This is a genomic window from Achromobacter xylosoxidans (genome assembly GCF_001457475.1).
In the GTDB taxonomy this organism is placed as follows: Bacteria; Pseudomonadota; Gammaproteobacteria; order Burkholderiales; family Burkholderiaceae_B; genus Achromobacter; species Achromobacter xylosoxidans.
In genome coordinates this window covers 56,131-167,579 of record NZ_LN831029.1, presented here as the reverse complement: position 1 = coordinate 167,579, position 111,449 = coordinate 56,131, and the positions used below count along the sequence as shown (strand labels likewise).

Sequence of the window (111,449 nt, the reverse complement as noted above, 5' to 3'; positions counted from 1 at the left end):
TCGCGCAGCGTGACCGGTTCGCCGTCGATCTCGATGGTCCATTGCTTGAGGCTCGCGCGGGTGGCCGCAGTACCCGCCTCATCGGCGGCGCGGCTTGCGTCGTACCTGATCGCCAGGTCGCGCATGGCCAGGCGGCGCGTATGTCGCTCGCCGTCCTTGGTGTAGGGCTCGAACAGCTCGGCGCGGCCCGAGTGGATGTCCACCGTGGTGTGCTTGCCGCCGGCGGCCACGTCGGCCAGGAGCTTCAGGCCCGAGAAGCTGAAGCGCGACTCGTCGCGCACGCGCTCGACCGGCGCCAGCTCCAGCGTGCCGCTGATGTCGCGGCCATAGCCCGCCACGGCCTCGGCCGTCACGGGCACGGCGCCCCCGGCAGCCGCGAACCAGGTGTCGACCGAAGGCGTCTGCGCCAGGTCGGCCCGCGCGGCCGCCATGGCCGGGAACAGGTGCCCCCGCACCAGGCGGTACAGGGGGAACGGCCCATGGTCCAGGCGCACCACCATCTCGTACTCGTGCCCCGCCGCGGCCGCGCCGTCCTCCGGCGAAGGCCCCGTCTTCAGCCGATAGCGCGCCTGCGACGTGAACACGCCTCGTTCATACGACAACGGCTCGAACGACAACGGTTCGCCCGTCTTCACGCCGATCTGCCGCGCCAACTGATCGGCGCTGTCGACCAGTTGCGCCATGCCGGTCTCCAGCTGCTTGCCGGTGTACCAGGCCGTGCCCGTCCAGATCGCGCCCAGCGCCAGCACGGCGCAACCCACGGCTGCAAATTTCCTCATGGTGTCCTTCCCGCGTTCGTCGATGCCATCCGGCCTTGCGGACCGGATCCGTGACAGCATACGCCGCGCATGAAAAACGGGCTGCCGCGCCCGATGGCGCCGCAGCCCGCATGGGGCGCCGGCATCATGCCGGCGCCGAAGTCGTGTTCGCGCCTCAGCGCATGCCGCCCATCGCGCCGCTCATGACCATCATCACAAACTGTTGCAGCGGCATCTTCTTGCCATTGAAGTCGACCTGGCCGTCGGCGTAGTTCAGGTAGGAAACGATGTTGTCGTTTTCCGCCTTGGCCACGCCCATCGCCACCGCCATGGTGCCGACCATTTCGGCCTGGCCCTTGGCGGTCTGGGCGGCACGGTCGGCCGGCACGCCGCGCATCTGCGGCTCGATCGCCATCAGGTCGGCCACGTTGGCCTTGGACAGCACCAGCTTGGCGTTGAGCTTGCGGATGGCTTCCATGGCCAGGTCGCTGGCCGGCTTGTCGGTCGAGGCCGGCTTGGCCAGGTCCACGTCCAGGTTGAAGGTCGAGGTGCCGTTGGCGGTGCGCACCTGCAGCGGCGACACCGACAGGCTGGGGTTGCCGGCCAGCAGCAGTTCGACGTTGGTCTTCAGGATCTGCTGCTCTTCGGGCGTGAACTCGGGCTTGGCCTCGTCGTCGCCGCTTTGCATCATGCGGCGCGACGACGCTTCATAGACGTCGTTCAGGGCCTTGAGCGCCTTGGGATCCATGTTCTTCATGCCGATGGCCAGCTGCAGGCCCGCCATGTCCTTTTCCTTGACATTGATCATGCCGAAGTCCAGCACCATCTTGGCGTTCACGCCGGCATCGGCCTCGGCCAGGTCCACCGCGATGCTGGTGTCCTTGAGCAGCACCGGCGGCTGGGTCTTGGACGTGATGGTCCATTCCTTGAGGACCAGCTTCTGGCTGCCCATGGCCATGTCGTTCTTGCCCGGCGCCAGGTCGCTGTTGAGCGTGATGCCCTTGACCGCCATGCCGACGATATCGCTCTCGCCGGCCGGACCGGCCAGCGTCAGGCTGTCGCTCTTGAGCGCCAGGACGCCGTGCTTGCTCTTGGTGTCGAAGTCGACGTCGCCGGTCATGCCGGAGAAGGTCAGCTTGGTCTTGTCGGTCGAGGCTTCGGCCGGCGCCAGATTGAAGGTGCCGGTGACGTTCTTGCCGTAGCTGACGCTATAGGCGCCGGACAGCGGCGTGGCGCCCTTGGTGGCGGTGAACCAGCCCTTGATCGCCGGCGTTTCCTCGATCTGGAAGCGGCTGGCGACCATCGCCGGCGCGAGCTTGCCCGAAGCCAGGTTCGAGAACGGGAAGGGGCCGTGCGACAGGTGCTCGACGAACTGGATCTCGCGTTCCTCGGCCGGCTTGCCATCCTTGGCGGGCAGGGCGAACTTGACGCGGTAGCGCTCGGTGGACGAGAACACGCCGCGCTCGAACGACATCAGTTCGATCACGGGCGTCACGCCCCATTTTTCGCCGAGCTTGCGCAGTTCGACGTTGCCGTCTTCGATCGACTGCTTGACGAACGCCTCGGCCTTCTGGCCGGTGTACCAGGCCGTGCCGGTCCAGATTGCGCCCAGTGCAACGACCAGACCCGCTATTGCCGCCTTTTTCATAGCAACCCTTAATTCTTTTGGTGGAGGTAAGCCGACGGATTATAGGGAGCGTGGACTAGGGATTACACTAATTTCGTGCTTTTTATGTGCAAAATGTTACTTCGCTATACCGATAGCGCGCGTCCCTTATGCGGCAGCGCGGCATCGGCTACAATCGCCAGGCGTGCTTTGCCAATCCGCACGCGTCCGCTAGGCACTTCGCCGCCAAGCTTCGCCCTCAGGGGCGCTTCCCTTTTCTCCTTATTCGTCCGCCTGGATTGGAGTCTCTCAACTTGAGCGACGGGCTGCCGCTGGAGTTGTTTTGACTACCTCTTCCTCTTTCGCCGACCTCGGGCTGGCTGATTCCCTGTTGCGCGCCATTGCCGATACCGGCTACACCGCGCCCACCCCCATCCAGGCCCAGGCGATTCCGCAGGTCCTCAAGGGCGGCGACCTGCTGGCCGCCGCCCAGACCGGCACCGGCAAGACCGCCGGCTTCACGCTGCCCATCCTGCATCTGCTGATGCAGCGCAAGCCGGAAGCCCGCAAGGCCGGCCGCCCGCGCTGCCTGATCCTGACCCCGACGCGTGAACTGACCGCGCAGGTGGCCGAATCGGTGCAGACCTACGGCAAGCACACCTCGCTGACGTCCATGGTGATGTTCGGCGGCGTCAACATCAACCCCCAGATCTCCGCCCTGCGCAAGCCGCTGGACATCCTGGTGGCCACCCCCGGCCGCCTGCTGGACCACTGCGGCCAGAAGACGGTCGACCTGTCCGGCGTCGAGATCCTGGTGCTGGACGAAGCCGACCGCATGCTGGACATGGGCTTCATCCGCGACATCCGCAAGATCCTGGCCCTGCTGCCCAAGCAGCGCCAGAACCTGCTGTTCTCGGCCACCTTCTCCGATGAGATCCGCGCGCTGGCGCGCGGCGTGCTGAACGATCCGGGCGAAGTCTCGGTCACCCCGCGCAACACCGCCACCGAACTGGTCACCCAGACGGTGCACCTGGTCGAACAGCACCACAAGCGCGACCTGATCAGCCACATCATCCGCGAAAGCGGCTGGCACCAGGTGCTGGTGTTCACGCGCACCAAGCACGGCGCCAACCGCCTGGCCGAAAAGCTGGTCAAGGACGGCCTGACCGCCGCCGCGATCCACGGCAACAAGAGCCAGTCGGCCCGCACCCGCGCGCTGGCCGGCTTCAAGGACGGCACCGTGACGGTGCTGGTGGCCACCGACATCGCCGCGCGCGGCCTGGACATCGACCAGCTGCCCCAGGTGGTGAACTTCGAACTGCCCAACGTACCGGAAGACTACGTGCACCGCATCGGCCGCACCGGCCGCGCCGGCGCCACCGGCGCCGCGGTCTCGCTGGTGGACAACAGCGAGATCAAGCTGCTCAAGGACATCGAGCGCCTGATCAAGAAGACCATCGAGCGCAAGCCGGTGGCCGACTGGACCCCGCCCGCCACCAGCGCCGCCGCCTTCGAACGCCAGGAACGCGACGAAGACTCGCGCCAGCCGCGTGGCGGCGGCCGTAACGGCGGCCGCGGCGGCAATGCCGGCGCGCCCCGTTCGCGCCCGGCCAACGCCGCGCCGCGCAACGCCAACGGCGGCCGCGCCCCGGCGCCGGCCCGCGCCGGCGGCGACAACCGCGGCAGCCAGGGCCAGCGCGACGGCAAGCCCTCCGACCGTCCGGCCCACGCCGGCCGCGGCGACGCCCGCCCGCAGCAGAACCATCGCCGTCCCGAAGGCAGCGCCCGTCCCGCCGGCAACGGCGGCCGTCCGGCCGGCGGCCCACGCGCGGCGCTGCTCTCCAAGTAATATCAGCGGCATACCTGTAACTGCGACCCACGGACCCGCGCCATCATGCCTCTTTCCACCTGGTTGACGTTCTTCCTGGCCTCCTGGGCCATTTCGTTCTCGCCCGGCGCGGGGGCCATCTCCGCGATGTCCTCCGGACTGAAGTACGGCTTTGCCCGCGGCTACTGGAACACGGCCGGCCTGATCATGGGCATCCTGTTCCAGTTCGTGGTGGTCGCGGTCGGCCTGGGCGCGGTGCTGGCCACTTCCGAGATGGCCTTCAACGTGGTCAAGTACCTGGGTGTGGCCTACCTGATCTACCTGGGGGTGCGCCAGATCCGCACCGACGCCGCGCCGGTCGCGGTCGATGCCGGCGATCCCAAGCAGGCCTCGATCCGCGAGCTGGTGATGCGCGGCTTCCTGATCAACACCATGAACCCCAAGGGCACGGTGTTCCTGCTGGCCGTGGTGCCGCAGTTCGTCGACACCGCCTTGCCGCTGACGCCGCAGTACGCGGCGCTGGCCGGCACGCTGGCGTTCACCGACCTGGTGGCGATGGGCGTGTACACGCTGCTGGCGGCGCGCGTGCTGCGCCTGCTGCGCGACGCCAAGCACATCCGCTGGATGAACCGCACCTTCGGTTCGCTGTTCATCCTGGCCGGCGTGTTCCTGGCTTCGTTCCGCCGCCATTCCTGAATTTCCACGCGCGGGGCACGCGCCGGCAACGGCGCGTGCCCCGCTTGTTTCGATGCACGATACCGGACCGCGCCGGGCCCAGGCCACGGCGTCAGGTTGAATCCTCCGATCATGAACATCCCACAAGAAGTAGCGCGGCGCCGTACCTTCGCCATCATTTCCCACCCCGACGCGGGCAAGACCACGCTGACCGAAAAGCTGCTGCTGTTCGCAGGCGCGATCCAGATCGCCGGCAGCGTCAAGGCGCGCAAGGCCTCGCGCCACGCGTCCTCCGACTGGATGGAAATCGAAAAGCAGCGCGGCATTTCGGTGGCCTCGTCGGTGATGCAGATGGAATACCGCGACTGCGTCATCAACCTGCTCGACACCCCGGGCCACCAGGACTTCTCGGAAGACACCTACCGCGTGCTGACGGCGGTCGACGCCGCGCTGATGGTGATCGACGCCGCCAACGGCGTCGAGCCGCAGACCATCCGCCTGCTGCAGGTCTGCCGCGCGCGCAACACGCCCATCATCACGTTCATCAACAAGATGGACCGTGAAGTGCGCGAACCGCTCGAGCTGCTGTCGGAAATCGAAGGCCATCTGGGCATGGACGCCGTGCCGTTCTCGTGGCCGGTGGGCATGGGCAAGGCCTTCGGCGGCGTGTTCGATATCCGCCGCGACCGCATGCGCGTGTTCCGCCCCGGACAGGAGCGCCGTTCGGACAACGACGACTTCATCGAAGGCCTGAGCAACCCCGAGATCGCGCGCCGCTTCGGTTCGGCCTTCGACCAGGCCAGCGGCGAGATCGAGCTGATCAATGAAGCCGCGCCCGCCTTCGACCGCGACCAGTTCCTGGCCGGCAAGCAGACCCCGGTGTTCTTCGGCTCGGCCATCAACAACTTCGGCGTGCAGGAAGTGCTGGACGCGCTGGTCGAGCAGGCCCCGCCTCCCGGCCCGCGCGTCGCGCTGCAACGCGAAGTGCAGCCCGAGGAACCCAAGTTCACCGGCGTCGTGTTCAAGGTGCAGGCCAACATGGATCCGGCTCACCGCGACCGCGTCGCCTTCGTGCGCGTCAGCTCCGGCCGCTTCGAGCGCGGCATGCGCCTGAAGGTCGCGCGCACCAACAAGGAAATGCGCCCCAACAACGTGGTGTCGTTCCTGTCGCAACGCCGCGAACTGCTGGACGAGGCCTATGCCGGCGACGTCATCGGCATCCCCAACCACGGCGTGCTGCAACTGGGCGACGTGCTGACCGAGGGCGAAACGCTGCAATTCACGGGCCTGCCGTTCTTCGCGCCCGAGCTGTTTCAGGCCGTCGAAGTGAAGGACCCGCTGCGCACCAAGCAATTGCGCACCGGCCTGACGCAGCTGGGCGAAGAGGGCGCCATCCAGGTGTTCCGCCCCGAGGCCGCCGGCGGTTCGCTGCTGCTGGGCGCGGTCGGCCAGCTGCAGTTCGAAGTGGTGGCCCACCGCCTCAAGACCGAGTACGGCGTGGACGCCCGGATGATGCCTTCGCGCTACACAATGGCACGTTGGATTACCTCTGATAACCCCAAGGCGCTGCGCAAGTTCATGGATGCCAATGCCGCCCATATCGCCTATGATGTGGTCGATGCGGCGGCGTTTTTGATCAGTTCCCCCGCGCAGTTGCGCGTGGCCGAGGAACTGTATCCGGATGTGAAATTCCACGCCATGCGCGAGCACGGCGGCAAGGTTTTCGGAGACAAGGCGTAGACCCGTTCGGGTACCGCACGGCAGATTGAGGGTAGCAATGTCTTGGCGTTTATTATTCGCAACGCTCCTGCTGGCGCTTGGCGCGTCGGCCTGGGGCGGTATTCAATTGGGTGACTGGCTGGTGGCGCATGCGCCGCAGGCCGCGCCCGCGCCCGGCCAGGATGCGGCCGCGTCGCAGCAGCCCGTGCTCGATGCCAACGGGCGCCCCTACGTGGCGCAGCCGCCGCAGCCGCGCATCGATGGCACGCTCGGCGTGCCCGACAAACCGGCCGACCGCGAGTGGGCCATCAATACCGTCTCGCTTTTCGACACCGTCAGCGATCCCGCCGTGAAGATCTCGCGCGAGCGCATCAGCCAGGACCAGGCGCGCGAAATCGCCGCCGCCTCGCAAGTGCCGCTGCCGCAAGGCACATCAGACGTCAGCACGCTCGACCTGCAGGCGCCCGGCACCGGCACCGCCGTCAATGGCGGGCAGGGCCAGGCCCCGGGGCAGCAGGCGGCTGGCTACGGCAATACGCAAATGGTGCAGGCGCCGCCCCCGCCCAATTCGTCGCCCGCCCCCGGCGCGCCCGGATGGCAGGATGCGCTCAAGCGCGAACTGGCCCACTGTGCCACGCAGGGCTTCTTCGAGCGCCCCTCGTGCTCGTGGGCGGCCCGCAACAAATACTGCGGTCCCAACCGGGCCTGGGGCACGATGGCCGAGTGCCCGGCGCGCCCGCAGTAAGCCGCATCGTCCAGATCGCGCCACGCGCGATCACGCAAAAAAATGGCGCCCCGAGGGGCGCCATTTTCATGCCGGGCTGATCGATCAGTCGGGCACGGACATCTGGCTTTGCAGGTAGTTCTGCAGGCCCACCTTGTCGATCAGGTCGATCTGGGTTTCCAGATAGTCGATGTGCTCTTCGGTATCGTCCAGGATGTCCTGGAACAGGTCGCGCGAAACGTAGTCACGCACCGATTCGCAATAGGCGATGGCTTCCTTCACGGTGGCCTGGGCGCCTTGCTCCAGCTTCAGGTCACAGGCCAGCAGTTCCGGCACGTCCTCGCCGATCAGCAGCTTGTGCAGGTCCTGCAGGTTGGGCAGGCCGTCGAGCATGAAGATGCGCGCGATCAGGCGATCCGCATGCTTCATTTCGCCGATGGATTCTTCGTACTCGTGCTTGCCCAGCTTGTCGAAACCCCAGTGGTTCAACATGCGCGCATGCAGGAAATACTGGTTGATCGCCGTCAGCTCGTTGGTCAGTTGCTTGTTCAGGAACTGGATGACGGTTTTATCGCCTTTCATGATGGACTCCTTGCAGTCAGGCGCGACGCGCACTGCATCGCGACAAGAAGCGCACGATGCCGCGAGTACGCAACCCCGGCAGACTAACATCGGCCGCGGGGCCGCGCCTAGCCTTGGCGCGCATTTGGTAAACCGCTTTACGAGCGCTACAAGAAAGCGACAGACGAATGAGAATGAGTATGCGTGCGCGATGTCCTGCGGGCAATGCATCGCGGTTTCGCGGGCTGGGCGGACACGGGCGTCCCATTTGCCGCGGCATTTCAAGCGCGCCGCACCGCGTGAATGGCGTGATGACGCCATGAATCTATCAGACCGTTCCGACCGCACGCCACGTTGTGCAAACCCAACCCTGGCGCGCTGCGCGAGGTGCCGCGCCACGCGCACGCCCCAGCCTCGGCCAGCTTGACGCGCGCGCTGCCCGCGCCTAGGCGGCGCGCCGCGTCGCCAGCCAGATGCCGAACGCGATCGGCACGATGCCCAGCAGGTCGAGCCACGACACCGACTCGCGCAATACCACCCAGCCGAACAGCAGGCCCAGCGGCGGCATCAGGAAATGCAGCGCGCTGGCCGCGGTGGCGCTGGCGCGTCCGAGGATCATGAACCACAGGTAATAACCGCCAATGGACACCGCCACGATCATGTAGGCCATGCTCCAGAACAGGCTGGCCGTCATGCGCGCGTCGCCGAGGCTCTCGTGCAGCAGCGCCACCGGCATCAGCGCCACCGCCCCGGCCAGCGACTGGATGCCCGTCGCCATCCACAGTCCCGTCGACGGCTTGAGGCGTTTGTAGAGCAGCGTGCCCGCCACCAGCGCCACCAGGCCGCCTGTCACCAGCAGGGTGCCATGCAGATCCTCCTGCATGCCCGACAACCGCGAGCGCAGCACCAGCGCCACGCCCGCCAGGCCCAGGCACAGCCCGAACATCTTGCGCCAACCCAGCCGCTCACCCAACACGGGCCCGGCCAGCACCCCGATCAGCAGCGGATTGGTGCTGATCAGCACCGCCGTGAACGCGGACGACACCGTCGTCATGCCACTCCAGCTCAGGCCAAGGTAGGCCGCGTTGTTCAAGACCCCCAGAAGCACCAGCGCCGCCAGATCGCGGGCGCCGGGCCGCGACCACCGGCCGCTGGCCGCGGCCACGCCGAGCATCAGGGCGCCAGCGATCAGGAAGCGAATGGTCAACAGGGTCAGCGGCGGACAGTCGCGCACCGCGATCTTGGCCGCCGCGAACGCCGAGCTCCACAGGAAACAGAATGCCGCGATGGGCGCCCAGGCCACCCCCATCGGCGCGTCGGCGGGCAGGGCGGTGGCGGGCAAAGTCGATGACGCCTTCATGGCAGCAGGTCCGGGCAAAGGAAGATGAGCCCATTCTGGGCGCGGCCCTATCCATTGACAAACGCTTTATTTGGATCAAAAGTATTTGAAAAACCGATGCAAAGGCGCCTCCCATGCTCGATCTCGATCTATTGCACAGCTTCGTCTCCGTCGTCGACGCGGGCGGCTTCACCCGCGCCGGCGAACGGGTGCACCGCAGCCAGTCCACCGTGAGCCAGCAGATCCGCAAACTCGAGGAGACCCTCGAATGCACGCTGTTCGTGCGCGAAGGCCGCCAGGTCCACCTGACCGAGGACGGCGAACGCCTGCTCGGCTATGCGCGCCGCATGCTGGCGCTGTCCACCGAAGTGCGTGAGGCGGTCAGCGGCCGCAAGCGGGTCGAGGTGATCCGGCTGGGCATTCCCGACGATTTCGCCGCCGACACGCTCACGGCCATCGTGGCGCAGTTCGCCCGCGCCCGGCCGAGCGTCCGGCTGTCGGTGCGCTGCGACCTGACCGTGGCCCTGACCCGCGGCCTGGAACGGGGCGACCTGGATCTGGCGCTGCTCAAGCGCGAACCCGGCGCCGGGCCGGCCCTGGCGACCTGGCGGGAACACTTGCACTGGATCGCGGGCGCGCCAGCCCTGCCCGCCAGCACCGAACCGGTGCCCTTGGTGGCCTTTCCGCAGGGCTGCATCTACCGCAACCGCGCGATTCACGCGCTCGAACGCGCTGCACGCCGCTGGCGCATCGCTTACGAAAGCCCCAATCTGATGGGAATACAGGCCGCGCTGGCGGGAGGACTGGGGGTGGCATTGCTGGAGCGCCGCTGCATCGCCGCGGGGCATCGGCTGGTCGACGACGCGCTGCCCGCGGTGCCGCCGTCCGAGCTGGCGCTATGCCTGTCCGAACCAGCGCGCGAGCCAGTGCGCCAGTTGGCGGGAATGATCAGGGATTTTTGTGAAACGGAAACACAACGGCTTGCAGGGCTGGGCCTGCAAGCCGTGGCAGGTGGCGGCGCCGCTCAGGCGACGGCGACCTGGATGACCGGATAGCTGCTGTTCGCCGCGGACGTGCCCGGTTCGGCCATGGTGGCCGGCGGGTTGACCGGAACGGCGATCGAGCGCACATCGCACACGCTGGAACAGCGGCCGCCCGGCAGGTATTCGGCGGCGGTGGCCGCGCAGCAGCCGCAGCACGTGGCCACGCCCAGCTCGAACTGCAGGTCGGAAAGCGACGTCGCGCCCGCGTCCACGCTGGCGCGGACTTGGCGTTCGGTGATGGCATTACATACGCAAATGTACATGAGAATAATTATCGGCATTTGTTCATGCAATGGCAAGTACTCAGCGTAAATAATTTGCAACCACGTGGTCATCTAACCTATTGAAATAAGGGACGTTTTATCAGAACCGTTTCAGGCGGGGCGAGGCGGTTCATGCCTCGCCGGGCGTCCGATGCGACGCCGGGCAAGCGGCCGCAGCGCGGCGCCAGGGCCGTCGCTAGGGGGGATATTCCCGGCGGGCGTGCACGATGTTGACGACCTCGATCGCCAACGCGGTCACCCGGTAGACCACCACGTAATTAGGGTGTACGACGCATTCGCGCGTGCCAGAGACGCGGCCGGCTCGATATCGGCAAGGGTGCCGCGCCAGGGACAGCACGGCATTGTCGATGCGTTGCCGGAGGTCGCGTGCCGCCTGCGGACTACGCTCGGCGATGTAGGAGATGATCCCCGCCAGATCGTCTGCGGCGGTTTGAAGCCAGGATACGTCGAGCATGGGAAAGCCGGGCCGCGTCCGGGGCCGGGCGCGATTGACGTCCCCCCATGACGTGCTTCAAGCTTTTTTTCAGTTTTCTCCGTCTTGCGGATCCAGCTGACGACGGCACGCCGTTTCGATAATGGCATCGATGCGGGCCATCACCCTTTGATGCGAAACGGCGGGACGCGGATCGTCCAGGCTGGCTTGCACCTTCGCGCGGAACCAGCGGTCGTAGCTGACCGCCTGTTCTTCGGTCTCGAATTCCGAGAGGATGGAGGAAGGGATTGGGCCCATGGAAAAGCTCCTGATGAAGGCCCAGTGTACGGTAACGGACGCTCGTCGAGGCACCGCGCGCCGCGATGCTTCGCCGCAAAAAAGTCCCTTATTTCACCGCGCCGCGGCCTGCGCCTTGCGCAGCGCGGCCGGCGCGATCCGCAGTGCCTCGCGGTATTTCGCGACCGTCCTGCGGGCGATGACGATGCCCTGATCGGCCAGTTTTTCCATGATCTGGCTGTCGGACAGCGGCTTGGCCCGGTTCTCCTCGGCCACCATCTGGCGGATGAAAGTCTGCACCGCCGTGGCGGATGTGGCGTCGCCGCCATCGGTCGACACCCCCGCCCCGAAGAAGCGCTTGAGCTCCAGCGTACCGAAGGGAGTGAGCATGTACTTCTGTGTCGTGGCGCGTGAAATGGTGGACTCATGCAGGCCCAGCTCGCCGGCAATGTCCTTGAGGATGAGCGGGCGCATGGCCGCCGGCCCCTGGCTGAAGAAGGCGGTCTGGCGGTCGACAATGGCCTGGGCCACTCGCAGGATGGTGTCGAAGCGCTGCTCCACGTTGCGGATCATCCATTTCGCCTGTTGCAGCTGAGACTGCAAGCCGGCGTGGGCCGACTCCTTCTGGTTGGCCAGCATTTGGGCGTACAGGCCATTGATCTGCAGTCGCGGCACGGCGGCGCTGTTGAGCGTCACCTGCCAGCCGCGGCGCGTCTTGCGCACGATGACGTCGGGCACGGCGTAATCGGCCGCCGGGACCGTCCAGGCGCGGCCCGGACGGGGCTCCAGACGCAGGATCAGGGCGTGCGCCGCGCGCAGCGTGGCCTCGTCACAACCGACCGCGGCGCACAGCCTGGCATGGTTGCCGGTGGCCAACAGCGCCAGATGCTGGGCGCAGACCAGGCGGGCGCAGGCCAGCGCCTTGGGATCCGCGGCCTCGGGCAACCGGGCCGTGTCGGGACTGCGCAATTGCAACAGCAGGCACTCGGACATGTCGCGCGCGCCGATGCCGGCCGGGTCGAACGATTGCAGCAGCGACAGCGCGGCGCGCAGCTCGTCCAGGTCCGGCTCCATCTCGGCCGGCAGCCAGCCCAGGATTTCCTCCAGGGGCGAGCCCAGGTAGCCGTTCTCGTCCAGTTCGTCGATCAGCAGCGCCGCCAGCGCGGCGTCGCGCGGCGCGGCGCGGGTCAGCACCAGTTGCCCGAGCAGGTGCTCGCGCAGGGTATCGGGCCGGGCGGCCTCGGGCAGGCTGGAATCATCATCGGGGTAGACCCCGCCCGAACCCGGCATTTCCTCGACCGGGGTGTCGCGCTCGGGCGCGGGTTCGTCGTCCTGCACCGACGACTCGCGCTCGGATTCGGCCTGCGTCTCGACGGAGGCAGGCTCATCGTCGCGTTCCAGCAACGGATTGTCGGCGAGCACTTGCGAGATTTCCGCCTCGAGCTCGAGCGTGGACAGCTGCAGCAACCGGATCGATTGCTGCAGTTGAGGGGTCAGCGTCAGATGCTGGCCGGGCCGCAGTTCTAAAATAGGACGGGTCATAGGTACAATATTTTGCATGATGAATCAGACTTCGCCCGCACGCGTTCGCCAGGATTGCCGACTTATCGGCCAGACCCTGCTCAAACTGGCGCTTCCCCGACTTCTCGTGCGCGCGATCGTGATCGCAGTGGCCGTGATCGTCTGGTATCTCGCCGCTTCCTGGATCCTGGATTTCGGCAAGCGCATCAACTACGACTTCCTGCACACCCTGGGCCAACCCACCATGGACATGGTGCAAAAGGTCAACCCGTACATCTGGTGGGTCGTGGCCGGCATCTGGACCCTGATCGTCTTCTTCATCCTGCGCGCCTGGCTGTCGGCCAGCCTGGCCTCCGGCCGCGCCACCCCGGTCGGCACCGGCGTGCTGGCCGACCTGGCGCCCCAGTTGTCCGAGGAGTCCCTGGGCGTGCTGCGCTGGACCTGGGGCGGCCGTGAAGAACCGTTCACTGTCGGCGACCTGCATCGCTCGCTGTCGGAAATCCGCCACAACCGCATCGGCAAGATCGCCATGGTGGCCGAGCAGGCCGAGATCCTCGACGGCGCCACCGCCCGCCCGCCGCGCGACGGACGCGACGACGGCCGCCGCGATGCGCGCGATTCCCGTGACATTCGCGACGCCCGCGAACCGCGCTACGTCGAACCGCGCATCGGTGGCCCGGCCCGCTGAGCGGCGCGCCCCCCACCGTTCGACGACCCAGGCCGCCGCAAGGCGGCCTGCTTGTTTCAGTCCCCTGCCAGCCGGGCTCCCCTATACTGGCCCTCCAGGCTCGCGCAACCGCGGCCGCGCACTTTAAAACCAGACCAAGCCGATTGCAGAGACCAGTCGGATGCGCGGCCAGCCCCCCTGGAGTTGCTTTACATGTTCCGTCCCCCCGTCCGGTATGCCGCCGGCCTTCTGCTGGCCTGCTCGGCCGCTTTCGTCGCCGCCCCGGCAGCCGCCGCCTGGCCCGACAAGCCCATCACCTTCGTCGCGCCCTTCAGCGCTGGCGGCGCCAACGATCTGGTCGCCCGCATCATCGCCAAGGCGGTGGGCACGACCCTGAACCAGCCCGTCATCGTCGAAAACCGCCCCGGCGCCGGCGGCGTGGTCGGCGCCGCGCACGTCGCGCGCAGCGCGGCCGACGGCTACACCTATCTGGTGGGCAGCAACGGCACCGTCACCAACAGCCTGATCCGCTCGGACCAGCCCTACAAGGACGAAGAACTGACCCCGGTCGCGCTGCTGTCGATCACGCCGTCGGTGATCGTGGCCAATCCGTCGAACCCCGCCAAGGACCTGAAGGACTTCGTCGAACGCGCCAAGCAGGCCAAGACCGACCGTATCACGTTCTCGACCGCCGGCAACGGCAGTACGCCGCACTTCGTGGCCGAGATGGTCAAGGAGGCCACCGGACTGCCGGTCGAGCCCATCGCCTACAAGAGCGGCTCGGAAGGCGTGACCGCGGTGATCGGCAAGCAGGTCGACGCCACCTCGGAAGCCAGCATCGTCACGCTGCCGCTGGTGCAGAGCGGCAAGCTCAAGGCGCTGGCGACCACCTGGGACAAGCGCATGGCCAGCGCGCCCGACATTCCCACCACCGCCGAGCAAGGCTTCCCGGCCATCCGCATCGGCCACTGGGCGGGCCTGTACGCGCCGGCCGGCACGCCCGCCGACGTGCTCGACAAGATGAACGCCGCCGTCGAGAAGTCGCTGCAGACCAAGGAAGTGCAGGACGCGCTGCGCCAGAGCAGCATCGAGCCGGGCGGCGGTTCGCGCGCCAGCTTCGTCGAGTTCGCCAGGAGCGAGCGCGAGCGCCTGGGCCAGGTGGTCAAGAACGGCCACATGCAAATGCAATAACGCGTGTGACGCCAGCCGGGGACGATCTGTCCCCGGCTTTTTTATCGCCTTCCCGATTGCGCTGCCCGCAAAAGTATGTTTGACTAGCAACCTATGGCCGCTTACCGCACCTCCCTCGCGATTGCCACCGGACGCTTTGCCGCTCCGGTTGCCGGCCTGCGCGCTCGTACCGCCTTCATCGCGCTATCGCTATACCTACCGATCGGTTGCCGGGCCTAGTGTCCCCGTGGTAGCTCGGCAGCCACGCTTGCCACACGCGATTTCCCCTTTTCAAAACTGAATCTTGCGCCGCGCGAATGCGGCCAACCCTGGCACCAGGCCGCCATCCGGCCGCATGCCAGCCGAGGAAACCGATCCCGGGATTCACAAGAAACCGATCGAGGTGTAGTGATGATGCTTGCCAACCCCGCCACCAAATACGTCCCCTTCACGCCGTTCGCCCGCGACTTTTCCGAGCGCACCTGGCCCAGCCGCCGCATCACGCAGCCGCCGATCTGGATGAGCACCGACCTGCGCGACGGCAACCAGGCCCTGATCGAGCCGATGAGCGTCGAGCGCAAGCTCCGCTTCTTCGAGCAACTGGTCAAGATCGGCTTCAAGGAAATCGAGGTGGGCTTCCCGTCGGCCTCGCAGACCGACTTCGATTTCGTGCGCAAGCTCATCGACGAAAAGCGCATTCCCGACGACGTCACCATCATCGTGCTGACACAGTCGCGTGAAGACCTGATCAGCCGCACCGTGGAATCCGCGGCCGGCGCCAAGCAGGCCATCGTCCACCTGTACAACGCCTGCGCCCCGGCGTTCCGCAAGGTCGTGTTCAACATGACCAAGGACGAGATCAAGAACATCGCCACGACCGGCACGCGCCTGGTCAAGCAGTACATGGCCAGGCACCCGGAAACCAAGTGGCGCTACCAGTACTCGCCCGAAGTCTTCAGCACGACCGAACCCGAATTCGCGCTGGAAGTCTCGAACGCCGTGGCCGACGTATGGGAGCCCACGCCGGACTGCAAGATGGTGCTGAACCTGCCCGCCACCATCGAGGCCACCACGCCGAACATGTACGCCGACCAGATCGAGTGGATGCACAAGAACCTGGCGCGCCGCGACAGCATCGTGCTGAGCGTGCACCCGCACAATGACCGCGGCACCGCCGTGGCCGCCGCTGAATTCGCCGTGATGGCCGGCGCCGACCGCATCGAAGGCTGCCTGTTCGGCAGCGGCGAGCGCACCGGCAACGTCGACCTGGTCACGCTGGCCCTGAACCTCTACACCCAGGGCGTGCACCCGGGCCTGGACTTCTCGGACATCGACGAAGTGCGCCGCTGCGCCGAGTACTGCAACCAGTTGCCCGTGCACCCGCGCCACCCGTATGCGGGCGACCTGGTCTTCACGGCCTTCTCCGGTTCGCACCAGGACGCCATCAAGAAGGGCTTTGCGCAACAGCAGCCCGACGCCGTGTGGGAAGTGCCGTACCTGCCGATCGACCCGGCCGATCTCGGCCGCAGCTACGACGCCGTGATCCGCGTCAACAGCCAGTCGGGCAAGGGCGGCGTGTCGTACCTGCTCGAACAGGAACACGGCCTGGTGTTGCCGCGCCGCCTGCAGATCGAATTCAGCCGCGCCATCCAGCGCGTCACCGACGAGACCGGCCGCGAAGTCACGGCCGACGACGTGCACACCATCTTCAACCGCGAATACCTGGAACAGAAGGCCCCGTGGAAGCTGGTGCGTCACCGCATCGACGGCAATCCGGCCGCCGGCGAAGGCCAGCACTTCAGCATCGAGGCCGAGCTCGAATACAACGGCGAGCGCCGCATCGTGACGGGCAAGGGCGATGGCGCCATCTCGGCCTTCGTGGCCGCGCTGGACGTGCCCGTGCGCATCATGGACTACCACGAGCACGCCATCGGCACCGGCACCGACACCCGCGCCGCCTCCTATGTGGAACTGCGCGTCGGAGATTCGAGCACGGGCTTCGGCGTGGGCATCGACCGCGACATCGTCACGGCCTCGTTCCAGGCCGTGCTGAGCGCGGTGAACCGCCACATCAACGCCGGCGCCGTCATCACTGAACAGGAAGCCGCCCAGGCCGCGTGATCCGCCGCCAGGCCGCGGGCGCGGCGGTTACCGCCGCCGCGTTCCTCGCGCGCTTCTTACGGTGAAGCCGCGCCGCACAAAAAAATAGCCCGCCTTTATCCGGCGGGCTTTCTTCTTGCGTGATGCCTTCGACCGCGCCGCGACGGGCGCGCGGCGCGCCCCGTCAACCGCGCGGCCACATATCGGATGCGCCGATGTCGGGCTCGCGCGCGGCCAGCAGCCGCTCGTGGACCCAGGCGGCGATCGCCAGGGTGCGGTGGTCATCGTGGCGCTTGCCGATCAGTTGCAGGCCGACCGGCAGGCCCTGCGGGCCGGTGGCGAACGGCAGGTTCAGGCACGGCAGGCCGAACAGCGTCCACGCGCGCGAGAACTGCGGGTCGCCCGTGCCGAGGTCGGCGAACGGCGCCTCGCCGCTGGCGGCGGGCGCGAGCAGCACATCGTACTTGTCGAACCAGCCGTCCACGCGCGCGCGCGATTCCGCGGCGCGCGCCAGATTCTTGATGTGTTCCTCGGCGCTGATCTGGGCCCCGGCCTCGAGGATCGCCTGGATCTTGGGGCTGAGCTGCGCGGCGTGTTCCAGCCGTTCGTAGGCCAGCGCCTGCGACGACTCGAACGCCATGATGTCGGCATGCAGCTGCACCAGCATGCAGTGCTCGGGCGGCAACGGCACTTCCTCGACGTGGGCGCCGGCGCGCGACAACGTGGCGGCGGCCTGGGCAAAGGCTTCCTTGGTCTCGGACTGGGCATGGCGCCATTGCAGGCTGCGGTACATGCCGATGCGCGGCTTGGCGTCGTAGGCCAGGTCCAGCAGCCGCGGATCGCGCATCATGACGGAGGCGAACAGGGCCGCGTCCGGCACCGAGCGGGCGAAGCCGCCGACCGTGTCGAGCGATTCGGCCAGGCTCTTGACCCCGGCCCGCGGAATGGCGCCGAACGTAGGCTTGTAGCCGACGATGCCGCAGTACGACGCAGGGCGGATGATGGAGCCTGCGGTCTGCGAACCCAGCGCGAACGGAACCATGTCGTCGGCGACCGCGGCGGCCGAGCCGCTGGAGGAGCCGCCGGGCGTGTAGGCCTCGTTGCGGGGATTGCGCGTGGGGCCGGCCTGGTAGGTGGCGAATTCGGTGGTGACGGTCTTGCCGATCACGATGGCGCCGGCATGGCGGCACAACGCCACGGCGGCGGCGTCCAGCCCGGGATGGTGGCGTTCGTAGATGGGGGGAACCGTAGCGGGTGGGCAGATCGACCGTATCGAACAGGTCCTTGACGCCGATCGGCAGGCCATGCAGCGGGCCGCGCAGGGGGCCGCGATCCAGGGCTTCCGCGTGATCCAGGGCGGCCTGCTTCTGCAGCGCCGTCCAGGCATGGATGGTGTTTTCGCGTTGCTCGATGCGCGCAAAGCAGGCTCGCACCAATTGCACCGCGGTCAATTCGCGCCGTTGCAGCTTGCGCGCCGCTTCAAGCGCGCCAAGTCTGTTTAAGGCAGTAGACATGATCCTTTCCTCTATCCCGGTGCCGCGCGATATGCGCGGTACTGACTTCCGCACCCGGTCCCCTTGACCTGGGGTTTGTCCCGATACGGCACGCGGCATGATGCGTGCCCTTCATGACAAACCCAGCCATTGTGCGCGTCGCGTCAATTGGGAAAACCACTGAAAAAACCGTGTTTTCGCAGGGATTTTCGCGCCACGCCGCGCCTTGGCCTTATGTTGTTGCGTTGTTATCAGCATAGCGCAAACGGGTGCAACACAAAGGTCATATTTGTCTTGTAAGATGAAAACGTTTTCAGCAAACCGGCAGCAATGTAGCCATGGCGTCGCGCGCATCGCCCCGCTTTTCCATCATCGAAGTGGCCCGCAAGGCGGGGGTTTCCCCCGCCACGGTTTCGCGCGCGTTCAACCAGCCCGAAATCGTCCATCCGGATACGCTGGCGCACATCCGCGCCATCGCCAAGCGCGCGGGTTTCCGGCCCAATCGCGTCGGCCGCAGCCTGCGTTCCGGCAGCACCCGCACGATCGGGTTGATTCTGCCGACGCTGTCCAATCCGGTATTCGCCGAGTGCTTTGAAGGCGCCGAACGGCGCGCCCGCGAGTCCGGCTACAGCGTAATGCTGACCGCCACCGGCTATGACCCGGCGGTGGAATCGGCCGCAGTGCAGGGCCTGATCGACCACCAGGTCGACGGCCTGATCCTGACGGTGGCGGACGCGGCCCGCAGCGCCACGCTGGACGACCTGGACAGCGCCGGCATGCCCTACGTGCTGGTCTACAACGAATCCGCCGACCATCCCTATGCCTCGGTCGACAATCGCGCGGCCGCCATTGACATGGTCTCGCACCTGGCGGCGCTGGGGCATCGGCGCATCGCCATCGTGACCGGCCCGCTGACGGCCTCCGATCGCGCTCGCCGCCGCCTGTCGGGCGCGCGCGCCTGCGCCAAGAAGCTGGGCCTGGAACCGATCCAGCACATCGCCATGAATTCGCACACCGGCAGCGACGCCGAGGCGATCAAGTCCGCATTGCGCGGCAAACAGGCGCCGACGGCGCTGTTCTGTTCCAACGACCTGCTGGCCACGGCCGTGATTGCCGACCTGGTGGCGCTGGGCCTGTCGGTTCCGTCCGATATTTCCGTCTGCGGCTTCGACGGCATGCGCTTCGGCGCCTTGCTGACGCCGCCGCTGACCACGGTGGCGCAACCCAGTGACGGCATCGGCCAGGCGGCCTGCTCCAACCTGCTGGCGCAGATCCATGGCCAGCCGCCGCAATCGAACCGCCTGCCGCACTGCATCGTGGTGGGCGGCACCGCGGCGCCGGTGCGCCGCTGAACCCCTTCCAGAATAAATACCGATCGAGACACGTGTCATGCTCATCGCACAGATTACCGACCTGCACATGCGCACCCCGGGCGACAAGGCGTACGGCATCATCGACCCTGCCGCCTTCCTCGGCCCGGCGGTGCGCGCGCTCAACGCGCTGACGCCGCGGCCCGACTGCGTGCTGATCACGGGCGACCTGACCGACCTGGGCCGTCCGCATGAATACCAGGCGCTGCGCGAGCAGTTGCAGGCGCTTGAAATCCCTTATTTCCTGCTGCCCGGCAACCATGACGACCGCGCGCAATTGCGCGCCGCCTTCCCGGACCATGGCTATCTGCAAGGACAGGGGCCGTTCATCCAGTATGCCGTCGAAACCTATCCGCTGCGCCTGCTGGCGCTGGACACGGTGGTGCCGATGAAAAGCCACGGCGAGCTGTGCGACGAACGCCTGGGCTGGCTGGCCGCGCGCCTGGCCGAACAGCCCGACCGGCCGACGCTGGTGCTGATGCATCATCCGCCATTCCAGACCGGCATCGAGCACATGGACGACATCGGCCTGCTGGCCGGCGGCCCGGAACTTGAAAGCATCGTGGCGCGCTATCCGCGCGTCGAGCGCGTGCTGTGCGGCCACCTGCACCGCACCATCTTCCGCCGCTTCGGCGGCACCATTGCCTCGACCTGTCCGGGCACCGCGCACCAGCTGGCGCTGGAGCTGGGGCCGCGCCCGACCCTGCAATACATCATGGAGCCGCCGGGCTACCAGTTGCACTGGTGGCACGACGGCGCGCTGGTCACGCACCACGCCGTGATTGGGGAATACCCCGGGCCATATCCCTTCGCCTGAGCCCCGATCTCGATTACAAACACTATGCCCTGCCATATCTCCGTCATGTTTGCGCTGCACAATGAAAAGGTTTTCATCGCACGCGCCGCAGACGGATCAGAAAACTAGATCCAAGAGACAGCATGTCATCCATCGTTCTGGATAATCTCACCAAGCAATACGGCGGCGCGGCCGCGATCCACGGCGTCAGCTTCACCGTGCCGGCCGGCAGCTTCACCGTGCTGCTGGGCCCATCGGGTTGCGGCAAATCGACCACGCTGCGCATGATCGCCGGCCTGGACACGCCCACGTCCGGCACCATCCGCATCGGCGACCGCGACGTCACCCACTTGCCGCCGGCCAAGCGCCGCATTTCCATGGTGTTCCAGTCGTACGCGCTGTTCCCGCACCTGTCGGTGCGCGAGAACATCCTGTTCGGCCTGAAGGTGCGCAAGGAGCCGGCGCGCGACTACGACCGCCGCCTGCAGCGCGTGGCTTCGCTGCTGGGCCTGGGCCATCTGCTGGACCGCAAGCCGTCGCAACTGTCGGGCGGCCAGCAGCAGCGCGTGGCGCTGGGTCGCGCGGTAATTTCCGAAGCGCCGGTGTGCCTGATGGACGAGCCGCTGTCCAACCTGGACGCGCAGCTTCGCCACGAGATGCGGCGCGAGATCCGCGCCTTGCAGCAGGACCTGGGCATCACCATGGTGTACGTCACGCACGACCAGACCGAGGCCATGAGCATGGCCGACCAGGTGGTGCTGCTGCGCGGCGGCCAGATCGAACAGCACGACACGCCCGACGGCCTGTATGCCCGTCCGGCCAGCGAATTCGCGGCGCGCTTCATCGGCACGCCGCCCATGAACCTGATCAAGCTGATGCCGCTGCAAGGCGCCACGGTGATCGCCGGCACCCATGGTCCGGCCATCGCCAGCGCGCCGGAGGGCGCCGCCAAGCTGGGCGTGCGCCCTGAACACATCCGCATCGACAGCGACGGCATCGCCGCCACGGTGGAAAGCGTGGAGTACTTCGGCGCCGATTCCATCGTGGTCTGCCGGATCGGCGACAGCGGCGGGATCGCGGTGCGCGTGGGTGGGCACCTGCGCGCCCGCGCCGGCGAAGCGCTACGCCTGTCGTGGCCGGCCGAACAACAGCATTTCTTTGCCGCCGATTCGGCGGTCATCAACACCGTCGGGCGCTGAAGACGCCCAATCCACAGGAAAGGAAACGCAATCATGCGACGCATCGTACTCAAGACCCTGGCCGCCAGCCTTGCCGCCGCCTGCCTGTCGCTGCCCGCGCAGGCGCAGCAAAAGCCCGTCGAAGTGGAGTTCTACTATCCGGTCGCCGTGGGCGGCCCGATCACCAAGATCGTCGATGACATGGTGACGGACTTCGAGAAGGAAAACCCCGGCATCAAGATCAAGCCGATCTACGCCGGCTCGTATCAGGATTCGATCGCCAAGGCGCTGACCGCCCTGAAGGGTGGCACGCCGCCGCAGCTGGCCGTGCTGCTGTCGACCGACATGTTCACGCTGATCGACGAAGACGCCATCGTGCCGATCGACTCGCTGGCCAAGAGCGACGCCGACAAGAAGTGGCTGGGCGGCTTCTACGACGCCTTCATGCAGAACAGCCGCACCGGCGGCCACACCTGGGGCGTGCCGTTCCAGCGTTCGACCATCGTGATGTACTACAACAAGGATCTGTTCAAGGCCGCCGGCCTGGACCCCGAGCGCGCGCCCGCCACCTGGGCCGAGCTGGTCGAGTACGGCAAGAAGCTGACCAAGCAGGACGCCAGCGGCAACACCACCCAGTGGGGCATCGAGATCCCGTCGGGCGGCGCCTTCGCCTACTGGCTGTTCCAGGCCCTGACCACGCCCAACGGCGCGATCCTGATGAACGAGGCCGGCAACGAGGTCTACCTGGACAAGCCCGCCGTGGTCGAGGCCGCGCAGTACTGGCGCGACCTGTCGGCCAAGCACAAGGTCATGCCCACCGGCACGATCGACTGGGGCACCACGCCCAAGGACTTCCTGGAAAAGAAGGCCGCCATCATCTGGACCACCACCGGCAACCTGACCAACATCCGCAAGAACGCCGACTTCCCGTTCGGCGTGGCGATGATGCCGCAGCAAAAGCGCGGCGGCAGCCCGACCGGCGGCGGCAACTTCTACATCTTCAAGAGCGGCACGCCTGAGCAGCAGCAGGCCGCGCTCAAGTTCGCGCAGTGGGCCACCACGCCCGAGCGCGCCGCCGACTGGAGCATCGCCACCGGCTACGTGGCCGTGACGCCGGCCGCCTGGCAGACCGAGAAGATGAAGAAGTACGCGCAGGATGTGCCGGCCGCCGCCGTGGCGCGCGACCAGTTGCAGGTGAGCGTGGCTGAATTCTCGACCCACGAGAACCAGCGCGTCACCAAGACCCTGAACGACGCCCTGCAGGCGGCGCTGACGGGGTCGAAGACGCCGCAGCAGGCGCTGACCGACGCGCAGCGCGAAGCCGACCGCATACTGCGTTCCTACAAGTAAATCCGCAAGCACGATGAGCCGCTCCTTGAATGCGCTTTATGGCTGGCTGCTGTTGCTGCCAGCCATCGTGCTGCTCGCCGCGTTCACGCATTACCCGGCGCTGGCGACGCTCTGGCACAGCTTCTATTCCACCCCCAAGGGCGCGCGCCCGGCCCGCTTTGTCGGGCTGGACAACTACGCCGTCATGCGCGACGACCCGGTGTTCTGGCAATCGCTCTGGAACAACCTGTGGTTCGCCCTGGGCACCATCCCGACCTCGATCGGCATCGCGCTGGTCATGGCGCTGTGGGTCAATCGCAACCTGCGCGGGCGCGGTTTCCTGCGCATGGCGTACTTCACGCCGACGGTGCTGCCGATGGTCGCGGTGGCCAATATCTGGCTGTTCTTCTACACCCCGCAGTACGGCCTGATCGCGCAGGTGATGCAGCTGTTCGGCTCGCCCGGCCCCAACTGGCTCGGCAACCGCGAAACCGCGCTGCCGGCGTTGATGCTGGTGACGGTGTGGAAGGAATCCGGTTTCTTCATGATCTTCTACCTGGCCGCGTTGCAGACGGTGTCGCCGTCGCTGCGCGAGGCGGCGATGCTGGAAGGGGCCTCGCGCTGGCAGTACTTCCGGCGCGTGCTGTGGCCGCTGTTGATGCCGACCACGCTGTTCGTGCTGATCAATGCGCTGATCAACGCCTTCCGGCTGGTGGACCACGTGGTGGTCATGACCCGCGGCGGGCCCGACAACGCCAGCACGCTGCTGCTGTACTACATCTACCAGGTCGGCTTCAGTTTCTGGGACACCGCCTACGCCGCGACGCTGACCGTCGTGCTGCTGGTGGTGCTGGCGCTGACGGCGCTGGTCAAGTTCCGCTGGCTGGACCGCAGGACGCACTACCAATGAAAGACAAGCTCGATACCCTGGGCGCGTGGGCGCTTGGCCTGTTGTGGATCCTGCCGCTGGCGTATGCCGTCTGGGCGGCGTTTCACCCGCCGGCCTACGCCACCCGCTTCGACCTGTTCGCGCCGCTCACGCTCGACAACTTCGCGCGGGCCTGGCAGGCCGCGCCGTTCCCGCGCTACTTCGCCAACACCTTCCTGCTGGTGACGATGGTGCTGGCGGCGCAGCTGGTGCTGTCGACCCTGGCCGGCTACGCCTTCGCGCGCTTCGAGTTCCGCGGCCGCGACTTCGTCTTCATGCTGGTGCTGCTGCAGCTGATGATCATGCCGGACGTGCTGCTGGTGGAGAACTACCGCTCCATGAGCCAGCTGGGCATCCGCGACACGGTGTTCGCCATCGGCCTGCCGTACTTCGCATCGGCCTTCGGCATCTTCCTGCTGCGCCAGACCTTCAAGACGGTGCCGCGCGAATTGGAGGAGGCCGCGCGCATGGAAGGCGCCAACGCGCTGCAGGTGCTGTGGAAGGTCTACGTGCCGCTGGCCAAGCCGATCTACGTGGCCTACGGGCTGGTGTCGGTCAGCCACCACTGGAACAACTTCCTGTGGCCGCTGATCATCACCAACTCGGTGGAATCGCGGCCGCTGACGGTGGGCCTGCAGGTGTTCTCGTCGACCGACCAGGGCATCGACTGGTCGGTGATCACCGCCGCCACGCTGATGTCGGCGGCGCCGCTGCTGATTGCCTTCCTGCTGTTCCAGCGCCAGTTCGTGCAATCGTTCATGCGGGCCGGCATCCGCTGAGCCTTCCCTGGAAAGCAAAAGACCCCGCGTGGCGCGGGGTCTTTTCGTTGGGCGGCCAGTCGGTCAGTAACCGACCGTCAGGCCGGGCAGGTCCACCGTGATGCGCGGGCGTTCCAGCGCCAGCGCCAGGTGCTCGGCGAACTCGCGGGCCTCCTTGGCGTCGGTGGACAGGATGTCGTAGCCCAGCGCGTCGGCCACGCCCAGCACCTTGTCCAGCAGCAGCACCTTGCCGCTGGGACGCAGGGGCTCGCAGCCCAGGGTTTCCCAGGCGCCGTCGAACCAGTCGCGGGCGTCGTTCTGGCGTTGCGGGCTGGGTTCGACGTTGGCCGACAGGTCCAGCGAGCGCCGGGTGTCGAAAACGATGGTGATGTCGCTGCGCATGGCAGGGATTCCTTGAAATGGCGTCAACCGCAAAGGGTAGGGAAAAATCGCCGGGCAGATTGTCCGTCCGGCGACATTGCCTACCAGCCGCGGGAGACTTCCCAGGTGACCTCGGCGCCGGCGGCCTGCGACTGGCGCATCATGTCCAGCAGCGGGAAGGCGCGTTCCTTCAGGCCGACCGCGCGCGCCATGGGCGCCACCGGCGGCTTGTCCTCGTCTTCCTCGTCCTCGTCGTGGGCGCCCTGGGCCTCTTCGATGGCCCGTTCGATGCCCTGGATGGCCGGACCGAGCTGGTCGACGGTGAACACGCCGCGCTCGGGGATCTTGTCGCCGAAGGACTTGCCCGCGGCCTGCAGCAGGGCGCCGGCATGGTCGGTAAGCATCAGGACTTCGGCCACGACCTTGGAGTGAAATGTAATCAGCATATTCCGGTCTCCTACGGATTGAATACCTTCAATACACTACCGCAACGCCCTGGGGATGCCAACTGGCGCTCCGCCCTACCCGCCGGGGCGGCCCGCGGCCGGTGGCGGTCGCCAAATCAAGCTATGATTCAGGAGATTCCCGTGACGGCAGGATCCGCGGCGGCCCAGGTTGCCGGCGCCCGCGCGGCCGCGCCTCCCCAGGCGCGCCGGCCGGCCGATCCCCGCCCCCGGCACCGCCGGTGGGCCAGCGCGCGGGCCCGCGGCCCGGCCGCGCCCGCAGCCGCCCTCGTCACCCACCCGAACTTCTCCAGACGCCCATGCTCCCCGAGCAACAAAAACAGCTTATCTCCCTGATCCAGGCCGCCGTCGCGCAGAGCCTGCCCGACGCCCAGGCCGATACGGCCCAAGCCAACGTGCTGCTGGAGCGCCCCAAGGTCGCCGCCCACGGCGACGTCGCCACCAACGTGGCCATGCAGCTGGCCAAGCCGGCCAAGCGCAACCCGCGTGAACTGGCCCAGGCCATCGTCGAGGCGCTGCTGGCCCTGCCCGGCGCCCGCGACCTGGTCGAAAGCGCCGAGATCGCCGGTCCCGGCTTCATCAACCTGCGCGTCACCGCCGCCGCCCGCCAGGCCGTCATCACGGCCGTGGCCGAGCAGGGCGAGGCCTTTGGCCGCGCCGCCCGCAGCGGCGAGAAGATCCTGGTGGAATTCGTGTCCGCCAACCCGACCGGCCCGCTGCACGTCGGCCACGCCCGCCAGGCGGCCCTGGGCGACGCCCTGTGCCGCCTGTACGACGCCATCGGCTGGGATGTGACCCGCGAGTTCTATTACAACGACGCCGGCAACCAGATCGAGAACCTGGCCATCAGCGTGCAGGCGCGCGCCCGCGGCGTGGGCACCGACTCGCCCGACTGGCCCGCCGACGGCTACAAGGGCGACTACATCGTCGACATCGCCCGCGACTTCCAGGCCGGCAAGACCATCCAGGCCTCGGACGGCGAGCCCGTCACCGCCACCGGCAACATCGACAGCCTGGAAGACATCCGCGCCTTCGCCGTGGCCTACCTGCGCCGCGAGCAGGACCTGGACCTGCAGGCGTTCGGCCTGAAGTTCGACAACTACTACCTGGAAAGCTCGCTGTACACCTCGGGCCGGGTCGAGGCCACCGTCAAGGCGCTGATCGCCGGCGGCCACACCTATGAAGAAGGCGGCGCGCTGTGGCTGCGCACCACCGAACTGGGCACGGGCGACGACAAAGACCGCGTCATGCGCAAGAGCGAGGGCGGCTACACCTATTTCGTGCCGGACGTGGCCTACCACAAAGCCAAGTGGGAACGCGGTTTCCACCGCGCCGTGAACATCCAGGGCAGCGACCACCACGGCACCGTGGCGCGCGTGCGCGCCGGCCTGCAGGCGCTGGAAGAGGGCATTCCCAAGGACTACCCGTCGTACGTGCTGCACAAGATGGTCAAGGTGATGCGCGGCGGCCAGGAGGTCAAGATCTCCAAGCGCGCCGGCAGCTACGTCACCATGCGCGACCTGATCGACTGGGTCGGCCGCGACGCCGTGCGCTACTTCCTGATCCAGCGCCGCGCCGACACCGAATTCGTGTTCGACGTCGACCTGGCCCTGTCCAAGAGCGACGAGAACCCGGTCTATTACATCCAGTACGCCCATGCGCGCATCTGCTCGGTGATCAACAACGCCGGCATGCCGGCGGCGGAAGTGGCCGCGGCCGATGCGTCCCTGTTGACCGCGCCGAGCGAATTCGCGCTGATGCAGCGACTGGCCGAGTTCCCCCACGTGGTGGCGCTGGCCGCCCAGGAACTGGCGCCGCACCACATCGCTTTCTGGCTGCGCGACTGCGCCGCCGACTTCCACGGCTGGTACAACGCCGAGCGCGTGCTGGTCGACGACCCCGCGCTCAAGCTGGCGCGCCTGCGCCTGGCCGCGACCACGCGCCAGGTGCTGGCCAACGGCCTGGCGCTGTTGGGCGTGTCCGCCCCCGAGCGGATGTAACATCGGTACATGGCCACCAAGCGCAAATCCACCCGCCGGTCAGGCGAAAGCGGCAGCACCCTGTACGGGGCGCTGGCCGGTCTGCTCCTCGGCTTGATCGTCGCCGCCGTCGTGGCGTTCTACGTCACCAAGGCGCCCGTGCCCTTTGTCGATCGCGCCACCCGTCAGGGCGACGCCGGCAAGCTGCCCGATCCGCGCCAGGCGCCGGATCCCAACGCCGGCCTGTACGGCCGCGACGGCGCGGCGGGTTCCCCGCCCACCGGCCCGACCGCCACGGCGCCCGCGCCGCTGCCGGGCGCGGGCGGCACCGCGCCGGCGGGCAAGTCGGACGACCTGGGCGCGCTGATCGCCACCCTGCCGACCTCCAACAACACGCCCGCGGCCGCCCCCGCGCCGGCCGCCAGCGCGCCGCCCACGCCCATCGCCAAGGTGGCGCCGACCCCGGCCCCCGCGGCCAAGGCGCCGGTCGCCAGCGCCGCCCCGAGCGCGTCGGCCAATGGTTCGTACTACCTGCAGGCCGGCGCCTTCCGCGGCCAGGACGACGCCGAATCGCTCAAGGCTCGCATCATCCTGCTGGGCCTGCCGGTGGCGGTGCAGAAGGCCGAAGTCAACGGCAAGCCGATCAACCGCGTGCGCGTCGGGCCGTTCGCCCGCCTGGACGACATGAACCGCGCCCGTGGCCGGCTGGGCGAGAACAAGATCGAAACGGCAGTGGTGCGCCAGTAACATGGCGCGCCCATCATGGTTTTTGATTGAACTAATCCAGGCCCGGCCCTGTCTGTAACCTCTTTGTTCAGGAACCTCACCCCATCATGCTGTCCCCCAAGCTCATCCGCATCCTGGCAGCCGCCGCGCTGACCGCCACCGCGTTCTTCAGCCCGGCCAGCCACGCCCAGGGCACCCAGGCCTATGTGCCGATCAATCCGCCGCTGCCGTCGGATACCCCGGGCAAGATCGAGGTCCTGGAATTCTTCGCCTACACCTGCCCGCACTGCGCCGCCATGGAACCCATGGTCGAGGACTGGGCCAAGACCAAGCCCGAAGACGTCGTGCTCAAGCAGGTGCCGATCGCCTTCAACGCCGGCATGAAGCCGCTGCAACAGCTGTACTACACCCTGGTGGCCCTGGATCGGCCGGACCTGCATGCCAAGGTCTTCACCGCCATCCACGGCGAGCACAAGCGCCTGATCGACAAGAAGGCCATGGGCGAGTGGGCCGCCGCGCAGGGCGTGGACCGCGCCAAGTTCGACTCGGTGTTCGATTCGTTCAGCGTGCAGACCCAGGTGCAGCGCGCCAACCAGCTGGCCGAAGCCTATCGCATCGAAGGCACGCCGTCGTTCGCCGTCGGCGGCAAGTTCATGACCTCGCCGGTCATGGCGGGCAACAGCTACGAAGGCGCCCTGCAGGAAGTGAACAAGCTGATCCCGATGGCCCGCGGCAAGTGATCCGCGCCTGAACCGCGTTCATGACGACGCCCCGCGCCGACCGGCCGGGGCGTTTTTCATGGGGTCATCCCCAAGGCGGGCGCAGGCGGCAAAGCGCCCGCCGCGAGCTACACTTCCTCCCATAATTATTCGCCGCCACGCGCGGCCTACAAGGGGTGGAAGATGAGACAGCAATTCCTGCGCCGCGCGGCGCTGGGCGTGAGCCTGGCGCTGGCCGGCCTTGCGGCGCAAGCCAATGACGCCGACGGCGTGAAGATCGGCGTCCTGACGGACATGGCCGGCGTCACCGCCGACGCCACCGGGCGCGGCTCGGTCGAAGCGGCCCGCCTGGCGATCGAGGAACTGGGCGGCAGCGTGCTCGGCAAGCCCGTGGCGCTGGTGTCCGGCGACCACCAGCACCGGCCCGACATCGGCAGCGGCATGGTGCGCAAGTGGTACGACACCGATGGCGTCGACGTGGTGGTGGACGTGCCCAATTCGTCGGTGGCGCTGGCGGTGCAGGGCATCGCGCGCGAAAAGAAAAAGCTGGTGCTGTTCTCCAGCCCCGGCACCACCGCGCTGACGCAGGCCCAGTGCTCGCCGTATGGCGTGCAATGGACCTACACCACCTACGCGCTGTCGCGCGGCACCGCCACCGCCGTGGTCAAGGAAGGCAACAAGCGCTGGTTCATCCTGGCGTCCGATTACGCCTTCGGCAAGCAGTTGGCCGCCGACACCGAGACCGTGGTCAAGGCCAACGGCGGCGAGGTCGTGGACACGGTGTTCCATCCGCTCAACGCCTCGGATTTCGCCTCGTTCCTGCTGCAGGCGCAGGCCTCCAAGGCGCAGATCATCGCCGTCGCCAACGCCGGCGGCGACACCATCTCGGCGATCAAGCAGGCGGCCGAATTCGGCATCGCCAGCGGCGGCCAGAAGCTGGCGGCGATGCTATTGCTGCTGACCGACGTGCACAGCCTGGGATTGCAGGCCGCGCAGCACACCTACCTGACGGTGCCGTCCTATTGGGACATGAACGACGGCACCCGCGCCTTCAGCAAGAAGTTCGAGGCCCGCCTGGGCCGCCCGCCCACCTTCCTGCAGGCCGGCGTCTACAGCTCGGTGCGCCACTACCTGCGCGCGGTGCAGGCGGCCGGCACCACCGATTCGGACGCGGTGATGGCCAAGATGAAGTCGATGCCGATCGACGACGCCTTCAGCCTGAACGCGCACATCCGCGAGGACGGCCTGGTGGTGCGCGACATGATGCTGGCGCAGGTCAAGTCACCCGACCAGTCCAAGGCGCCCTGGGACTACTACAACATCGTGCGCACCATTCCCGGCGACTCGCTCGCCTGGCCCCTGTCGGAAAGCCAATGTCCGCTGGTCAAGAAGTAGGCCCCCTGGCGCTGGCCGATTTCGGCAGCTTCTACGCGGGCGGGCGGCAGGCGCATATCAGCGGCCGCCCGGTGCGCGAGATCGCCTTCACCAAGACCGCCTCGCTGTCGTATGACCCCAACGGCCTGTACCACGTCGAACAGGCCTACGTGCAGTACTTCATCCCGGCCGAGCGCCGCCATCCGCTGCCGCTGGTGCTGCTGCATGGTGGCGGCATGACCGGCGCGATGTGGGAACAGACGCCGGACGGGCGGTCCGGCTGGCTGCAGCACTTCGTGCGGCAGGGCCATGCGGTGTATGTGGTCGACAATGTCGAGCGCGGCCGCGCCGGCTGGACGCCGTTCGAGGAGGTGTGGCCGGACGCGCCGATCGTGCGCAACGCCGAGGAAAGCTGGTCGCTGTTCCGCTTCGGCCGCGCCGAGGACTACGCGCAGCGCCGCGCCTTCGACGGCCAGCGCTTTCCGCTGGCGGCCTTCGATGATTTCATCCGCCACGCCGTGCCGCGCTGGCTCGGCAACAACGATGCGGCGCTGGCGGGCTTTTGCGCCGCGATGGAACGCATCGGCCCGTGCCTGGTGCTGGCGCACAGCCATGGCGGCGAAGTGGCCTACCGCGCGCTGCAGGCGCGGCCGGATCTGGTGCGCGGCGTCATCGGCATCGAACCGTCGGGCTTCTCGCAGGAGGTGGACCCGGCCGCGGTGGCGGGCAAGCCCTTCTTGTTCGTCTACGGCGATTATCTGGACGCCACGCCGCTGTGGGCCAAGCTGGATGCGGCCGGGCAGGCCTACGCCGACCGCTTGGCCGCGCGCGGCGGCCGCGTCACCAGCTGGCGCCTGGCCGGCATGGGCATCCGTGGCAACTCGCACATGCCCATGATGGACGACAACAGCGACGACATCGCCGCGCGCATCGGCGCGTGGATCCGCGCCAACGCCTGAGGCGTCAGCCCTTGACCGCCGCGGCCTTCTCCAGCGCCTGCGTCAGGTCGGCAATGATGTCCTGCGGCGACTCCAGGCCGATGTGCAGGCGCACCAGCGCGTTCTGGCCCTCGCCCCAATAACGGTGGTGCGACAGGTCCTTGGGCGACACCAGCTGCACCAGGCTTTCGTAGCCGCCCCACGAGAAGCCGATGCCGAACAGTTCCAGTTCGTCCACGAACACGCGCGCGGCCGCCGGCGACAGGCGCAGTTCGACCGACAGCATGCCGTTGGAGCCCGTGCAGTCGCGCTGCCACAGTGCATGGCCCGGATCCTGCGGCCAGGCGGGGTGGAACAGGCGCACGGTCTCGGGACGGCTCTTGAAGAACTCGCACACTTGCAGCGCGTGGCGCGCGTGCTGCGCCATGCGGATCGGCATGGTGCGCACGCCGCGCAGCGCCAGCCAGGCGTCGTCGGCGCTGATGGAGTAGCCCATCGCGTACTGGGTGCGGTTCAGTTTCTTGGCAATCGCCTCGTCATTGGTGACCACCGCGCCCAGCATCAGGTCGGAATGGCCGCCCACGTACTTGGTGCCGGCGATGACCGACACCTGCGCGCCCAGCGTCAGCGGCCGGTAGATGTAGCCCGAACCCCAGGTGTTGTCGGTGGCCAGCACCAGGCCGTGGCGCTGCGCGATGGCGGCCATGGCGCCCATGTCGAGCATCTCGAACAGCAGCGAGCCGGGCGATTCCACGTACAGCAGCCTGGTGTTGGGCTGCACCAGCGCGTCCAGGTCTTCGCCGGCGGCGAAGTAGGTGACGGCGATGTTCATGCGCTTGAGCACGGCATCGTCCAGCTCGCGCATCGGGCCGTAGACGCAATCGGAGATCAGGGCGTGGTCGCCGGCCGAGCACAGCGCCAGCATCACCATGGTCATGGCCGACAGGCCGGACGACGCCAGGTAGGCGTGCGTGCCGCCTTCGAGCTGCGCGAAAACCTGCTCCAGCGCCGCGTGCGTGTCCATGCCCATGCGGCCATAGGTGGTGGCGCGGCCGCCGGCGGCCTTGTTGCGCTGGGCCTTTTCCAGGGCCGCCAGGTTCTCGAAACGCACCGTGCTGGCCCGCATCGGCGGCAGCGGCACCGGCGCCGTGCCCGTCTCGGGGTTGAACGGGGCTGTGCCCGCGTGCTGCAAAACCGTATCGATGTGTTTGGTAGCCATCTTCAAGAGGGAATGCTTGCGTATTGGGAGAACCCGAACCGTAGCAGGAACGCGCGCGGATGTCGCGCCCCCGGGGTCCGGTGTCAGTCGATCCAGCGCACCGCCGCGTCCAGGTCGGCGCGGCTGGTGCGGTAGCTGTTGGCCGGATGCGCGGCGTCGGCATAGCCGAACGAAATGGCGCAAACCACGCGGCGGTCGGCGCCGATGCCCAGCTGTTCGCGCAGCACCTCGGGATACATCGCCAGCGAGGCCTGCGCCACCGTGGCCACGCCGTTGGCCTGCGCCGCCAGCAGGAAATTGGCCACATAACCGCCGCAGTCGATGGCGCCGTATTCGCCCAGCGCCTCGTCGGTGGTGATGATGGCCACGTGCGGCGCATCGAACAACTGGAAGTTGCGCAGTTCCTGGCGGCGGTAGGCCTCGCGGTCGCCGCGCGCCACGCCCACGGCCCCATACAGCTGGAAGCCCGACTCGCGGCGCCGCGCCAGGTAGTCGCCCTGGTACTCGCGCGGGAACGGGAAATCGGGCCTGAAGCCCGCTTGCCCGGCGCGTTCCACCAGGGCCCGGCTCAGGCGCCGCGCGCCGTCGCCCGAGGCCACCGTCACCTGCCACGGCTGGCAGTTGCACCAGGACGCGGTGCGCTGCGCCAGCGTCAGGATGCGTTCGATGGTGGCGCGCGGCACCGGCTCGGGCAGGAAGGCGCGGCAACTGTGGCGCGCGCGCAGCCAGTCTTCGAGCGCGGCGTCGGGACGCGCGGCGGCGGATTCGGGTACGGCGGACATGGTGTCTCCTTGGTTTCCTCGTATGATGCCACTTGATTGCCGGCGCGCAAGGCGCCGCCCGACCCTGGCGAGATCCCATGCTGCCCCTAGACTCCCTGATCGCGTTCTTCGGCATTGCCGTATTGCTGGCCCTGACACCCGGGCCCGACAACCTGTTCGTGCTGATGCAATCGGCCATCTGGGGCCGCAAGGCCGGGCTGTTCGTGGTGCTGGGGCTGTGCACCGGGCTGCTGGGCCACACCGCCGCCGTGGCGCTCGGGCTGGCCGCCGTATTCGCCGCCTCGCCGGTGGCGTTCACGGTATTGAAGCTGGCCGGCGCAGCCTATCTGGCCTACCTGGCGTGGCAGATCCTGCGGGCGCCGGTGCATGCCGAGGACGGCCAGCGGCCCGAGCCGATGAAGACCTCCGCGCTGTACCGGCGCGGCATCGTCATGAACCTGACCAATCCCAAGGTGCTGCTGTTCTTCTTTGCCTTCCTGCCGCAGTTCACCTCGCCCAGGCTGGGCGCGGTGGGCTGGCAGACGGTGCAGCTGGGCGCGGTGTTCATGCTGGCCACGCTGCTGGTGTTCGGCGCGATCGCCTTCTTCTCGGGCGCGTTCGGCGAACTGCTGCAGCGCTCGGTCACGGCCAAGCGCTGGCTCAACCGCGTCGCGGCGCTGGTGTTCGTGGGGCTGGCCGTGCGGCTGGCGACGGCCACGCGCTGAGGCCACCTTCCGGCGCGGGCCTGGCGAAGTCCCGCCCGGCGAAGCCACGCGCGCCGGTTCGCGCCCGCGGGACGCCGCCGCGCAACGTGACGGGGAGCGGCGTCAGGCCGCCTTGAAGCGCACGATGCCGTCCGCGCCTGTGCTGCGCGTCAGCTTGCCTTCGAAATACAGCGCATGCAGGTGCGCCAGCGCCTCGCCCATGGCAAAGGTGAGCTGGTGCAGGTCGAGCTTGCGCTTGAACAGCACCGGCACGATGTCCGAGGTCGATTGCGGTCCGGCCTTACAGGCTTCCAGCACCTCGGCCAGGCGGTCGCGATGGTGCTCGTGCTGCTGCGCGATGCGTTCGTGCAGGCCCTTGAACGGCCGGCCATGCGACGGCAGCACCAGCGTGTCGCGCGGCACGTCGGCGTAGCCGTCGAGCGAGCGCAGGTACAGCGGCAGCGGGTTGGCGTCGGGCTCGTAGTCGAACACACTGACGTTGGTGGAGATGCGCGGCAGCACCATGTCGCCGGAGATCAGCACGCCCAGGTCGGGCGAATGCAGCGAGGCGTGCTCGGGCGCGTGGCCGTAGCCGACGATGACGCGCCAGTCGTGCGCGCCGATGCGCACCGCGTCGCCATGCATGATGCGGGTGTAGCGCGACGGCACGGCCGGCACCAGGTTGGGAAAGTAGTTGGCGCGCTGGCGGATCTGTTCCTGCGCGTCCGGATCGGTCAGGCCGTGGCGGGCGAAATGGTCGACCGCCGACTGGCCGCCAGGCCCGGCGCCGGCGTCATTGCGGCGCGACGACCACAGCGACGCGACCATGAAGTCGGTCATGGTCATCCACAGCCGCGCGTCCCAGCGTTCACAGAGCCAGTAGGCCAGGCCGATGTGGTCCGGGTGCATGTGGGTGACGATGACGCGCAGCACCGGCAGGCCTTCCAGTTCGTTCTCGAACACCTGTTCCCACAGCGTCTTGACCTCGTCGCGCGAGATGCCGCAGTCGACGATGGTCCAGCCGTCGCGGCCGTCGATGCGGTCGCGCAGCAGCCAGAGATTGATATGATCCAGCGCGAACGGCAGCGGCATGCGGATCCACTTGACGCCCTCGGCCACCTGGTGGGCGCGGCCGGCTTCGGGCTGGAAATCGGCCCAGGGATACTGCAGCTTCTGTTCGTTGGGGTTCATTGCCTCGCTCTCCACGCTTGACGATCGCGTCAAGTCATCATAATTTACGTTTACGTAAACTGCCACACGTCGCATGTCCCCGTCAACCTGGACCATCTCCGAGCTCGCCCGCGAGTTCGACGTCACGCCCCGCACGATCCGCTTCTATGAAGACCAGGGGATCGTCAGCCCGGCGCGCGAGGGCCGCAACCGCATCTTCGGGCCGCGCGACCGCACGCGCCTGAAGCTGGCCCTGCGCGGCAAGCGCCTGGGCCTGCAGTTGTCGGAGATCCTGACGCTGATCGACATGTACGACGGCCCCGGCGACACCGAGGTGCAGTTGCGCCAGTACCTGGCGGTGCTGGCCCAGCACCGCGCCACGCTGGAACAGCAGCGCCGCGACATCGAGGATACGCTGCAGGAGATTGCCGTGCAGGAACGCCAGTGCCACGAACTGCTGGCGCAGCAACGGTCCTGAAGCGCCAGCCATGGCGATGCTGCAAACCTTCGCGCTGTTCGTCCTGACCGCGCTGGCCGAAATCATTGGCTGCTACCTGCCGTACCTGTGGTTGCGCCGCGGTCATTCCATCTGGCTGCTGGCGCCGGCCGCCGTCAGCCTGGCGCTGTTCGCCTGGCTGCTGACGCTGCACCCGACCGCGTCGGGGCGCGTCTATGCGGCCTATGGCGGGGTGTACATCGGCATGGCGCTGCTGTGGCTGTGGGCGGTCGATGGCGTGCGGCCCAGCGTCAGCGATTATGTCGGCGTGGGGCTGTGCCTGGCCGGCATGCTGGTGATCATGTTCGGACCGAAGACGGCCTGACCGATTGCCGCGAAGGCGCGTGGGCGCACGACGGGCCAGCGCGCGCCGGCCCGTCCCAATGACGCGGCGCGACGCCGGTCCGCCTCTCCGAAAATGAAAAAGCGCGCTCCCCATGGAGCGCGCTTTGCGTTGCCTGCGCGGCATCCCGGCCGGGATGCGCGCCCCGGCGTCATTCCGCCTTGATGTTGCCTTCCTTGATGATGCGGGCGTTGTTGGCGAACTCGGCCTGCACCTGCTTGGCGAAAGCGTCGCCGGACGCGGTGCCCGGCTGCAGGTAGGACTTGGCCAGCAGGTCCTTGAACTCGGGGCTGGCCACGGCCTTGGCCAGCGCGGCCTGCAGCGGACCCGACACCGCCGGCGGCAGGTTGGCCGGGGCGAAGATGCCGAAGTTCGAGTAGTACTGCGCCTGCGGCAGCTTCAGTTCGGCCATGGTGGGCACGTCGGGCCAGGCGGCCAGGCGCTCGGGCGCCATCACCGCCAGCGGCTTGAGCGCGCCGCTGGCCACGTGCGGCAGCACCACGTCGGTGTTGACCACCAGCAGTTCGACCACGCCGCCCAGGCCGTCCGTCAGCGCCTGGCTGTTGCCGCGGTAGGGCACGTGCAGCATTCTGGTGCCGGTCTGCGTGGTCAGCGCCGCCATGCCGATGTGAGCCACCGTGCCCTGGCCCGGCGTGCCGTAGCGCACGCCGTCCGGATGCGACTTGGCGTACTCGATCAGGCCGGCGAAGTCCTTCACCGGCAGGGACTTGGTGGCGACGATGGCCACGGGCGCCACGGCCACGCTGGCCACCGGCGTCAGGTCCTTCATCGGGTCGTAGTTGGTCTTGGCCAGGTGCGGGAAGATGGTCAGCGGGCTGGTGGAAGCCAGCAGCAGGGTGGCGCCGTCCGGCTGGGCGCGCGCCACGAAGTCGGTGCCGACCGAGGCGCCCGCGCCGGGCTTGTTCTCGACGATGACGGTGGCGTTGGTTTCCTTGCGCAGCACGTCGCCCAGGCGGCGTCCGATCGCGTCGGCGCTGCCGCCGGCGGTGTAGGGCACGACCAGGGTGATGGGCTTGGCGGGCCAGCCCTGCGCCAGCGCGGCGCCGCCCGTCATGATTGCCAGGGCCGCCCCCGCGGCCGTGAACAGCATCTTCTTTTTCATGGCTTCCTTGTTGTGTTGCGTAGCACTGCGTCAGGTAATGCTTGAATCAACCGGCCAGATAGCGCTGCGTCAGCCGCACCCAGTAGCTCGCGCCCGGCGCGATCAGGGCGTCGTTGAAGTCGTAGCTGGTGTTGTGCAGCATGCACGGGCCCAGGCCGTGGCCGGCCATGCGGTGGTCGCCGTCGCCGTTGCCCAGGAACACGTAGCAGCCGGGCTTGGCCTGCAACAGAAAGGCGAAGTCCTCCGAGGCCATCACCGGCTCGATCACGCGGGCGTGGTCGGCGCCGGCCACCTCGCGCATGACCTGCATGCAGAACTCGGTTTCGGCGGGCGTGTTGATCAGCGCCGGGTAGCGGCGTTCGAAGTAGACCTCGGCCTCGCAGCCGTGGGCGGCGGCGATGCTGCCGGCGATCTCGTGCATGCGGCGCTCGATCAGGTCGACCACGTCGGTGCTGTAGGCGCGCACCGAGCCGCCCAGCCAGGCGCTGCCCGGGATCACGTTGATGACGCTGCCGCCGGCCTGCACCTGCGTGATGGACAGCACGGCGGCATCCAGCGGGCGCTTGCTGCGCGTCAGGATGGTCTGCAGCGACTGGCCGATGGCGAACAGCGCCGGCACCGGGTCGGCGCAGTCGTGCGGCGCGGCGGCATGGCCGCCCTTGCCGCGCACGGTGATCTTGAAACCGTTGGCGGACGCCATCATCGGCCCGGCGCAGACGCCGAACGAGCCGGCTTCCAGGCCCGGCCAGTTGTGCATGCCGAACACGGCTTCGCAGGGGAAGCGCTCGAACAGGCCGTCCTGGATCATGGCGCGGCCACCGGCGCCGCCTTCCTCGGCCGGCTGGAAACAGAAATAGACGGTGCCGTCGAAGCCGCCTTCCTGTTGCAGGTGGCGCGCGGCGGCCAGCAGCATGGCGGTGTGGCCGTCATGGCCGCAGCCATGCATCTTGCCGTCGTGGCGCGAACGGTGTTCGAACTGGTTCTCTTCCTGCATCGGCAGGGCGTCCATGTCGGCGCGCAACATGATGGCGCGGTCGGAAGTGCCGCGCTTGATGACGCCGACCACGCCGGTCTTGGCGATGCCGGTGTGGGTCTCGATGCCCCAGCCGCGCAGGGCGTCGGCCACCACCTTGGCGGTGCGGTGCTCCTCGTAGCAGAGCTCGGGATGGGCGTGCAGGTCGCGCCGCAGCGCCACAATATCGTCGAGATTGGCCAGGTCGGACACCGCTGACTCCGTAACAAAATTTCAAGTTTCAAGGATCCGGGGAATAGTACCCAGGGGCGCCGCCCGGGACGCAAACATTTGCCTAGGGAAAACCCGACTCTTATTTACGTTTACGTAAACGTAATATTTGCGGTGCATCATTGCGTAGCCAGCGTCGATCAGCGCATCATGGGGCCACGCGGCGAGATCCGGCGCGATCGCAGGCGCCCATAAAAATGTAAGTACCCACTATCACGGAGACAGCGATGAACCTTCCTGGCCTGAACTTCGATCTGGGCGAAGACCTGGACATGCTGCGCGACGCCGTGCGCACTTTTGCGCAGGCCGAGATCGCGCCGCGCGCCGCCGAAGTCGACCGCAGCGACCAGTTCCCCATGGACCTGTGGCGCAAGTTCGGCGACCTGGGCGTGCTGGGCATGACGGCCAGCGAGGAATACGGCGGCGCCAACATGGGCTACCTGGCCCACATGGTGGCGATGGAGGAAATCTCCCGCGCCAGCGCCTCCATCGGCCTGTCCTATGGCGCCCACTCGAACCTGTGCGTCAACCAGATCAACCGCAACGGCACCCCGGCGCAGAAGGCCAAGTACCTGCCCAAGCTGATTTCCGGCGAGCACGTCGGCGCGCTGGCCATGAGCGAACCGGGCGCCGGCTCGGACGTGGTCAGCATGAAGCTGCGCGCCGACAAGAAGGGCGACCGCTACGTGCTGAACGGCTCCAAGATGTGGATCACCAACGGCCCCGACGCCGACACCCTGGTGGTCTATGCCAAGACCGACCCCGAGGCGCACCAGCGCGGCATCACCGCGTTCCTGGTGGAAAAGGGCTTCAAAGGTTTCTCGGTGGCGCAGAAGCTGGACAAGCTCGGCATGCGCGGCAGCCACACCGGCGAACTGGTGTTCCAGGATTGCGAGATCCCCGAGGAAAACGTGCTGGGCCAGGTCAACGGCGGCGTCAAGGTGCTGATGAGCGGCCTGGACTACGAACGCGCCGTGCTGTCCGGCGGCCCGGTCGGCATCATGCAGGCCGTGATGGACGTGGTGGTGCCGTACATCCATGACCGCAAGCAGTTCGGCCAGGCCATCGGCGAATTCCAGCTGATCCAGGGCAAGGTGGCCGACCTCTACACCACGCTGCAGGCCAGCCGCGCCTTCTGCTACCAGGTCGGCAAGAACCTCGACCGCCTGGGCGCCGAGCACGTGCGCCAGGTGCGCAAGGACTGCGCCGCGCTGATCCTGTACACCGCCGAGAAGGCCACCTGGATGGCCGGCGAGGGCGTGCAGATCCTGGGCGGCAATGGCTACATCAATGAATACCCGGTGGGCCGCCTGTGGCGCGACGCCAAGCTGTATGAAATCGGCGCCGGCACCAGCGAGATCCGCCGCATGCTGATCGGCCGCGAGCTGTTCGCCGAGACGGCCTGATTCGGCCCGAGTCCGCCATGATCCGCACGTCCGACGTCCAGCACATCGAGCAGGCGCCCGCGCAGGGCCCCTCGCCGCTGGACGTCGCGCATCGCATCCTGGCCGGCTTCGACCGCCACTACGCGCTGTTCCGCTACAGCGCGCAGCGCGCCAAGGCGCTGTTCGAATCGGGCGACTGGCACGGCATCCAGCGCCTGTCGCGCGAACGCATCGAGTACTACGACATGCGCGTGCGCGAGTGCGCCAGCCAGCTCGAAGGCGTGCTGCGCGGGCGGCCCGAGGGCGCGGTCGGCGCCCATGGCACCAACGGCGCGAACGGCGCCGCGGGCGCCGCGCTGACTGAAACGCAGACCGCCTACTGGCAACAGATCAAGCAGGAATTCGTCGGCCTGCTGGGCGAGCATCGCCAGCCCGAATGCGCCGAGACCTTCTTCAACTCGGTGTCGTGCCGGCTGCTGCACCGCGACTACTTCCACAACGATTTCCTGTTCGTGCGGCCGGCCGTGGCCACCGACTACCTGGACAGTCGCATGCCGTCGTACCGGGTCTACTACCCGGTGACCGAGGGCCTGCACAAAAGCCTGATCCGCATGGTGGCCGACTTCGGCCTGGCGCTGCCGTTCGAGGACCTGCCACGCGACACCCGCCTGCTGGCGCGCGCTGCCATCGGCCAGCTGCGACGGCAGTTGCCGCGCCACGTCGGCCGCCGCATCGCCAGCGACTGCCAGGTGCATGCGCTGGGCTCGCTGTTCTTTCGCAACAAGGGCGCCTACATCGTCGGCCGCCTGATCAACCAGGGCACCGTCTATCCCTTCGCCGTGGCGTTGACGCGCAACCCGGCCGGACAGGTGAACCTGGACGCGCTGCTGCTGGGCGCGGACGACCTGAGCACGCTGTTCAGCTTCACGCGCGCGTATTTCCTGGTGGACATGGAGACGCCCGCCGCGGTGGTCAACTTCCTGGCCAGCCTCTTGCCGCGCAAGCCCAAGGCCGAGCTGTACACCATGATCGGCCTGCAGAAGCAGGGCAAGACGCTGTTCTACCGCGACTTCCTGCACCACCTGGCGCATTCGCGCGACGCCTTCGACATCGCGCCCGGCATCAAGGGCATGGTGATGTGCGTGTTCACGCTGCCGTCCTATCCCTACGTGTTCAAGCTGATCAAGGACCATATCGACAAGGACGGCATGGACCACGCCACCGTGCGGCGCAAGTACCAGATGGTCAAGCTGCACGATCGCGTCGGCCGCATGGCCGATACCTGGGAATATTCGCAGGTGGCGCTGCCGCGCGCCCGCTTCGCGCCGCAGCTGCTCGACGAACTGCGGCGCCTGGTGCCCAGCCTGATCGAGGAAACCGGCGACACGGTGGTCATCCGCCACGTCTACATCGAACGGCGCATGACGCCGCTGAACCTGTACCTGAGCCAGGCGCCGGACGCGCTGCTGGAGCCGGCCGTGCGCGAATATGGCGACGCGATCCGCCAGCTGGCCGCCGCCAACATTTTCCCCGGCGACATGCTCTACAAGAACTTCGGCGTGACGCGGCTGGGCCGGGTCGTGTTCTACGACTACGACGAAATCCAGCGCATGACCGAGATGAATTTCCGACGGATTCCTCCCGCCCCCAACGAGGAAGCGGAAATGGCCTCCGAACCCTGGTATGCCGTCGGACCGAACGACGTCTTTCCGGAGGAATTCGGCCGCTTCCTGCTGGGCGACGCGCGTGTGCGCGGCGCCTTCCTGCGCCACCATGCCGACCTGCTGGAACCGGAGTGGTGGCAGGCCTGTCGCGCCCACGTGGCGCAAGGCCGGATCGAAGAATTTTTCCCTTACGATACGGACAGACGGCTGCGTCCGGCACCCGCTGGCGCCACCGCATAAAACACGCTGTCCCGACCCTCACAGGAGCTAGTCATGTCAGATCCCATCGTTATCGTTTCCGTCGCCCGCACGCCCATGGGCGGCATGCTCGGCAGCCTGTCCGGCCTGGCCGCGCACGAGCTGGGCTCGGTCGCCATCAAGGCGGCCGTCGAACGCGCCGGCCTCAAGCCCGAGCAGATCGAAGAAGTCATCATGGGCAACGTGCTGCAGGCCGGCCAGGGCCAGGCCCCGGCGCGCCAGGCCGCGCTGGGCGCGGGCCTGCCGCTGGGCGTGGCGTGCACCACCATCCACAAGGTGTGCGGTTCGGGCCTGAAGGCCGCCATGTTCGGCCACGACCTGCTGGCCGCGGGTTCGGCCAACATCGTCGTCGCCGGCGGCCAGGAAAGCATGAGCAACGCGCCCTACCTGATGCTCAAGGGCCGCCAGGGCTATCGCTACGGCCACAGCACCATCTATGACCACATGGCCCTGGACGGCCTGGAAGACGCCTACGACAAGGGCAAGGCCATGGGCGTGTTCGCCGAGGATTGCGCCGCCAAGTATTCGTTCACGCGCGAGCAGCAGGATGCGTTCTCGCTGGAATCGCTGCGCCGCGCCCGCGCCGCCACCGAGGACGGCAGCTTCAAGTGGGAAATCACTCCGGTCACGGTCGCCGGCCGCAAGGGCGACACCGTGATCGACACCGACGAGGCCCCCACCAAGGCCATGCCGGAAAAGATCCCCACGCTCAAGCCCGCGTTCAAGAAGGACGGCACCGTCACCGCCGCCAACTCGTCGTCGATCTCCGACGGCGCCGCCGCCATGGTGCTGATGCGCGCCTCCACCGCCGAGAAGCTCGGCATCAAGCCGCTGGCCCGCATCGTGGCGCACAGCCAGCACTCGCAGGAACCGAACTGGTTCACCACCGCGCCCGTCGGCGCGCTCAAGAACCTGTTCGCCAAGACCGGCTGGAAGGCCGAGGACGTGGACCTGTACGAGATCAACGAAGCGTTCGCCGTGGTCACCATGGCCGCCATGACCGACTTCAAGCTGCCGCACGACAAGGTCAACATCCACGGCGGCGCCACCGCCCTGGGCCACCCTATCGGCGCCTCCGGCGCGCGCCTGATGACCACGCTGATCGGCGCGCTGCGCAAGACCGGCGGCAAGCGCGGCGTGGCCACGCTGTGCATCGGCGGCGGTGAAGCCGTGGCGATGGCGATCGAGATGGTCTAAGGCGGTATTTCTCCCGAGGCGCGCTTTTTCCCTGGATGTCCCTGGGAAAAAGCGCCGCCTCGGGAGGCCGCAAGCCCGCGTAGCGGGCACACCGAGGGGCATCATTTCGCTGCGCCTTTTCCGCAAGGCGAAGTCCGCGACGGGTCGGTCGGCGGGCCGTGCGGGAGAGGCGCAACGAAATGCAGCTGAGTTAATCCATGACAAGAATGCCCGGCTCAGCGGGCAGCGAGACAAACCGCTCGACCCCGAGCGCCTTCAACATCCCATTAAGCAGGACGGGTGGTACCCCATGCCCATCATCGAATCCCGCATCAATCCGCGGTCGCAGGACTACACCGACAACGCGCGCGCCATGCAGGCGCAACTGGACGACCTGAGCCAGCAACTGGCGCGGACCGCGCTGGGCGGCAGCGAATCGTCGCGCGCCAAGCACGTGGCGCGCGGCAAGCTGCTGCCGCGCGACCGCGTCGAACAACTGATCGATCCGGGTTCGCCGTTCCTGGAACTGTCGCCGATGGCGGCGCACGGCATGTACGACGGCGACGCGCCGGGCGCGGGCGTCATCACCGGCATCGGCCGCATCGCCGGCACCGAATGCGTGATCGTCTGCAACGACGCCACCGTCAAGGGCGGCACCTACTACCCGATGACGGTCAAGAAGCACCTGCGGGCGCAGGAGATCGCCGCGCAGAACCGCCTGCCGTGCGTCTACCTGGTCGATTCCGGCGGCGCCAACCTGCCGCAGCAGGACGAGGTCTTTCCCGACCGCGAACACTTCGGCCGCATCTTCTACAACCAGGCGCAGATGTCGGCGCAGGGCATCGCGCAGATCGCGGTGGTGATGGGATCCTGCACCGCCGGCGGCGCCTACGTGCCCGCCATGAGCGACGAGTCCATCATCGTCAAGAACCAGGGCACCATCTTCCTGGGCGGCCCGCCGCTGGTGAAGGCCGCCACCGGCGAGGAAGTCAGCGCCGAGGACCTGGGCGGCGGCGACGTGCATACGCGCCTGTCGGGCGTGGCCGACCATCTGGCCGCCAACGACATGCACGCGCTGCAACTGGCGCGCGGCGCCGTGGCGCGCCTGAACCGCAAGAAGCCGGCGCCGCTGGCCACCGTGCCGGTGCGCGAGCCGCGCTACGATCCGGCCGAACTGAACGGCATCATCCCCGCCGACACGCGCAAGCCGTACGACGTGCGCGAGGTCATCGCGCGCATCGTCGACGGCTCCGAGTTCGACGAATTCAAGGCGCGCTTCGGCCCCACGCTGGTGACGGGCTTTGCCCACATCCACGGCATGCCGGTGGGCATCGTCGCCAACAACGGCATCCTGTTCTCGGAATCGGCGCAGAAGGGCGCGCACTTCATCGAGCTGTGCGCGCAGCGCAAGATCCCGCTGGTGTTCCTGCAGAACATCACCGGTTTCATGGTCGGCCGCAAGTACGAAAACGAAGGCATCGCGCGCCACGGCGCCAAGATGGTGACGGCGGTGGCCACCGCCAACGTGCCCAAGTTCACCGTGCTGATCGGCGGCTCGTTCGGCGCCGGCAACTACGGCATGTGCGGCCGCGCCTACTCGCCGCGCCTGCTGTTCATGTGGCCCAACGCGCGCATCTCGGTCATGGGCGGCGAGCAGGCCGCCAGCGTGCTGGCCACCGTCAAGCGCGACGGCATCGAGGCGCGCGGCGGCCAGTGGTCGGCGGCCGAGGAAGACGCCTTCAAGGCGCCGATCCGCGAGCAATACGAACGCGAGGGTCATCCGTACTACGCCACCGCGCGGCTGTGGGACGACGGCATCATCGCGCCGGCCGACACGCGCCGCGTGCTGGGGCTGGCGCTATCGGCGGCGCTGAACGCGCCGATCGAAGACACGCGCTTCGGCGTCTTCCGGATGTAGAAGAAAGCCCACCCCCTACGCGCTGCGCGCGCCCCCTCAAGGGGGCGACACCGGCGGACCGGCGAAGCCGGATCCGCGGTGTCCCCGATAAGGTCGGCGTGATGCGAGGTGTGAGGGTTTTGGATGCAACGCGCTCGCCGCTGCAACGTAGTCAACGAATCATCCCAGTCTGGATAACGCCATGTTCGATACCCTGCTGATTGCCAACCGCGGCGAAATCGCCTGCCGCGTCGCCGCCACCGCCCGCCGCCTGGGCATCCGCACCGTCGCCGTCTATTCCGACGCCGACGCCAACGCCCGCCACGTCGCCGCCTGCGACGTCGCGGTGCACATTGGCGGCCCCGAGCCGCGCGCCAGCTACCTGCGCGCCGACGCCATCCTGCAGGCCGCGCGCGACACCGGCGCCCAAGCCATCCACCCCGGCTACGGCTTCCTGTCGGAAAACGAAGCCTTCGCCGAAGCCGCCGAACAGGCCGGCATCGCCTTCGTCGGCCCGCCGGCCTCGGCCATCGCCGCCATGGGCAGCAAGTCCGCCGCCAAGTCGCTGATGGAAAAGGCCGGCGTGCCGCTGGTGCCCGGCTACCACGGCGACAACCAGGACCCGCAATTCCTGAAGGAACAGGCCGACGCCATCGGCTACCCGGTGCTGATCAAGGCCAGCGCCGGCGGCGGCGGCAAGGGCATGCGCGTGGTCGAATCGTCCGGCGCATTCCTGGACGCGCTGGCCTCGTGCCAGCGCGAGGCCGCCTCCAGCTTCGGCGACGACCGCGTGCTGATCGAACGCTACCTGCAGAAGCCGCGCCACATCGAGATCCAGGTGTTCGCCGACACCCACGGCAACTGCGTCTACCTGTTCGAGCGCGACTGCTCGGTGCAGCGCCGCCACCAGAAAGTGATCGAGGAAGCGCCCGCGCCCGGCATGACCGAGGAACGCCGCCGCGCCATGGGCGAGGCCGCGGTGGCCGCCGCGCGCGCGGTGGGCTACGTGGGCGCCGGCACGGTGGAATTCATCGCCGAGCCCGACGGCCGCTTCTACTTCATGGAAATGAACACGCGCCTGCAGGTCGAGCATCCGGTCACCGAGATGATCACCGGCCATGACCTGGTCGAATGGCAGCTGCGCGTGGCCGCCGGCCAGCCGCTGCCGGCGCGCCAGGAAGACCTGCGCATCCACGGCCACGCCATTGAGGCCCGCATCTACGCCGAGAACCCCGAGAAAGGCTTCCTGCCGTCGATCGGCACGCTGGCCTACCTGGGCCTGCCGGCCCACGTCGCCTTCGCCAACGGCGACATCCGCGTCGACGGCGGGGTGCGCACCGGCGACACCATCACGCCGTTCTACGACCCCATGATCGCCAAGCTGATCGTGCACGGCGCCGACCGCGACCAGGCCCGCGCCCGCATGCTGCAAGCGCTGGCGCAGACCCAGGCGGTGGGGGTGCAGACCAACGTCGCCTTCCTGTCGCGCCTGATGCGCGACAGCGCCTTCGCCGCGGCGGACCTCGACACCGGCCTGATCGAGCGCCAGCGCGCCACGCTGCTGCCCGAACCCACGCCGACCGACGCCGCCACGCTGGCGCTGGCCACGGCCGCGGTGCTGGCCAGCCAGGGCCAGGCGCAATCGGCGCCGCAGGCCGCCGCCCCGGCCGATCCGTGGGACACGCACGATGGCTGGCGCCTGGGCGGGCGCTACCAGCGCGCCTTGCAATGGATCGACAACGGCGAAACCCGTCACGTCACCGTCACGCGCCAGGGCGCCGACTGGACGCTGGACAGCGGCGACGGCGCCCGGCCCTTCGCCTGGCGCGCCGAGAACGTCAATGGCCCGGCGCGCGTGCTGCGCATCACGCTGGACGGCCGCGAGCGCGCCGGCACGGTGGTGCTGCACGCCGACAAGGCCCACGTCTTTGGCGACGGCGGCGCGCGCGTGCTGGACCTGTACGACCCGCTGGCGCACGCCCAGGACACCCAGGGCGACCACGGCGGCGGCCTGACCGCCCCCATGCCGGGCAAGATCATCTCCATTGCCGTCAAGGCCGGCGACAGCGTCACCAAGGGCCAGCCGCTACTGGTGATGGAGGCGATGAAGATGGAGCACACCATCTCCGCGCCGGCCGACGGCAAGGTCGAGGAACTGTTCTACGCCGTGGGCGACCAGGTGACGGAAGGCGCCGAACTGGTGGCGATCGGCGCCTGAACGCGCGCGCCATCGCCGGCCTCCGCGGCGATGGCGTGTCTTTCCACAAGGGGCACGCATGGCCAGCCAGACGTCCTGCGCGTTGATCCAGGTCCCGCCGTCGGCACGGCTGGCCGGCATCGTGTCGCACCTGACCGGCTACCGCGAAAGCGGGCAAGGCGCCGGTATGCAGTGGCTCGAAGGCGCCCCGCTGACCGTGCCGCTGGTGATCAGCTTCGGCAGCCCTTTCGGCATCGGACTGGGCCGCGCGGACGCCGCGGCGCCCTGGTCCAGCTTCGCGTCCGGGCTGTATGCCGGCCCGGTGTTCGTCGCCTCCGACGGCGCCGCCGAATGCCTGCAGGTCGACTTCACGCTGCCCGGCGCGTACCGCTTCTTCGGCGGCATGGTCGCGGACCTGGCGAACCGCCTGGTCAACCTGGGCGACGCGCTCGGCCGCGATGGCCCGGCGCTGCGCGAGCGGCTGGGCAACCTGCCGGACTGGCCGCGGCGCTTCGCCCTGGTCGAGGCATTCATCCTCCGCCGCCTCGGGCGCGCCCCATCGGAACCGGTGACGCATGCCTACCGGCTGCTGCTGCGCGACCACGGCGCGTTGCGCATCGGCGCGCTGGCCGCCGAAATCGGCTGGAGCCGCAAGCACCTGCTGCACCGTTTCCGGGCCGAAATGGGCCTGGGCCCGAAAGCCCTGGCGCGCATGCTGCGCTTTCACCAGGCCTGCCGGCTGGCCCGGGAGCCTGGCAGCGAATGGGCCCAGGTGGCCGCCGCCGGCGGCTATGCCGACCAGGCGCATCTGGCGCGTGAATTCATCGACCTGGCGGGCGAATCGCCGCAGGCCTGGGCGCGGCGCCAGGCCGGGTAACAAATCTTCAAGACCGCGGCCCGCGCATCGGTTCATCATGAAGGCTCCCTCTTGCCCCAGGAGCTTGCCGATGAACCCGACCTCCAAAGAACCGCCCCGCCTGTTTCCCACGCTGCGCTGTCACGATCCGGACGCCATGATGCGCTGGCTGACCGCCATGCTGGGCTTCACGGAACTGGCCGTCTACCGCGACGGCGCCGTCGTGCAACACGCCGAAATGGCCTGTGGCAGTTCCATCCTGATGCTGGGACAGCATCGCGACGACGACTACGGCAAACAGGTCGGCGATCCGCAAGGCCGCCGCACCGACGCGCTGTATCTGGCGGTGGACGATCCCGACGCCCTGCACGCCAGGCTGAAGGCAGGCGGCACGACCATCGTGGCCGAGCCCTATGACTCGCCGCACGGCAGCCGCGACTTCGCCTGCCGCGACCCCGAGGGCAATCTCTGGTATTTCGGCACCTACTGGCCAAAGGCCTAGCGTTCGCGCCCGAGCACCGGCCGCCTGGCGGGAATCGACTCTTAGTTTCCCGTCAGCCGGTATTCCCTAGAATGCGGGATTCCGATCCCCGCCCGCGCATACGCCGCGCGCCCCCGCCCCGATGCCCGCCCCCGACTCCCCCAGTCCGCTTTACCGTCCCGCCTTCCTGCACTTCCTGTTCGCGCGCATCGGCGCGTCGCTGGCCTTCCAGATCGTCTCGGTGGCGGTGGGCTGGCAGGTCTATGCGCTGTCGGGCAGCGCGCTCGACCTGGGCCTGATCGGGCTGGCGCAGTTCCTGCCGATGGCGGCGCTGACGTTGGTGGTGGGGCACGTGGCCGACCGCTACGACCGCCGCAAGATCGTCGCCATCTGCATGGCGGTCGAGACCCTGGCCACCTTGCTGCTGGCGATCGCCGCGCTGCACGGCGTCGGCGGCAAGACGCTGATCTACGCCACCCTCATCATCATGAGCTCGGCGCGCGCCTTCGAGGCGCCCACGCTGACCACGCTGATCCCCGCCATCGTGCCGCGCGAGTGGCTGCCGCGCGCCACCGCGCTGTCGTCCTCCGGCGGCCAGATCGCGCAGATCGCCGGCCCGGCGCTGGGCGGCATCGGCTACGGGCTGGGGGCCGGGTGGGTCTACTGCGTGGCGGCGGCGCTGTACCTGTGCGGCTTCGCCTGCATCGCCAGCATGTCGATCGACCGCGCCCCGCCGCGCAGGGAGCCCACTACCTGGCGCACGCTGTTCGCGGGCATCACCTTCATCTTCCAGCGCCGCATCCTGCTGGGCACGCTATCGCTGGACCTGTTCGCGGTGCTGCTGGGCGGGGCCACCGCGCTGCTGCCGATCTTCGCCAAGGATATTCTGCACGCCGGTCCCTGGGCGCTGGGCGCGCTGCGCGCGGCGCCGGCCTGTGGCGCCATGCTGATGTCGCTGACGCTGGCGCGCCTGAGCCTGGGCGAGCACGTCGGCCGCCTGCTGTTCGGCGCGCTGATCCTGTTCGGCCTGGCCACCACCGTGTTCGGCCTGTCGACCTCGATTCCGCTGTCGGTGGGCGCGCTGGTGGTGCTGGGCGCGGCCGACGCCATCAGCGTGGTGGTGCGTTCGTCGCTGGTGCAGTTGAACACGCCCGACCACATGCTGGGCCGCGTCAGCGCGGTGAATACGCTGTTCGTCGGCGCCTCGAACCAGCTGGGGGAATTCGAGTCCGGCGTGATGGCGGCGCTGCTGGGCGCGGTGCCGGCCGTGGTGGTGGGCGGCCTGGGCACGATTGCGGTGGCGGGGCTGTGGATGCGCTGGTTCCCCGAGCTGCGCAGACTGCGTTCGCTGCATCCCGAAACCGAACCGGCCTGACCCTGGCCGCATCGCCCGGCAACCACGATTGTTGCTGGGCGAAATTTTGTTGCGACGCAACTTTACCCTCGTCGCGGGCCTGCCTATCTTGTGACCATGTTCAGCCATCGGGCTCTGCCGCTGCCATGTCCACACCGGATACAAGCCTTGTTTCTGCGACGAAAAAGGTCTGCCGCGTCCTCGCCAGCCTGTCGAACCGGCGCGTCCAGCGACTGACCGACATCGCCCAGGCAGCGCAGCTGGATGTGTCCACCGCGCTGCGCATCCTGAAGGACCTGGAAGCCGAGGGTTTCGTGGAGCGAGACCCGGTCAGCAAGCACTACATGCTCGGTCCGCAGGTCTATGCCATGCACCACGCCATGGTCGACGGCCTCGATCTGCGCGCCCTGGCGCGGCCGGCGCTGATCCGCCTGGCGCGCAAGTTCGGCGACACCGTCATCCTGTCGATGCCGACCGGCTGGGAATCGGTCTGCCTGGATCTGTGCTTCGGCGACTACCCGATCCGCGCCAACTACCTGGAGATCGGCAGCCGCCGTCCGCTCGGCATCGGCGCCGGCAGCCTGGCGCTGCTGGCGGCCATGGACGAGAACGAAACCCAGGCGGTGCTGCCGCCGGTGCACCAGCGGTTGCAGGAACGCTACCCGCGCTATCCGGTGCGGCTGCTGGAACAGATGACGGCGCGCGCCCGCAAGCTCGGCCACGCCATGCTGCTGGACGTGGTGGTGGAAAAGATGGGCGGCCTGGGCGTGGCCGTGCGCGGTCCCAGCGGCCGCGCCATCGCCGCGCTCAGCGTGGCGGCATTGAGCGAGCGCGTCGAATCGCGCGAACAGGAACTGGCCCAGGCGCTGGCCGCCGAAGCCCGCGCCATCGAACGCGCCTGGATGCCCCATGCCTGATCTCCACCACGCCTACCTGCTGGCCGCGGCCACCACGCGCTTCGGCCGCCACGAGGGCCGCTCGGCCCTGGACCTGATGGCCGAGGCCGCCAACGCCGCGCTGGCGCAGTCCGGCCTGCGGCGCGCCGATATCGACGGCGTGCTGTGCGGCTACGCCACCACCTTTCCGCACCTGATGCTGGCCACGCTGCTCAGCGAAAAGCTGGGCCTGGACCCGCACTACGCCCACGGCATGCAGATGGGCGGCGCCACCGGCGCGGCCATGGTGATGCTGGCGCGCGAACTGGTGCGCGCCGGCCGCTGCCGCCGCGTGCTGGTGGTGGCGGGCGAAAACCGCCTGACCGGCCAGGCCGTCGATGCCTCCATCCAGACGCTGGCGCAAGTCGGCGAAGCCGACACTGAGGTGCCCAACGGCGCGTCGGTGCCGGCCTATTACGCGCTGCTGGCTTCCGCCTACATGCACCAGACCGGCACCCGCCGCGAAGACCTGGCCGAGCTCGCCGCGTTGATGCGGCGCCACGCCGCCAGCCACCCGCATGCGCACCTGAGCGAAGCCATCGGCGTGGACCAGGTGCTGGCGTCCCGGCCCATCGCCACGCCGCTGCACTTGCTGGACTGCTGCCCGATCTCCGACGGCGCGGTGGCGCTGGTGGTCGGCGCGGACGACGGGCCGGTGCGCATCAGCGGCGCGGGGCAGGCGCATCGCCACCAGCACCTGTCGGCGCTGCGCGACATTCTCGACACCGGCGCGGCGCGCGCGCTCGGGCAGGCCTATGCCGACGCCGGCATCGGCCCGGACCAGGTCGACTACCTGGGCATCTACGACTCCTTCACCATCACGCTGGCCATGCTGCTGGAAGAACTGGGCTTCGCGCCGCGCGGCGGCGCGGCGGATCGCGCGCGGCGCGGCGACTTCGACGCCGCCGGACCGCTGCCGCTCAACACCCACGGGGGCCTGCTGTCGTTCGGGCATTCCGGCGTGGCGGGCGGCATGGCGCACGTGGCCGAGGCCTGGACCCAGCTGGCGGGCCGGGCCGGATCGCGGCAGGCGGGCGCGCCGCGCTGCGCGCTGGTGCATGCGGACGGCGGCGTGCTGTCCGCCCACGTCAGCCTGGTGCTGCAGGCGGAGGGCCGTCGATGAACGCCCGCGATCCGCTGGAACTGCAACGCTGCGAGGATTGCGGCGCGTGGTGGGCGCTGCGTCCCTACGCCTGCGCCCATTGCGGCGGCACCCATCTGCCATGGCGGCGCAGCAGCGGCGCGGGCGAAGTGCTGGCGCGCACCGAGATCCACCGCGCGCCCGACGCCTTCTGGCGCGCGCGCGTGCCCTACGTGCTGGTGCTGGTGCGCCTGGAAGAGGGCGCGGTGCTGATGGGCCATGCCGATGCCGGCATCGCCATCGGCCAGCAGGTCATGGGCCGCGCGATCACGATCGACGGCCGCGCATTGCTCGGTTTCGAGGCGCGCCGGCCGCCTTGAAGCGCCGCCGGCAACACCATCCCCAGCAAAACAACATATCCGCACGACGGAGGAGACAATCATGCGCGCAATCGCAGCATGCCGCACGGCCCTGGCCGCGCTTTCCCTGGTGGCAGCCGCCGCCTCGGCCGCCCAGGACTGGCCGACCAAACCCATCACCCTGGTGGTGCCGTACCCGCCGGGCGGTCCCACCGACATCGTGGCCCGTGTGGTCGCGCAGGGCCTGGGCGACGAACTCAAGCAGACCATCATCGTCGACAACCGCTCCGGCGCCGGCGGCAACATCGGCGCCGACATGGTGGCCAAGGCCGCGCCCGACGGCTACACGCTGCTGCTGGCGACCACGGCCCACGCCATCAACATGTCGCTGTTCAAGAACCTGAATGAACTACGACACCCGCAAGAGCTTCGCGCCCGTGTCGCTGCTGACCGCCGGCCCGCTGGTGATCGTGACACGCCCCGACCTGCCGGCCAGCAACGTGCGCGAGCTGATCGCGCTGGCCAAGTCCACGCCGGGCAAGCTGACCTTCGCCTCGTCGGGCAACGGCCAGTCCACCCACCTGGCGGCCGAACTGTTCGGCGCCATGGCCGGCGTGCGCATGGTGCATGTTCCCTATCGCGGCAGCGCGCCGGCCCTGACAGACGTGATGGGCGGCCAGGCCGACATCATGTTCGACACCATGCTGTCGTCGATGCCCTACGTGAACGGCGGCAAGCTCAAGGCGCTGGCCGTGACCGGCGCGGCGCGCTCGCCCGCCGCGCCCAACGTGCCCACCGTGGCCGAGGCCGGGCTGCCGGGCTACGAAGCCACCGCCTGGAACGGGCTGCTGGCCCCGGCCGGCACGCCGGCATCGGTGGTGGACCGATTGAACGGCGCCTTGCAGAAGGTGCTGGGCCGCGCCGACATCCAGCAGAAATTCGCCGCCCAGGGCTTCGCCTCGGAATGGAAGACGCCCGCCGACACGGCGCGCTTCCTCGACACCGAGGTCGAGAAATGGGCCGGCGTGGTCAAGACTTCCGGCGCCACGGTCAACTGACCCCGCGCCCGCCTTCATCCTACCTTGGGGAGTTTCATGGCTTCTGTACCCATCGGCGACGCCAGCCTCGCGCGCCTGCTCGATCCGGCCTCGATCGCGATCGTCGGCGCCTCCGACAATCCCGACAAGATCGGCGGCCGGCCGATCCACTACATGCGGCGCCACGGCTATGCGGGCACGCTGTACCCGATCAACCCGCAACGCGCCGAAGTCCAGGGCGAACGCGCCTGGCCCAGCCTGGCCGCGTTGCCCGCCGCGCCGGACCTGGCGATCGTGGCGGTGGCGGGCGAGCAGGCGTTGCGGGCGGTGGATGAATGCGCCGCACTGGGCGTGGCGGCGGCCATCGTCATCTCGGCCGGCTTCTCGGAAACCGGTGAAGCCGGGCGCGCCCTGCAGGATGCGATGACGGCGCGCGCCCGCGCCGCCGGCATGCGCATCGTCGGCCCCAACTCGCAGGGCCTGGCCAACTTCGGCAACGGCGCCATCGCCAGCTTCTCCACCATGTTCCTGGAGGTGGCGCCGGGCGACGGGCCGGTGGCGGTCATCAGCCAGAGCGGCGGCATGTGCGCCATGGTCTACGGCCTATTGCGCCAGCGCGGCATCGGCGTGCGCCACGTGCATGCCACCGGCAACGAGGCCGACGTGTCGGTCGCCGAACTGGCCTGCGCGACGCTGCGCGATCCGGAAGTCGGCTGCGTGCTGCTGTACCTGGAATCGCTGCGCGGGGCAGGGCCGCTGGCCGAGGCGGCCGCGCTGGCGCGGGCGCGCGGCGTGCCGCTGATCGTGGTCAAGTCGGGCCGCTCCGAGGCCGGCGCGCGCGCCGCGGCCTCGCATACCGGGGCGCTGGCCAATGAGGACCGCGCGGTGGATGCGTTCTTCGAACACCACGGCATCCTGCGCGCGCGCGATCCGCAGGAACTGGTGCGCTACGCCGAGCTGGCCCTGCGCAGCCCCTTGCCGCAAGGGCCGCGCGTGGTGGTGGTCAGCAACTCCGGCGCCAGCTGTGTGCTGGCCTCGGACGCGGCCGCCGAGCGCGGCCTGGAGATCGCGCCGCTGGCCGACGCCACCCAGCAGGCACTGGCCGAGCGTCTGCCCGGCTATGCCACCACCGTCAACCCCGTGGACATCACCGCCGCGCTGCTGTCGAACAACGGCCTGTTCGGGCAAGTGCTGCCCGTAATCGGCGCCGACCCGGCGGCCGACATGTTCCTGCTGGACATTCCGGTGGCGGGACGCGGCTACGACGTGGATTCGTTCGCAACGGACGCAGCCGGCTTCGCGCGGGCGGCATCCAGGCCGGTGGTGGTGGTGGCGTGGCAGGACAACGTGGCCAGCGCGTTCCGCGCGCGCGGCCTGCCCGTTTACGCCGACGAGATCCAGGCGATGGATGCCTTGTCGGCGCTGTTGCGCCTGCGGCGGTTGCGCGAACGCGGCCGCATGGCGTCACCGGCAGCATCGCAAGGCATTGTGGCGGCGGAGCCGGCCCCGAACGAAGCCGCAGGCTTCCTGTCCGAAGCGGACAGCCTGGCGCTGCTGGCCGGCAACGGACTGGCGGTGATCGAACATGCCGTCTGCCGCACGGCCGACGAGGCCATTGCCGCGTGGCGCCGCATCGGCGCGCCGGTGGCGCTGAAGGCTTGCTCGGCACAATTGCCGCACAAGTCCGAACACGGACTGGTCGCGCTGGGCCTGGACGACGAAACCGCACTGCGCGCCGCGTTTTCCCATCAAGCCCAAACCTTGGGTAAGCTGAACGTTCGCGACGGCGCCTGGCTGGTGGCGCGGATGCAGCGCGGCCAGCACGAATGCGCGCTGGGCGCGCGCGTCGATCCGGTGCTGGGGCCGGTCGTGATGATCGGCAGCGGCGGCAAGTACGTCGAGGCATTGCGCGACGTGGCGGTGCTGATGCCGCCGTTCGATGCCGCGCAGGTGGTCGAGAAGCTGCGCGACCTGCGCATCGGCGCGCTGCTGCAAGGCGTGCGGGGCGATCCGCCCGCCGACGTCGCCGCCCTGGCGCAACAGGTGGTGGCGCTCGGCAACTACGCATTGGCGGCCGGTCCGCGGCTGGCGTCGGTCGACATCAACCCGGTGATGGTCGGCGCCGTGGGGCAGGGCGCGGTGGCGGTGGACGCGCTGGTGGAACTTCATGCCGCCAGCCAGCCCGCCGCAAGGATGACGGCCTGAGGCCGCCGGCACACAAACAAAGGAGACACACCGATGTTTGAAGACCTGAAATCCAAGACCGCGCTGGTCACCGGCGCCTACAGCGGACTGGGCCGCCACTTCGCGCTGCGCCTGGCCGAAGCCGGCGCGCGCGTGGCGTTGTGCGGGCGCCGGACCGAACTGGGCGAAGCCCTGGCAACGGAGATCCGCGCGCAGGGCGGCCAGGCCTGCGTCGCGGGCATGGACGTCACCCAACCCGACAGCGTGCAGGCGGCCTTCACCCAGGTCGAGCAGGCGCTCGGCCCGGTCGACATCGTCGTCAACAACGCCGGCATCGCCATGACGCGCCCCGCGCTGGAGATCAGCGAAGACGAGTGGACCGGCCTGATCGACGTCAACCTGAACGGCGCGTGGCGGGTGGCGCAATGCGCCGCGCGCCACTTCCAGCGCCACGGCCGGCCCGGCGCCATCGTCAACATCGCCTCGATCCTGGGCCAGCGCGTGGCCTCGCACGTGGCCGCCTACACCGCCGCCAAGGCCGGCCTGCTGCACCTGACCCGCGCCCTGGCGCTGGAATGGGCGCGCCACGGCATCCGCGTGAACGCGCTGGCGCCCGGCTACATCGGCACCGACCTGAACCGAGCATTCTTCGCCACACCCGCCGGCGAGGCCCTCGTCAAGCGCATCCCGCAACGCCGCCTGGGCACGCCGCAGGACCTGGACGGCCCCTTGCTGCTGCTGGCCTCCGATGCCTCGGCCTACATGACGGGCGCCGTCATCGACGTCGATGGCGGCCACCTGGCCAGCTCGCTCTGAACCCGCATCCCCATCCGGAGACCCCGCCATGGATTTTTCGCTGCCCCCCGAACTGGAAGACTACCGCCAGCGCGTGCGCGCCTTCGTCGACCGCGAGCTGATTCCGCTGGAAGCCGACCGCGCCAACTACGACGACCACGAGAACATCGACGCAGCCCTGCTGGACCGCGTGCGCGCCAAGGCCCGCGAGGCCGGCCTGTGGGCCCTGCAGATGCCGCGCAAGCGCGGCGGCCAGGGCCTGCCGATGGTGGGCCTGGCCGCCTGCTATGAAGAAATGAACCGCTCCATCTTCGGCCCGGCCGCCTTCAACGCCGCCGCACCCGACGACGGCAACATGCGGGTGCTGGCGCAGGTGGCGCGGCCCGACCAGCAGGACCGCTGGCTGCAGCCCATCATCGACGGCAAGGTGCGCTCGTCCTTCGTGATGACCGAACCCAGCCCCGGCAGCGGCTCGGACCCGTCGATGATGCGCACCACCGCCACCCGCCAGGGCGACAAGTGGCTGATCCACGGCCGCAAGTGGTTCATCACCGGCGCCGGCGCCGCGCAGCATTTCATCCTGATTGCGCGCACTTCGGACGACGCCCGCAAGGGCCTTTCGGCGTTCCTGTTCGACGCCGACCAGCCCGGCTGGCGCATCGTGCGCCGCATCCCCATCATGGGTCCGGAAGAACACGGCGGCCATTGCGAGCTGGAATTCGACGGCCTCGAGATTCCCGACGAGAACCGCCTGATGGAAGTGGGCGACGGCCTCAAGCTGACGCAGATCCGCCTGGGTCCGGCGCGCCTGACGCACTGCATGCGCTGGCTGGGCCTGGCGCGGCGCGCCATGGCGGTGGCGGTGGACTATGTCGGCGAACGCAGCAGCTTCGGCCAGAAGCTGGCCGACCGCGAGGGCGTGCAATGGCTGCTGGGCGACGCCGCCATGCAGATCGAAATCGGCCGTCTGCTCACCATGCGCGCCGCCGCGCGGCTCGACCAGGGCGACTTCGCGCGCAAGGAAATCTCCATGGCCAAGATCGTGGTGTCGGAAACCCTGCACAAGGTGGTCGACACCGCGCTGCAGCTGAACGGCGCGCGCGGCTATTCCAAGGACACGCCGCTGGAATGGATCTACCGCTACGCGCGCCAGGCGCGGCTGGTGGACGGCGCCTCCGAAGTGCACAAGATGGTGCTGGCGCGTTACCTGATGGACCAGGGCGATGCGTTCTGGCAGTGGGACGACGCGGACGCCCCGCGCAAGGCGCTGGTATGAGCGCGCCCGATCACGCCACCAACGCCGCCGCCGACTGGCTGCCCGCGCTGGCCGCCTACCTGTCGGCGCAGGGCCTGGGCAACGCCAGCGGCCTGCGCGCCCGGCCATTGACGGGCGGCCAATCCAACCCGACCTACCTGCTGGAAGACGCCAGCGGCGCGCGCGTGCTGCGCAAGCAGCCGCCCGGCACGCTGCTGCCCTCGGCCCACGCGATCGACCGCGAATACCGCGTCATGGCCGCGCTGGCCGGCACCGCCGTGCCCGTGCCGGCCATGCTGCACTACTGCGCCGACCCTTCCATCGTCGGCACGCCGTTCTACCTGATGAGCTATGCGCGCGGCCGCGTCTTCATGGACCCGGCGCTGCCGGGCCTGGCACCCGCCGAGCGCGCCGCGCTGTATGCCGAGACCGGCCGCGTGCTGGCCGCGCTGCACGCGGTGGAACCGGCCGCCGTGGGGCTCGCGGACTACGGCAAGGCCGGCGACTACTTCGCGCGCCAGGTGGCGCGCTGGACCCGCCAATATCGCGACACCGAGACCACATCCATCGCCGCCATGGACGCGCTGATCGACTGGCTGCCGCAACATCTGCCGCATGACGACCAGACCCGCCTGGTGCACGGCGACTACCGCATCGACAACCTGGTGTTCGCGCCCGACGCGCCGCGCGCCATCGCGCTGCTGGACTGGGAGCTGTCGACCCTGGGCCATCCGCTGGCGGACCTGGCCTATCACTGCATGTGCTGGCGCATCCCGCCGGCCCTGTGGCGCGGCATCGCCGGCCTGGACCTGGCGGCGCTGGGCATTCCCGACGAAGCGCAGTTCGTGCGCGCCTATTGCGAGGCGCGCGGCATCGCGCCGCCGCCCAACTGGGATTTCTACCTGGCCTACAGCTTCTTTCGCATCGCCGCCATCCTGCAGGGCGTGTACGCGCGCGCCCGCGCCGGCAACGCCGCCGCCACCGATGCGCTGGAGATGGGCGCGCGCGTCGAACCGCTGGCCGCGCTCGGCTGGCAGGCCGCGCAACGCGAATCCGCACGCCTGGCCACCGCAGGCCACTAGGAGCGCATCATGACCGCATCGCCATCCGCGTCCGACGACACACTGCCCCGCAACGCCGCCAACCACCAGCCCCTGACGCCGCTGGGTTTCCTGGCGTGGGCGGCGGCCGTCTACCCGGAACGCGCCGCGCTGCTGCACGGCGACCGTAGCCAGAGCTGGCGCGCCACCTACGACCGTTGCCGCCAGATGGCCGCGGCGCTGGCCGCCTGGGGCGTGCGCCGTGGCGACGTGGTGGCGGTGCTCGCGCCCAACACGCCGGCCCTGTACGAGGCGCACTTCGGCGTGCCGATGGCCGGCGCGGTGCTGAACGCGCTCAACACCCGGCTCGACGCGCGCACGCTGGCGTTCATCCTGGAGCACGGCGGCGCCACCGTGCTGCTGTACGACAGCGAGTACGCGCCGCTGGTGCGCGAGGTGCTGGGCCACCTGCGCGCGCCGCCGCGCACCGTGCGCATCGAAGACAGCGAATACACCGGCCCGCACGGCGACCTGGGCGATGCGGAGTACGAAGCCTGGCTCGCCGCGCAACCGGCCGACGCGCCCTGGGAGGGGCCGCGGGACGAATGGGACAACCTCTGCCTGAACTACACCTCGGGCACCACCGGCAACCCCAAGGGCGTGCTCTATCACCATCGCGGCGCGTACCTGAACGCCACCGGCAACGTGCTGGCCTGCGGCATGCCGCCGCACGCGGTCTATCTGTGGACGCTGCCCATGTTCCACTGCAACGGCTGGTGCTTCCCGTGGACCATGGCGGCGCTGGCGGGCACCAACGTCTGCCTGCGGCGCGTGGAGCCGGCCGCCATCTTCGAGGCCATCCGCCGCCACCGGGTCGGCTTCTTCTGCGCCGCCCCGGTGGTGCTGAACATGCTGGTCAACGCCCCCGCGGACGCGCGCCACCGCGCCACGCACCGCGTGCAGGCCATGACCGGCGGCGCCGCGCCGCCCGCCGCCATCATCGAAGCGATGGAGCAACTGGGCGTGGGCGTCACCCACCTGTACGGCCTGACCGAAACCTACGGCCCGTCGATCAGCTGCGCCTGGCACGACGAATGGGACGACCGTCCCCTGGCCGAGCGCGCCGCGCTCAAGGCCCGCATCGGCGTGCGCAAGCTCAACGTCGAAGCGGTGCAGGTGATGGACGCCGCCATGCGGCCGGTGCCCGCCGACGGCGCCACGCTGGGCGAGATCATGCTGCGCGGCAATACGTTAATGAAGGGCTATCTGCACAACCCCGACGCCACCGCCGACGCCTTCGCCGGCGGCTGGTTCCATTCCGGCGACCTGGCCGTGGTGCATCCCGACGGCTACATCGAGATCAAGGACCGCGCCAAGGACATCATCATCTCGGGCGGCGAAAATATCTCGACCGTGGAAATCGAAAGCGTGCTGTACCGCCACCCCGACGTCCTGGAAGCCGCCGTGGTGGCGCGGCCCGACGCGGTGTGGGGCGAAACGCCGTGCGCCTTCGTCACGCTGAAAGAGGGCGCGGTGTGCAGCGCCGATGACCTGATCGCCTACTGCCGCGAACACCTGGCGCGCTTCAAGACGCCGCGCACCGTGGTGTTCGGCGCCCTGCCCAAGACCTCGACCGGAAAGATCCAGAAGTTCGTGCTGCGCGAGCAGGCGGCGACGTTGGCGGACAAGGCTGCCGACAATTGAAGCGCCAGCCGGCCGACAGCCCGACACCGGGCCGCCTTCCCCAGGCTCCGACCATGACGTCTCGCGCCGCCTGGCAATGTTGATACAATACGAATCATTATCATTCTATCGACGCCAAGACAACGCGCCGGGTTCGCTGGCCGCGCGACGGACATCGGACTTAGGGGCACCATGGGGGAGCGGTTCTTCGGCGCGATCGCCGAGGCATACAAGGCATGGAACGCGGAGCTGGTCGGTTTCCTGAACCGCCAGCTCAAGCGCTCGCCCGACGCCGCCCAGGACCTGGCGCAGGAAACCTTCGCGCGCTGGCTGGCCGCCAGCCGCGGCGCCGAACCGCCCGAAAAGCCGCGCGCCTATCTCTATGAAATCGCCCGCAACCTGCTGCGCGACCACTGGCGCCGCGAAGCCGTGCGCGACGAGCACATGGTGGCCAGCCTGGACGACCAGGCCTACGCGCCGCCGCCCGGCAGCCTGGCAACCGCGGCCGGCTGGCAGCCCGACGCGCGCGCCGACGCCAACCAGCGCCTGCGCCTGCTGCAGGCCGCCATTGACGACATGCCGCCGCGCCAGCGCGAGGCCTTCCTGCTTTATCGGTATGATGAGCTGCGTTGCGAGGACATCGCCGCGCGCATGGGCATCTCCGTGCGCGCCGTCGAAAAGCACCTGCAACTGGCCCTGGCGCACTGCAAGCGCCGCGTCCACGGCGAATCGTCATGACCCCGTCCCGTTCCCTATCCGCAGTCGAAGAGGCCGCGAGCGCATGGTTCATGCGCCGCCGGGAACGCGCGTCCGATGCCAGCGCCGAACAGGCGTTCCAGGCCTGGCTGGCGCAATCGCCGCTGCACCGGCAGGAATACGACAAGCTCGCGCAGGTGTGGGATGACCTGGCCGCGCTGCCGCGTCCGGCCAGCGCGCCGGATCGCGCATCGACCGGCGCCGCCCACATTGCTCCCGCCGACGCTGCCCAGCCCATCGGCGTCGCCACCCGACGGCCGGCAGCCGCGCGGCAGCCGCGGCCCGCCTTCCTGCGCTGGGGCGGCGCGCTGGCCGCGCTGGTCCTGCTGGCGGGCGCCGCCTACCAATACCTGCCGGTCAATTACGAATCGGTGGCCAACGCCTCCACCCAGACACGCAGCCTGGACCTGGCCGACGGCACCCGTATCCACGCCAACGTCGGCACCCGCGTCCACGTGCGCTACACCCTGGCCGAACGCCGCATCGACATCGAAGGCGGCGAGGTCTACATCGACGCCGCGCCCGACCACCGGCCGCTGCTGGTATCCGCCGGCGGCGCGCGACTGCGCGACATCGGCACCGAATTCAATGTGCTGCTGCTGCCCGACCTGCTGCAGGTCGGCGTGCGCAGCGGCCAGGTGCGGCTGGATGCCGACGGCGCCGCCAGCCCCGGCCCGCAGATGCTCCACGCCGGCGACACGGTGCTGCTCGCGCGCGCCGACGCCCGGCTGCTGGCGCGCGCGCAGGTGCCGCCCGGCGAAGTCGGCGCCTGGCAGGACGGCGTGGCGGTGGTGCACGACGCCACCCTGCAACAGCTGGCCGGCTACCTGGCCCTGTACCGCGACGCGCCGCTGCATTTCGCCGACGACCGCGCCCGCCGCCTGCGGCTGTCCGGCACGCTGGACCTGCGCCACCCCGAGGCTTTCCTCGACACGCTGCCCGGCCTGCTGCCGGTCACGCTGACCCGCCGGCCCGATGGCACGGCGGTGATCGCCAGCCGCTGAAGCGGCCAGGCGAAATTATTTTCATTCAGCAGGTACGGGTTATGGCAAGTCGCGCGTCTTCCCCCGTGTAGATCCACTTCCACACCGAGGAACGACCATGGCGCAACGCCACTTCCGCCGCCGGCAAAGCGCCGGCCGTTACGCGCTGCTGTGCGCGCTGTTGATGGGCGCCGCGCTGGCGGCACAGACCCTGGCGCCGTCCGCGGCCCACGCGCAGGGCCGCGCCGCCGCGCAGGCCTTCGACCTGCCGGCCGGCAACCTGGCCGACGCGCTGGTGGCGCTGGGCCGCCAGGCCCAGGTGCAAATCCTGTTCAGCCCGGACAGCGTCGCCGGCCTGCGCGCGCCCGCCGTGTCCGGCAGCATGACCCCGCAAGCCGCGCTCGACCGTCTGCTGGCCCGCAGCGGCCTGGTGGCCGTGCCCAGCGGCAACGGCTTCATGGTGCGCTCGCCCGCCGGCGCGTCCGCCAGCGACGCCACCACGCTCGCGCCCGTCACGGTTACCGGCCGCGACCTCGCCACCACCGAGGGCACCGGTTCCTACACCCCCGCTGCCGTCACCCTGGGCAAGAACGCGCAAAGCCTGCGCCAGATCCCGCAATCGGTCTCGGTGGTGACGCGCCAGTTGCTCGACGACCAGAACCTGGTGAACCTGGACGACGCCATGCGCACCGTCACCGGCATCACGGTGGAAGCCGGCAGCATCGGCGGCAACCACGGCAATTTCTATTCGCGCGGCTACGCGCTCGACACCATCCAGGTCGATGGCGTGAACACGCCGGCCAGCACCGGCAACGACCTGAGCGCCGGCTTCGGCCTGGCCATCTACGACCGCATCGAGGTGCTGCGCGGCCCATCGGGCCTGTATCAGGGCGCGGGCGATCCCGGCGGCACCGTCAACCTGGTGCGCAAGCGCGCGCAAAAGGAATTCGGTTTCAGCGGCCAGGTCATGACCGGCTCGTGGGACCGCTACTACACCGAGGCCGACCTGACCGGCCCGCTCGACAGCGACGGCCGCCTGCGCGGCCGCATCGTGGCGTCCTATGACGACCGCGGCTCGTTCGTCGACGGCGTCTACACCAGGAAGCCCCTGTTCTACGGCACCCTCAGCTTCGACCTCACCCCCGATACCACGCTGACCGCCGGCGCCACCTATCAGCAATACAAGGGCCGCCCTTTCTTTGGCCTGCCCGGCTACACCGACGGGCGCCTGCTCGACGTGCGCCGCTCCACCAACCTGGACCCCAGCTGGAACCACATCACCGAAGAAATCACCGAGTACTTCGCCGACGTCGACCACCGCCTGTCCAACGGCGGCCGCATCAAGGTCAGCGGCGTCTACCGCGAACAGGACGAGCCCAGCCGCCAGTTCGGCTGGTCGGACTGCGCGGTCGATCCGGTCACCGGCGACACCTGCCTGGTCACCTGGAAATACCGCAGCCACTGGAAGACCTACGGCCTGGACGCCTTCGTCGCCACGCCATTCCAGGCCTTCGGCCGCGAGCACGAGCTGACCGTGGGCGCCGACTACCGCAACGTGCACAAGAATTTCCGCTACGGCGGCGGCGACAACGCTGACATCAACCTGTTCCACCCTGACAACAACGTCCCCAGGCCGGACTACGAATACACCAACGGCAACGACAGCAAGACCGACCAATACGGCCTGTACGCGCGCGCCAACCTGCGCGTCACCGACGCCGCCACCGTCATCGCCGGCAGCCGCCTGACCTGGTGGGAAAACCGCACGCAGAACCGCAACGCCTACTTCAACCAGTTCACCAACACCAAGAGCAACATCAACGGCAAGTTCACGCCGTACCTGGGTCTGGTGGTGGACCTGAACGAGCAGTTGTCGGCCTACGCCAGCTACACCAGCATCTTCACGCCGCAGACCACCACCGACGCCAACGGCCAGCTGCTGGATCCGCGCACCGGCAAACAGGTCGAGATCGGCCTGAAGGGCGAATTCCTGGACAAGCGCCTGAACGGCCACGTGGCGCTGTTCCGCATGGAAGACGAGAACCGCGCCATGACGGACCCGGACAATCCGCTGTTCTCGATGGCGGCGGGCAAGATGCGCAACCAGGGCTTCGAGGCCGAGATCAGCGGCAGTCCGGCGCCCGGCTGGGACATCACCGCCGGCTATGCCTACACCACCACCAAGACGCTGAAAGGCACGGAAGACCAGAAGTCGCAGCAATACGTCTTCATCACGCCGCGCCACACCTTCAACCTGTGGACCAAGTACAGCTTCGCCACCGGCACGCTGGAAGGGTTGTCGCTGGGCGCCGGATTGCGCAGCGTCAGCAGCATGTATCGCCTGAACGGCCCGGTGAAGTTCGAACAACGCCCGTACACCACGGTATCGGCGCAGGCCGGCTACCGCTTCAACAAGCACCTGGAAGCGACCCTGACGGTGAACAACCTGTTCGACAAGGTCTACTACCAGCGCGTGTGGGCGGCGTATGGCTCGAACTACTACGGCGAGCCGCGCAGCGTGATGCTGAACCTGAAGGCGACGTATTGAGCCTGGGCCGGACGCGCCGCAGCAAGCGCGCCCGGCCGACAATTCAATGGCAAGACGCCAGTCGCATTGATAGGTGACGCGCGCCAGATCGAAGCGGCGCGCCGCGATATCCTGCTCGCGCATCAGCACGTAGCTGGCGCCTGGCTGCGTAGGCATGCGCAAGTCGCGTTGCCGCGCCGTCCGCGCGCCGTCATTCCTGCGCAAGAATCCGTAGAAAACTCACGACACACGCGACACCGGCCAGCAGCGCGCCGATCCACAGCGCCACTTGCGCGCCCCCGGCACCCACCAGCGTGAAACACGCCGCCACCAGCGCCGCCCCCGAAGCCTGGCCGATCAGCCGGGCGGTGGGAATGATGCCGCTGGCCGCGCCGCTGCGTTCGGCCGGCGCGCTGGTCGTCAAGGCCTTGAGATTGGGCGACTGGAAAAAACCGAAGCCGGCCCCGCACACCGCCAGCCGCCAGATGATGTCGGCATCCGACGCCTGCGCCGGCAGCAGCGCCACCAGCACCATGCCGGCGCACAGCACCAGCAGCCCGCCGCCGCCCAGCAGCGCGACCGAATGGCGTTCCGACAGAAACCCCGCCAGCGGCGCGGCCACCGCCACCACCACCGGCCAGGCGGTCAGCAGCAGGCCCGTCTGCACATCGGAACGCCCCAGGCTCATCTGAAACAGGAACGGCAACGCCACCAGCGCCAGCCCCTGCGCCGCGTAAGACAGCACCGACGTGGCCACCGACATCGCGAACAGCGGCCGCCGGAACAGGTCGACCGGCAGCATCGGCGCGGGATGCGCGCGCTGGCGGCGCAGCAGCAGGGCGCAGCACAGCGCCGCGGCGGCGGCCTCGGGCAGGATGCGCGTCCAGCCGGCATGATGGGCCGCATCGCCCAGCGCCAGCACCGCCAGCGCGAAGGTCGCGCCCAGCAGCAACGCCGCCACGCCGTCGAAACGCGGCGGCGCCTTGCGCGGCGGATTGCGCGGCAGCGTGCGCCACGCCATCGCCATTGCCACGGCTCCCAGCGGAATGTTGATCAGGAACAGCCAGTGCCAGGTGCTGACCGCCAGCACCGCCGACGCCACCGACGGCCCCACCACGTAGAACACCGCCACGGTGAAGGCATTGATGCCCTGCGCGCGGCCGATCTGGCTGCTGGGAAACGTCAGCCGGATCAGCGCGGTGCCGACCCCCAGGATGCCCGACGCGCCCACGCCCTGCAGCACGCGCGCCGCCGTCAGTAGCGCCAGCGAGTCGGCCACGCCACAGGCCAGCGACGCGAGCGTGAACACCAGCAGGCCATACAGATAGACGCGGCGATGGCCGACGATGTCGCCCAGCGCGGCGAACGGCAGCAGCGTGGCCACCATGGCGATCTGGTAGGCATTGATGATCCAGATCGAAGCGTCCGGCGTGGTGCGCAGATCCGCCGCGATGGTCGGCAGGGCGGTGTTGGCGATGGAGGTATCGAGCGTGGCGATCGCGCTGCCCAGGATGAGCGTGGAGACCGCCCAGAGCCTTTGCCGGCCCGGCAGGCCGTCGCCGATCTGTGGCAAAGCCAGGGTGCTTTCTGAGGAGGACGGCATGCGGGACGGCTCCTGGGCGGCGTCCGTGGCGCACGGCGGATACGGCCATGGCGGGGCGCGGGAAAGGCGGATAGCTGTCAGGCTGTAAGACAGCATAGCAAGGCATAATCCGCCATGCAACGGGCCTGCGCCGGGCTTTGGGCGAAGCGATATCATGGCGCCAGGGGCGGCGCCGGCCGGCATCGCGCAGCCTTTGTCTTCGCCATTGGATAGGAAGCAGACATGCAAGTTATCGAGCGTCCGCTGACGCTGGTGGACCAGGTCATCGCGGCCCTGCGCAAGGAGATCGCCGAAGGCCGCTTCGCGCCCGCCTCGCGCCTGCCGGCCGAACAGGAACTGGCGCGCACGCTGGGCTGCAGCCGCCCGGTCATCCGCGAAGCCGTCTCGCAACTGAAGGCCGACGGCGTCCTTGTCACCACCAAGGGCGTGGGCGCCTACGTCGCCGCCAACCCCGCCGGCAGCGTGTTCCGCCTGCCGCGCGGCGACACCTCGGCCAAGGACCTGGCGCAGTTGTTCGAACTGCGCTTCTGGATGGAAACCGCCGCCGCCGAAGCCGCCGCCCTGCGCCGCAAGACCGCCGACCTGGCACGCATGCGCGATGCGCTCAAGCGCATGGAGCGGCACGCAGGCGACTATCCCGCCGCGTCCAAGGCCGACGTCGACTTCCACGCCGCCATCGCCGGCTCGACCCAGAACGCCTACCTGGTGGCCTTCAGCGGCTTCATCGAAGGCCAGCTTCTCAAAGCGCGCGAAATGGGCTGGCAGAATTCGGCCCGGCTGGCCGGCGGGCCGCGCCCCGCGCAGCAGGAACACCTGCGCCTGTTCGACGCCATCCAGGCCAAGGACCCCGACGCCGCCCGCCAGGCCGCCGCCGCGCACCTGCTGGCCTCGGGCCGGCGCATGGGGCTGGACGTGCAGAAGCTCGAACGCATGGCGCATCCCGACCGCCCCTGAGCACGCCACCACTTGCAGTCGGACACAATTGGCAAACCACTGTCCGACGCCCGCCCCATCTACCCTCTAAGATGGCGCCGCACAATGCGCCTCGGTGCGCTTATCGAAGACCGACGAGAACAAGTCCGACATGAATACGCGTCTGCAAACCCGCCCGTTCCCGCGCCGTCCGCCGCTGCGCGCCACCGTCGCCGGCCTGTGCGCCGTCGCCCTGGCCACCCTGTTCAACCCCGCCAGCGCGGCCGAACCCGCGTCCAAGCCGCGCCTGGACGCCGTCCAGGACACGCAACCGGCCGCCGCCAAGGTCGCTCCGCCCGACGCCCCCACGGTGATGTACGCCATCTACCAGATCGACGGCAAGGGCGCCGATTCGTACGAAGTCGCCAACGGCAGCGTCGCCACCTACTGGTTCGGCCACGCCTTCGAACTGGGCGGCACGCAATACTTCACCGGCTTCACCTGGGACACCCGCGAAAAATACGGCAAGCCCGGCGAAGACGAAGCCGGCCCCGAAACCCAGGTCAACCTGGCCGAAGCCACCTTCACGCTGACCGGCTCCACCGCCGAGCGCCCCTGGAAGTTCCGCGGCATGGAGCACACCATCGGCATGTTCGGCGCCTACGAACGGGCCGAAGCCGTCGACACCGGCCGCAAGCCGCTCGACTACCGCACCCCGGAGGGCAAGCTGCTGCTGGCCGTGCCGACCCAGGGCTTTGACAACGGCACCAGCTTCGAAGGCTACGCCCTGTTCGTCTTCAACCCCGGCCCGCGCGACGAGCTCAAGGACAAGGTCTGGACCTACGTCGGCAGCATCCTCACCGGCGACGACAACAGCGCCGCCTGCGCCGACGGCGATGTCATGCCCTGCGTCGCCAAGACCGGCAAGCTGACTTTCACCGCGCAGAACGGCAGCGACATGCCGCGCCTGACCGTCACCCCCAGCGGCACCGAGATCTCCGGCCCGGGCAAGACCCGCAAACTGGGTCCGGCCGACGCCGTCAGCTACGTCTACGACGAAGCCGGCAGGAAGTACGCCGAAAAGTAGACGACAACGCGGCGAACCCGAAAAAACCGGGGCGCGACGTCCGGCAACCCGGCCCGTGCCCCGTCCCGCGACTGCCGCTAAACTGACTGGTCATGAAGAACGTCTTCACGGAGCGACCATGACCTCCCCGCCCCCGGCCATCACCCCCGCGCGCACCGCCTTGCTGGTCATGCACTACCAGACCGACATCATGGACCTGTTCCCGTCGGTCGCCCCCACGCTGCTGGCCAACACGCGGCAACTGTGCGATGCCGCGCGCCGCGCCGGTGTGAGCGTCTACTTCGCCAAGATCCATTTCAGCCCTGGCTACCCGGAAGTCAGCCCGCTCAACAAGAACGGGCAGGGCATCCGCCAGCTGGGCCGCTTCGTGCATGACCGCGTCTCGCCCGAACTCGGCCGGCGCGATGACGAACCCATCATCCTCGCCCATCGCGCCAGCGTGTTCTTCGGCACCGACCTGCAACCGCGGCTGTCGGCCCAGGGCATCGACACCCTGATCATGGTCGGCGTTGCCTCCACCGGCGTCATGCTGTCTTCCATCGCCCACGCCAGCGACGCCGACTACCGCCTTTTGACCGTCAAGGACTGTTGCTACGACCCCGACCCGGTCGTGCACGACCACCTGTTCGCGACCGCCTTCGAGTCGCGCACCACAGTGCTGTCCCTGGACGAGGCCCTGTCCTTGCTGGGCGGTCTATCGAACGAATGAGTTGACCCATGCGTACCCTGATCATTGCCTCCCTTGCCATCGCCCTGAACTTTTCCCACGCCGCCGTGGCGCAAGCCGAACAAGGCTGCCCCGACGGCTACGCGCCCAGCGTCGGCACGCCCGGCCAGCAATGCGTGCCGATCCCCGTGGAGATCGCGCCTGCCGCGGGCGGCGCGTCCACCGCCTCGTCGCGCGACGCCCAGCGTTGGGGCGCCGTGGCCTATGACGCGCTGTCGGGTTCGATCGGCATCTCGGCCGACCGCGCCAGCAAGGCCCGCGCGGAAAAAGACGCGCTGGCCCAATGCGCCACCAAGGGCGGCGCCCGCTGCGTCATCAACACCACCTACCACGACCAGTGCGTGGCGGTCGCCTACGGCCCGTCGCCCAAGGGCAGCGGCGTGCTGGTCAATTCCGTCACCGCCGCCGGCGAAGAACTGGCCCGCATGCGTGCGCTGGAAACCTGCGAAAAGGACACCGGCGCCAGTTGCCAGGCGTTCTACACCGGTTGCAGCCTGCCCGTGCCGGCCCAATAATCGACCGCCACCGGCCGCCCCAAGGACTCGCCATGCTCGACCCCGCCACCCTCGTGCTCTTTGGCGGCGCCTGCGTCGCCCTGGCCATGACGCCCGGCCCCGACATGCTGCTGATCGCCTCGCGCAGCGCCGCCCAGGGCAGGGCCGCCGGCTTCGCCTCGCTGGCCGGCATCCAGGCCGGCACCTACTGCCACGCGCTGCTCGCGGCCTTCGGCCTGTCGCAGCTGTTCGTGGCGGTGCCCATGGCCTACGACGTGGTCCGCTTCGCCGGCGCGCTCTACCTGCTGTACCTGGCCGTGCGCACCTTCCGCTCGCGACCGGTGTCGCACATGCCCGATGCGGGCCGGGCCCGCTCGCCCGTGCGCGAAGTCTTCCTGCAAGGCCTGCTGACCAACCTGCTCAACCCCAAGATGGCCTTGTTCGTGCTGGCCCTGTTCCCGCAGTTCGTGCGCCCGCAGGACGGCTCGGTGGCCCTGCAGATCCTGGTGCTGGCCACCATCCTCAACGTCATCGGCCTGTTCATCAACGGCGCCGTCATCCTGGCCGCGCACCAGCTCAGCCGGCGCTGGGCGGGACGGCAGCGCGTGTCGCGCTGGCCGCAATACGTGCTGGGCTCTGTGTTCCTGGCGCTGGCGCTGCGCCTGGCCACCGCCAGCCGCAACTGACGCACGCGCTGCATGCAAAAAATCGAAAGCCAGCAATTCCGCATGGCCCTGGACAAGGGCAACGGGAATTTCCACGACCTGCATCTGCACGACTGCGCCTTCGACAACTGCGGCCTGTCGATGGTCAAGTATCCGCAACGCATGTCGCGCGTGCGGAACGTGACGCTGTCGCAATGCCGCGTCGTGAATTCAGAGATCAAGCCGTGCGTGTTCGAGGACGTGGTGGTCGAAGACCTGTCCACGAATCCCATCCTGCTGGTGTGGGCCTCGCTCTTTCGCCGCGTCACTCTCAAGGGCAAGATCGGCAAGCTCAATCTCAACCTGACGCCCGAAGCGTTCTGCACGGATGCGGACCGGCTCCAGCAATTCGAGACCGCCCGCGCCGCGTTCTATGCCGAGACCGATTGGGCGCTGGACATCAGCGAAGCCAGGTTGTTGGGGCTGCGTTGCGAAGGCGTGCCGCTGCACCTGATCCGGCGCGATCCGCAAACGCAGGTGATCCTGGACAAGCGCGGGCGCTACCGTGGCCAACAGGCGCTGGATGCGAGCTTCGCCAAGGCCTTTCCCGTTGCCGACAGCGTGCTGCGCGGCTTCGACGAATCCGACAAGCCTGCCATGCTGCTGGCCGCATCGCTGGGCGCGCCCAAGAAACGGCGCGACGAGGAGCTGGGCGCGATCGCGGAGTTGCGCACGCTGGGATTTCTGGAAGATTGAACCGCGCGCCGCGTCAGCGCCATAGCCAGTAGCCGACCGCCAGCACCACCGCCACCCACAACGCCACGATCACCACCGCACCCACCCGGCTGCGCGGCTTTTCGCGCTTGGCCTGGATCCACGCGTCCGCCTGGTTGCGGCATTCCCGCAGCACCTCTGGCGGCAACAACTTGATGGCCAGCCAGATCAGGCCCGGCAGCAACAGCACGTCATCCAGATAACCCAGCACCGGGATGAAGTCGGGAATCAGGTCGATGGGACTGAGGGCGTAGGCCACCACGAACACGCCCAGCGCCTTGGCGTGCCAGGGCGTGCGGGGATGCTTGCCGGCGAACCAGAGGGTCAGGCCGTCGCGCTTGATGCGCCGGGCCCAGGTTTTTAGGCGGTCGCGGGTTGACATGGGATCGGCTCTGCGGCTCGGGAAACGGCGATGAATTCCAGGTTGATAACCCGAAGGATAAAACGTGATCGGGCGATCCATGAAAGAATCGTGTGGCCCCACATCGTGCAGGACATATCCATGCCGCTTTCCGCCTTGCTGCACACCACCGATCTCGCCGCAACCCGCGACTTTTACGGGTCTGTGCTTGGCTTCACCGTCACCGACTCCGCCGAAGGCACGCTCACGGTGGAGCAACACGGGGGGCGGCTGATCTTCACCACGCTCGATCTGTGGAAGCGGGCGCCAGGATTCAGCGGCACCCTGTATTTCTCGCTTCCCGATGTCGAAGCGTTCTACCGGCAGGTCAAGGACAAGACACCCATCGCCTGGCCGTTGCAACGCATGGCCTATGGCTCCCATGAGTTCGGGCTGGTGGATGGCAACGGATATACGCTGGCGTTTGTGCAGGGCGTTTGACGCAGACCCGTGGCAAATCAGACCGACGGCTTATTCAGTCCTGGCCTTCACCGAATGCTTCGGCGCCCGGTAATGCGTCGGCACCTTCGGCACCCTGCGCGTGATGGCCGCTGGCGCGCCTCTCGGCGCCGCCAGCGCCTGCGCCAGCACCTTGGCGAACATCTTGCGGATGGCGGAATTGCTGTCGTTCACATCCTGTTTGCCATACAACCGGAACAGCCAGAATTGCTGCTCGGCGTCGCACCAGTAATAGATGACTCGCAAGCCGCTACGCTTGCCCCGGCTGCGCTGCGGGTCGACGTAACGCAGCTTGCGCAGTCCGCCGGTGCCTTCGATGACGACGCCGGCCTCGGGCAGTTTCAACATCAGGCATTGCAGCGCGCGGAATTCGTCGTCGGCCAGGAATTCCTCGCGATGGCGAGAGAATTCGGGCAGCTCGACAAACAGGGCATTCATGGCAACGCACGCGTATCGCGTCTGGGGATCGACTGAAGCCCATTTTGACGGGCTTCATGTCGTCCATGCGTGTGCCGAGCGTGGGTTTCGGACGAAGCGAATGACGCGGCTTTGTGCCTGCGCGGCGTGCCGTGCACTTACACGACTGCCCTTAGAACGGCTTCATCACCACCAGCAGAATGATCAGCACCGGCGCGGCCAGCACCACCGGCATCAACCGCGCACGGCCCGCCTCGGTGCCGTCACCCGCCGCCTCCGCCAGCCGCCGCAGCCGTCCCGCCTGCATCCCGTGCACCGCCGCCAGCAACAGCACCAACGCCAGCTTCACCGACAGCCACCCGCTGCCAAACCAGCCCGCGCTCGTCGCCAGATACACCCCGCTGGCCAACGCGCCCACCATCGCCGGCGTGGTCAGCAGCCGTTCCCACTTGCGCAGCAGCCGCAGGCGCGCCAGCTCCTGCGGCAAGGCCGGCCCCGGCAGCTTGTCGGCCGCGGCCAGCATGAACGCCTGCACCACCATCCCCGCCACCCAGAACAGCACCAGCGCCAGGTGCAGCGACTTGATCAGCAGATACGCCATCGCTCACGCCTCCCGCGCGCGGCGCAGCGAACGCGCGATCACGAAGCCGCCAAACGGCACCAGCGTCGCCACCAACGTCCACACCAGCCGCTGGCGCGGCCAGCCCTGCGCCGACGCCACATTGCACGCCAGCGCGATATAGACCATGAACGCCACCCCATGCACCGGCCCAACCCACGAGACCCCTTGCGGCATCCCGGCCAGGTGCTTCAACGGCACCGCCACGCCCAGCAACGCCAACAGCGTCACGCCTTCCAGCATGGCCGCCCACTTGAAGAGAGCAGGGGTCGAAGCATCGGCGTCTTTCGGGGGCATGGCAGCGTCTCGCAACAGGATGAGCGGCATTGTCCGGGCTGGCGCAATCGCCAGCCATTGGCCAAAATGCCAATCTTCGAAAGAAATCCGCCAACCGTGCGCCGCCGTCCGCCCGACCCGTCCCAAAGCCCTTGCCCCATGCCCCCGCCCACCCCGCACCGCGTCGCCGTGCTCGCCTTCGACGGCCTCGTCGCGGGCGACCTGTCCATCCCCTGCGAGATCTTCCAGCTCGCCGAAACCCTCGACGGCCGCCGCCCCTACGCCGTGCAGGTCCACGCCCGCAAACCCCGCGTCCGCACCCACGCCTACGACCTGCACATCCGCCACCGCCTGGACGCCGCGCGCGGCGCCGACACCCTCGTCATCCCCGGCCTGGCCGACCCGGCCGACAGCGTCCCGGACGACATCCTTGATGTGGTCCGCCACGCCCACGCCCGGGGCGCCCGCATCGCCTCCATCTGCACCGGCGCCTTCGTCCTGGCCGCCAGCGGCATCCTCGACGGCCTCAAGGCCACCACCCACTGGAAAGCCGCCGCCCTGCTGGCGCGCCGCTACCCCGCCATCGACGTCAACCCCAACGTCCTGTTCGTCGACAACGGCCAAATCCTGACCTCCGCCGGCGCCGCCGCCGGCATGGACCTGTGCCTGCACATGATCAAGCGCGACCACGGCGCCGCCGTCGCCGCCAACAGCGCCCGCCTGGCCGTCGTGCCGCTGGAACGCGCCGGCGGCCAGGCGCAATTCATCGTCCGACCCACACCGGCCTCGCACACCGACCTGACGCCGCTGCTGCACTGGATCGAACACCGGCTGGCCGAGAACCTGACCGTCGCCGCGCTGGCCGCCCAGGCCGCGGTCAGCGTACGCACCTTGAACCGGCGGTTTCAGGAACTGCTGGGGGTGAGTCCGCTGCAATGGGTGATCCAGGCGAGGGTGAATCGTGCGCGCGGGATGCTGGAGACGACGGACCTGCCGGTGGAGCGGGTAGCGATGGAGGTGGGGTTTGGGTCGGCGGTGTCGCTGCGGGAGCATTTCACGGGGATCGTCGGGACGAGCCCGATGGGGTATCGACGGGCGTTCCGGCGGGCGGCATGAGGGTGGCCTGATGCTTGGGGATGGGACGGCCTGACGCTTGGTGGCCTGGAACTGGCCTGACGCGTTGCGCGGCAGGCCGTTGGTCTTTTTCGGGTTACTGGATCGAGCGCGGCGCGGTATGCGTGGCGGCGTCGAACGCGGCGTCATCGGCGTAGGCGCGGGCCGATTCCAGCATGGCGTCGGTCAGGGTGCCGAGGTGATCGCACAGGCCCTCCACGCCGCCCATCAACGCGGATACCGTCCATGCGTCCAGCGGCTGGCTGCCGGTGGCGGCGGGTTCCGAGGCGCTGTTGCCGACCAGGCGGGCGATGGTCTGGATGGCGTAGCGGGCGCGTTCGATGTTGTAGAGGTGGGAGAGGGGGACCGGGCCGTGCTCGGGGTCGGTGTCGACCAGCCAGGGGTTTTGGGTGAGGGGGTGGGATTGCATGGACTTCCTCCGACGATGTGGAAATCCCGCTGCCCCACTTCCAAATGGGGCGGGCGGGCACAGGACAAGGTTGGAAGACCGGATCGTCGGAACCGGCGTGCGGCTAGCGCACCCCTGCCAAGGCCCGCCCATTGGGCGTGCGGAGGCTTGCTGACCCTATGAGGTCGGCATCGACGAATTTTCCGGCTTCCACACCGGGGTACCGTTGGTGGCGGTAATAATGGAGTATACGGCAACCCTTATTTCATCTGTCGGCGGCGAGACATTTTCATTCCAGGCAATGCATCCAACAGCGAGATTGTGGGGGGATCTCAACTCTCTTATTACTAATGCGCATGGCTGTTGACATTGCAACAGCGACGTTCGGGATTCGCTAGCAGAACAAGGGCATATTTCTGGCTATAAGTGCAAGCTCTGCTGGCGATGGCAAAGTCATCATGCAGCCACGACGTATTGCGTTAAAAATTGTATCTGCGATAATTGTCCGATTAGACAATCGAATGCACAAACCTCTGAAAACACTTCAAGTCGCGTCGGATAAGCGCGTCAGCTAAGTTCAGGCAAAGTGTACATGACCTACTTTTCTGCAATACACACGGCAGCATGTATTTTTCGGAAAATCCAGGTAAGAACTTGTTGGTGACGATCAATCATTAGTCAATTCCATTAACGGAAATTTAAGGGAAATGCGGGCAATAGCGAAGCGTAAAAAAATTAACCCTAATACCCTCAAGACATGAGTTCTCCCCCACTCTCATTGCAAAATATTGGAATATTTAACGCTCATGACGGAAAGAATTATTATTTCCAATTTTTTGACCATAAAAAAAGCAAATATAGAAGTCAAAAGAATAAATGTAATTATTGGTCCACAAGCGAATGGAAAAAGCCTTATCGCAAAACTGCTGCATTTTTTTAGAACATTCAGCACTGAATTTTATGAGGGCATCCGTAAGGACAGAGGCAAGCGCGAAACGGACAAAGCATTACTAGATTTATTCGAAAAGCGATTTCCTCGATACACGTGGGACGGAGCATCTTTCTCCATCATCTACGAATTAAATGATATTTCCATAAAAATATCTGGTCGAAAGAACTCAAGTGGCAAAACAAGCCTCTCCATTTCCTATTCAGACCAAATAGTTAAGATATACAACAGCAAGAAGAAGACCTTTGCGAGAAAACTCGCCGAAGCAAGAGCTGAAGAGCGTCCCGGAAGGCGAACAAGCTTTATTGAGAATCAAGTTTTTTACGACTGCGTTGTTGAGCCGCTGCGAGATGGGGCATACGGAAAAATATTCGGGTCGCCAATATTCATCCCCGCGACTCGCTCTTTCTTTGCCAACCTACAGAAAAATATCTTCACATTCCTTGCGTCCAATCTGGATATAGATCCTTATCTGAAGGAATTTGGCAGCCTGTACGAATCATCCAAACGTTGGTACAAGGACGCATATTTAGGTGAACGGAAAAAGCAAAAAGAACTCTTAGATGAGACATACAGAGCGGTTGAGGCAATCATATCCGGGGATTATGAATTCCACGACGAGCAGGATTGGATTGTAAATAAAGGGCGGCGTATAAATTTGGCCAATGCGTCGTCAGGCCAACAAGAAGCCTTGCCTATGCTTTTGACACTATGCGTTTGGCCCATACTGAGAGCGTCAGAACATGGCAACATGTGTTTTATCGAGGAGCCAGAGGCTCATCTTTTTCCAACATCCCAAGGACACATCGTCTCTATTCTCTCGCAATTTTATTCAAAATTGGAGACCAGTTTCTTTATAACCACGCACAGCCCGTACATTGTCTCTGCACTTAACAATTTTATTATGGCCGGAGACAGAGTCACAGCAGGATTGATTTCCGAGCAGGAATTTACTGCCATAAACGGCGGAGGAAGATCAATTCAGTTTGAACACGTTTCCGCATACACCATGAGCAATGGAGAAGCCCATTCTATTAGCGACACTGAATATCGCCTAATTGGGGCCGAAATGCTGGACGGAATTTCGGAACACTTTGAATCTGTGATGAATAAGATGCTGGAAATTGGGGGAGGAAATGGAGTATAAAAAATGCCTCACAAAGACCAATGACTCCGTATTGGTTCTTAAAGAAAATAAAAGTAAATTTGAAGCAAAAAACACCAATAAAAAAACCATCCACAAGATAAAGGTCGATGGCTGTTTAATAGATGAGCATCAAGAAAAATGCGACTGGCTAATATCAACCACGGAAAACCCTCTTCGAGCAATGTATATAGAACTCAAGGGGTGCGATATAAAGAAAGCGATTTCCCAGCTTAAAAACACCATTCGTTTGACCGAAGCCACCTATAAAAACTATCGTAGAGAATGCTATGCAATTACCACAAGAATTCCAAAACATGGCACCGACGTGCGAAAGATGCAAATCGATTTTTATAATGAAACCAGAACAACATTAAGTGTAAAAAACCTCACTATCACAGTTGAAATACAGTAACCACGACCAATCATTTCAACATAATGGTCTAAAAAAGACGCCTATAAACTGGATATCATTTTTCGCAATCCAAAAATCCAGCACAAATCACAGCACAGAGCGGTTAAAACAAGTTGCCGCGACCACCACGGGGTTTTTTTCGTAAAAGTAGGATTTCGTGTAGCGAACACCTTTTCCGTCTTTTATCGTAGAGGTTTTCTGGGGGGAGATGACACTATGTGAAATACAAAAGAAAAGGGCCGCTTATAGAGCGGCCCTTGAAGATATTCCTATGTAAAGCAGGTTAGCTCTTACGCACCCGCGCAATCAACCCATCCAACTGCCCCAGCATCGTATCGATTTCTTCAGCCGTCACATTCAACGCCGGCATAAACCGCAGCAAATTCCCCCGCGGCGCATTCAGCAGCATACCATTGGGCGCCAGGTTGCGCGCGGCTTCGACGATGGCGGGGCCGTCGTCCCGATCCATCACCAGCGCACGCAGCAACCCCATCCCGCGCTCGCCCTTCATCCCATACTTCGCCGACAAAGCCAGCAGCCCTTCGGACAGTTGCTTGGCGCGCGCATTGACCGCTTCCATGAAGCCCGGCGCAGCCAGAGCGTCGAACACCGCCACCCCGACAGCCGCCATCAACGGATTCCCGTTATACGTACCCCCCTGGTCCCCATGCGAGAACACGCAAACTTCCTGACGGGCCAACAAAGCAGCCAACGGCACCCCACCACCAATCCCCTTCGCCAGCGTCATGATGTCCGGCACCACGTCGGATTGCTGATAGGCGAACAACGTCCCCGTACGCCCCATCCCCGTCTGCACTTCATCAACGATGAACAGCAGCTTGTGCTCATCCGCCAGCTTGCGCAGGCCCTGCATGAATTCCTTCGTCGCCGGGATGACACCAGCTTCGCCCTGGACGGGTTCGAGCATGATGGCGACGGTCTGGTCGTCGATCAGCTTACGCACCGATTCCAAGTCATTGATCTCGGCCTTCGGGAAACCTTCCACCTGCGGCGCGAACATCTTGTCCCAGCCCGGCTTGCCCGACGCCGACATCGTGGCCAGGGTGCGGCCGTGGAAGCCGTGGTTCATGGTGATGATCTTGTAGGCGCCCTTCTTGTTGACCTGGCCCCATTTGCGCGCCAGCTTGATGGCGCCTTCGTTGGCTTCGCCGCCGCTATTGGCGAAGAAGACGCGGTCGAAGACCGAGGCGCCGGTCAGGCGGGTGGCCAGTTCGATGGAGGGCAGGTTGTAGAACGCCGGCGACGGGTTCATCAGCAGCTTGGACTGGTCCAGCAGGGCCTTCTGCATTTCCGGGGCGCTGTGGCCCAGGGTGTTGACGGCCCAGCCCTGGACGAAGTCCAGGTATCGCTTGCCCGCGTGATCCTCCAGCCAGGACCCCTGGCCGCGCACGAACACGAGGTCCGGACGGGAGGTGATCTCCATGAGGGCGTTGACGTTGTACTGGCTGAATTCCATGGCGGTTCCTGCTGAAAGGAGAGAACAGGGGTTGAAAAAGAAGGGGAAACGCTAAATGCCGAATTTAGCACCGGCGGGGGAATGCTATCGTGACGCACCCCCAGCCGATCCGCCCCACGGCCGCCCCAAAAGGGCCGCTTGCGCGGGGCTCTCTATTTTATGCAACAGGGCCGGCGCCGGACGCCGCGCTTTGTCGCTTTTTACTGACCGATCATGACACGAATTCTTTCCAGTCTTGCCGCCGGCCTGGTGCTGGCGGCGGCCGCGACGGCCGCGCATGCCGAGTATCCCGACCGTCCCATCCGCCTGGTCGTGCCGTTCCCGCCGGGGCAGGCCACCGATATCTTCGCCCGCGCGCTGGCCGAAAAGCTGGGCACGGCGGTCAAGCAGCCGATCGTGGTGGAGAACCGCGCCGGCGCCGGCAGCAATATCGGCATGGAGCAGGCCGCGCGCGCGACGCCGGACGGTTACACGCTGGTGATCGCGGGCTCGGCCGCGGCGGTGAACCAGACGCTGTACAAGACCATCAACTACAGCCTGACCAAGGATTTCGCGCCGGTGTCGGGGGTATTCTCGGTGCCGCTGATGTTCCTGGCGACGCCGGCTTCGGGCATTACGTCGCTGCAGCAGTTGGTCAAGCAGGCGCGCGCCAATCCGGGCGAGCTGGCGTATGCCAGCGCCGGCATCGGCGGCACGCAGCATCTGTCGGCCGAGATGTTCAAGGCGGCGGCCGATATCGACATCCGCCATATTCCGTACAAGGGCAGCGGCCCGGCGCAGGCGGATTTCCTGGGGCACCAGGTGCCGCTGATGGTGGATTCAGTGACGGCGGGTCTGCCGCACGTGCAGAGCAAGAAGGCGGTGGCGCTGGCGGTGACGACGGCCAAGCGCCTGCCGCAGCTGCCGGACGTGCCGACGGTGGCCGAGAGCGGCTATCCGGGTTTCGAGGCGATCGGCTGGGCGGCGGTGCTGGCGCCCCGTGATACGCCGCCGGCCATTACCAACTACCTGAGCCAGCAGATCGGCCACGTGCTGGGCACGCCGGAGATGCAGAAGTTCTTCCGCGACCGCGGCGCGGAGCCGATGCCGATGAAGCCCGAGGCCACCGGCGCGTTCATCGCTGGCGAGGTCGACAAGTGGGGCAAGGCGGTCAAACAGTCGGGCGCGCAGGTGGACTGATTGCCCGTTTGAAAACGCGCGGGGGGATCGCAGGGGCCGGATGGCCTCTTGCGCCAGGCCTGCCGAGTGCGTCGTGGGGCGGGGCATGGCGGCGAATCGCCCGGCCCCGTGCCCCATCTACAAAACAGGGGTGGTGGCAGTGATGCCACCGCCCCTGTTCACGTTCAGGTGTTGTCTTTGACCGTGGGGGTGGGGCCGTTGCTCTTGACCGATTCGATGCCGTTGTCGCGGGCCGCGGCGCTGGAATACATCTCGCTATGGCCGATGATTTGCCCGTTGGTGGCGGTCAGGTTGAAAAAGGGCGAGCCGTTGGTGGCCGTCTTGCGCTGGTAGCGCGCATCCACCGGCGAATTCTGGCGGACCGAGGCGATGCCTTCCAAGGCGCTGGCCTTGCTGGTGTAGCGCTCGCTGGTGAGGATGACTTCATGGTTCGCGGCTTTCAGGTTGAACATGTACTGATCGCCGCTGCGCTTCAACTCGTAGTAACCACTCATGGAAATCTCCGTTGTCGGGATGGCTTCAAGGATTGGCTGATACTGCGATGCGTGCACGTGAACGCCGGTCGATAGTAACGGATGTTTACAGGCGGTGGATGCCGTAGGACCAACGCCATGCGCCGGATGCGTGGCCCCGTGCCACGGCCCGCCGCGATCGGCATCCCCGCGAGATAGGGGCGCGGCCCATTCCGGTGCCGGCAATGCGCCGCCATGGCGCGCCGCGCACCACCGCGGTGCGGCCGCGGGTCGCTCGCCGGGGCCGTCCGCGGTACCGCCCGCAGTGCTACCCAATGGCACGGAACTTGCTTTTCCAGTTTTGTATACCGAATTGGTGTGCAACGCTCGACCCCGCTCCCGGGGCGGCGCGCCCTGGAGAGTTCCTCATGAACCGTAGATCCCTGTTGCTGTCCCTCTGCACCGCCGCCACGCTGCTGGCCGCGCCGCTCACGCATGCCGACACCCTGGACGATATCGTCAAGCGCGGCACCCTCAAGGTCGCGGTGCCGCAGGACTTCCCGCCGTTCGGCTCGGTCGGCGCCGACATGAAGCCGCTGGGCTATGACATCGACACGGCCGCGCTGATCGCCAAGCAACTGGGCGTGAAGCTGGAGCTGGTGCCGGTGACCAGCGCCAACCGCGTGCCGTACCTGCAGACCCGCAAGGTGGACCTGGTGATCTCCAGCCTGGGCAAGAATCCGGAGCGCGAGAAGGCGATCGATTTCTCCGACGCGTATGCGCCGTTCTTCAACGGCGTGTTCGGGCCGGCCGATGTGAAGGTGGCGTCGGCCGCCGACCTGGCGGGCAAGACCATCGGCGTGACGCGCGGCGCGGTCGAGGACATCGAGCTGACCAAGATCGCCCCGCCCACGGCCACGCTCAAGCGCTATGAAGACAACAACGGCACCATCACCGCCTTCCTGTCGGGCCAGGTGCCGCTGATCGCCACGGGCAACGTGGTGGCGGCCGCGATCCTGGCGCGCAACCCGCCGAAGAAGCCGGAGACCAAGTTCCTGATCAAGGATTCGCCCTGCTATATCGGCCTGAACAAGGACGAGCTGAAGCTGCGCGCCAAGGTCAACGAGATCCTGGCCAACGCCAAGCGCGACGGCTCGCTGACGGCGATCTCCAAGAAGTGGCTGGGCGCCGATCTGCCCAAGGATCTGTAAGGCAGGCGCGCGCGCCGGAGCGCTGTTCATGGCTTATCAATTCGACTTCGCTTCCGTGTTCGACTACACGCCGGTGCTCATCAAGGGCATTGGCGTGACGGTCGAGCTGATCGCGTTTGGCGCGGTGGCGGGCGTGGCGCTGGGCATCGCCTGCGCCTGGGCCCGCACGCAGGGGCCGCGCTGGCTGCGCGCGCCGGTCACCGCCTATGTGGAGGTGGTGCGCAACACGCCGTTCCTGATCCAGTTGTTTTTCGTGTTCTTCGGGCTGCCGTCGCTGGGCGTGCAGTTCAGCGAGATGCAGGCGACCTGCCTGGCGATGGCGCTGAACCTGGGCGCCTACAGCGCCGAGATCATCCGCGCCGGCATCGACGCCACGCCCAAGGGCCAGTACGAGGCCGGCGCCAGCCTGGCGATGACGCGCTTGCAGGTGTTCCGCCATGTGGTGCTGAAACCCGCGCTGGCGCGCATCTGGCCGGCCTTGTCGTCGCAGATCGTGATCGTGATGCTGGGGTCGGCGGTGTGCTCGCAGATCGCGGCCGAGGACCTGACGTTCGCGGCCAATTTCATCCAGTCGCGCAATTTCCGCGCGTTCGAGGTGTATTTCGTGACCACCGGCATCTATCTGGTGCTGGCGGTGTTGTTGCGCCAGTTGCTGCGCATGACGGGCAGGCGGTTGTTCCGCAAGGCGGCGCGATGATCGAGTTCACCACCTGGGACATTGTCCGCAACCTGCTGCTGGCGGCGCGCTGGACCGTCGTGCTGTCGCTGGTGGCGTTTGCCGGCGGCGCGCTGATGGGCATGCTGGCGCTGATGATGCGGACCTCGCGCGTGGCGCTGCTGAGGCGCGTGAGCTGGGCGTATATCGAACTGTTCCAGGGCACGCCGCTGCTGATGCAGTTGTTCCTGGCGTTCTTCGGTTTGTCGCTGGCCGGGGTCGAGGTGCCGCCGTGGCTGGCCGCGGGCGCGGCGCTGACGTTGTGGTCGGGCGCGTTCCTGGCCGAGATCTGGCGCGGCTGCGTGGAAGCGATTCCGAAAGGCCAGTGGGAAGCCTCGGCCAGCCTGGCGCTGGGCTATGTGCAGCAGATGCGCTACGTGGTGCTGCCGCAGGCGCTGCGCATCGCGGTGGCGCCGACCGTCGGTTTCGCGGTGCAGATCGTCAAGAGCACGGCGCTCACCTCCATCATTGGTTTCACCGAGCTGTCCAAGGCCAGCACGGTGATCACCAACGCCACCTTCAGCCCCTTCACTGTCTATGCCTGCGCCGCGCTGATCTATTTCGCGCTGTGCTGGCCCCTGTCGCGCCTCAGCCTGCTGCTGGAAAGGAAGTTGCATGCCCCTCATCGCCCTTGAAGACGTCCGCAAGAAGTTCGGCGACAATGAAGTCCTGAAAGGGGTGACGTTGCGCGTCGAGCCCGGCGAGGTCATCGCCATCATCGGCAAAAGCGGTTCCGGCAAGAGCACGCTGCTGCGCTGCGTGAACGGCCTGGAGCAGATCGACAGCGGCGCCATCATGGTGGCGGACGCGCAACTGGGCGACGACGAGTTGCGGTTGCGCGCGCTGCGGCTGAAGGTGGGCATGATCTTCCAGCAGTTCAACCTGTTCCCGCACCTGACGGTGGGGCGCAACGTGATGCTGTCGCCGATGGTGGCCAAGCGCATGCCGCAGGACCAGGCCGCCGACCTCGCGCGGGCGATGCTGACGCGGGTGGGGCTGGAACACAAGTTCGACGCCTGGCCCGAGGAATTGTCGGGCGGGCAGCAGCAGCGCGTGGCGATCGCGCGCGCGTTGGCGATGCAGCCGCTGGCGCTGCTATGCGACGAGATCACGTCGGCGCTGGACCCGGAGCTGGTCAACGAGGTGCTGGCGGTGGTGCGCGAGCTGGCCGCCGACGGCATGACGCTGCTGATGGTGACGCACGAGATGCGCTTTGCGCGCGAGGTGTGCGACCGCGTGGTGTTCATGCACCAGGGGCGCGTGCACGAGATCGGGCCGCCGGAGGAATTGTTCACCGCGCCGGCCACGCCGGAGCTGCGGCAGTTCCTGGGGATGACGGACCTGGCCGGATAGGGCGCGTGGATCCTGGCGGCGGCCATGGCCCGGCCGCCGAGGGTCAAGCGGCTGGCAATCGGCCCAACAATGCGTCGAAGCGACCCAGGCGCACGTGACGCAGTTGTCCCCCAACGACCACCCCGCCATCCGGCAAAATCCACGCGCGCTGGATGCCGCTATCCAGATCGAGCGCGCCGTGGCGGATGCGCAGGACCTGGCCGGAATCGGGATGCCACAACTGGCCCAGATCCAGGCTGCGGTGCGGCGCATGCCAGTGGCCCAGCAGCAGCCAGCCTTGCGGCAGGGACTGCAGGATCATGCCGCCGGCGGGCATCTGCTGCGGCGCATGGCGGCTGACGGCAAGGGCGTCCAGGTCCGCGTGGCAAAGCGCGTCGTCTTCCAGCCAGGCGATGGCGCCACTGCCGCAGGCGACGGGATGCGAGAGATCCCCCGATGCCGCGTCGGCAGGGCCCAATGCCAGGGGATGCAACTGGCCGTCGCGCCACCGCAGCAGCTGGCCACGGCACAGCACGCAGGCGCGGCCATCGGGCGTCTGGATCACCGCCGAGCGGTCGCTGACGGGGCGGCGTTGCGGCGGCGCGGTGTAAAGCAGTGCCGGCTCGATGGCGACCGCTTCGCCCTGCGCGGCAAAGCCCCGGTACACGAACACCATGCCGCGATCCACCACCAGCAGGTCGTCGCCCGCGAAGCCCAGGCTGAATTCGGGCGTGCGGCGCTGCGCCTGCGCCGCGCGCGGCGGCAGCGCAAGGCCGGGACGGTTGAGCGGCGCGGCCTCGACCCGGGGGGCGCGCAGTAGATGGGCATAGGGCGTGCTGGCGATGCCGTCTGGGCCTTGCTCGATCCAGGCATGGACGCCGTTGGCGGCAACGGCCGACGCCAGCAGGCCGCGATGCGGCTGGAACTTGCCGCCAACCTCGCGCAGGGCCGGCCAATCATGCAGGTCCACCAGTTGCGGCGCCGCCGTGTCTCGGTTGGCCATGCATGCCCAGCCCGGGGCCAGCGGTACGCACTGCGTCATGTCCAGATAATCGCCAGGCTGCGCCAGCGGGCCGGAAGCGGGGCGCGGCAATGCCGCCGGCGCGCCTTGCGGGGCGCCGGCCTGCCGATGCCGCGTACCTTGTTGGCCCCGTGCCCCGATCTGTGCCAGCGCGTCGCCAGCATCGGCCAGAGGCACGATCAGCAGGTGGATGGCGTCGTCGTCTTCGTCCTGCTCGATCAGCGCCAGCCCCAGCGCTTCCAGTTCCTGGCCCAGCGGCGGCAGGAAGTCGTCGGCGCGGTCATCGCGCAACGCCGCGCGCAGCGCATCGAGCCGCGCGGCGGCCAGGGCCGGGTAGCGCGCCGCATACGCCTGCCGCAACCCGTCCAGCAGTTCCGGCAGCGGCGTTTTCCAATCGAAGGACAACGGCTCCATCGCGATCGGCGCGGCCGCCATCAGCGCGAGAACCCGCGCGCCGAGATCTCCCAGATGTCCTGCACGATGCCGTCGCGATACACCACCAGCCCGTCGTGCAGGTTGAAGGTGGGATCGACGTGCGACGGCACCAGCAGCAGCGTGTCGCCCAGCGCGGGCGCCGGCGCGCCAGCCGCCACGCGCACCACGCCGTGCTCGTCGTTGATGGCGGCGTATTGCAGGCCCTGGGCGCCGTGGATCGCGGGCGGGCCGCATTCGGCGGTGGTGGACTTCAGGCCGGCGTCGAGGATGACGCGATCGGGCGCCGGCGTGCTCATCACGGTGGACAGCACGAACAGGCTGTTCTGGAACGCCAGCGGGCCGTCCCATTCGTTGGCGCCGTAGTCGCCGTCCATGAAGGCGTAGGAACCGGCCTGCAGTTCGGTGTAGACGCCGCTGGCGGCGTCGAATTCGGCGCTGCCGGTGCCGCCCCCGGTGATGATGTCGCAGGCGATGCCGCTCTCGCGCAGCAGCAGTTGATACGACGCGGCGATGCGCGCGGCCTGGCGGCAGACGGCGGCGCGTTCGTCCCGGGTGCGCAAGTGCTGCACGGAGCCGTGATAGGCCTGCAGGCCGACGAAGGTCACGCCCGGCAGGTCGCGCGCCTGCTGCGCCAGCGCCAGCACGGTGGCGTCGTCGGACACGCCGCAGCGGCCCTGGCCCACGTCCACTTCCACCAGCACGTCGATCTCGGCGCCGGCCGCGGCCATGGCCTGCGAGATCCGCGCCAGGTTGGCGGCGTTGTCGACACAGACGCTGAGCTTGGCGGCGCGCGCCAGCTGGGCCAAGAGGCGCAGCTTGGCCGGGCCGACCACTTCGTTGCTGATGTGGATGTCGGTGATGCCGGCGGCCACGAACGGCACGGCCTCGCTGACCTTCTGGCAACAGATGCCGCGCGCGCCCAGCGCCAGCTGGCGGCGCGCGATCTCGGGGCATTTGTGGGCCTTGGCGTGCGGCCGCAGCGCGACCTCGTGGCGGTCGGCCCAGGCCTGCATGGCGCGCAGGTTGGCCTCGAACGCGGCCAGGTCCAGCACCAGGCTGGGCGTGTCGACGCTGGCCAGGGGATCGCCGGCCTGGGCGGGCGGGGGCAGCACAATGCCGCGGATGACTTCTTGGGACATCGAATAGCTCCGTGATCAAACCTGCGGCGTAACCGTGAACCGCCGCCGCGCGCGATGGCCCACGCCGGACCGTTGACGTTTCCGCACCGCGGCAACCCCTGGTAAACGATAGCTTCCAGGCCATTGGCGCAGGGCGGGTGGCGTGCCAGAATTTCAACACAACAATAGGTTACTTCCACTCATAACGGAGAAGCTCGCATGAAACTCAGGAATTGGATCGCCACCCTGGCCATGGCCGCCGCCGCTGTCGGCGCGACCGGGGCCGCGCAAGCCCAGCAGTTCTTCCGTATCGGCACCGGCGGCACCGCCGGCACCTACTACCCCATCGGCGGCATCATCGCCAACGCCGTGTCCCAACCCGGCAAGCTGATCGCCACCGCGGTCGCCTCCAACGGTTCGGTGGCCAACATCAACGGCATCATGGGCGGTTCGTTCGAGGCCGGCTTCACGCAGTCGGACGTGGCCTTCTGGGCCTACAGCGGCACCGGCACCTTCGAAGGCAAGCCCAAGGCGCAGGACCTGCGCCTGATCGCCACGCTGTATCCGGAAAGCATCCACCTGGTGACGCGCAAGGGCGCGGGCATCAAGAGCGTGGCCGACCTGAAGGGCAAGCGCGTCTCGATGGACGAGCCGGGTTCCGGCACGCTGGTGGACGTGCGCCTGATCCTGGGCGCCTATGGCATGACCGACAAGGACGTCAAGGCCGAATACCTCAAGCCCAACCAGGCCGGCGACAAGCTCAAGGACGGCGGCCTGGATGCGTTCTTCTTCGTGGGCGGCGCGCCGGCTGGCGCCATCGCCGAGCTGGCCTCCAGCGGCGGCGGCATCGAAATCGTGCCGCTGGTCGGCCCCGAGATCGACGCGCTGCGCGCCAAGCAGGAGTTCTTCACGCCCGACACCATTGCCGCCAACACCTACCAGAACGTGGGCGAGGTCAAGACCATCTCGGTCAACGCGCAGATGGTGACGTCGGCCAAGCTGTCCGAGCAGGTGGTGTATGACGTCACCAAGGCGCTGTACAGCGACGCCACCCGCAAGACGCTGGACAACGGCCACGCCAAGGGCAAGCTCATCACCCGCGACAACGCGGTCAAGGGCGCGGGCATCCCGTTCCATCCGGGCGCCGAGAAGTTCTACAAGGAAATCGGCCTGCTGAAGTAAGCACCGACCCCGTCCCTTCCGGGGAAGCGCGGCGCCCATCGCCGCGCCAGCGCAGGGCCGCCTCGGGCGGCCCTGTTCGCGCAATCACCTGAGAAACCTGGCTATGGAAATAGACCACGAGAAAACACAGCAGCTGGCGGAAAAGTACGATTCCGAGATCCGCTTCCGGCCGCTGCACAAGAGCGCCACCTGGATCGTCTCGGGCCTGCTGGTGGCGCTGTCTCTGTTCCACTACTACACCGCCGGCTTCGGCCTCTTGCGCGAGGCCACGCACCGCGGCGTGCACCTGGCCTTCGTGCTGAGCCTGATCTTCCTGGTGTTCGGCTTTTCCAAGTCGCATTACCAGCGCGAGCCGAAGTCCACCTGGTACGCGCCGGGCGGCGTGCCGCTGTATGACTGGATCATCGCCATCGCGCTGGCGTTGTCGGTGCTGTACATCCCCTACATCTTCGAGGATCTGGCGTTCCGCGTCGGCAACCCGCTGCCGATCGACGTGCTGATGGGCTCGATCCTGCTGATCGGGTTGCTGGAGGCCACGCGCCGCGCCATGGGCTGGCCGCTGCCGATCATCGCGCTGGTGTTCATGGCCTATGCCGCCTTCGGGCCGTATTTCCCCGGGCTGCTGCAGCACGCGGGCAATACGTGGTCGCAGATCGTCAACCACATGTACCTGACCAGCCAGGGCGTGTATGGCGTGGCGGTGGGCGTGGTGGCCACCTATGTGTTCCACTTCGTGCTGTTCGGCGTGCTAGCCACGCGCATCGGGCTGGGGCAGCTGTTCCTGGACGTGGCCTCCACCGTCGCCGGCCGCTACGCCGGCGGGCCGGCCAAGGTGTCGGTGTTCGGCTCGGCCATGTTCGGCATGCTGTCGGGGTCGTCGGTGGCCAACGCCGTGACGGTGGGCTCGCTGACCATTCCGGCGATGATCCGCATCGGCTATCCGCGGCATTTCGCGGCGGGGGTGGAGGCGGCCAGCAGCACCGGCGGCCAGATCACGCCGCCGATCATGGGCGCGGCGGCGTTCCTGATGATCGAGTTCCTGGGCATTCCGTACCAGCAGATCGCGATTGCGGGCATCTTTCCGGCCTTCCTGTATTTCTTCGGCATGTTCATGCAGGTGCACTTCGAGGCCAAGCGCGAGGGCCTGCGCGGCCTGACGGCCGAGGAAATGCCCAAGCTGAAGCAGTCGTTCAAGATGCGCTGGCCGACGCTGATTCCGTTGATCCTGCTGATCGGCGTGCTGGCCAGCGGCCGCACGCCGTACCTGGCGGCGTTTGCCGGCATCACGGGCTGCATCATCGTGGGCCTGCTCAATCCGTTCCAGCGGCTGCATTGGCGCGATCTGTACGAAGCCTTCGAGACCGGCGCCAAGTACGCGCTGGCGGTGGGCGCGGCGGCCGGCACGGTGGGCATCGTGATCGGCGTGGTGACGCTGACGGGGGTGGGCTTCAAGATCTCGTACATCGTGATCTCGGCGGCGCAATCGATCGCCGGCGTGGCGGGCGCGATCATTCCCGAGACCATCGCCAATGCCCAGTCGCTGACGCTGGTCGCGGCGCTGATCATGACGGGCGTCGTCTGCATCCTGATGGGTTGCGGCATTCCCACCACCGCCAACTACCTGATCATGGTGGCGGTGGCCGCGCCGACGCTGGTGCAGCTGGGGGTGCAGCCGATCGCGGCGCACTTCTTCGTGTTCTATTTCGGCATCCTGGCCGACATTACGCCGCCGGTGGCGCTGGCGGCCTACGCGGCGGCGGGCATGGCGGGCAGCGACCCATTCAAGACCGGCAATACCGCGTTCCGGCTGGGCATCACCAAGCTGATCGTGCCGTTCGTGTTCGTGTTCTCGCCGTCGCTGCTGATCTCGGTGCAGGGCTTCACGTGGTACGACTTCTTCGTGACGCTGTTCGGCTGCATGGTGGGGCTGGTGCTGCTGTCGGCGGCGTTCTCGCGCTACATGCTGGTGGGCATGAAAAGCTGGGAACGCTGGCTGTGCACGCTGGGCGCGCTGCTGACCATCCTGCCGGGGCTGACCAGCGGGCTGATCGGACTGGCCATCTGCATCCCGGTGTTCATCCGCCAGCTGGCGCAGCTCAAGCTGGAGTCGGCGCCGAAGACCGCATGAACCTTGGGGGTATTAAAGAGGGGCGGACCCCAAAAGGGCCGCCCCGCCTGGAAAGCCCCTTATTCTGGCAGCATATGGGCGTCGATTTCGTGACTGTCGCAAGGCGACGACGCCCCGCCACACTCCGCCTTGCGGTCGGTTGCCCGGGCAAATAAATCAGCGTAAAGTAAAATTCATGTTTGCTGGTCTGCCGATATGCGGGCCGACTGTGCAAACAGGCACAAAACTGCGCCATATGTTCGATATCCTGGTTTATCTGTACGAGAATTACTACACGCCGCAAGCCTGTCCCGCCGCTGACGTGCTGGCCAAACGGCTGGCCGCCGCCGGGTTCGAGCACGAGGACATCGATGACGCGCTCGGCTGGCTCTACGGCCTGGCCGAAACCACCGAACGCTGCGTCGATCTCGCCCAGGCGCCCACCACCGGTACCCGGATCTACACCGATAACGAATACCAGCAACTCGGCTCCGAATCCATCGGCTTCATCGCCTTCCTGGAATCGGCCGGCGTGCTGCCCGCGCCCTTGCGCGAGATCGTTATCGACCGGGGCCTGGCGGCGCCGGAATCGCCCGTGCCGCTGTCCAAGATCAAGATCATCGCCCTCATGGTTCTCTGGAGCCAGGAAGCCGAGATCGACAACCTGGTCCTGGAAGAGCTGCTGGACGAAGACGGCACGCGCTTGCTGCACTGACGGCGCCGGCTCCGGCCGACGCCCGTTTCCCCGCGACCCGCGCGCATCGAGCGCGCGGCGCCGTTTCGCCGTAACCCCGCTGCTTTGCTGCTCCATCCCGTGACCTACACCGGCCGCTTCGCCCCCAGCCCCAGCGGCCCGTTGCACGCGGGTTCGCTGGTGGCCGCGCTGGCCAGCTGGCTGGACACGCGCGCCAACCGCGGCCGCTGGCTGCTGCGCATCGAGGACGTGGACACGCCGCGCACCGTGTCCGGCGCGGCCGAGACCATCATGGGCCAACTGGAGACCCTGGGCCTGCGCTGGGACGGCGACATCGTCTGGCAATCGCAACGCGGCGAGGCCTATCAGGCCGCCTTCGACGCGCTGGCCGCGCGCGGGCTGGTCTATGGCTGCGGCTGCACCCGCCGCGAGATCGCCGATTCGGCGCTGCGCGGCCAGGCGGCGCCGGGCGCGGACGGCGAACGCCCATACCCCGGCACCTGCCGCCACGGCCTGGCGCCGGGGCGCGAGGCGCGCGCCTGGCGCGTGGTCATGCCGGAAGGGGTGGAACGCTTCGAGGACCGCTGGCTCGGGCCGCAGGAGCAGGACGTGGCGCGGGCGGTGGGCGACATCGCCGTGAAGCGCGCGGATGGCCTGTGGGCCTATCAACTGGCGGTGGTGGTGGACGATGGCGCGCAGGGCGTGACCGACGTGGTGCGCGGCGCCGACCTGCTCAGTTCGACCGCGCGCCAGCGCGTGCTGGGCCGGCTGCTGGGTCTGCCGCCGGTGCGCTACCTGCACGTGCCGCTGATCCTGGACCCCGCCAGCGGCCTGAAACTGTCCAAGCAGAATGGCGCCCCCGCCATCGACACGGGCGCGCCGCTGGCGTCGCTGCAAGGCGCCTGGCGGGCATTGGGCTTCGCGCCGCTGGACGCGCCGGACACGGCGGCCTTCCTGCGCGAGGCGACCGCGCGCTGGGCCGCGCGCTTTCCGCTGCCCTGAGCCGGCCTGCCATTCCCATTCCTATAACGGCTGCAAATCCTCGCCCAGCATGCGCACCAACAGGGCCTCGCCGTTCTCGGCTACGCGCAGTTCACCGAACTTGGCGACTTCATAGCGCTTGGCCTGGCCCTCGGGGAAGAAATAGGCGTTGGTGACGATGCGCACCTGGTTGTCGCGCACTCGGTAGCGCAGCGGCACTTCGTCGTCGGCATGCGGCGTGGCGTCGGTCTGGATGCGCACGGGCTGGTACACGCCGCGCGAATCGACCGTCAGCATCACGTAGCCATCGGATGCTTCGCCCATGACGGAATCCTCCGTGTCCGGGCGCTCGCCGCCCAGCCGCAGCCGCGTGACCTCGCGCCCGGCGGCGAAGTTGAGCGCCATGTAGTCGCCCTGCATCAGGGAACGCGGGTCGACCGGCGCCAGTTCCAGGATCACCGGCTTGCCGCTGGCCAGCAGCTTTTCGCGCTGCCAGATACTGCCGTTGGCCACCACCAGCACCAGCGCCAGGCCGCCCAGGATCGCCAGGGTGCGCCAGCGCAGGGCCGGCGAGACCGGCGGCAGCGGCGCGCGGCGCGACGGGTCCTGGGTGCGCATCAAGCGCGGCACCAGCCACACCAGCACCCGCAGCACGAACAGCAGCACGGCGCCACCGCCCAGCCACAGCGCCTTCTGCAACAGCGGCACGTCGAGCTGGTAGTAATAGACGCCCAGATAGGCCAGCAGGCTCAGCACGCCGAACAAGGTCACGCCCAACTGGTTCAGGCCGAAGCCCAGCAGCAGCCAGGCCAGCGCGAAACCGACCCCGGGGCTGGGCAGCCAGAACAGCGCCAGCAACAGCAGGGCGATGGGCACGCCCCAGGTGACGCCGCCCGTCAGCACATGGCGGCGCGGCCACAGCACCGCCATCGCCGCCGCCGCTGGCAGCAACGCGCCCGCGCATACCAGCACGGCGGTCTGCGCGTGCAGTTGCCACATGGCCGGCAGTTGCAGCACCGACAGTCCGCTGGCCAGCCACACCATGCCCTGCACCGACAGCAGGAAGGCCCAGGCCAGCGGTTGCAGCGCATGGCCGCGCTTGCCGCCCCACCGGTGCGCCAGGGTCAGGATCACCGCCGTGGCCCACGCGCCGGTCACCGCGATCGGCAGCCAGACGAAGGCGGCGCGGGCCATGTCGAAGTCCAGCAGGGCGTCCAGCAGATCGTCGCGCAGCAGCTCGGGCGCCAGGACGCGCCAGATCAGGCCGGCGCCGGCCAGGGCGATCAGGCCGCCGCTCAGGAAGCGCAGGATCACGTCCGGCCCCAGCACGTAGACCGCCGTGGCCATCAGCAGCACGAACAGGCAGGCGCTGGCGAATGAGGTCGAACTGGACATGCCGTAGATGATGAGGATCTGGCCGGCGAAGGCCATGGCCGTGCCGCACTGGCGCCAGAACGGGCCGGCGTCGCTGCGCAGCACCGCCACGCCGGCGGCGCACAGCACCAGGCCGGCCACCAGCGCGCCTTCCTCTGAATTGATCATGCCAGAGAAAGCCACGAACGCCAGCAGCAACAGCGTCGACAGCCAGGCGCTCAGCGCGAGGATGCACTGCACGTACCAGGGCGGCTCGGTGTGCGGCACGGCGGGCGGCGCCAGTTGCGCCACGGGTTCGCCGGCCTCGCCGGGATCGACCGCGTTGCCGGCCGAGGCGGCGGCCGGCTCGGCATCGGCCGGGGCCGCGACGGCCGCCTTCGGCCCCGCGGCCAGTCCGCGCAGCCAGCGCGCGGCCCAGACGGCCTCGGCCATCAGCAGCGCCGCCAGCGGCAGGGCCGCCCAGATGCCGGGCTCCAGCCGCAGCAGCCATTCGCCTACTATCCGCAGCGACACGCAGATGACGCCGGCCACCAGCATCGCCAGGATGACCAGGTCGCGGCGGCCGCGCTGGTAATAGAAACCCAGGCCCAGCGTCACCGCGATCCAGGCCAGGCTGTTGATGGAGCCCAGGCCGCGCGACATGGCGTCGCCGATCACCAGCACCGTCACCATCGGGCCGAACACCAGCGCCGTCACCAGCGGGCTGATCACCAGCGCCGCCAGGACCCGCGGTCCGACCAAGGTGCTGGCGCGCCAGCGGCGCGCCGCCAGTTCCCAGCCCAGCAACAACAGCAGGTTCCAGGCGGCCACGATCAGGCTGGCGACCTGGGGGCCGCCGAAGATCAGCCACCAGGTGAAGGCGCGCTCGCCCAGCCACAGGACCAGAGCGACGTTGGTCACCAGCGCCCACAGCAGCCAGACGGCCTGGCTGGCCGCCACCAATGCCCACGGCAGCAGCAGGACCGCCCACCAGGCGAACAATTCCCAGGTATCGGCGCCAGTCTGGTAAGTTTGGCCTAATAACGCGAGCAGGGCGCCGAGCAGGATGCCGGCCAGGGCCAGCAGCGCGCCGGGAATGCTGCGGCGCACGCCAGGGGTGGCGCGCAGGCGCAAACCGGTCCAGGCGGCCGCCAGCGCGGTCAGGGCCAGCAGGCCCTGCGTGCCGGCGAAGCGCTGGATTTTTGTCATGTCCTGCCAGTTCGCCGCGACCCAGCAGATGGCGGCGCTGCCGAGCAGCAGGACCCCCAGCCAGAGGGTGCTGCGCGCCAGGAATTGACGCCATGCGTGAAGTTCCGATCCCACTTGCCGTTCAATGCCGACTTGCATCTCGCGAAACTCCGATCTTATTATCCGCGCTACTACGGCGGGACTGCCGCCACTGGATACACATGAATAAAACGCTGATTATTGCCGAGAAGCCCTCGGTGGCCCTTGATATATCACGCGCATTGGGAGGCTTTGCGCGCGAGGGCGACTATTTTGAAAGCGAACGTTACGTACTGGCGTCCAGCATCGGGCATTTGCTTAGCTTGGTCGCGCCCAACGATCCGGTCAAGGGGAAATGGAGCTTCACGCACCTGCCGGTAATTCCGCCTGAATTCGAGCTGGGGCCGACCGACAAGAAATCCGCCGAGCGCCTCAAGCTGCTGGTGCGCCTGGCCAAGCGCAAGGACGTCGATGCCATCATCAACGCCTGTGACGCGGGGCGCGAGGGCGAACTGATCTTCCGCTACATCATTCAGTATGCGGGCGTGAAAAAGCCGATCCAGCGCCTGTGGCTGCAATCCATGACCCAGGCCGCCATCCGCGAGGCCTTCGCCAACCTGCGCGACGACAGCCAGCTCAAGCCGCTGGAGGCCGCCGCCCGCTCGCGCGCCGAGGCCGACTGGCTGGTGGGCATCAACGGCACCCGCGCCATGACCGCCTTCAACAGCAAGGACGGCGGCTTCTTCAAGACGCCGGTGGGCCGGGTGCAGACCCCCACGCTGGCCATCGTGGCCGAGCGCGAGGAACGCATCCGCCGCTTCGTGCCGCGCGACTACTGGGAAGTGCGCGCCACGTTCGTGGCCGCCGCCGGCCTGTACGAAGGCCGCTGGATCGATCCGGACTTCAAGAAGGACGAGCGCGACCCCGAGAAGCGCGAGTCGCGCCTGTGGTCGCAGGCCGCCGCCCAGAGCGTGGTGGCCGCCTGCCGCGACCAGCCGGGCAGCGTCACCGAGGAATCCAAGCCGTCGACCCAGATGTCGCCGGCCCTGTACGACCTGACCTCGCTGCAGCGCGAGGCCAACGGCCGCTTCGGCTTCTCGGCCAAGACCACCCTGGCGCTGGCCCAGACCCTGTACGAACGCCACAAGGCGCTGACCTACCCGCGTACCGACTCGCGCTACCTGCCCGAGGACTACATCGGCACGGTGCAGGAAACCATGCGCGCGCTGGCCAAGGGCGGCTCGAACGCCGTCGGCGGGCTGTCGCGCCATGCCGAGACCGTGGTCAGCCAGCACTGGGTCAAGCCGAACCGCCGCATCTTCGACAACAAGAAGGTGTCGGACCACTTTGCCATCATCCCGACGCTGCAGATCCCGCACGACCTGAGCGAGGCCGAGGCCAAGCTCTACGACCTGGTGCTCAAGCGCTTCCTGGCCGTGTTCTTCCCGGCCGCCGAATACCGCGTCACCACCCGCATGACCGAGGTGCAGGGGCATCGCTTCCGCACCGACGGCAAGGTGCTGGTCAATCCGGGCTGGCTGGCCGTGTACGGCAAGGAAGCCCAGGGCGAGGACGCCAACCTGGTGCCGGTGGGCGAGGGCGAGACCGTGCGCACCGAGGACGTCGAAGCCGTGGGCCTGACCACCAAGCCGCCGGCGCGCTTTAACGAAGGCACGCTGCTGTCGGCCATGGAAGGCGCCGGCAAGCTGGTGGACGACGAGGAACTGCGCGAGGCCATGTCCGAGCGCGGCCTGGGCACCCCGGCCACGCGCGCGGCCATCATCGAAGGCCTGCTCAACGAGGTCTACCTGCGCCGCGAGGGCCGCGACCTGGTGCCGACCGCCAAGGCGCGCCAGTTGATGACGCTGCTGTCGGGCCTGGACGTGTCGGAACTGACCTCGCCCGAGCTGACCGGCGAATGGGAACACAAGCTCAAGCAGATCGAGCAGGGCGCGCTGGACCGCCAGGCCTTCATGCGCGAGATCGCCCAGATGACGCAGGTGATCGTCAAGCGCGCCAAGGAATACGAGCGCGACACGGTGCCCGGCGACTACGCCACGCTGCAGACGCCGTGCCCCAAGTGCGGCGGGGTGGTCAAGGAAAACTACCGCCGCTTTGCCTGCACCAACTGCGACTTCTCGATCGGCAAGCACCCGGGCGGCCGCACCTTCGAGCTGCCGGAAGTCGAGGAACTGCTGGCCAAGCGCGAGATCGGTCCGCTGCAGGGCTTCATCAGCAAGATGGGCCGGCCGTTCGCCGCCATCCTGCGCATCAGCGACGAGTACAAGCTGGAATTCGACTTCGGCCAGAACGACGAGGACGACAACGAGGCGGTGGACTTCTCCGGCCACACGCCGGTGGGCACCTGCCCCAAGTGCCAGTCGCGCGTGTTCGAGCACGGCATGAGCTACGTCTGCGAAAAGTCTGTCGGCCCTGAAAAGAGCTGCGACTTCCGCTCGGGCAAGGTCATCCTGCAGCAGGAAATCTCGCGCGAGCAGATGGAAAAGCTGCTGACCGACGGCCGCACCGACCTGCTCGACGGCTTCGTGTCCAGCCGCACCAACCGCAAGTTCAAGGCTTTCCTGGTGCGCCAGCCCGACGGCAAGATCGGCTTCGAGTTCGAACCGCGTCCGGAGAAACCCGGCCGCGGCCGCGCCCCGGCCAAGAGCGCCGGCGCCGCCACCAAGACGGCGGCGAAGAAGGCGCCGGCCAAGAAGGCCGCGGTGAAGAAGACCGCCACCAAGACGGCGACCAAGACCGCCGCCAAGAAAGCCGTGAAGAAGGCCGCGCCCAAGAAGACCGCGGCATAAGCCGCCACGGTCTACACTTGCGTGGCACGACGAGAACGCCCGGGCAACCGGGCGTTTTCCATTGTTGGACGGCAGGCGCCGCTGCGGTATTGTTGACGCCAAACAACCACACCCGATCGAGACCGAGGAAGACATGAGCACGAGCCCCCACTTCACCACCCGCCGCCGCGTGCTGGCCGCTACCGGGGCGCTGGCCGGCGTCACCCTGATCGGCGGCCGCGTCGCCTTCGCGCAGCCCAAGCTGGGCCGCGTGGTCTACGGGCAGGGCAGCATCGACCCGTTCTTCGCGGCCGGCTACGTGGCGCTCAAAAAGGGCTATTTCGGCGAAGCGGGGCTGGAGGTCGAGTACCTGAATTCGCAGAGCGGCCCGCGCACCAACCAGTTGCTGGCGGCCGGCCAGATCGTCTTCGGCGCCACCGCGGCCACCGCCGCGCCGGCCCTGACGCTGGCCGGCAAGCCGGCCACGCTGGTATTCGGCTTCGACCGCAAGCTGACCTACGCCAACGTCATCGTGCGGCGCGAGGACTTCGACAGCGGCAAGATCAAGTCGCTCAAGGACCTGGCCGGCAAGCGCGTGGGCGCGACCCAGCCGCAGTCCAGCACCTGGCTGATGGCGCTGTACCTGATGCAGAAGGCCGGCGTGGCCGACAAGGTCGACATCCGCCCCCTGGGCGACCTGGCCACCATGCTGGGCGCGCTCAAGACCGGCTCGGTGGCCGCCAGCATGGCCACCATGTCGATGATGGAGCAGGCCCGGCAGGAAGGCTGGGGCGTGCCGATCTTCGACGCCACCACCGAGGCCTCGTGGAACGAATTCATGGGCGGCGACGTGCCGGGCATCGCCGCGTTGACGCTGCAGGACACCATCCAGAAACGGCCGGAGACCGTGCAGGCCTTCGTCACCGGCCTGGTGAAGGCACAGGACTTCATCACGGCCCACAGCGCCGCCGAGATCGCCGACGCGATCTACGACGACTATCTGAACGCCTTCCCGCGCGCCGCCATCGAGAAGACGCTGGGCGTGTACAAGGAAACCGTGTTCCTGGAGGACAACCTGATTTCCCAGGACGCCTACGACCGCATGACCGCGATCATGGGCGACGGCCGCCAGTTCTCGAACGACGAGATCAAGACGGTGCCCTACGCCAAGTGCGTCGACATGAGCTTCGTGCGCAAAGCGCGAGGGCTGTGATGATCACGCTGGACCGGGTGGGCAAGGCCTACCAGACGCGCCAGGGCGCCACCCACGCGGTGGGCGAGGTCAGCCTGGAGATCGCGGCGGGCGAGTTCGTGTCGATCGTCGGCCCCTCGGGCTGCGGCAAGAGCACGCTGCTGAACATGATCGCCGGCTTCCTGCCGCCCACCACCGGCCGCATCGTGGTGGACGGACGGGGGGTCGACGGCCAGGTGCCGCCGGCGCTGGGCTACATCTTCCAGAAGGACACGCTGCTGCCCTGGTTCAGCGTCAGGAAGAACGTGGCGCTGGGCCTGAAGTTCCAGGGCGTGCCGGCCGCGCGCATCGCCAGCCGGGTGGCCGAGCTGCTGGAGCTGGGCCACCTGACGGCCTTTGCCGACGCCTTTCCGCACCAGCTCTCGGGCGGCATGCGGCGGCGCGTGGCGCTGCTGATGAGCCTGGCGGTGGAGCCGCGCATCCTGTTGCTGGACGAGCCGTTCGGCGCGCTGGACACGCACACCAAGACCCACCTGCACCGCGAGCTGATGGAGATCTGGCGCAAGCTGGGCCAGACCGTGGTGCTGGTCACGCACGACCTGGACGAGGCGATCCTGCTGTCGGACCGGGTGGTGGTGCTGTCCGGGCCGCCCAGCCGCGTGCTGCTGGACGAGCGCATCGCCATCCCGCATCCGCGCGACGTCTTCACCCTGCGCGAGACGCCGCAGTTCGTCACCCACGTGCAAAGCCTCTGGAGCGTGCTGGGCCAGCAGTTCCGCGCCGCCGCCTGATTCCGCCATGACCGCTCCCGAATTGACCGATACCCTGCAGGACCAGTTGCGGCTGGACCGGCGCGCCAGCACCTTGCGGCGCGTGCGCATCACCTTGTGGCAGGTGCTGATCCTGGCCCTCATCCTCGGCTCCTGGGAAACGCTGACGCGCATCCCGTGGTTCACCCAGAACACGCTGTTCGACCCGTTCTTCATCAGCCAGCCGTCGCGCGTGGCGGTGCGGCTGTGGGAATGGCTGCAGCCCGGGCCGCGTTCGGTCTGGCCGCATCTGTGGCTGACGCTGCAGGCCACGTTGGTCGGGCTGGTGGTGGGCGTGGGCAGCGGCTTCCTGGTGGGCATGACGCTCAGCCGCAGCCGCTTCCTGGCGGACGTGTTCAACCCGTTCATCGTGGCCTTCAACTCGATGCCGCGCATCGCCTTCGTGCCGCTCATCACCATGTTCTTCGGGCTGGGGCTGGCGTCCAAGGTGGTGACGTCATGGTTCGTGGTGTTCTTCCTGGTGTTCTTCAACACCTACAAGGGCGGGCGCAGCGTCGAGCGCGAACTGGTGGACTTCTGCCGCACGCTGGGCGGGTCGCCGCGCCAGATCCTGTGGCGCGTGCGCATCCCGACCGCCGCCGCCTGGACCTTCGCCGCGCTGCCCAACGCCATCAGCTTCGCGTTGATCGGCGTGGTGCTGGCCGAGTTCGTCGGCTCCACCACCGGCATGGGCTACCTGATGATCACCGCGCTGGCTACACTGAACGCCACCGACATGTTCGCGGCGGTCACGCTGCTGTCCATCGTCGGCATCGCGCTGGTGTACTGCGTCACCTGGCTGGAACGGCGGCTGCTGCACTGGGCGCCCGAATTCCGCGAATGAACCGAGCCGCAACCATGACGACTTCCTTGCCCTATCTGCGCAACTTCGACCTGAGCGGCCAGGTCGCGCTGGTGACCGGCTCGGCCCGCGGGCTGGGCTTCTGTATCGCCCGCGCGCTGGCCGGCAGCGGCGCGCGCGTGCTGATCAACGGCCGCAACGAGCAGGCCGCGACAAGCACCGCCGCCGCGCTGCGCGCCGATGGCCTGGACGCGCATGCGCTGGCCTTCGACGTCAGCGACGACGCCGCCATGGCGCGGGCCTTCGAGCGCATCGACCGCGAACACGGCCGCCTGGACATCCTGGTGAACAACGTCGGCGCGCGCAACCGCAAGACGCTGGCCGACACCAGCGCCGCCGAGATCCGCGAACTGATCGACACCGACCTGGTGGCCGGCATCCTGCTGGCCAAGCACGCCGCCGAGCGCATGGCGCGCCAGGGCGGCGGCCGCCTGATCGCCATCACCTCGGTGGTGGGCGAGCTGGCGCGAGCCGGCGACGCGGTCTATCCGGCCGCCAAACAGGGCCTGACCGGCATGGTGCGGGCGCTGGCGGCGGAATTCGGCGGGCGCGGCATCACCAGCAACGCGATCGCGCCGGGCACCTTTGCCACCGAGACCAATGCGCAGATGGTGGCCGACCCCGCCGTCGGCCCGCGCATCGCGGCGCGCAACCCGACCGGGCGCTGGGGCGAACCGGAGGAGATCGCCGGCGCGGCGGTGTTCCTGGCGTCCAAGGCGGCGTCGTACGTGAACGGCCACGTGCTGGTGGTGGACGGCGGCCTGTCGATCCAGTTCTGACGGCGCGCTGGCCGTGCGGCAAAAACGAAGGGGCCCGCAAAGGGCCCCTTCATCATTCCGGCGGTCCCGGGAGGGATGTCCGCCTGCCCGGCGATCACCGCCGGCTCAGGTCGTCTCGTCCTGGTACCAGACGCCCTCGGCCAGCATCATCTTGTGGTGGCCATGGCCGGCCGGCATCATCGGGAAGCAGTTCTCCTGCGCCGTCACCGCCACGTCGAGGAAGTAGGGGCCGTCGTGCGCCAGGCATTCGGCCAGCGCCGCGTCCAGCTGCGCCGGGTCCTCGACCCGCGCCGCGCCCCAGCCGAAGGCCCGCGCCAGCGCCACGAAATCGGGCAGCGAGGCGTTGTAGCTGTGGCTGTAGCGGCCGCCGTGGATAAGTTCCTGCCACTGGCGCACCATGCCCATGTAGCCGTTGTTGCACAGCACGACCTTGACGGGCGCCTGGTGCTGCATGGCGGTGGAGAGTTCCTGGATGTTCATCAGCACCGAGGCGTCGCCGCTGACGCACACCACGGTCTTGTCCGGATGCGCGACCTGCGCGCCGATGGCGGCCGGCACGCCGTAGCCCATGGTGCCGGCGCCGCCGGACGTCAGCCAGCGGTACGGCTGGTCGAAGCGCAGATACTGCGCGGCCCACATCTGGTGCTGGCCCACGTCGGTCGAGACGATGGCGTCGCGCCCGGCCAACGCCGCGTTCAGGCGCGACATCAGGTGCTGCGGCAGAATGGCATCGGCCGCCGGGGTGTAGCCCAGGCAGTCCTGGGCACGCCAGGCCTGCACCCGCGCCCACCACGGCGCCAGCCGCGCCGGGTCCAGCGGCTCGGTCAGCTCGGCCTGCAGGGCGCGCACCAGCGGCAGGCAGTCGCCCACCAGGGCCACGTCCACCCGCACCACCTTGTTGATGGAAGCGGGGTCGATGTCGATGTGGATCTTGCGCGCATGCGGGCAGAACTCGGACAGCTTGCCGGTGATGCGATCGTCGAAGCGGGCGCCGATGCAGACCACCAGGTCGGCGTTGTGCATGGCCAGGTTGGCCTCGACGGTGCCGTGCATGCCCAGCATGCCGACGAATTGCGGGTCGGAGGCGGGGAACGCCCCCAGGCCCATCAGCGTCAAGGTGCAGGGCGCGCCGCTGGCGCGCACCAGCTCGGTGAAGGCGGCGCAGGCCTCGGGGCCGGCGTTCACCAGCCCGCCGCCGCCGTAGAAGATGGGGCGCTTGGCCTGGGCGATCAGCGCGGCGGCGCGGCGCACCGCCGACTGCGGCAGCTTGGGCGCCAGCTTGCCCGACTGGCGCCGCGCGCGCAGAGCCGCCAGCTTCTGCTGCGACGGGGTGTAGTCGTCGCCGTCCGCGTCGCGCGGCACGGCCAGCTGCACGTCCTTGGGAAAGTCCAGCAGCACCGGGCCGGGCCGGCCCTGGCGCGTCAGTTCGAAGGCGCGGGCGGTGACGGCGGCGACGTCGTCCACCGAGCGCACCTGGGTGTTCCACTTGGTCACGGAGCGCGAAATGCCGATAGCGTCGCATTCCTGGAAGGCGTCGGTGCCGATGGCGCTGGTGGCGACCTGGCCGCTGATGCACAGCACCGGGATCGAGTCGCACATGGCGTCCAGCAGGCCCGAGGTGGTGTTGGCCATGCCCGGGCCGGAGGTCACGAACACCACGCCGGTGCGGCCGGTGGTGCGGGCGTAGCCCTCGGCGGCATGCACCGCGGCCTGCTCGTGGCGCACCAGCACGTGGCGCAGGCGCGGCTCGGCATAGAGCGCGTCGTACAGCGGCAGCACGGCGCCGCCGGGATAGCCGAACACGGTGTCCACGCCGTGCGCAATCAGCGTTTCCAGCAGAATCCTGGCCCCATTGGCGGGGGGAGTTTCAGGGGCGGCAAGCGCGGCGGCGACGGAGGGGTGCAGGCGATCGTTCATGCTATCCATCTTATTGGGAATCCGGGAGAATATTTATCTTCTTTTCCACGCATTGCCGGCAAACGCAGTAAATTTATCTTTGGATCGGAGGAATCAAAGAAAATGAACCTGGACAAGTTTGACTTGGCGATTTTGCGCGTGCTGCAAGAGAACGCCCGCGCCAGCCTCAACGACATCGGCGCGGCGGTCGGCCTGTCGTCCACGCCCTGCTGGAACCGGATCAAGCGCATGGAGGCGGCCGGCGTGATCCGTGGCTACACGGTCGACATCGACCCGGCCAGCCTGGGCTTCATGGACACGGTCATCGTCCACGTCACGCTGGAGAGCCACAGCGAAGAAACGCTGTATGAATTCGGGCGGGCGCTGGCGCAGATCCCGGAAGTACTGGAAGCCTTCCTGGTGTCGGGCGACTACGACTACTACATCCGCATCGCCGTGCGCGACACCCGCGACTACGAGCGGCTGCTGCGCGAGCAGCTGTACCGCATCCCCGGCATCCGCCACAGCAAATCCTGCTTCGTCCTGCGCCGCCTGAAGGAGACCATGCTGCCGCTGAACGGGCCGACGACCTGAACGGGCGCGGCCGGGCGGCGCCGTGGCGATGTCAGCGCAGCACGAAGTCCACCGGCTGCGGCGCCTCGGGCAACGGGCGCACGCCCAGCCCGTCGAGCAGGTCGATCTCGATCACCCGCGCCAGCGCCGACAGCGGCAGGTCGTTTTCCTCCAGGCCGAACGGGTCTTCCAGCTCGTCGCCCAGCGCGTCCAGCCCGAAGAAGGTATAGGCGATGATGGTGACCGCCACCGGCATCAGGTATTCCAGCGTGCCCACCAGCCCGAACGGCAGCAGCAGGCAGAACAGCCAGGCCGTGCGATGCAGCAGCAGCGAATAGGCAAACGGCGTCGGCGTGTACTTGATGCGCTCACAGGCCGCCTGGATCGCCGCGCACTGCGCGACGCGCTGGGTCAGCGCCTGATAGAGAATATCGGTCAGCTCCCCGCGCCGCAGGCAGGCCGCCAGGTCGCGGTTGACCGCCAGCAGCAGCGCGTCCGGCACGTTGCGATTGCCCGCCAGCGTATCCAGTTCCTCCGGCTGCACCCAGGGCCGCACGGCCGCCAGCACATCCTGGTCGCGCAGCCGCGCCGCCAGCGCATAACCGAAGCCGATGCAGCGCCGCACCAGCCTTTCCTGCACCGGATTGGCGGTACTGGCCGCCAGCAGCACCGCGCTCTCGCGCGCCAGGCTGCGGGCCTGCACGATCAGGTCGCCCCATTGCTTGCGCGCTTCCCACCAGCGGTCGTAGCAGACGTTGTTGCGAAACCCCATGAACACCGACAGCGCCAGCCCGAACAGCGAGAATGGCACCGCCGACAGGTGCGTGGGCGAGAACCATTGGCGGTGGTACATCCACACCACCACGCACGACAGCAGCGTAATGACCAGGATGCGGCTGAAGATGCGGGGAATGATCGAACCGCGCAAAACAAAGAACAAACCCAGCGCGGAAGGACGCGGACGGACAATCATGGTGCGGGTACGCAAGAAACGAGGCGGCGCCCACTATACGCCTGTCATCGTGTCACAAGCGCGCCGATATAATTCTGTTTCGTCTCACCGCCACACTGCCGCCACTCAATGACCTCCGAAGACACCCCCATCAAGCCCTGGTACGTCGTGCGCCGCTCCAAGCTGCACGGCAACGGCGTCTTCGCCGCCCGCAAGATCCCCGCGGGCACCCGCATCATCGAGTACGGCGGCGCCCGCATCAGCGCCAAGGAAGCCGACCGTCGCCACCCCACCAACCCCGACGATCCCTTCCACACCTTCTTCTTCGCCCTCAGCTCCGGCCGCGTCATCGACGGCGGCGACCAGGGCAACGACGCCCGCTGGATCAACCACTCCTGTGAGCCCAACTGCGAGGCCCAGGAAGGCAAGCACGGCAAGCGCGTCTACATCGTCGCGCTGCAAGACATCCCGCGCGGCACGGAACTCTCCTACGACTACGGCCTGGTCCTGGACGGCCGCATCACCAAGGCCCTGAAGGAAGGCTACAAGTGCCTCTGCGGCACCCCGCCGTGCCGCGGCACCATGCTGGCGCTGCCCGAAAAGAAGAAGAAAAAGAAAAAAGCTGAAGCGCCCGCGGAAACGGAAACCACGAAGTAAGCAAGCGGCGAGGGCGCCAGCAGCGCAGCCACAAGGGCCGCGCTCGCCCAACACCCGGCCGCCAGCCCGGCAGCCAACCCAGCACCGCCCCGACGCAAGACACCCAAACGCCAAAGAAGGCCACCCGCGTGGCCGCCTTTGGCGACCCCGCAAGCCCCTCCGACCCAGCCCGGCTCTTGGCCAAAACGCCAAGCAAGCCACCCGCCCCCACGCCCGTGAAGTGGCAACCGACCGAGCCGGGGGTGGCGGGGCTTGGGGGGAGCGGGGCGTGTAGATGCGCCCGAGGGAATCTGAAGGAACAGCCGAAGGCTGTGACGAAGATGACGAAGGGGCAGTCCGGAGCGAACGCTCCGGACCGCAATCGTAGCCCCGCTCCCCCCAAGCCCCGCCACCCCCGGCGTCTTAAGAACCCACCCCCACCCCCACCCAAAACCCCACCCGCAATAAGCATATTCAGCGCCCCTCCCAAGACCAGCGTAAAATCCCCGACGTCGTTAACACGACAAACAAGCAGTACGTCTTCAGGGCGGGGCGAAATTCCCCACCGGCGGTATGCCAAGCAACTTGGCGAGCCCGCGAGCGCCCGGCGTCCTTTACGGACACCGGGGTCAGCAGATCTGGTGAGATGCCAGGGCCGACGGTCACAGTCCGGATGAGAGAAGATGTGCCGTCACACGCCCCCTGTCCGCGCCCCACACGCGCGGGCAATCGGTTTGCGTTCGGCTGTCGATTAGCCCTGAAACGTTTTTCGCCCACTTTTTCGCGAGAGCGTTTCAATGTCCAACGTTACCCTTACCCCGCAGTCCCCCCTCCCCAGCCTGGCCGCCCAGCCCTTCGCCGCGCGCCTGCAACGCGCCCTGCATCACCTGCGCCTGGGCCGCCCCGTCATCCTCATGGATGACTTCGACCGCGAAAACGAAGCCGACCTCATCGTCGCCGCCGACAAGCTGACCGTGCCCGTCATGGCCCAGCTGATCCGCGACGGCAGCGGCATCGTCTGCCTGTGCCTGCCCGGCGAAGCGCTCGACCGCCTTGACCTGGCCCCCATGGTCCAGCGCAACCAGAGCCGCTTCGCCACTGCCTTCACCGTCTCGATCGAAGCGCGCGAAGGCGTCAGCACCGGCGTGTCGGCCGTGGATCGCGTCACCACCATCCGCGCCGCCATCTCGCCCACCGCCCAGGCCGACGACATCGTCAGCCCCGGCCACGTCTTCCCGCTGCGGGCCCAGCCCGGCGGCGTGCTGACCCGCCGCGGCCACACCGAAGGCTCGGTCGACCTGGCCACGCTGGCCGGCCTGCGTCCGGCCGGCGTGCTGTGCGAACTGATGAACGCCGACGGCACCATGATGCGCGGCGCCGCGCTGGAGCGCTATGCCGCCCAGCACGGCCTGGTCGCCCTGACCATCGCCGAACTGGCCGACCACCTGCAGCAACTGCGCGACGGCCAGGCCCAGCCGGTCGATGACGAAGTGCTGGAAATGGCCGCCACGGTCTGAACGAAAAAGGCGCCCGCAATAGCGGGCGCCTCGATCGTCAAACCAGTCTTCGGACGCTTAGGCGGCGGCCACCCGGCCCCGCAGCGCCATCGCCACGAACACGGCGCCCAGCGCGCACGCGCCGCCCAGCGCATAGACCGCCCCATAGCCCCGCATCCCGGCCAACCAGCCGGCCGCGGGACTGGCGATGCCCAGCGCCACGTCCAGGAACGCCACATACGCCCCCATGGCCGCGCCACGGCTGGCCGGCGGCACGCGACGCACCGCCTCCACGCCGAATGCCGGGAACGCCAGTGAATAGCCCGCGCCGCTCAACAGCGCACCGGCAAAGGCCCACGCCGGCGTCGGGCCCATCCAGATCAGCCACTGGCCGGCCGCCTCGATCAACACGCACACCAGCGCCACGCGCGCGCCGCCCAGCTTGTCGGGCAGCCCCGCGAAGAACAGCCGCGCCACGATGAAGCCGACGCCGAACAGGCTGAACATCCACGCCGCGCCATCCCAGCCGCGCTGGGCGAACAGCAGGCTGATGAAGGCAGTGATGACGCCGAAGCCGACGCTGGTCAGCGCCAGGCCCAGGCCAGGCAGCATCACCAGGCCCAGCACGCGGTAGAACGGCGTGCGCACGCCGCCGGCCGCCGGCACGCCGCGCTGCGGCAGCACCAGCGCCAACGCCAGCACCGGGATGAATACCGTGGCCCAGGCGATGCCGTCGAAACCGGCCGCGCCGTACAGCTGCATGCCGGCGGGCGCGCCCAGCCCGAACGCGGCGTAGATCGCCACGCCGATCCAGGCCATCACGCGGCCCGCATTCTGCGGCCCGACGCGGCCCACGCCCCAGCTCAGCGCGCCGGTGACGATCAGGCTTTCGGCGCAGCCCATGAGGGCGCGGCCAGCCATCAACGCGGCCAGCGCCGCGCGCGGTTGCTCCACCTGCGCGTCGGCCAGCAGGTAGAGCAGGCCCGCCCCCGAACCGAGCAGGAAGCCGGTGACCACGGCGCGCTTGGCGCCGCGACGATCGGCCAGCGAACCGGACCAGGCGCGCGACAGCAGCGCCGCCGCGAACTGCAGGCCGGCCACGATGCCGACCACCAGCGCGCCCTGCGCCAGCACGCCGTCGACGTAGAGCGGCAGCACCGGCATGGGCAGGCCGACCATGAAAAAGCCGACGAAGACCGCCAGCGCCAGGGGCAATATCTGCATGAAAACGGGACGCGCGGTCCCGCCGGCCGCGGGCAGCGCCGCGGCCGAGGATGAAGTCGACATGAGGATTCCTTGGAAGAGGGGAACGCTTCCGGCAAGCCCGCTCGCCGCAATCGACGATGGCATAATCGGCCGGTGCTCGACGCGATTCCAGTTGCGTATCGAAATTTTATGAACCGATGCTCAGGTTTGAAACTCGCTTTCCCCGAACCCAATGACGGCCATCCCGCAGCCCCGTAAATCGCCGCGCCAGCAGCGTTCGCAACAGACCGTGGACACCATCCTGCAGGCAACAGCTCGCGTTCTGGCCGAGTACGGCTACGCCGGCACCAACACCAACCGGATCGCCGAGACAGCCGGGGTCAGCGTCGGTTCGCTGTACCAGTACTTCCCGAACAAGAACGCGCTGATCGCGGCGCTGCACGACCGCCACGACAAGCAGATGCTGGCGCTGATCGACGAGGTGCTGGACGGCAACCCCGCGGCCACGCTGCGCGAGCGGGTCGCGGCCATCGTCGCCGCCTCGCTGCGCGCGCACCTGCTGGAGCCGGCGCTGCACCGCGTGCTGGAACGCGAATTCCCGCTGTTCGACCAGCCGCGCGATCACAGCCGCGCCGACCAGGACATCCACCGCCGCATGCGCCACCTGCTGGAGCTGCATCGCGCAGAGATCGCGCAGCAGGATCGCGAGCTGGCGACCTACGTGGTGTTGCGCATCATGGAGTCGCTGGTACACGCGGTGGCGCTGGAGCCGCCAGCCGGGTTCGATCCGCGGCAACTGGAAGGGGCGGTGGTGGATGCGGTGATGGGATACCTGGGCACGCCGACCGCCAGCGTCAAGGCCCGGCCCCGCGCCACGGCGCGCAAGCCCGGCCGCGCCGGCGCGGCCTGAGGCCCGGGACGACGGCCAGCGCCGACGGGGCGCCGCTGGCGCCCTAGCCGCGCGCCATGCGGGCCAGGCAGTCGGCCGCGTCGCCCACCACGATGCGGGCGCTGCAGGCCAGCATCAGGTTCAGGTTCAAGCCGAAGTCCTCGACCGTGTAGCCCTGCGCGTCCACCGCGCGCGCCGCGTCGTCGGCGGCCACGCCCACGGCGACCTGCTCACGCACGCTGCCGGCCTGCGACGTATAGCCCCACACCGGCTTGCCCAGGGCGATGGCGTAGCCGACCTCGAAGGCCGTGCCCGAATCGGGCTCGGCGCCACGGAATGGATTGAGATTCGCCATCACCAGGTCGGCGCGCTGGATCATCGCCACGTTGGCCTGGTAGATCCATTGCGCCAGCGCGGCGCCGGACAGGCCGGGCGGCGGCGTGTTGTCCAGCGGGTAGAGTCCCTCGAAACCGTGCGCGGCCGCCAGCGCCTTGAGCCGCTCGCCATGCGCCACCGCGTCGGGCAGGAACACGTCGAAGCCGGCAAGGTAGACGCGGCGCATGGGCTTACTCCGGATCAGCGACTGAAAACGCTTCGCCGGTGGCGAAGAACGAGCCGCCCGCGACGTAGTGCACCGAGCGGCGCGCGTCGTCGTTGAAATGCCAGCGATTGCCGGAGAACACGTCGGGCGCGGCCCAGGCGGCCACCACCTCGCCGATGAACAGGTCGTAGGCCTGCTGGTTGTGCGGCTCGGGCACCACCTTGCATTCGAGCCAGCCGAGGCAGCCTTCGATCAGCGGCGCGCCGATCCTGCGGGCGGGAAAGGTGGCCAGGCCGCTGGCCTGGAACTTGTCTTCGTCGCGTCCCGAGTGCGAGCCAACCTGCAAGGTGGCCTGGGCCTGCGCGCGCGACGGGATGCACAGCGCGAATTCGCCGGAGGCCTCGATCAGCGCGCGGGTGTAGGTGTTCTTGTCCACCACCACCAGCATCTTGGGCGGGCTGAAATCCAGCGGCATGGCCCAGGCCGCGGCCATGACGTTGCGCTCGGCGCCGTGGGCGCTGGTGACCAGCACGGTGGGGCCGTGGTTCAGCAGCAAGTAGGCGCGTGGCAGGTCGACGGGTTCGATGGCGGACATGATTTACCGGTCTCAGAACATGCCGTTCTTGTTGGCGGGGTTTTCCGGGATTTCCTGGCTGACGTCCCAGTGCTCGACGATCTTGCCGTTCTCGACCCGGAAGATGTCGACCACGGCCTGGCCGCGGTCTTCGGGGGATTCGCGCCACAGGTTGTGGATCATCACCAGGTCGCCCTCGGCAATGACACGCTTGATGTCGACGCTGGCCTGCGGATGCTGCTCGAAGTAATGGGGGAAGAAGTCCACCATCGGCTCGACGCCATCGCGCATGTAGGGGTTGTGCTGGATGTAGTTCTTGCCGACGTACAGGCGCACCGCCTCGTCGATGTCGCGGTCCTGGAACATCATGCGGAAAAACGCCACCACGATGTCCTTGTTGGACTGCGGCGCGGCGGCCTGGGCCGGCGCCACACAGCTGGCGGCCAGCAGCAGGCAAAGGGCCAACGATTTGAACTTCATGCTCATACTGACTACTCGGGGGATCGTGACGCCGGCTGGCGGTTTGCCAGTTTACAAACAAAACCGGCCGATTCGACCCTGCCGCCATTGCGGCTTTCGCCTGAAAAATGACGCGGCCCCTTGTGTCCAAGGAGCCGCGTCGGGCGATCCGGAGCGGGCGGGATCAGTAGCCCACGGTAAAGCGGCGGCGCGAGTGCTTGGGGGTCTCGATCTCGTCGGCCAGGGCAATGGCGTAGTCTTCCATCGAGATCCAGCTCTTGCCGCCGGCATCGACCAGCAGGCTGTCGTCGCCTAGGCGGAAGGCGCCGGTGCGTTCGCCCGGCTCGAACAGCGCCGACGGCGACAGGAAGGTCCAGTTCAGCACCTTTTCCTGACGCAAGACGTCCAGGAATACCACGCCGGCGCGCGCCTCGGGCTTGTAGGCATCGGGGAATTCCGGCGTGTCGATCAGCATCTTGCCGGGGGCCACTTCCAGGCTGCCGGCGCCGCCGACCACCAGCAGGCGCGGCACGCCGGCGTCCTTGACGGCGGCCAGCAGCGGCTTGGCGTCGGCCGACACGAAGCGCGAGGCGCTGACCACGGCGTCATGGCCCTTGAGCAGCGGCGTCAGCGCCTGCGGATCGGTGGCATCGCCCTGTTCGATGGTCAGGCCGGGCTGGGCGTTGACGTCACCCAGGTTACGGGCGATGCCCGTGACCTGGTGGCCGCGCTTGAGCAGCTCGTCCGCCACGCGCGAGCCGACACGGCCCGTGATTCCGATCAATGCGATTTTCATGGTCTTGCTCCTGGAAGGTGGGCCCCGGACGGTGGCCGCGACGTGCGGCGCTGTGCGGTCCGGAGCACAGGCAAACCCATACTATTCGGCCGGATCGGATCCAGGAACCCACGGGCGTGGAAGAGTTTTTTGCAATCCATGCACCAATGGGCCCGGGTCACCGCCATCAGGCCGCCGCGCGCTGCGCCTGGTAGACCTGCAAATGCGCGTAGGCCGTGCGCAGCGTGGTGGCATCCACCCCCAGCGTGCGCGCGCGCCGCACCATGTCGCCGACGATGTGGTCGGCCTCGACCGGCAGCCCCTGGCGCAGGTCGCGGAACATCGAGGCGGTCATGGCCTGGGACGGGTCGGTCAGGATCTTGAGCGCATTGGCGTCGGCCTCGGGCCGCACCGCGTGGCCGCTGGCGGCGGCGACCGCCTGCGATTCGCGCAGCAGGCCGCGCACGATGTCGGCGCCGTCGTCGGTGGCGGCGATCTGGCCGACCGTGCCGCGCATCAGGCAGGTGGCGGCGGCCAGCGTCGTCAGGAACACGTATTTTTCCCAGATGTCCTGGTAGATGTTTTCGCTCAGGCGGCTGACGTATTCGCCGCCGGCCAGGGCCTCGGCCAATGCCTCGCAGCGGGCGCTGCGCGCCGGGCCGGCGCGTTCGCCGAAGACGATGCTGGCGTGCTTGCCCAGGTGGATCACCTGGCCTTCGGGGCCGAGCGTGGCGTTGATCTGGCACAGGCCGCCCAGCACGCGGTGCGGCTCGAATTCGCGGTCCAGCACGTCGTACTGCAGCACGCCGTTCATGATGGGCAGCACCGCGGTGTCTGGGCCGACGGCGGGACGGATGGCGTCGATGGCGCTTTGCAGGTCATAGGCCTTGCAGCTGAGCACCACCACGTCGTAGAAGCCCTTCAGCGTGTCGGCGGTGGCCAGTTGCGGTTGCAGCGTGGCGTCGCCGAACGGGCTTTCGATGCGCAGCCCCTGCTCGCGCAGGCGCGCGGCGCGGGCCTCGCGCACCAGGAAGGTCACGTCCGCGCCCGCCTGGGCGGCGCGGCCGCCGAAATAGCCGCCGGTACCGCCGGCGCCCAAGAACAACAACTTCATGCCTGTCTCCCTGGCCCGTCAAAGGCGCGGGCCGATGGAGCCATTATGCGCCCGTGGCGGCGCCGGGCGCGGGCCGCAACCGCGCGGGCGCCCATGGCTCGGACAGACGCCGCCGCGGCACGTCGTCAGGCCGGATGCGCGTGCCGCGCCCAGGCCTCGTAGCCGCCGCGCAGGGCCCAGGTGTTGGGATAGCCGGCGGCGCGCAGGCGCGCGGCCAGCATCGCGGCCGAGACCTCGTTGGGGCAGGCGCAATAGACCACGATGTCGGCCTCCTCGCTGCCCGCTTCCAGGGCCGGCAGCGGCGCGCGCAGGTCGACGGCGATGGCGCCGGGAATGCGGTCTTCCTCGCGCACCGCCTCGGGGCGCACGTCGAACACCAGCGCCTGACGGCCGTCCTGGCGCCACTGCATCAGCTCGTCCACCGACAGCCGCGGAATCACGCGCAGGTTGCGCTTGAGGATCCAGCGCCGCAGGGCGCGCGCAATGATGTACAGCGCCAGCACCGCGGCCAGCAGGGCCAGGCCCATCGGCCCGTAGGTGCCCAGCACGTCCAGCACGTCGTTGACCACGCTGTGGAACAGCCCGCCCAGCAGCAGCGCCGAACCGGCCCAGATCATGGCGCCCACCAGGTCATACGCCAGGAAGCGGCGGTACGGCGTGCCGGTCAGGCCGGCCATCACGGTGGACAGGGCGCCGGCGCCGGGCAGGAACTTGCACACCAGCAGGGCGCGCACGCCGATGCGCAGATACAGCCGCTGGGTCTGGCGGATGCAGGAATCCTGCGACAGCGACATCTTGCAGATCACGCCCAGCAGGCGCGAGCCGTAGCGCTGGCCGGCCGCGTACCAGAGCGAGTCGGCCAGCAGACAGGCGACGGTGGCC

The 111,449-nt window shown here is 67.9% G+C and carries 104 protein-coding genes, 2 pseudogenes and 1 riboswitch (2 of these 107 only partly in view); of the genes and pseudogenes, 70 read left to right on the top strand and 36 right to left on the bottom strand.

Going from position 1 to position 111,449, the window contains the following annotated elements; translation table 11 throughout:
- Nucleotides 1-779 carry the 5' portion of a YdgA family protein gene (locus AT699_RS00775; RefSeq protein WP_232254246.1) on the bottom strand. The gene continues 658 nt to the left of window position 1, outside the view, so only the first 779 of its 1,437 coding nucleotides appear in the window; it begins with the start codon at nt 777-779; the stop codon falls past the left edge of the window.
- Nucleotides 780-933: 154 nt separating this feature from the next.
- Nucleotides 934-2,406: a YdgA family protein gene (locus AT699_RS00770; RefSeq protein WP_006386998.1), complete on the bottom strand. Its 1,473-nt coding sequence runs from the start codon at nt 2,404-2,406 to the stop codon at nt 934-936.
- Nucleotides 2,407-2,707: 301 nt separating this feature from the next.
- On the opposite strand from AT699_RS00770, the gene AT699_RS00765 reads away from it, so the two are divergent.
- From AT699_RS00765 to AT699_RS00750, 4 genes are all read left to right on the top strand, one after another.
- On the top strand, nt 2,708-4,213 hold the full coding sequence (locus AT699_RS00765) for a DEAD/DEAH box helicase (RefSeq protein ID WP_054442533.1): 1,506 nt from the start codon (nt 2,708-2,710) through the stop codon (nt 4,211-4,213).
- A gap of 45 nt (nt 4,214-4,258) precedes the next feature.
- Nucleotides 4,259-4,888, top strand: a complete 630-nt coding sequence (locus AT699_RS00760) for a LysE family translocator (protein ID WP_006386996.1) — start codon at nt 4,259-4,261, stop codon at nt 4,886-4,888.
- 111 nt (nt 4,889-4,999) lie between these two features.
- Complete coding sequence (locus AT699_RS00755; RefSeq protein WP_020925644.1) at nt 5,000-6,607, top strand: peptide chain release factor 3; 1,608 nt, start codon at nt 5,000-5,002, stop codon at nt 6,605-6,607.
- Between the two features lie 37 nt (nt 6,608-6,644).
- On the top strand, nt 6,645-7,331 hold the full coding sequence (locus AT699_RS00750; protein WP_006386994.1) for a hypothetical protein: 687 nt from the start codon (nt 6,645-6,647) through the stop codon (nt 7,329-7,331).
- Nucleotides 7,332-7,415: 84 nt separating this feature from the next.
- Here AT699_RS00750 and bfr read toward each other — a convergent pair whose 3' ends face one another.
- Entirely contained in the window at nt 7,416-7,892 is a 477-nt protein-coding gene (gene bfr, locus AT699_RS00745) for a bacterioferritin (RefSeq protein WP_006386993.1), read from the bottom strand.
- A gap of 424 nt (nt 7,893-8,316) precedes the next feature.
- Nucleotides 8,317-9,231, bottom strand: a complete 915-nt coding sequence (locus AT699_RS00740) for a DMT family transporter (RefSeq protein WP_024067401.1) — start codon at nt 9,229-9,231, stop codon at nt 8,317-8,319.
- Nucleotides 9,232-9,344: 113 nt separating this feature from the next.
- Here AT699_RS00740 and AT699_RS00735 point away from each other — a divergent pair, with 113 nt between their 5' ends.
- The gene (locus tag AT699_RS00735; RefSeq protein ID WP_006386991.1) at nt 9,345-10,265 is read left to right on the top strand and encodes a LysR substrate-binding domain-containing protein; all 921 of its coding nucleotides are present in this window, start codon (nt 9,345-9,347) and stop codon (nt 10,263-10,265) included.
- On the opposite strand, the gene AT699_RS00730 is transcribed toward AT699_RS00735, so the two are convergent.
- The 4 genes from AT699_RS00730 to rpoN all read right to left on the bottom strand — a co-directional run bounded on the left by AT699_RS00730 (nt 10,235) and on the right by rpoN (nt 12,788).
- A complete protein-coding gene (locus tag AT699_RS00730; RefSeq protein ID WP_006386990.1) occupies nt 10,235-10,534 on the bottom strand; it encodes a (2Fe-2S)-binding protein in 300 nt (99 codons plus the stop codon). The two genes, AT699_RS00735 and AT699_RS00730, sit on opposite strands and share 31 nt — an antisense overlap.
- Before the next feature lie 178 nt (nt 10,535-10,712).
- Complete coding sequence (locus AT699_RS00725; protein WP_006386989.1) at nt 10,713-10,991, bottom strand: type II toxin-antitoxin system RelE/ParE family toxin; 279 nt, start codon at nt 10,989-10,991, stop codon at nt 10,713-10,715.
- Nucleotides 10,992-11,060: 69 nt separating this feature from the next.
- Nucleotides 11,061-11,267 carry a type II toxin-antitoxin system RelB family antitoxin gene (relB, locus tag AT699_RS00720; protein ID WP_024067400.1) on the bottom strand — a complete coding sequence of 69 codons (207 nt, stop codon included), beginning with the start codon at nt 11,265-11,267 and terminating at the stop codon, nt 11,061-11,063.
- A gap of 93 nt (nt 11,268-11,360) precedes the next feature.
- Complete coding sequence (gene rpoN / locus AT699_RS00715; protein WP_020925647.1) at nt 11,361-12,788, bottom strand: RNA polymerase factor sigma-54; 1,428 nt, start codon at nt 12,786-12,788, stop codon at nt 11,361-11,363.
- A gap of 16 nt (nt 12,789-12,804) precedes the next feature.
- Between rpoN and AT699_RS00710 the strand changes: the two genes are divergently transcribed.
- From AT699_RS00710 to leuA, 3 genes are all read left to right on the top strand, one after another.
- Nucleotides 12,805-13,455 (top strand): hypothetical protein, encoded by a 651-nt coding sequence (locus AT699_RS00710; RefSeq protein WP_024067398.1) that lies wholly within the window; start codon nt 12,805-12,807, stop codon nt 13,453-13,455.
- 192 nt (nt 13,456-13,647) lie between these two features.
- Nucleotides 13,648-14,625: a tripartite tricarboxylate transporter substrate binding protein gene (locus tag AT699_RS00705; RefSeq protein WP_024067397.1), complete on the top strand. Its 978-nt coding sequence runs from the start codon at nt 13,648-13,650 to the stop codon at nt 14,623-14,625.
- Between the two features lie 390 nt (nt 14,626-15,015).
- Nucleotides 15,016-16,725 (top strand): 2-isopropylmalate synthase, encoded by a 1,710-nt coding sequence (gene leuA / locus AT699_RS00700; protein WP_006386984.1) that lies wholly within the window; start codon nt 15,016-15,018, stop codon nt 16,723-16,725.
- Nucleotides 16,726-16,888: 163 nt separating this feature from the next.
- On the opposite strand, the pseudogene AT699_RS00695 reads toward leuA, so the two are convergent.
- Nucleotides 16,889-18,218 (bottom strand): annotated as a pseudogene (locus AT699_RS00695) (amidase).
- 317 nt (nt 18,219-18,535) lie between these two features.
- On the opposite strand from AT699_RS00695, the gene AT699_RS00690 reads away from it, so the two are divergent.
- From AT699_RS00690 to AT699_RS00665, 6 genes are all read left to right on the top strand, one after another.
- Nucleotides 18,536-19,549 (top strand): LacI family DNA-binding transcriptional regulator, encoded by a 1,014-nt coding sequence (locus AT699_RS00690; protein ID WP_006386982.1) that lies wholly within the window; start codon nt 18,536-18,538, stop codon nt 19,547-19,549.
- A gap of 37 nt (nt 19,550-19,586) precedes the next feature.
- Nucleotides 19,587-20,384, top strand: a complete 798-nt coding sequence (locus AT699_RS00685; protein WP_006386981.1) for a phosphodiesterase — start codon at nt 19,587-19,589, stop codon at nt 20,382-20,384.
- A 122-nt stretch (nt 20,385-20,506) separates the two neighbouring features.
- On the top strand, nt 20,507-21,562 hold the full coding sequence (locus AT699_RS00680) for an ABC transporter ATP-binding protein (RefSeq protein WP_024067395.1): 1,056 nt from the start codon (nt 20,507-20,509) through the stop codon (nt 21,560-21,562).
- Nucleotides 21,563-21,595: 33 nt separating this feature from the next.
- Entirely contained in the window at nt 21,596-22,891 is a 1,296-nt protein-coding gene (locus tag AT699_RS00675; protein WP_024067394.1) for an ABC transporter substrate-binding protein, read from the top strand.
- Between the two features lie 13 nt (nt 22,892-22,904).
- A complete protein-coding gene (locus AT699_RS00670) occupies nt 22,905-23,780 on the top strand; it encodes a carbohydrate ABC transporter permease (protein ID WP_026384938.1) in 876 nt (291 codons plus the stop codon).
- Nucleotides 23,777-24,577 carry a carbohydrate ABC transporter permease gene (locus tag AT699_RS00665; protein ID WP_006386977.1) on the top strand — a complete coding sequence of 267 codons (801 nt, stop codon included), beginning with the start codon at nt 23,777-23,779 and terminating at the stop codon, nt 24,575-24,577. The genes AT699_RS00670 and AT699_RS00665 overlap by 4 nt, the downstream gene beginning before the upstream one ends.
- 63 nt (nt 24,578-24,640) lie before the next feature.
- On the opposite strand, the gene AT699_RS00660 is transcribed toward AT699_RS00665, so the two are convergent.
- Nucleotides 24,641-24,958 (bottom strand): hypothetical protein, encoded by a 318-nt coding sequence (locus AT699_RS00660; protein ID WP_006386976.1) that lies wholly within the window; start codon nt 24,956-24,958, stop codon nt 24,641-24,643.
- 80 nt (nt 24,959-25,038) lie between these two features.
- Nucleotides 25,039-25,383, bottom strand: coding sequence for a DUF1840 domain-containing protein (locus AT699_RS00655; RefSeq protein WP_006386975.1), 345 nt, complete (start codon nt 25,381-25,383; stop codon nt 25,039-25,041).
- 317 nt (nt 25,384-25,700) lie between these two features.
- Between AT699_RS00655 and argS the strand changes: the two genes are divergently transcribed.
- From argS to AT699_RS00630, 5 genes are all read left to right on the top strand, one after another.
- A complete protein-coding gene (gene argS, locus AT699_RS00650; protein ID WP_006386974.1) occupies nt 25,701-27,401 on the top strand; it encodes an arginine--tRNA ligase in 1,701 nt (566 codons plus the stop codon).
- A gap of 9 nt (nt 27,402-27,410) precedes the next feature.
- The gene (locus AT699_RS00645) at nt 27,411-28,127 is read left to right on the top strand and encodes an SPOR domain-containing protein (RefSeq protein WP_024067392.1); all 717 of its coding nucleotides are present in this window, start codon (nt 27,411-27,413) and stop codon (nt 28,125-28,127) included.
- Between the two features lie 86 nt (nt 28,128-28,213).
- Nucleotides 28,214-28,846 (top strand): thiol:disulfide interchange protein DsbA/DsbL, encoded by a 633-nt coding sequence (locus AT699_RS00640; protein ID WP_006386972.1) that lies wholly within the window; start codon nt 28,214-28,216, stop codon nt 28,844-28,846.
- A gap of 162 nt (nt 28,847-29,008) precedes the next feature.
- A complete protein-coding gene (locus tag AT699_RS00635) occupies nt 29,009-30,220 on the top strand; it encodes an ABC transporter substrate-binding protein (RefSeq protein WP_024067391.1) in 1,212 nt (403 codons plus the stop codon).
- Nucleotides 30,199-31,158, top strand: a complete 960-nt coding sequence (locus AT699_RS00630; protein WP_024067390.1) for an alpha/beta hydrolase — start codon at nt 30,199-30,201, stop codon at nt 31,156-31,158. Before AT699_RS00635 ends, AT699_RS00630 begins: the two co-directional genes overlap by 22 nt.
- 4 nt (nt 31,159-31,162) lie before the next feature.
- Here the strand turns inward: AT699_RS00630 and metC are convergent, their stop codons facing one another.
- Together metC and AT699_RS00620 are read right to left on the bottom strand one after the other, a co-directional pair.
- Entirely contained in the window at nt 31,163-32,356 is a 1,194-nt protein-coding gene (metC, locus tag AT699_RS00625) for a cystathionine beta-lyase (RefSeq protein ID WP_024067389.1), read from the bottom strand.
- 83 nt (nt 32,357-32,439) lie between these two features.
- Nucleotides 32,440-33,138, bottom strand: a complete 699-nt coding sequence (locus AT699_RS00620; RefSeq protein WP_024067388.1) for a nitroreductase — start codon at nt 33,136-33,138, stop codon at nt 32,440-32,442.
- Between the two features lie 77 nt (nt 33,139-33,215).
- Here AT699_RS00620 and AT699_RS00615 point away from each other — a divergent pair, with 77 nt between their 5' ends.
- A complete protein-coding gene (locus AT699_RS00615; protein ID WP_006386967.1) occupies nt 33,216-33,842 on the top strand; it encodes a LysE family translocator in 627 nt (208 codons plus the stop codon).
- 102 nt (nt 33,843-33,944) lie between these two features.
- Here AT699_RS00615 and AT699_RS00610 read toward each other — a convergent pair whose 3' ends face one another.
- On the bottom strand, nt 33,945-35,012 hold the full coding sequence (locus tag AT699_RS00610; protein WP_024067387.1) for an MBL fold metallo-hydrolase: 1,068 nt from the start codon (nt 35,010-35,012) through the stop codon (nt 33,945-33,947).
- Nucleotides 35,013-35,085: 73 nt separating this feature from the next.
- On the opposite strand from AT699_RS00610, the gene AT699_RS00605 reads away from it, so the two are divergent.
- Both AT699_RS00605 and AT699_RS00600 read left to right on the top strand, forming a co-directional pair.
- Nucleotides 35,086-35,469 (top strand): MerR family transcriptional regulator, encoded by a 384-nt coding sequence (locus AT699_RS00605; protein WP_006386965.1) that lies wholly within the window; start codon nt 35,086-35,088, stop codon nt 35,467-35,469.
- Between the two features lie 10 nt (nt 35,470-35,479).
- Nucleotides 35,480-35,812 carry a YnfA family protein gene (locus tag AT699_RS00600; protein WP_006386964.1) on the top strand — a complete coding sequence of 111 codons (333 nt, stop codon included), beginning with the start codon at nt 35,480-35,482 and terminating at the stop codon, nt 35,810-35,812.
- A gap of 169 nt (nt 35,813-35,981) precedes the next feature.
- On the opposite strand, the gene AT699_RS00595 is transcribed toward AT699_RS00600, so the two are convergent.
- Nucleotides 35,982-36,953 carry a Bug family tripartite tricarboxylate transporter substrate binding protein gene (locus AT699_RS00595; protein WP_024067386.1) on the bottom strand — a complete coding sequence of 324 codons (972 nt, stop codon included), beginning with the start codon at nt 36,951-36,953 and terminating at the stop codon, nt 35,982-35,984.
- Between the two features lie 46 nt (nt 36,954-36,999).
- Entirely contained in the window at nt 37,000-38,178 is a 1,179-nt protein-coding gene (locus AT699_RS00590) for a M20 aminoacylase family protein (RefSeq protein ID WP_024067385.1), read from the bottom strand.
- Between the two features lie 245 nt (nt 38,179-38,423).
- Between AT699_RS00590 and AT699_RS00585 the strand changes: the two genes are divergently transcribed.
- The 20 genes and pseudogenes from AT699_RS00585 to AT699_RS00490 all read left to right on the top strand — a co-directional run bounded on the left by AT699_RS00585 (nt 38,424) and on the right by AT699_RS00490 (nt 64,120).
- Nucleotides 38,424-39,602, top strand: a complete 1,179-nt coding sequence (locus AT699_RS00585) for an isovaleryl-CoA dehydrogenase (protein ID WP_006386961.1) — start codon at nt 38,424-38,426, stop codon at nt 39,600-39,602.
- A gap of 17 nt (nt 39,603-39,619) precedes the next feature.
- Complete coding sequence (gene aceK, locus AT699_RS00580) at nt 39,620-41,485, top strand: bifunctional isocitrate dehydrogenase kinase/phosphatase (protein ID WP_024067384.1); 1,866 nt, start codon at nt 39,620-39,622, stop codon at nt 41,483-41,485.
- 33 nt (nt 41,486-41,518) lie between these two features.
- Nucleotides 41,519-42,700 carry an acetyl-CoA C-acetyltransferase gene (locus AT699_RS00575; protein WP_006386959.1) on the top strand — a complete coding sequence of 394 codons (1,182 nt, stop codon included), beginning with the start codon at nt 41,519-41,521 and terminating at the stop codon, nt 42,698-42,700.
- A 289-nt stretch (nt 42,701-42,989) separates the two neighbouring features.
- Nucleotides 42,990-44,597, top strand: coding sequence for a carboxyl transferase domain-containing protein (locus AT699_RS00570; protein WP_006386958.1), 1,608 nt, complete (start codon nt 42,990-42,992; stop codon nt 44,595-44,597).
- Between the two features lie 181 nt (nt 44,598-44,778).
- Complete coding sequence (locus AT699_RS00565; protein WP_024067383.1) at nt 44,779-46,794, top strand: acetyl/propionyl/methylcrotonyl-CoA carboxylase subunit alpha; 2,016 nt, start codon at nt 44,779-44,781, stop codon at nt 46,792-46,794.
- Nucleotides 46,795-46,852: 58 nt separating this feature from the next.
- Entirely contained in the window at nt 46,853-47,650 is a 798-nt protein-coding gene (locus AT699_RS00560) for a helix-turn-helix domain-containing protein (protein ID WP_024067382.1), read from the top strand.
- 70 nt (nt 47,651-47,720) lie between these two features.
- On the top strand, nt 47,721-48,131 hold the full coding sequence (locus AT699_RS00555) for a VOC family protein (RefSeq protein WP_006386954.1): 411 nt from the start codon (nt 47,721-47,723) through the stop codon (nt 48,129-48,131).
- A gap of 121 nt (nt 48,132-48,252) precedes the next feature.
- Nucleotides 48,253-49,485, top strand: a complete 1,233-nt coding sequence (locus tag AT699_RS00550; RefSeq protein ID WP_006386953.1) for an MFS transporter — start codon at nt 48,253-48,255, stop codon at nt 49,483-49,485.
- Between the two features lie 125 nt (nt 49,486-49,610).
- Complete coding sequence (locus tag AT699_RS00545; RefSeq protein WP_006386952.1) at nt 49,611-50,381, top strand: IclR family transcriptional regulator; 771 nt, start codon at nt 49,611-49,613, stop codon at nt 50,379-50,381.
- Complete coding sequence (locus tag AT699_RS00540) at nt 50,374-51,522, top strand: thiolase family protein (protein ID WP_024067381.1); 1,149 nt, start codon at nt 50,374-50,376, stop codon at nt 51,520-51,522. Before AT699_RS00545 ends, AT699_RS00540 begins: the two co-directional genes overlap by 8 nt.
- Nucleotides 51,519-51,860 carry a Zn-ribbon domain-containing OB-fold protein gene (locus AT699_RS00535; RefSeq protein WP_024067380.1) on the top strand — a complete coding sequence of 114 codons (342 nt, stop codon included), beginning with the start codon at nt 51,519-51,521 and terminating at the stop codon, nt 51,858-51,860. Before AT699_RS00540 ends, AT699_RS00535 begins: the two co-directional genes overlap by 4 nt.
- A 61-nt stretch (nt 51,861-51,921) precedes the next feature.
- Nucleotides 51,922-52,897: pseudogene (locus tag AT699_RS00530) on the top strand (tripartite tricarboxylate transporter substrate binding protein).
- 36 nt (nt 52,898-52,933) lie between these two features.
- Nucleotides 52,934-55,081 carry an acetate--CoA ligase family protein gene (locus AT699_RS00525; protein ID WP_024067378.1) on the top strand — a complete coding sequence of 716 codons (2,148 nt, stop codon included), beginning with the start codon at nt 52,934-52,936 and terminating at the stop codon, nt 55,079-55,081.
- 33 nt (nt 55,082-55,114) lie between these two features.
- Nucleotides 55,115-55,876, top strand: coding sequence for an SDR family NAD(P)-dependent oxidoreductase (locus AT699_RS00520; protein ID WP_024067377.1), 762 nt, complete (start codon nt 55,115-55,117; stop codon nt 55,874-55,876).
- A gap of 28 nt (nt 55,877-55,904) precedes the next feature.
- A complete protein-coding gene (locus AT699_RS00515) occupies nt 55,905-57,131 on the top strand; it encodes an acyl-CoA dehydrogenase family protein (RefSeq protein WP_006389424.1) in 1,227 nt (408 codons plus the stop codon).
- Entirely contained in the window at nt 57,128-58,192 is a 1,065-nt protein-coding gene (locus AT699_RS00510; protein ID WP_024067376.1) for a phosphotransferase family protein, read from the top strand. Before AT699_RS00515 ends, AT699_RS00510 begins: the two co-directional genes overlap by 4 nt.
- Nucleotides 58,193-58,201: 9 nt before the next feature.
- Nucleotides 58,202-59,854, top strand: coding sequence for an acyl-CoA synthetase (locus AT699_RS00505; protein ID WP_024067375.1), 1,653 nt, complete (start codon nt 58,202-58,204; stop codon nt 59,852-59,854).
- Nucleotides 59,855-60,025: 171 nt separating this feature from the next.
- Complete coding sequence (locus tag AT699_RS00500; RefSeq protein ID WP_024067374.1) at nt 60,026-60,571, top strand: RNA polymerase sigma factor; 546 nt, start codon at nt 60,026-60,028, stop codon at nt 60,569-60,571.
- The gene (locus AT699_RS00495; RefSeq protein ID WP_024067373.1) at nt 60,568-61,593 is read left to right on the top strand and encodes a FecR family protein; all 1,026 of its coding nucleotides are present in this window, start codon (nt 60,568-60,570) and stop codon (nt 61,591-61,593) included. The genes AT699_RS00500 and AT699_RS00495 overlap by 4 nt, the downstream gene beginning before the upstream one ends.
- 97 nt (nt 61,594-61,690) lie before the next feature.
- Nucleotides 61,691-64,120: a TonB-dependent siderophore receptor gene (locus AT699_RS00490; RefSeq protein WP_024067372.1), complete on the top strand. Its 2,430-nt coding sequence runs from the start codon at nt 61,691-61,693 to the stop codon at nt 64,118-64,120.
- A 190-nt stretch (nt 64,121-64,310) separates the two neighbouring features.
- On the opposite strand, the gene AT699_RS00485 is transcribed toward AT699_RS00490, so the two are convergent.
- A complete protein-coding gene (locus tag AT699_RS00485; RefSeq protein ID WP_024067371.1) occupies nt 64,311-65,702 on the bottom strand; it encodes an MFS transporter in 1,392 nt (463 codons plus the stop codon).
- Nucleotides 65,703-65,924: 222 nt separating this feature from the next.
- On the opposite strand from AT699_RS00485, the gene AT699_RS00480 reads away from it, so the two are divergent.
- The 6 genes from AT699_RS00480 (at nt 65,925) to AT699_RS00455 (ending at nt 70,322) form a co-directional block, all read left to right on the top strand.
- Entirely contained in the window at nt 65,925-66,656 is a 732-nt protein-coding gene (locus tag AT699_RS00480) for a FadR/GntR family transcriptional regulator (protein WP_024067370.1), read from the top strand.
- A 130-nt stretch (nt 66,657-66,786) separates the two neighbouring features.
- A complete protein-coding gene (locus AT699_RS00475) occupies nt 66,787-67,701 on the top strand; it encodes a hypothetical protein (protein WP_172561402.1) in 915 nt (304 codons plus the stop codon).
- Nucleotides 67,702-67,819: 118 nt separating this feature from the next.
- Complete coding sequence (locus AT699_RS00470) at nt 67,820-68,410, top strand: cysteine hydrolase family protein (RefSeq protein WP_024067368.1); 591 nt, start codon at nt 67,820-67,822, stop codon at nt 68,408-68,410.
- An 8-nt stretch (nt 68,411-68,418) separates the two neighbouring features.
- A complete protein-coding gene (locus AT699_RS00465) occupies nt 68,419-68,943 on the top strand; it encodes a DUF4189 domain-containing protein (protein ID WP_006389442.1) in 525 nt (174 codons plus the stop codon).
- 32 nt (nt 68,944-68,975) lie between these two features.
- Complete coding sequence (locus AT699_RS00460) at nt 68,976-69,608, top strand: LysE family translocator (RefSeq protein ID WP_006389443.1); 633 nt, start codon at nt 68,976-68,978, stop codon at nt 69,606-69,608.
- Between the two features lie 12 nt (nt 69,609-69,620).
- Nucleotides 69,621-70,322, top strand: a complete 702-nt coding sequence (locus tag AT699_RS00455; protein ID WP_024067367.1) for a hypothetical protein — start codon at nt 69,621-69,623, stop codon at nt 70,320-70,322.
- A 13-nt stretch (nt 70,323-70,335) separates the two neighbouring features.
- Here the strand turns inward: AT699_RS00455 and AT699_RS00450 are convergent, their stop codons facing one another.
- Nucleotides 70,336-70,722, bottom strand: coding sequence for a YkvA family protein (locus AT699_RS00450; RefSeq protein ID WP_024067366.1), 387 nt, complete (start codon nt 70,720-70,722; stop codon nt 70,336-70,338).
- Between the two features lie 120 nt (nt 70,723-70,842).
- Here AT699_RS00450 and AT699_RS00445 point away from each other — a divergent pair, with 120 nt between their 5' ends.
- Nucleotides 70,843-71,181 carry a VOC family protein gene (locus AT699_RS00445; RefSeq protein ID WP_024067365.1) on the top strand — a complete coding sequence of 113 codons (339 nt, stop codon included), beginning with the start codon at nt 70,843-70,845 and terminating at the stop codon, nt 71,179-71,181.
- A 30-nt stretch (nt 71,182-71,211) separates the two neighbouring features.
- Here AT699_RS00445 and AT699_RS00440 read toward each other — a convergent pair whose 3' ends face one another.
- From AT699_RS00440 to AT699_RS00430, 3 genes are all read right to left on the bottom strand, one after another.
- Nucleotides 71,212-71,637 carry a hypothetical protein gene (locus AT699_RS00440; protein ID WP_024067364.1) on the bottom strand — a complete coding sequence of 142 codons (426 nt, stop codon included), beginning with the start codon at nt 71,635-71,637 and terminating at the stop codon, nt 71,212-71,214.
- 151 nt (nt 71,638-71,788) lie between these two features.
- Nucleotides 71,789-72,217, bottom strand: coding sequence for a CopD family protein (locus AT699_RS00435; RefSeq protein ID WP_024067363.1), 429 nt, complete (start codon nt 72,215-72,217; stop codon nt 71,789-71,791).
- A 3-nt stretch (nt 72,218-72,220) separates the two neighbouring features.
- Entirely contained in the window at nt 72,221-72,532 is a 312-nt protein-coding gene (locus tag AT699_RS00430; protein ID WP_049054755.1) for a DUF3817 domain-containing protein, read from the bottom strand.
- A 138-nt stretch (nt 72,533-72,670) separates the two neighbouring features.
- Here AT699_RS00430 and AT699_RS00425 point away from each other — a divergent pair, with 138 nt between their 5' ends.
- Entirely contained in the window at nt 72,671-73,627 is a 957-nt protein-coding gene (locus tag AT699_RS00425; protein ID WP_024067361.1) for a GlxA family transcriptional regulator, read from the top strand.
- A gap of 94 nt (nt 73,628-73,721) precedes the next feature.
- On the opposite strand, the gene AT699_RS00420 is transcribed toward AT699_RS00425, so the two are convergent.
- Entirely contained in the window at nt 73,722-74,054 is a 333-nt protein-coding gene (locus AT699_RS00420; RefSeq protein ID WP_024067360.1) for a hypothetical protein, read from the bottom strand.
- 785 nt (nt 74,055-74,839) lie between these two features.
- Here AT699_RS00420 and AT699_RS30765 point away from each other — a divergent pair.
- Both AT699_RS30765 and AT699_RS31380 read left to right on the top strand, forming a co-directional pair.
- A complete protein-coding gene (locus AT699_RS30765; RefSeq protein WP_024067359.1) occupies nt 74,840-76,129 on the top strand; it encodes an AAA family ATPase in 1,290 nt (429 codons plus the stop codon).
- A gap of 31 nt (nt 76,130-76,160) precedes the next feature.
- Nucleotides 76,161-76,541 (top strand): hypothetical protein, encoded by a 381-nt coding sequence (locus AT699_RS31380; protein WP_145964670.1) that lies wholly within the window; start codon nt 76,161-76,163, stop codon nt 76,539-76,541.
- Between the two features lie 283 nt (nt 76,542-76,824).
- On the opposite strand, the gene AT699_RS00415 is transcribed toward AT699_RS31380, so the two are convergent.
- The gene (locus AT699_RS00415) at nt 76,825-78,018 is read right to left on the bottom strand and encodes an acetylornithine transaminase (RefSeq protein WP_024067358.1); all 1,194 of its coding nucleotides are present in this window, start codon (nt 78,016-78,018) and stop codon (nt 76,825-76,827) included.
- Nucleotides 78,019-78,231: 213 nt separating this feature from the next.
- Here AT699_RS00415 and AT699_RS00410 point away from each other — a divergent pair, with 213 nt between their 5' ends.
- Entirely contained in the window at nt 78,232-79,197 is a 966-nt protein-coding gene (locus AT699_RS00410; protein WP_024067357.1) for a Bug family tripartite tricarboxylate transporter substrate binding protein, read from the top strand.
- Nucleotides 79,198-79,361: 164 nt separating this feature from the next.
- Here AT699_RS00410 and AT699_RS00405 read toward each other — a convergent pair whose 3' ends face one another.
- Complete coding sequence (locus AT699_RS00405) at nt 79,362-79,691, bottom strand: YegP family protein (RefSeq protein WP_024067356.1); 330 nt, start codon at nt 79,689-79,691, stop codon at nt 79,362-79,364.
- Nucleotides 79,692-80,077: 386 nt separating this feature from the next.
- Here AT699_RS00405 and AT699_RS00400 point away from each other — a divergent pair, with 386 nt between their 5' ends.
- The 4 genes from AT699_RS00400 to AT699_RS00385 are packed head-to-tail and all read left to right on the top strand — an operon-like array spanning nt 80,078 to nt 82,928.
- A complete protein-coding gene (locus AT699_RS00400) occupies nt 80,078-80,860 on the top strand; it encodes a transporter substrate-binding domain-containing protein (RefSeq protein ID WP_024067355.1) in 783 nt (260 codons plus the stop codon).
- Nucleotides 80,861-80,888: 28 nt separating this feature from the next.
- Nucleotides 80,889-81,557: an amino acid ABC transporter permease gene (locus tag AT699_RS00395; RefSeq protein ID WP_024067354.1), complete on the top strand. Its 669-nt coding sequence runs from the start codon at nt 80,889-80,891 to the stop codon at nt 81,555-81,557.
- The gene (locus tag AT699_RS00390) at nt 81,554-82,210 is read left to right on the top strand and encodes an amino acid ABC transporter permease (protein WP_024067353.1); all 657 of its coding nucleotides are present in this window, start codon (nt 81,554-81,556) and stop codon (nt 82,208-82,210) included. Before AT699_RS00395 ends, AT699_RS00390 begins: the two co-directional genes overlap by 4 nt.
- Nucleotides 82,191-82,928, top strand: coding sequence for an amino acid ABC transporter ATP-binding protein (locus tag AT699_RS00385; protein WP_020925708.1), 738 nt, complete (start codon nt 82,191-82,193; stop codon nt 82,926-82,928). The genes AT699_RS00390 and AT699_RS00385 overlap by 20 nt, the downstream gene beginning before the upstream one ends.
- A 43-nt stretch (nt 82,929-82,971) precedes the next feature.
- Here AT699_RS00385 and AT699_RS00380 read toward each other — a convergent pair whose 3' ends face one another.
- Together AT699_RS00380 and AT699_RS00375 are read right to left on the bottom strand one after the other, a co-directional pair.
- Nucleotides 82,972-84,342 (bottom strand): DUF6630 family protein, encoded by a 1,371-nt coding sequence (locus AT699_RS00380; protein WP_232254247.1) that lies wholly within the window; start codon nt 84,340-84,342, stop codon nt 82,972-82,974.
- A 20-nt stretch (nt 84,343-84,362) separates the two neighbouring features.
- Nucleotides 84,363-85,502, bottom strand: coding sequence for a DSD1 family PLP-dependent enzyme (locus AT699_RS00375; protein ID WP_024067351.1), 1,140 nt, complete (start codon nt 85,500-85,502; stop codon nt 84,363-84,365).
- Between the two features lie 198 nt (nt 85,503-85,700).
- Here AT699_RS00375 and AT699_RS00370 point away from each other — a divergent pair, with 198 nt between their 5' ends.
- From AT699_RS00370 to gluQRS, 4 genes are all read left to right on the top strand, one after another.
- Nucleotides 85,701-86,663 (top strand): TAXI family TRAP transporter solute-binding subunit, encoded by a 963-nt coding sequence (locus tag AT699_RS00370; RefSeq protein WP_020925711.1) that lies wholly within the window; start codon nt 85,701-85,703, stop codon nt 86,661-86,663.
- Nucleotides 86,664-86,766: 103 nt separating this feature from the next.
- On the top strand, nt 86,767-88,791 hold the full coding sequence (locus AT699_RS00365) for a TRAP transporter permease (protein WP_024067350.1): 2,025 nt from the start codon (nt 86,767-86,769) through the stop codon (nt 88,789-88,791).
- Between the two features lie 235 nt (nt 88,792-89,026).
- Nucleotides 89,027-89,485: a Smg family protein gene (locus AT699_RS00360; RefSeq protein WP_006389464.1), complete on the top strand. Its 459-nt coding sequence runs from the start codon at nt 89,027-89,029 to the stop codon at nt 89,483-89,485.
- A gap of 99 nt (nt 89,486-89,584) precedes the next feature.
- Complete coding sequence (gene gluQRS / locus AT699_RS00355; protein WP_024067348.1) at nt 89,585-90,466, top strand: tRNA glutamyl-Q(34) synthetase GluQRS; 882 nt, start codon at nt 89,585-89,587, stop codon at nt 90,464-90,466.
- A 21-nt stretch (nt 90,467-90,487) separates the two neighbouring features.
- Here gluQRS and AT699_RS00350 read toward each other — a convergent pair whose 3' ends face one another.
- On the bottom strand, nt 90,488-93,145 hold the full coding sequence (locus AT699_RS00350) for a GDYXXLXY domain-containing protein (RefSeq protein WP_024067347.1): 2,658 nt from the start codon (nt 93,143-93,145) through the stop codon (nt 90,488-90,490).
- 62 nt (nt 93,146-93,207) lie between these two features.
- On the opposite strand from AT699_RS00350, the gene AT699_RS00345 reads away from it, so the two are divergent.
- From AT699_RS00345 to AT699_RS00325, 5 genes are all read left to right on the top strand, one after another.
- Nucleotides 93,208-95,835, top strand: a complete 2,628-nt coding sequence (locus AT699_RS00345; RefSeq protein WP_024067346.1) for a DNA topoisomerase III — start codon at nt 93,208-93,210, stop codon at nt 95,833-95,835.
- A gap of 133 nt (nt 95,836-95,968) precedes the next feature.
- A complete protein-coding gene (locus AT699_RS00340; RefSeq protein WP_024067345.1) occupies nt 95,969-97,027 on the top strand; it encodes an ABC transporter substrate-binding protein in 1,059 nt (352 codons plus the stop codon).
- Nucleotides 97,027-97,797 carry an ABC transporter ATP-binding protein gene (locus AT699_RS00335; protein WP_024067344.1) on the top strand — a complete coding sequence of 257 codons (771 nt, stop codon included), beginning with the start codon at nt 97,027-97,029 and terminating at the stop codon, nt 97,795-97,797. Before AT699_RS00340 ends, AT699_RS00335 begins: the two co-directional genes overlap by 1 nt.
- 7 nt (nt 97,798-97,804) lie before the next feature.
- Complete coding sequence (locus AT699_RS00330; RefSeq protein WP_024067343.1) at nt 97,805-98,659, top strand: ABC transporter permease; 855 nt, start codon at nt 97,805-97,807, stop codon at nt 98,657-98,659.
- 14 nt (nt 98,660-98,673) lie between these two features.
- Nucleotides 98,674-99,456: an SDR family oxidoreductase gene (locus AT699_RS00325; RefSeq protein WP_024067342.1), complete on the top strand. Its 783-nt coding sequence runs from the start codon at nt 98,674-98,676 to the stop codon at nt 99,454-99,456.
- A gap of 105 nt (nt 99,457-99,561) precedes the next feature.
- Here AT699_RS00325 and ilvB read toward each other — a convergent pair whose 3' ends face one another.
- Complete coding sequence (gene ilvB, locus AT699_RS00320; protein WP_102949835.1) at nt 99,562-101,382, bottom strand: biosynthetic-type acetolactate synthase large subunit; 1,821 nt, start codon at nt 101,380-101,382, stop codon at nt 99,562-99,564.
- Between the two features lie 93 nt (nt 101,383-101,475).
- On the opposite strand from ilvB, the gene AT699_RS00315 reads away from it, so the two are divergent.
- Complete coding sequence (locus tag AT699_RS00315) at nt 101,476-101,946, top strand: Lrp/AsnC family transcriptional regulator (protein ID WP_006389474.1); 471 nt, start codon at nt 101,476-101,478, stop codon at nt 101,944-101,946.
- A 31-nt stretch (nt 101,947-101,977) separates the two neighbouring features.
- Here AT699_RS00315 and AT699_RS00310 read toward each other — a convergent pair whose 3' ends face one another.
- Complete coding sequence (locus AT699_RS00310) at nt 101,978-102,898, bottom strand: bestrophin family protein (protein WP_006389475.1); 921 nt, start codon at nt 102,896-102,898, stop codon at nt 101,978-101,980.
- A 108-nt stretch (nt 102,899-103,006) separates the two neighbouring features.
- On the opposite strand from AT699_RS00310, the gene AT699_RS00305 reads away from it, so the two are divergent.
- Both AT699_RS00305 and ribB read left to right on the top strand, forming a co-directional pair.
- Nucleotides 103,007-103,534, top strand: coding sequence for an SET domain-containing protein (locus AT699_RS00305; protein ID WP_020925722.1), 528 nt, complete (start codon nt 103,007-103,009; stop codon nt 103,532-103,534).
- Nucleotides 103,535-104,047: 513 nt separating this feature from the next.
- Nucleotides 104,048-104,202: riboswitch (FMN riboswitch) on the top strand.
- Nucleotides 104,203-104,310: 108 nt separating this feature from the next.
- Nucleotides 104,311-105,030, top strand: coding sequence for a 3,4-dihydroxy-2-butanone-4-phosphate synthase (gene ribB, locus AT699_RS00300; RefSeq protein ID WP_024067340.1), 720 nt, complete (start codon nt 104,311-104,313; stop codon nt 105,028-105,030).
- A gap of 57 nt (nt 105,031-105,087) precedes the next feature.
- Here ribB and AT699_RS00295 read toward each other — a convergent pair whose 3' ends face one another.
- Entirely contained in the window at nt 105,088-106,296 is a 1,209-nt protein-coding gene (locus AT699_RS00295; RefSeq protein ID WP_024067339.1) for an MFS transporter, read from the bottom strand.
- Nucleotides 106,297-106,447: 151 nt separating this feature from the next.
- Here AT699_RS00295 and AT699_RS00290 point away from each other — a divergent pair, with 151 nt between their 5' ends.
- Entirely contained in the window at nt 106,448-107,125 is a 678-nt protein-coding gene (locus AT699_RS00290; RefSeq protein ID WP_024067338.1) for a TetR/AcrR family transcriptional regulator, read from the top strand.
- A gap of 43 nt (nt 107,126-107,168) precedes the next feature.
- Here AT699_RS00290 and AT699_RS00285 read toward each other — a convergent pair whose 3' ends face one another.
- The 6 genes from AT699_RS00285 to AT699_RS00260 all read right to left on the bottom strand — a co-directional run.
- Complete coding sequence (locus AT699_RS00285; protein ID WP_024067337.1) at nt 107,169-107,666, bottom strand: nucleoside 2-deoxyribosyltransferase; 498 nt, start codon at nt 107,664-107,666, stop codon at nt 107,169-107,171.
- Between the two features lie 4 nt (nt 107,667-107,670).
- Entirely contained in the window at nt 107,671-108,240 is a 570-nt protein-coding gene (locus AT699_RS00280; RefSeq protein WP_006389481.1) for a flavin reductase family protein, read from the bottom strand.
- Nucleotides 108,241-108,252: 12 nt separating this feature from the next.
- A complete protein-coding gene (locus tag AT699_RS00275) occupies nt 108,253-108,705 on the bottom strand; it encodes a nuclear transport factor 2 family protein (RefSeq protein WP_006389482.1) in 453 nt (150 codons plus the stop codon).
- 157 nt (nt 108,706-108,862) lie between these two features.
- Nucleotides 108,863-109,474 carry an NAD(P)-dependent oxidoreductase gene (locus tag AT699_RS00270; protein ID WP_006389483.1) on the bottom strand — a complete coding sequence of 204 codons (612 nt, stop codon included), beginning with the start codon at nt 109,472-109,474 and terminating at the stop codon, nt 108,863-108,865.
- Nucleotides 109,475-109,640: 166 nt separating this feature from the next.
- Nucleotides 109,641-110,567, bottom strand: coding sequence for a 2-dehydropantoate 2-reductase (gene panE, locus AT699_RS00265; protein WP_024067336.1), 927 nt, complete (start codon nt 110,565-110,567; stop codon nt 109,641-109,643).
- Between the two features lie 125 nt (nt 110,568-110,692).
- Nucleotides 110,693-111,449, bottom strand: partial view of a VTT domain-containing protein gene (locus tag AT699_RS00260; RefSeq protein WP_024067335.1) — the 3' portion only. Its footprint extends 158 nt past the window's final position; the window shows 757 of its 915 coding nt (coding positions 159-915); its start codon lies off the right edge, out of view — the gene reads right to left on this strand; the stop codon is at nt 110,693-110,695.

What these genes read in the sequence shown, in the direction of transcription:
- AT699_RS00770 (WP_006386998.1), bottom strand. Translation starts at nt 2,406, where the DNA reads ATGAAAAAGGCGGCAATAGCGGGTCTGGTCGTTGCACTGGGCGCAATC.
- AT699_RS00760 (WP_006386996.1), top strand. Translation starts at nt 4,259, where the DNA reads ATGCCTCTTTCCACCTGGTTGACGTTCTTCCTGGCCTCCTGGGCCATT.
- AT699_RS00755 (WP_020925644.1), top strand. Translation starts at nt 5,000, where the DNA reads ATGAACATCCCACAAGAAGTAGCGCGGCGCCGTACCTTCGCCATCATT.
- AT699_RS00750 (WP_006386994.1), top strand. Translation starts at nt 6,645, where the DNA reads ATGTCTTGGCGTTTATTATTCGCAACGCTCCTGCTGGCGCTTGGCGCG.
- bfr (WP_006386993.1), bottom strand. Translation starts at nt 7,892, where the DNA reads ATGAAAGGCGATAAAACCGTCATCCAGTTCCTGAACAAGCAACTGACC.
- AT699_RS00740 (WP_024067401.1), bottom strand. Translation starts at nt 9,231, where the DNA reads ATGAAGGCGTCATCGACTTTGCCCGCCACCGCCCTGCCCGCCGACGCG.
- AT699_RS00735 (WP_006386991.1), top strand. Translation starts at nt 9,345, where the DNA reads ATGCTCGATCTCGATCTATTGCACAGCTTCGTCTCCGTCGTCGACGCG.
- AT699_RS00730 (WP_006386990.1), bottom strand. Translation starts at nt 10,534, where the DNA reads ATGCCGATAATTATTCTCATGTACATTTGCGTATGTAATGCCATCACC.
- AT699_RS00725 (WP_006386989.1), bottom strand. Translation starts at nt 10,991, where the DNA reads ATGCTCGACGTATCCTGGCTTCAAACCGCCGCAGACGATCTGGCGGGG.
- relB (WP_024067400.1), bottom strand. Translation starts at nt 11,267, where the DNA reads ATGGGCCCAATCCCTTCCTCCATCCTCTCGGAATTCGAGACCGAAGAA.
- rpoN (WP_020925647.1), bottom strand. Translation starts at nt 12,788, where the DNA reads ATGACCCGTCCTATTTTAGAACTGCGGCCCGGCCAGCATCTGACGCTG.
- AT699_RS00710 (WP_024067398.1), top strand. Translation starts at nt 12,805, where the DNA reads ATGATGAATCAGACTTCGCCCGCACGCGTTCGCCAGGATTGCCGACTT.
- AT699_RS00705 (WP_024067397.1), top strand. Translation starts at nt 13,648, where the DNA reads ATGTTCCGTCCCCCCGTCCGGTATGCCGCCGGCCTTCTGCTGGCCTGC.
- leuA (WP_006386984.1), top strand. Translation starts at nt 15,016, where the DNA reads ATGATGCTTGCCAACCCCGCCACCAAATACGTCCCCTTCACGCCGTTC.
- AT699_RS00690 (WP_006386982.1), top strand. Translation starts at nt 18,536, where the DNA reads ATGGCGTCGCGCGCATCGCCCCGCTTTTCCATCATCGAAGTGGCCCGC.
- AT699_RS00685 (WP_006386981.1), top strand. Translation starts at nt 19,587, where the DNA reads ATGCTCATCGCACAGATTACCGACCTGCACATGCGCACCCCGGGCGAC.
- AT699_RS00680 (WP_024067395.1), top strand. Translation starts at nt 20,507, where the DNA reads ATGTCATCCATCGTTCTGGATAATCTCACCAAGCAATACGGCGGCGCG.
- AT699_RS00675 (WP_024067394.1), top strand. Translation starts at nt 21,596, where the DNA reads ATGCGACGCATCGTACTCAAGACCCTGGCCGCCAGCCTTGCCGCCGCC.
- AT699_RS00670 (WP_026384938.1), top strand. Translation starts at nt 22,905, where the DNA reads ATGAGCCGCTCCTTGAATGCGCTTTATGGCTGGCTGCTGTTGCTGCCA.
- AT699_RS00665 (WP_006386977.1), top strand. Translation starts at nt 23,777, where the DNA reads ATGAAAGACAAGCTCGATACCCTGGGCGCGTGGGCGCTTGGCCTGTTG.
- AT699_RS00660 (WP_006386976.1), bottom strand. Translation starts at nt 24,958, where the DNA reads ATGCGCAGCGACATCACCATCGTTTTCGACACCCGGCGCTCGCTGGAC.
- AT699_RS00655 (WP_006386975.1), bottom strand. Translation starts at nt 25,383, where the DNA reads ATGCTGATTACATTTCACTCCAAGGTCGTGGCCGAAGTCCTGATGCTT.
- argS (WP_006386974.1), top strand. Translation starts at nt 25,701, where the DNA reads ATGCTCCCCGAGCAACAAAAACAGCTTATCTCCCTGATCCAGGCCGCC.
- AT699_RS00645 (WP_024067392.1), top strand. Translation starts at nt 27,411, where the DNA reads ATGGCCACCAAGCGCAAATCCACCCGCCGGTCAGGCGAAAGCGGCAGC.
- AT699_RS00640 (WP_006386972.1), top strand. Translation starts at nt 28,214, where the DNA reads ATGCTGTCCCCCAAGCTCATCCGCATCCTGGCAGCCGCCGCGCTGACC.
- AT699_RS00635 (WP_024067391.1), top strand. Translation starts at nt 29,009, where the DNA reads ATGAGACAGCAATTCCTGCGCCGCGCGGCGCTGGGCGTGAGCCTGGCG.
- AT699_RS00630 (WP_024067390.1), top strand. Translation starts at nt 30,199, where the DNA reads ATGTCCGCTGGTCAAGAAGTAGGCCCCCTGGCGCTGGCCGATTTCGGC.
- metC (WP_024067389.1), bottom strand. Translation starts at nt 32,356, where the DNA reads ATGGCTACCAAACACATCGATACGGTTTTGCAGCACGCGGGCACAGCC.
- AT699_RS00620 (WP_024067388.1), bottom strand. Translation starts at nt 33,138, where the DNA reads ATGTCCGCCGTACCCGAATCCGCCGCCGCGCGTCCCGACGCCGCGCTC.
- AT699_RS00615 (WP_006386967.1), top strand. Translation starts at nt 33,216, where the DNA reads ATGCTGCCCCTAGACTCCCTGATCGCGTTCTTCGGCATTGCCGTATTG.
- AT699_RS00610 (WP_024067387.1), bottom strand. Translation starts at nt 35,012, where the DNA reads ATGAACCCCAACGAACAGAAGCTGCAGTATCCCTGGGCCGATTTCCAG.
- AT699_RS00605 (WP_006386965.1), top strand. Translation starts at nt 35,086, where the DNA reads ATGTCCCCGTCAACCTGGACCATCTCCGAGCTCGCCCGCGAGTTCGAC.
- AT699_RS00600 (WP_006386964.1), top strand. Translation starts at nt 35,480, where the DNA reads ATGGCGATGCTGCAAACCTTCGCGCTGTTCGTCCTGACCGCGCTGGCC.
- AT699_RS00595 (WP_024067386.1), bottom strand. Translation starts at nt 36,953, where the DNA reads ATGAAAAAGAAGATGCTGTTCACGGCCGCGGGGGCGGCCCTGGCAATC.
- AT699_RS00585 (WP_006386961.1), top strand. Translation starts at nt 38,424, where the DNA reads ATGAACCTTCCTGGCCTGAACTTCGATCTGGGCGAAGACCTGGACATG.
- aceK (WP_024067384.1), top strand. Translation starts at nt 39,620, where the DNA reads ATGATCCGCACGTCCGACGTCCAGCACATCGAGCAGGCGCCCGCGCAG.
- AT699_RS00575 (WP_006386959.1), top strand. Translation starts at nt 41,519, where the DNA reads ATGTCAGATCCCATCGTTATCGTTTCCGTCGCCCGCACGCCCATGGGC.
- AT699_RS00570 (WP_006386958.1), top strand. Translation starts at nt 42,990, where the DNA reads ATGCCCATCATCGAATCCCGCATCAATCCGCGGTCGCAGGACTACACC.
- AT699_RS00565 (WP_024067383.1), top strand. Translation starts at nt 44,779, where the DNA reads ATGTTCGATACCCTGCTGATTGCCAACCGCGGCGAAATCGCCTGCCGC.
- AT699_RS00560 (WP_024067382.1), top strand. Translation starts at nt 46,853, where the DNA reads ATGGCCAGCCAGACGTCCTGCGCGTTGATCCAGGTCCCGCCGTCGGCA.
- AT699_RS00555 (WP_006386954.1), top strand. Translation starts at nt 47,721, where the DNA reads ATGAACCCGACCTCCAAAGAACCGCCCCGCCTGTTTCCCACGCTGCGC.
- AT699_RS00550 (WP_006386953.1), top strand. Translation starts at nt 48,253, where the DNA reads ATGCCCGCCCCCGACTCCCCCAGTCCGCTTTACCGTCCCGCCTTCCTG.
- AT699_RS00545 (WP_006386952.1), top strand. Translation starts at nt 49,611, where the DNA reads ATGTCCACACCGGATACAAGCCTTGTTTCTGCGACGAAAAAGGTCTGC.
- AT699_RS00540 (WP_024067381.1), top strand. Translation starts at nt 50,374, where the DNA reads ATGCCTGATCTCCACCACGCCTACCTGCTGGCCGCGGCCACCACGCGC.
- AT699_RS00535 (WP_024067380.1), top strand. Translation starts at nt 51,519, where the DNA reads ATGAACGCCCGCGATCCGCTGGAACTGCAACGCTGCGAGGATTGCGGC.
- AT699_RS00525 (WP_024067378.1), top strand. Translation starts at nt 52,934, where the DNA reads ATGGCTTCTGTACCCATCGGCGACGCCAGCCTCGCGCGCCTGCTCGAT.
- AT699_RS00520 (WP_024067377.1), top strand. Translation starts at nt 55,115, where the DNA reads ATGTTTGAAGACCTGAAATCCAAGACCGCGCTGGTCACCGGCGCCTAC.
- AT699_RS00515 (WP_006389424.1), top strand. Translation starts at nt 55,905, where the DNA reads ATGGATTTTTCGCTGCCCCCCGAACTGGAAGACTACCGCCAGCGCGTG.
- AT699_RS00510 (WP_024067376.1), top strand. Translation starts at nt 57,128, where the DNA reads ATGAGCGCGCCCGATCACGCCACCAACGCCGCCGCCGACTGGCTGCCC.
- AT699_RS00505 (WP_024067375.1), top strand. Translation starts at nt 58,202, where the DNA reads ATGACCGCATCGCCATCCGCGTCCGACGACACACTGCCCCGCAACGCC.
- AT699_RS00500 (WP_024067374.1), top strand. Translation starts at nt 60,026, where the DNA reads ATGGGGGAGCGGTTCTTCGGCGCGATCGCCGAGGCATACAAGGCATGG.
- AT699_RS00495 (WP_024067373.1), top strand. Translation starts at nt 60,568, where the DNA reads ATGACCCCGTCCCGTTCCCTATCCGCAGTCGAAGAGGCCGCGAGCGCA.
- AT699_RS00490 (WP_024067372.1), top strand. Translation starts at nt 61,691, where the DNA reads ATGGCGCAACGCCACTTCCGCCGCCGGCAAAGCGCCGGCCGTTACGCG.
- AT699_RS00485 (WP_024067371.1), bottom strand. Translation starts at nt 65,702, where the DNA reads ATGCCGTCCTCCTCAGAAAGCACCCTGGCTTTGCCACAGATCGGCGAC.
- AT699_RS00480 (WP_024067370.1), top strand. Translation starts at nt 65,925, where the DNA reads ATGCAAGTTATCGAGCGTCCGCTGACGCTGGTGGACCAGGTCATCGCG.
- AT699_RS00475 (WP_172561402.1), top strand. Translation starts at nt 66,787, where the DNA reads ATGAATACGCGTCTGCAAACCCGCCCGTTCCCGCGCCGTCCGCCGCTG.
- AT699_RS00470 (WP_024067368.1), top strand. Translation starts at nt 67,820, where the DNA reads ATGACCTCCCCGCCCCCGGCCATCACCCCCGCGCGCACCGCCTTGCTG.
- AT699_RS00465 (WP_006389442.1), top strand. Translation starts at nt 68,419, where the DNA reads ATGCGTACCCTGATCATTGCCTCCCTTGCCATCGCCCTGAACTTTTCC.
- AT699_RS00460 (WP_006389443.1), top strand. Translation starts at nt 68,976, where the DNA reads ATGCTCGACCCCGCCACCCTCGTGCTCTTTGGCGGCGCCTGCGTCGCC.
- AT699_RS00455 (WP_024067367.1), top strand. Translation starts at nt 69,621, where the DNA reads ATGCAAAAAATCGAAAGCCAGCAATTCCGCATGGCCCTGGACAAGGGC.
- AT699_RS00450 (WP_024067366.1), bottom strand. Translation starts at nt 70,722, where the DNA reads ATGTCAACCCGCGACCGCCTAAAAACCTGGGCCCGGCGCATCAAGCGC.
- AT699_RS00445 (WP_024067365.1), top strand. Translation starts at nt 70,843, where the DNA reads ATGCCGCTTTCCGCCTTGCTGCACACCACCGATCTCGCCGCAACCCGC.
- AT699_RS00440 (WP_024067364.1), bottom strand. Translation starts at nt 71,637, where the DNA reads ATGAATGCCCTGTTTGTCGAGCTGCCCGAATTCTCTCGCCATCGCGAG.
- AT699_RS00435 (WP_024067363.1), bottom strand. Translation starts at nt 72,217, where the DNA reads ATGGCGTATCTGCTGATCAAGTCGCTGCACCTGGCGCTGGTGCTGTTC.
- AT699_RS00430 (WP_049054755.1), bottom strand. Translation starts at nt 72,532, where the DNA reads ATGCCCCCGAAAGACGCCGATGCTTCGACCCCTGCTCTCTTCAAGTGG.
- AT699_RS00425 (WP_024067361.1), top strand. Translation starts at nt 72,671, where the DNA reads ATGCCCCCGCCCACCCCGCACCGCGTCGCCGTGCTCGCCTTCGACGGC.
- AT699_RS00420 (WP_024067360.1), bottom strand. Translation starts at nt 74,054, where the DNA reads ATGCAATCCCACCCCCTCACCCAAAACCCCTGGCTGGTCGACACCGAC.
- AT699_RS30765 (WP_024067359.1), top strand. Translation starts at nt 74,840, where the DNA reads ATGACGGAAAGAATTATTATTTCCAATTTTTTGACCATAAAAAAAGCA.
- AT699_RS00415 (WP_024067358.1), bottom strand. Translation starts at nt 78,018, where the DNA reads ATGGAATTCAGCCAGTACAACGTCAACGCCCTCATGGAGATCACCTCC.
- AT699_RS00410 (WP_024067357.1), top strand. Translation starts at nt 78,232, where the DNA reads ATGACACGAATTCTTTCCAGTCTTGCCGCCGGCCTGGTGCTGGCGGCG.
- AT699_RS00405 (WP_024067356.1), bottom strand. Translation starts at nt 79,691, where the DNA reads ATGAGTGGTTACTACGAGTTGAAGCGCAGCGGCGATCAGTACATGTTC.
- AT699_RS00400 (WP_024067355.1), top strand. Translation starts at nt 80,078, where the DNA reads ATGAACCGTAGATCCCTGTTGCTGTCCCTCTGCACCGCCGCCACGCTG.
- AT699_RS00395 (WP_024067354.1), top strand. Translation starts at nt 80,889, where the DNA reads ATGGCTTATCAATTCGACTTCGCTTCCGTGTTCGACTACACGCCGGTG.
- AT699_RS00390 (WP_024067353.1), top strand. Translation starts at nt 81,554, where the DNA reads ATGATCGAGTTCACCACCTGGGACATTGTCCGCAACCTGCTGCTGGCG.
- AT699_RS00385 (WP_020925708.1), top strand. Translation starts at nt 82,191, where the DNA reads ATGCCCCTCATCGCCCTTGAAGACGTCCGCAAGAAGTTCGGCGACAAT.
- AT699_RS00380 (WP_232254247.1), bottom strand. Translation starts at nt 84,342, where the DNA reads ATGGAGCCGTTGTCCTTCGATTGGAAAACGCCGCTGCCGGAACTGCTG.
- AT699_RS00375 (WP_024067351.1), bottom strand. Translation starts at nt 85,502, where the DNA reads ATGTCCCAAGAAGTCATCCGCGGCATTGTGCTGCCCCCGCCCGCCCAG.
- AT699_RS00370 (WP_020925711.1), top strand. Translation starts at nt 85,701, where the DNA reads ATGAAACTCAGGAATTGGATCGCCACCCTGGCCATGGCCGCCGCCGCT.
- AT699_RS00365 (WP_024067350.1), top strand. Translation starts at nt 86,767, where the DNA reads ATGGAAATAGACCACGAGAAAACACAGCAGCTGGCGGAAAAGTACGAT.
- AT699_RS00360 (WP_006389464.1), top strand. Translation starts at nt 89,027, where the DNA reads ATGTTCGATATCCTGGTTTATCTGTACGAGAATTACTACACGCCGCAA.
- AT699_RS00350 (WP_024067347.1), bottom strand. Translation starts at nt 93,145, where the DNA reads ATGCAAGTCGGCATTGAACGGCAAGTGGGATCGGAACTTCACGCATGG.
- AT699_RS00345 (WP_024067346.1), top strand. Translation starts at nt 93,208, where the DNA reads ATGAATAAAACGCTGATTATTGCCGAGAAGCCCTCGGTGGCCCTTGAT.
- AT699_RS00340 (WP_024067345.1), top strand. Translation starts at nt 95,969, where the DNA reads ATGAGCACGAGCCCCCACTTCACCACCCGCCGCCGCGTGCTGGCCGCT.
- AT699_RS00335 (WP_024067344.1), top strand. Translation starts at nt 97,027, where the DNA reads ATGATCACGCTGGACCGGGTGGGCAAGGCCTACCAGACGCGCCAGGGC.
- AT699_RS00330 (WP_024067343.1), top strand. Translation starts at nt 97,805, where the DNA reads ATGACCGCTCCCGAATTGACCGATACCCTGCAGGACCAGTTGCGGCTG.
- AT699_RS00325 (WP_024067342.1), top strand. Translation starts at nt 98,674, where the DNA reads ATGACGACTTCCTTGCCCTATCTGCGCAACTTCGACCTGAGCGGCCAG.
- ilvB (WP_102949835.1), bottom strand. Translation starts at nt 101,382, where the DNA reads ATGGATAGCATGAACGATCGCCTGCACCCCTCCGTCGCCGCCGCGCTT.
- AT699_RS00315 (WP_006389474.1), top strand. Translation starts at nt 101,476, where the DNA reads ATGAACCTGGACAAGTTTGACTTGGCGATTTTGCGCGTGCTGCAAGAG.
- AT699_RS00310 (WP_006389475.1), bottom strand. Translation starts at nt 102,898, where the DNA reads ATGATTGTCCGTCCGCGTCCTTCCGCGCTGGGTTTGTTCTTTGTTTTG.
- AT699_RS00305 (WP_020925722.1), top strand. Translation starts at nt 103,007, where the DNA reads ATGACCTCCGAAGACACCCCCATCAAGCCCTGGTACGTCGTGCGCCGC.
- ribB (WP_024067340.1), top strand. Translation starts at nt 104,311, where the DNA reads ATGTCCAACGTTACCCTTACCCCGCAGTCCCCCCTCCCCAGCCTGGCC.
- AT699_RS00295 (WP_024067339.1), bottom strand. Translation starts at nt 106,296, where the DNA reads ATGTCGACTTCATCCTCGGCCGCGGCGCTGCCCGCGGCCGGCGGGACC.
- AT699_RS00290 (WP_024067338.1), top strand. Translation starts at nt 106,448, where the DNA reads ATGACGGCCATCCCGCAGCCCCGTAAATCGCCGCGCCAGCAGCGTTCG.
- AT699_RS00285 (WP_024067337.1), bottom strand. Translation starts at nt 107,666, where the DNA reads ATGCGCCGCGTCTACCTTGCCGGCTTCGACGTGTTCCTGCCCGACGCG.
- AT699_RS00280 (WP_006389481.1), bottom strand. Translation starts at nt 108,240, where the DNA reads ATGTCCGCCATCGAACCCGTCGACCTGCCACGCGCCTACTTGCTGCTG.
- AT699_RS00275 (WP_006389482.1), bottom strand. Translation starts at nt 108,705, where the DNA reads ATGAGCATGAAGTTCAAATCGTTGGCCCTTTGCCTGCTGCTGGCCGCC.
- AT699_RS00270 (WP_006389483.1), bottom strand. Translation starts at nt 109,474, where the DNA reads ATGAAAATCGCATTGATCGGAATCACGGGCCGTGTCGGCTCGCGCGTG.
- panE (WP_024067336.1), bottom strand. Translation starts at nt 110,567, where the DNA reads ATGAAGTTGTTGTTCTTGGGCGCCGGCGGTACCGGCGGCTATTTCGGC.